The following is a 115,343-nucleotide window of genomic DNA, read 5'->3' as shown; positions in this document are numbered from 1 at the left end:
AACCAACGGACAAGCCAACAAAAACTGTTTTGACTTGTGGAAGGGTGAAAAAATCGATACCCTGCGCCGAAGTTGATCCATCCAGGGTACTTACTTCAGGATCGGGCCCAGAATAGCGTGTCAATGTCCAGAGATTCGTTCCTGAAGCGTACACACGAGCTGAACTTAGCTTGAAACGCTCTATCAATTTTTTAGGGATGGTATACCCAACAGTCACGTTCTTCAACCGCAGGAATGAACCATCTTCCAGGAATCGGCTGCTGTGGTAGTTGTTGTAGGTATTCTGATACACATACCGGGGAACGCTGGTAATGTCGCCTTCTTTCTGCCAGCGCTTCAAGGCCTGTCGAGCCTGATTGTTCTGGATGTCGGTACCGGTGTTGACCAACGTCTCATAGGTCAGGTTCAGAATGCTGTTGCCATACGAGCCCTGCACAAAGGCACTGACTTCAAACCCTTTCCAGGATACTTTATTGGTCAGCCCACCGAATAGTTTAGGCTGTGCATTCCCAATCACCTGACCATCATCGGGAGTGATGCGGCCATCGCCATTTTTATCGTCATAGATGGCATCGCCGGTAGCGGGGTCAACACCCAGGAATTTCAAGCCCCAGAAGGTCCCCAGTGGCTGTCCGGGCAAAATGACGTTGGTAGCCGTCACACCATTGGCCGAATAGCCCCGAAAAACGGGCTGCTCGCTGGCCAGTTCAACGACTTTGTTTTCGTTATGCGACACGTTGAAATCGGTACTCCAGCGAACGGCTTTATTGATATTCACGGTGGAAATGGTCAACTCAATACCCCGGTTCGAAACCTTACCAATATTACCCTGAACGGTGCTGAAACCTGTCGTTTGTGGAATCGGCTGCGCAAACAGGAGCTTGTTGGTCAGGTTATCGTAAGCGTCGATGGTCACGGTAAAACGGCCATTATAGAACGAAGCATCCAGACCAATGTTGGCTTCGCGGGTGCGTTCCCATTGTAAGTTGGCATTCGCCAGCGCAACAGGCCCAACGCCCGTAGCACCACTATAAGTAGTCGACGCCCAGGTACCCAGGAATTGATAATCGCCGATCTGCTCGTTTCCGGTAAAGCCGTAACTCGTACGGAGTTTTAAATCGGTCAGAAATTGAAACTGCTGCATAAACGGTTCGGACGAAAGCCGCCAGGCAAGCGATGCCGACGGGAACAGCCCAAACCGACGATTTTGTCCAAACCGGGATGAACCATCGTAACGGGCCGTAATAGTGGCCAGATACTTCTCATCGTAATCGTAGCGGACTTCCCCAAATGTCGATACCAGCCCACTGCTATTTCGGTACGAACTACCCTGATCGACAATTCCAGCCGAGGTAATGTAGGTAAAATCATCGCTGGGGAACAGGCGGCCCTGCACACTACCGTTACGTACGATCTGTTGGAGCACTTCAAAACCAGCTGTGGCATTAAAATGGTTTTTCTCCGCCAGTTGATAGCTATAATTGAATGTATTGGTACTGATTAGCTTCGAGACCAGAGCACTATTAAAAACCCCGTACCCCTGTCCACCTACACTCGGCAAATACCCTCCAATCGCTGTTGACGAGGGCTCGAACTGATCTTCTGTTATGTTGTTGTAATCAACACTGAGTTTCGACCGAAAACGCAGGCTTTGCAAAATTTCGTAATCGACGTACACGCCCGCCAGCATCTTGACGGTGTAGGTTTCAAAACGAGGCAATAGTGCTTGTCCGACCGGGTTGAAATTGGGGAAGCCTGGATATTCGGGGTTACTTGGCCCATACAGCCTGCCATGTTCGTCATAAGGTGAGTAATAAGGCAGACTCTTGATCGCTCCTGAATACACACCATCCAGGAAGTTATCTCCTTTGACCCGCTTATTTTTTACCCGCGACAGGGTGAGGTTCAGACCAAACGACAGCTTGTCAGTCGCTTTGTGGTCAAATTTAAACTGGCCCGTATAGCGCGTAAACTGACTATTTAGCTGAATACCTTCTTCGTTCCGGTAGCTACCGCTCAGGTAGAACTGAGTTTTGTCATTACCTCCCTGGGTCGATAGCTGGTATTGCTGATAAACCGCTTTCCGCAAAATAGCGCTGATCCAGTCGGTATTTTGCCCGTCTGTTACACCTTTGATCAATCCCAACTGGTCGGGGTTCTGACCGGCGTTGGTGACGGCTTCGCGTTGCAGATCCAGCAATTCAGAAGCATTCAGCAGATCAGGCCGACGAACAATATCGATCATCCCCTGCTGCACATCAGCCGTAAACTTCGTTTTTTGATTCGCCTTACCACGCTTGGTGGTGATCAATACTACTCCGTTAGCGGCCCGCGATCCATAGATAGCCTTGGCCGAAGCATCTTTCAGCACGTCGAGCGATTCAATATCGTTGGGGTTAATTAGCGCCAGTGCATTATCGGATTGTCCACCGAAGTCTCGTCCGGTCAACGCACCATTTTCAACAGGCACGCCATCCACGATAAACAGAGGCCGGTTACTAGCCGAAATCGAGGTATTCCCCCGAATACGAACCATAATCCCCCCGCCCGGCGTACCGGATGATTGCGATACCTGCACACCAGCAGCCTGCCCCTGTAAGGCCTGATCAAAACTAGCCACGGGAATGTCTTTGAATTTATCGGGCGAGACGGATGCGATGGAACTGGAAACGTCCTTGCGCTGGAGGGTATTATAGCCGGTTACAACGACCTGAGTCAACTCATTGATCGACTCCTGCATCTGAATATTTATAACTGTCCGGTTGCCAACCGTGATTTCCTGGGAAACCAGACCAATGGACGACATGAGCAATACGGCTGTACTACCGGGTACGTTTATGCTGTAATTCCCGTTGGCATCGGTACTAACCCCGTTTGTGGTTCCTTTAACCTGAATATTAACACCAGGCAGCGGCTGGCCATCCTGAACGGATATTACTCTCCCTGTTATACGCTGAGCCTGGGCCAGCAGATAGCCCGGCAGCATGATCAGTAAAGCTGACCAGCTAATAACACGATAAAAATTTCTCATGTATAGGTTATACCAAGTAAATGCTTTTTGGGTTTCTACACGCTTAATTAAAAAAACGATCAACAAACGAGCGCTTCAAGCTACAATTTTTTAAACGAAAAAATCATTCGCATCGTATAAATCTACTGTTGGAGTAGCCTACACGCAGTTGACTCATTTTTCAGTCCAGACAAAAGCTATTTTTTCAACGCTCTTGCTTCCTATACGTCAATATACAGCTATCCGATGCAATTTCATACAAGTTTAATCTGAAATATATAAAGCAAAAGAAGGCTCTACGTCAACGACGTAGAGCCTTACAAAGTACAGCAACTTACTTATTTTACTTTTTAGGATTCGATGTAGCCGCGCTCCCCGAAGCTGCCGGGTTGTACTTGAGCTCATTATCAGGCACATCCCAGTAATCCAGAAAATTATAATTGATGGTGGCATTGGTGCTTACCTTCCCAGCTTTGTCCACAACCACGGCTCCTTTTCGACCTCCGCCCTGCGATACATCATCGATAACACCCCACCGACGGGCATCATAGAATGACAGGTTTCGGAAAGCCAGCCCAACACGACGTTCCCGACGAAGCTCTTCTTTCGCCTGATCGAGTGTGAGTCCGGTACCGGCAACAGCCGTTAAACCCGCTCCCTGATATTTCCGAACCGCATCGATTGATTTTAACCCGTCGTCAATTTTGCCGGTATTGATCAGGGCTTCGGCTTTCATCAGTTCGTTTTCTTCGTAGCTACCGGCCAGGTACAATTCCGTAGCGCCCGGAGTTCGATCACTAAGCGTAGCCACACTGGCCATTTTTTTACCACCATCCAGCAGCGCCCAGCGTGTATTGAAGGCATTGCCCCGGCTACTTTCGCCAATCCAGGGTGTTGCGCGTTGGGTAAAGTTGTTCGCCAGTCGCTGGTCGCCCGCTTTGAAATCCTGAATCAGTCGTTCCGAGATCTTGTACGTAGCACCACCCGATGGATCGCCCGTTGCTTTAGCGGCTACAGTACCGACTGTTGGCGACAGGAAATCACCGTTCTGATTTGAGCGTCCCGTAAAGACATTATCCGTAGCGTTGATTCCGTCATTGGCCAGCGTCAGGATTTGTCCCCACTGAGCAGCCGTCATCGCTTTTACGGTTGTATTCGCCAGCAGGTTACGGGCTTTCAGCGTGTTGATATTACGCTTCCACATATCGGGTGTGAGTACGCCCCCCTTACCGACCTGATTGAACGGTGGAATCAACTGCGACATGATGGCTGTATAATCCGTGGAAGCGGCTGGTAACAGCGATGCGGCCTTATCGAGGTTGGCGTTGGCTTCTTCGATAATCTTTTCCTTGGTCACATAGTTGTTATTGGTCCCGGTTGCATCGTTGTTGATGATACCGGCATAGTAGATAGACCCGATGTGCGAATACGCAAAGCCTTTCCACCAGTATGCCCACGCCTGAATGGTCGCTTTTTTGGTTTTGGCATCGCCCGTAAATGATACCTGATCGGCCAATGACAGGACTTTATTCATCTGGCTATTGAGCGAATACATATACCACCACTCATGAAACAGCGGGTTCGATCCCTGGTTGGAATTGACATTGACCTGTCGAATCAGCGCCCACTGGGTATTCGGTGCATTAGGATTGACGACTTTAGTCCCATCATCCAGTATCACATAATCGGGCGCACCGATCTGATTACCGAACTGGTTGGCGGCTTCTTCGCCAATAATATCGCCCATAAGGTCATGGAAACCCATAGCCCCCGACCAGAAATACCCCGGAACCCCGTCGTACAGATCGGTTTTGATTTCCTTGAATCCATTGATGTAGGCAGCCCCCTGTGCGAAGTTGATAATTCCCGACTCGGTATTGGCACTGCTTACGGTTGGCTGGTTCGGGTTTTTCACGTCCAACTGATCTTTACAGGAGGTTGCAAAACTCAGTACCAGCGCGGCCACTAGAATATGTATCTTTTTCATTGATAAGTTCTTGAAAATTGAAATTAGAGTCCGATGTTGAGCGTAGCCTGATACGAGCGCAGGTTTGGCATGGTGTTGTGGTCGGTACCACGGTCCCAGGCCGAACTACCCGTTCCGGAACTGATTTCAGGATCAAAGCCGGTGTACTTGGTGAAGGTCAGCAGATTCCGGCCCGAGAAGACTACCTGAGCCCGACGCAGGACGGGAACATTCACCACTTTGCTCAGATCGAATCCAATCTGTACGTTCCGCAGACGCACGAACGAAGCGTCTTCGTAGAAATAATCTTTCGTGCCATTAGCCTGACGTTGTGCATATACTCCCCGGTAGAAAGCTGTCCAGGCACCCGTATTTCCGTCAATCGTAATGGGGTTCGCATAGTCGCCATGGATACCATCGCGATACATCCACTCTTTCGTTTGGTTGTAGATGTGGCTGCCATTGACCCAGTCGAACTGGAATCCGAACGTCAGGAAGTTTTTGAACGTAAACTCGTTGATGAACGACATGTTGAACTTCGGGTTCGGGTCGCCAAAGCTGTATTTGTTGGCCGAGAAGAAGGGTTGCTTCGTCGCCTTGCTGACCACAATCCCGTTGCTCGCTACGGTGTACTGCGACTGCTGGTCGGCTGGAATGAGTGCGGTACCATCGGGAGCTAGTTGATCCAGAGAGTGAGCCGTGATATAGCCATACAACTGACCGATTTTTTCGCCCGCTTTCAGCACATAGTTTGAGCTACCGGCGCTCGATAGAACCACTACTTCGGCATTGTTCTTAACCGCCGTAATCTGGGAAGTTTGTTTACCAAAGTTCGTCGTCAGGTTCCAGGTAAAATCTTTCGTCCGCACCACGGTCGTATTCAACGAAGCCTGAAAACCGTTTGATCCCAGCGAGAACGCGTTGTCTTTGATGGAGTTGATCCCTGCTGATGGAATACCGCTTACATCGAAAATGGCATTGTCGGTAGAGCGGTTCCAATAGGTAGCCGACAACCGAACACTGCTTAGCCAATTCGAACTTTTTGAGGGCGTCAGAGCCAGATCAGCACCAACTTCAAGTTCCGAGGATACCTCTACATCCAGCGCCGGATTAGGCTGACTGGCTGGTGTATAGAATGAGTTGGAGGAGCCCAGCGTTTGCGTATTCAACACCAGATAGCGGTCGAATGGCTTGGGTTGAATACCCGCCTGACCATAAGCAGCCCGCAGTTTGAATTCGGGGAAGAAGCCTGCCACTGGACTGTTTTCCCAAAATTTCAGAGCCGAAATCCGGAAATAAGCATCTCCACGAGGGAAGGTAAATGGCTTGGAACCGCTACCAAATGCCGAGGAATAATCGGTACGAAAGCCGCCAGAGATACCGGCCAGATCACCGAAGTCGATCCGCTGATTGACCACGTAGCCATAGGTAATAAACGGTTCGCTATAGTCACCGCCAGCAGGCAGACCAGCCCGCCCGGCCGATGGTGCTTTTACACCCGGCACCCGGAACACCGCCGATTGAGCCGCTGTAAATGGATCGTACGTTGGCAAGCCCAGTGTATAGGTATAAAACTGCTTGAAATTCCGGTTCCGATAATCGAACGAAAGTTGGGTAGATGTCCGAATCGGTAACTTCGAACCGAAATCATTTTGGAAATCGGTGTTGATATACGCACTGGCCAGGAAGTTCTGATACGTAGTTGTCAGGCTGTTGTTATCGATTTCGCCCGATGGGTCCGTGCCAAAATAGTTCTGGTAATAGTTGTTGTTCAGCGCGATAACATTCCGGTTTTTCGTCTGGTTAGCGTAGGTAGTCCGAATCTCCTGTTTCGAGTAATTGACGCCGTATTTGGCATCCAGGTCCAGAAACTTATTGACCTTGTAATTGAGGTTAAAGTTCTGGATCACATCGACTTTATTGTCTTTATTGTCGGTATACTTCTGCCAGAAGCTAGGGTTATTGTGGTTCACCCCTACTGCATCGCCATAGTAAATACCCGGATTCCCATCGGGATCGAGCGCCGAAAAATCAGCAAACGGACGGGCATTATTTACTGCATACAGAATCAGACGGTCGTTGGTTTTGATCGTGCTTTTGGTATATACTAACTGCGTAGTCGTACGGAAGGTGAGTCCTTTAGCCAATTGAATGCCGAGATTCGACATCAGATTACTCCGCTGATAATTTCCGTTGTTGATGATGTTGCTTTCCTGCTGATTATTCGATGCCGATATAGCAAAGTCGACTTTATCGGTTCCTCCCGTCAGGGCGATGCTGTTGTTATACGTATTCGATGGGCGGAAGAAATAGTTGTAATGATCGTAGTACTTCAGGTTTGCTGTATACGGCTTATCCGCTTTGTTATTCACATCGAGTGGATTGTACTGCACGTTTTCGCTGTAAACCAGCGTGTTCGGATTCAGCTCAAGCGGTTTACCCGATGTACCAATGACGTTGTTGCTGGCATCGACGATAAATCCGTTATACTGCGCTTTCGCTACACCACCCACATTCAGGTATTCGCTCCGGGTAATGCCCGAACTTACATCGATGTTCAGCTTGCCCGACTTGCCTTTTTTGGTAAATACCTGAATAACGCCGTTGGCACCCTGTGCACCGTAAAGCGTAGCCGCAGCCGCCCCCTGTACCACTTCGACCCGTTCGATGGTATTTGGATCGATACTGCTCAGCAGGGCTGTCGGGTTGTTGTTGATGTTCCCATTCGAATCGTAGTTCGTCGCATCGACCTGTACCCCATCGATGAGCAGAATGGGAGCCGTACCCCGGTTGATGGTGTTGATACCCCGCAGTACAATATTGACCGGAGCGCCGGGTGTACCATTACCACTCGAAATCTGGGCTCCGGCAATCTTCCCTACCAGCGCCTGATCAATCGAAGCCGTTGGCGTTTGCGGCAGATTCTTCGAGGTAATCGACTCAACCGAAATACCCAGCTTACGCTTGTCGGTAGCTACCCCGACCCCTGTGACAACCACTTCCGATAACTGGCGATTATCCGATGCCATCTTAACATCGATAACCGACTCATTACCGACCGCAACTTCCTGCGTAGTGACGCCAACGAAACTAAAAACGAGCGTTGCCGACCTGTTGTTGGGTATGTCGAGACTGTACATCCCGCCCGCGTCGGAGGTGGCGCCCTTCGTTGTACCCTTTAGCACAACGGAAACTCCTGGCAAGGGTAAGCCATCTTCGGCCGATGTGACCTTACCCGTAATACGCCTGTCCTGCGCCCATGCGGTGGACCAGATCGAGCATACCAGAAGGAAACTCAAGGATAGAAATTTACTCATGTACGTTAGATGTTAGGTGAAACCAGTTTTTACTATCAACAAAACTAGTATCAAAAAAGAATAATACAAATTTAAAATTGCAGTTCAGTAAAATTATCTCTAAATGCATCTACACTTATACAGAATATTATTGTGGTAATATGTCAAATATTTACACTTTACTAGAATTAGATAATCATAAATTAATTCTATCCGAAATATTATATCATTACATCAGTTTACTTTTAATATCTATTTATATCTAAAAAATACAATTCAAAGAAGACAAGACTTAAAGACGATCGATTTTGCCTAGATGTTGCATAAGGGATTGTTGTTTTCCATAAACGGTCAAAAACAGGGCTGAACGTCAATCTATTAATTTACATGTAACCAGACAGGTCATTATTTTTTATTCAAAAAATATACTTACACCAAACCGTTTACTGGGTTTCATTTACGAATTCATTTATTAAGTAAATACCCTTAATCGTTGATTCAAAAGCTTATAAACGCAAAAAGCACCGCCCAAGCGGTGCTTTTTGCAGAATAGTCAACTAAATCGGCAATTAGAAGTTCGGGTTTTTGGTAACGACGCTCGATGTCGTTGCGTTTAGCACTGTCTCATCGGCTGGCACATCCCAATAATCCATGAAATTATAGTTGATCGTGACGTTTTTATTGATCGTAGCACCAGCGTTCGAAATGAGGGTATTGCCATAGCTTCCACCGCCTACCGAGATGTCGTACGTCCAGCCCCAGCGTCGGTTGTCATAGAACGCAAGACCACGGCTGAATAATGCAACTCGTCGTTCTTTAGTCAGTTCGGTTAGCGCTTTCGCCAGTGTTAGGCCAGTACCAGCTACAGGTGCTACACCCGCTCCCTGATACGCTCTCACGGCATCGATAAAAGCGAGTCCGGCTTCAATGTTACCCAGGCGAATATTGGCTTCAGCCAGCATCAGTGCATTTTCTTCATAGCTTCCGGCCATAAACACCTCATGCGCTCCTACATCTTTAGAACCATACACGTATACTCCAGCTTGTCCATTCCCATTGGGTACCATGCTATAGCGCGTTGTAAACGTATAGTTGTTCTTATACATCGTCGTCGTATTGAAGTTGTTGGCCACCCGCTTGTCGCCCGCGTTGAACGACTGCATAAATCGCTCACTGATTTTAAAGGTTGAGCTGGTATTCACGTTTGAAGTCAAGGCAGCCACCGTACCTCCTGATGGAGAAAAAGGTGAGTTAGATGATGAACTACGCTCGGTAAACACAGCATCGCCTTTCTTGATCCCATTCGTAGCCAGTGTCAGTACTGAATTCCAGTCGGCCGTGGTCATCGCGGTTGTCGAAGACTTGGTAATCTTTGCATCGGGATTACCATTGACAAACGGAGCCAGTTTATTGACCAGAATATTCCGCGCCAGCATGGTATTGACATTTCGTTTCCACATGTCGATCGTTGGAACTGTACCATTACCTACCTGAAAGAACGACGGAATCAACTGACTCATAACCGCCTGATAGTCGTTAGCGCTCGTTACGGCGCCCAGCGTGGTGGTCGTCAGATTGAAATACTCGTTCGACTTGCTGATGATGGCATCGTGCAATACATAGTTTCCATCCGTTACACCCGACTTATCTTCAATCAACCCGGCATAATACATGGAACCGATGGAGGCATAGGCATACCCTTTCCACCAATAAGCCCATGCCTTAATTGTGTTGGCACGGCTGGTTGCATCGCCCGAAAATTTAATTGTGCCCACCAAATCCAGAATCTGATTGCAGACGTTGTTCAGGGCGTACATATTCAGCCACTGATAATAGATCGCATTGTTTCCGGCCCCTGTAGCCGCCCGGCTGTTGTACGACCGGATAATGCTCACCTGAGGAGCTGGGTTCGTCTGCTTGGAGCCATCATCCAGGATAATATAATCCGGTACGCCAATAGTCGTAATCTGGTTGTTCGAGGCATCGGCTCCCACGTTATCGGCCATCAACTCGCTATAGCCCCAGGGAAGCGAAAAATAACTGTTGCCCAACCAGCCGTCGCCATTCAGGAAGCCGTTGATATACACGCCACCCTGAGCATAGGCGATCAGCCCGGCCTCGTTGTTTACGTTTGCAGTCAGCGTTGGGGCGTTGGGGTTACCAACATCGAGCTGATCCTTACAGGAAACCCCCGTAAGCATAATGGCTGCGAAAAATGCGGTAGTAAAAAATTTATGTTTATTAATGAGTTTCATAGACAATGACAGTTGAAAAATTAGAACCCAATATTCAGACCAACCTGATACGACTTGGTGTTAGGCAGGGTGCTATGGTCCACACCTCTGTCGAACGACGAGTTCGAGGCCCCCGAACTGATCTCAGGGTCATAGCCTGAGTACTTGGTAAACGTCAGCAGGTTGCGGCCCGTCAGAACGATCTGGGCTTTGTTGAGGTAGGGAAGCTTAATAAGTTTAGCCAGATCAAAAGCCAGCGAAATATTCCGTAGCCGAACGAACGAAGCATCCTCTACGTAGAAATCTTTGGTGGCGTTATTTCCAGCACCACGGGTACTACCCCACAGGTTGTAGTAGGCACTAGACCAGTAGGCTGAGTAAGCGCCTGTTTTGCCATCGATAGTAACCGGTTTTTCAAAGTCACCACTGATTCCATCCCGATACAGCCATTCTTTTGTCTGGTTGTAGAGGTGGCTGCCATTGACCCAGTCGAACTGGAAGTTCAGCGTCAGGAAGTTTCTGAAACTTACCCCATTGATGAACGACATATTGAACTTCGGGTTCGGGTTCATCAGCGGGTAGGTCTCATCCGTGAACTGCATCTGGTAGTTGGCTTTATTGACAACTCGCCCATCAACGATGGTATATTGAGATTCGTTACCAGGCTGGATATAACGCGTTTTGCCATCCTGCCGCAAATAATCCAGGCTGGTTAAGGCCTTATAGCCGTATACCTGACCTATTGGCTGACCCGGTGTCAGTACAAGAGCCGTACTACCCGCAGCCGTTGTCAGGATAATATCGGCACCACCCGAAATCGCATCGATTTTCGAAATCTGATGACCAAAGTTTGTGGTGAAATCCCACTTCAGATTTTTGGAATTATAAACAGGCAGACTTAACGTGAACTGAACCCCGTTCGACGACATGTTAATGGCATTGGTCAACTGTCCGGTCGAACCCAGTGAAGGGGGGACGCTAACCGTATAGATGACGTTTTCGCTGGAGCGCTTCCAGTAGGTAAACGACCCATTGATTGCGTTCAGCCAGTTACGGTTCGAATTACCACCAATGGTGAAATCGGTACCAATTTCAAATTCTTTCGAAACCTCAACATTCAGATTAGGATTCTGGGTGGTTGTTGGAATGGTATAGACCAGGCCAGACCCCAGGTTGCGCTGACTCAGGACAGGATACCGATCAAACGCACCAGGCTGAATACCAGCTTCCCCATAAGCAGCTCTCAGTTTGAAATACGTTAGGGTATTGGCAACAGCGCTGTTCTTGAAGAACGATAATGGAGCAATATGTCCATCGAAGTGCGGGAAGGTAAAGGGCGTTGAACCTGCACCGAAAGCCGACGACCAGTCGGTCCGGAAACCGGCTGTAATACCGCCATAATCGCCGAAGTCAATTTTCTGGTTCACCAGATATCCGTAGGTGATGAAGGGTGTTACCTTATCATTGTCTACGGCCTGCGATGACGTTGAATTGACGTTATACGGAGGAGCTAGCCCTAATCCGACACCATATGTGTCATATTGTGTTGTCTTGTTCTTACGATAATCGAACGATACCTGAGTGCTGGTCTGAATCGGCAGGTTTATATGAAAATCGTTTTGGAAATCAGTACGTATATAGGCTGTACCCAGGAAGTTCTGGAAGGTGCTGTTATACTGGAAGTTATCGATTTCCCCCTTTTCATCAGGTGCATAATTGCTTGCCCAGCTCTCGTAATATTCGGTGCTTATGTTCTGCGACTGGTTGTAATAGGTCCACCGGGCCGTTTCGTTCCGGTAGTTGATCCCATATTTGGCATCCAGTTCGAGAAATTTGTTGATTTTGTAGTTCGCATTGAAATTCTGAACGACATCGATCTTGTTGTTGATCGCATCCGTATACTCTGCCTGATAATACGGGTTACCGGCATTGATACTGAGGAAGTCGGCGGTTGGATACACTGGATACGTACCATCGGCCAGCTTACGGGTCAGATCAAAGAACGGCGATGTATTCAGGAAGCCGTACACCGAACCAACGTTGCCACTGCCGTTATTAAAAGGAGAATACATCGCTCCTAACCCCGGCTTCAGCGTATTTTTGGTATAGACCAACTGCGTGATCGAGCGCAACGTAAATCCTTTGAACAACTCCGTCCCCACATTGGCCGATAGGTTACTCCGGTCAATATAGCCATTTTCTTTCGTCAGAATAGGCGATGTAGTATGGTTGTTGGCGGCTGCGATGTTGAAGTCGCTTTTTTCCGAGGCACCCGAGATACTGATGTTGTTATTGGTGGTAGCACCGGTTCCAAATACTTGTTTGAAGTGATCGTAGTATTTCAGATTGGCGCTGTAAGGCGTATTGGCATCATTGCGAATATCCTGGATAGCGTAACGGGTTGCCCCGCCATACTTATATGAAATACCCGTAATGGCACCGTATTGGGTATAATCAAGAATATTGCCTTTGGCATCAACAATGTTATTACTCGCGTCAGTCAGGTATGGGTGTAGCATAGCCTTATGCACATTACCTGTATTGAGAAATTCGTTGGCTGAATAGCTGGTTGAGAAGTTAACGGCAGTACGACCTTTCTTGCCTTTTTTTGTAAAAATCTGAATGACACCGTTGGCACCCTGGGCACCATAAATCGACGCAGATGCTGCGCCCTGCACTACCTCTACGCGGTCGACGTTACTTAGATCAAGCGAGTTAATATCGGTAGAGGCCACCTGTATCCCATCTACCATGATCAGAGGCTTAGTACCACCCTGAACCGAGTTGATCCCTCGCAGCAGAATATTAACGGGGTCACCGGGGTTACCACTAGTCGATGAAATCTGAGCGCCTGGAATTTTACCGATTAAAGCCTGGTCGATGGAAGCGGTTGGTGTTTGCGGAAGATCTTTCGCCGACACACTTTCAACGGCAATACCCAGCTTGGCTTTGCTGGTAGCGACCCCGCTACCCGTTACGACTACTTCGGTAAGCAGTTTCGAATCAGATACCAGACTTATATTGACTTCTGATTCATTGCCCACCGGTACTTCCTGAGTGGTCGTACCTACGAAACTAAAGACCAGAACCGTCCCTTTGGCCGAAGGTATGGTTAAATCATAAATCCCACTGGCGTCGGTGCTGGTCCCTCTGGATGTTCCTTTTAAAACTACCGAAACCCCTGGCAAAGGTGACCCATCTTCGGCCGATGTGACCTTACCAATTATTCTTCGATCCTGTGCCCATGCAGTAGACCCAAGTAAGCATAGTAGAAATATGCTTATTGATAAACGTTTTCCCATTCTATTAATTAGTGTTAAGTTAAGAAATGCACTCTACTTAACAAATCTATAGATTAGAAAAAGGCTTTGCAAATTGCTTATACTATAAAAAATTAACCAACAGTTCTTTTATTAAATCTATTTAATACAGAATAAAATTTTCTACTAACAAAGAAAAGGCTCATATGCACAAATAGAACTTTTTCAATTTCACCTATTTCTCCGAATAATTTATGGACTAAGCATTTTTACTAGGTATTTATTATAGCAAAAAAGTTCTATTTAATGTGGCTTTTATTTATTAACTATCGAATAATATAAACTAAGCAAAGTTAATTTTAATGTCTTTTTAATCCGAAAAGGCATGACAAAACAACCATTAATTGATTTGAATATACTCATCTATAAAAAATATTATTAAAATAATACACAAACGAATGGCTCGCCAGTTCTAAAACTGGATGATGAGGTAGCTGATGAGTAAAACGTTACACGTAGAATGAAGTTTCCATGTCAAACTTCATTCTGTAAGCATGCAATTAGGGGACCTGTTACTTTCGGTTTGTTACGAATACATAGCCCCGATTTTGTTATAGAACCTGCATATGTTTATCCCCCACAGAGGGGCGGCTCCCTGAAGCGACTTATTGAGAATGTAGCTTACTTAAATCGTTCAGCCAGCTTTTTTTCGATCTCGTCCGCCATCGATTTTGTGTATTGATAGCCAATACGGAACAGCTCCCGTGACTTACTAAGATCAGTTGTACTGTATTGAGCTAGTTGGGGAGGTTCAATCAGGATGTTACAACAGGCAAACCGATCTTTCGTTTTACTTTGAACCGCCAGCACCAGGCTCCGTTCAATTACTCCACGCATCGAACGGATGGGTTTTCGTGGCCCTAATATGTTGCAGTGAGAGCCGATCAAAAAATCAACCTTCGATTCGATACATTCGACTGGCAGGTTGTTCAACACTCCTCCATCAACATACTGACGCTTGTTGATCAACATCGGTTCAAAAATGCCGGGCAGACAACAGGAAGCCAGTACCGGCCGAATCAGTTCACCCGTTTCGAACACGACCGGCTCACCTTCGTTGAGGTCAACGGCCAGTACGTGCAGCGGAATTTGCAGCCCCTCAAATGAGTCGTGGGGAATGTACTTGCGGTATAAATCCGCCACGGTGTCGAGCCGAAGCAGGCCCATACGATTCCAGGCAGGCCGTAAGTGCCGGACAAACGACGACGACTCAATAATTTTCAGGCTCTCATCGGGCGAATACCCTTGTGAAAATAAAGCCCCGGTGATGGCACCCGCACTGGTACCGGCGATATGGCTGAAGGATATACCCATCTCACTAAGTGCCTTCAAAACACCCAGATGAGCAATTCCACGCGCTCCTCCACCCGATAGTACTAATCCAATTTTCATCGTTTTCCGGTTATGTAACGCGGACTTCTAGTCCGCATAGTAGTTAACGGCTTATAACTATGCGGACTAGAAGTCCGCGTTACAATAACTCCGATAAGCGGCCTTTGTCCTTAATCCGAACGCCTTTTTCGGTTATTTCAACCGTAGCGGCTTCTGTAACAGGATCATGCTCAAAGACAAGAATCCAACTTTCGGCGGCTGCCTTTTGCAACACCTGCGTTTTTTCTTCCATCGTCAATAACGGTCGAACGTCATAACTCATAACATAAGGCAGGGGAATATGACCCGAAGACGGAATCAGATCGGCCATGTAGGCAACCTTCCGCCCGTTGATCTGGAAAATAGGCAGGGTCATTTTTTCGGTATGTCCATCTACGTACAATAACTGTATATCGGTATACGGAAAGCGTTGCTCCGTCAGAAAAGCCAATTGTCCACTCTCCTGTAGCGGCATGATATTTTCGCGAAGAAACGAGGCTTTTTCGCGTGGATTTGGATGGACAGCCCAGTTCCAGTGCGCCGGATGTACCCAATAGGTTGCATTTCCAAATACGGGACTCAGGCGCTCCTCATCCCGCTTAACGGCACCGCCCACATGATCGAAATGCATATGCGTAAGGAGTACATCGGTGATGTCGGCCGGAGAGTAGCCCGCTTTCGCAATCGAATCGAGTAGGCTGGCGTCACCATGCAGATCGTAATGCCCGAAGAATTTAGCGTCTTGTTTGTTGCCAATGCCTGTATCGACCAGCAGGAGCTGATTGCCCTGTTCGTACAGCAGGCACCGCATAGCCCAGGTGCAGCGATTGAGTTCGTCGGCAGGATTCAGTTTTTGCCACAGAGGCTTGGGCACGACGCCAAACATAGCCCCACCATCCAGTTTAAAAAGGCCAGTATCGAGGGTTTGAAGAGCCATAACAAGTTTTTCGGCAAGTTAAGGCTAATCGTTAAAAATTCACCCGGTAATAGAACACAGGCAGGAAACCAAGCTGGTATTCCTGTTTGATAAATGTACCGTCTGGTTGTGGAGCATAGCTCAGTGTAAGCTGGTTTTTAATGCCCAGTACATTGACCAGATCGACGGCAATGGTATGCGTCAGGCGTTCGCGATTGATCTTATAATCGATTTTCACATCAAACCGACGGTAGGGCGCAAATTGAAGCGTATTGCGTGTGGCATTCGCAAACACGATCTCCTGATTCCGACGGGAAGCCTCTTCATCAACAGGCCCATACCAACGTCCGCCGGTTGCTGTAACTTTCGCACCCAGGCTCAAACTTGATCGCCGAAAAGGTATTTCTTTAGCAAACAGCGCGTTGAACGCATACTTTCCATTGAAATCTGTATTCCGCCATACATCGTCCGAACCTTTGTATTTAGCATCAAACAGGGAAGTCGTTACCAGAAAATAGTAGTTGTCGCTAAAGAACTTTTCGAGGGTAAGCTCAACGCCATAGTTTCGTCCGACGCCCCTATTTACTAAGGGTCCAGGGAAAATCCGCGTGAAAGCAGCCCCGGTGTTCAGCATCGAAAACGACGATCTTACCAGCTCTACCGGCACATTGAACAGGTGTTGATAATAGGTTTCGAGCAACAGCCGCATGGTCCGGCCTAACAGCCGATTGTAACTGGCCACATAATGCCAGCTTTTGGTAAGCCCTACATTCCGATTCTCTTCTACCAACGGAAACGGGTACATCGACGACAGATAATTAGGCGTTTTGTAGAAGTACGTATAGGTGGGCTGCATCTGGCTGTGCAGCCCAACGGCTACACTTAATTTCTGTCGATTTGGCAGATCATAGCTAAGTCCCAACCGGGGTTCTATGGGCGAAATGCTGTTGCTGTTCAACGTCATGATCAACGCATTCAGACCGGCCGTTAGGGTCAGATTCGTAGTCAGTCGGGTTCGATAACTGACATACGGCTGGAGCAGGGCAAACACCTCAGCTGCATCCCAGCGACGTTGCCAGCGGGTAAACTGGATCGACATGGGCGGCTCAAATGTACGGACACTGTCGAAAGCCGTAAAGTGAAAAACGTCAGTATTTACCCCGATTTTCAGCGTACTACGTGGCCCTGTTTTATGATTGACAAAAGTCGAAAGGGTGTAGCGAATTTCCTGAAACCGATAATCCAGAATCGGCCGGAGCGAATCGACAACAAATTTTCCGGCCTGCACCAACGGATTTCCGGCTCCATCTTTTCGCAAAAACAGATAATCGTGGTTGGCATCCTGCACATTGCCTGACACGGCCAATGTCGTTTTCCAGAACGTTTGTTTGCTAACCGGACGCGTATAGGTTAGTCCCGCTACGCCCATACGGGAGGTATAGTACTGATCGCGGTCGTTCTGCCCGAAAATGTTCCGGTCGTCGGCTTTCTGCTGACTGATCAGAATATCAACCGTACTGGTACCTCCCAACGCCCAAAGTGCAATCGAACCACCGTTCTTCATCGGGAAATTCAATCGAAAAAAACCATCCTGATACGACGGAACAGCCTGCGTGCCAATGTCCAGTCCAATCTTGTTGAACAGGCCCAGATTGGCGTACCGATACGACGCCATGTAAGATGCGCCACTTCTGCGTGACAACGGCCCTTCGACCATGGCTTCGGTTCCGAGGAAGCCAAACTGGATGGTCTTTTCGTGTTTTTCGTTGTTTCCGTTTCGGAGTTTCAGATCAAACACACCCGCAACCGTATTGCCAAATTCGGCGGGGAATGCGCCCGTAAAAAAATCAGAATTGGCCAGATAGCGGTTGTTGATAATGCTCACCGGCCCACCCGATGTACCGGCAATAGCGAAGTGATTGGGGTTCGGAATGCTCACTCCTTCCAACCGCCAGAGCACCCCCTGTGGCGAATTGCCCCGGATCACAATATCATTCCTTGAATCGTCGGCTCCCTGTACACCCGCAAAGTTGGATGCCATTCGGGCGGGTTCACCCCGACTTCCGGCATACCGATCGGCCTCATCGACCGAAAACTGCCGGGCCGACACGACAGCCATATCGTTCCGCGCTTCACCGGTCCGTTGTGCCTTTACGGTTACGGTTGCCAGTTGCTGAATGCTTTCCTCCAGTTCAACATCCAGAATAGTTTCGCGCCCGGCATCGACTATAATGTTGTTCAGCAATGCTTCCTTATACCCAACGAGCGTAACCCGAACTGTTCGGCGCCCAATGGGTACAGCCGGAATTCGATAGGCGCCTGTCGTATCGGTTAAACTCCCCAGCGATGCATCAACCACCTGAACTGTAGCGCCAATCAGCGGATATTTTGATTCTTTATCGACGATACGCCCCCGAAGCGTTTGGGTAAGTTGCGCATACATATAACTGGGAATCAGGAAACTAATAATCAACAATGGTGTAATAGAGCGCATTTGATTTTGGTATAGTTTGATCAATAGAATCGCTCACAGGCAACGGATATCCAGGGTCAACTGGTCGGTCGGCTGAATAGAGAAATCGGCTAGCAGCGCATACTGTGTCGTATCAATGGCATACGGTCGTAACCATTTATACAGACCATCTCGGGGATGCGTAACCACCAGCAAGTAATCGATTCCCTGCCGGGCTGTATCAGCCAGCACATCGTTTAAATCGCCCGCGTGCTCCGCCTGAAAACCCATCAACAGCCGCATTGGAAGTGTTTGCCCCTGATTGGGAATACGTGACGCCTGCTGCCCGAATCCACTGGTGAGCGTCTTCAGGATACGCAGCCAACTTGCCAGATGCAGCACACGAAGCTGGTACACTTTATCCAGATGCCATACGCCTAACGAACCTGAATAATAGGTGTAAAAATCCTTCAACTCCTCCCGTCCTGTCAACAGATCCGTAGAAAATAAGGAAGATGTGCGCAATTGCCCCGGTTTCGGAGGTGAAATCTGCTTTTGTGTGGGCAAGGTTAAATACGTGAAGTTGTACAGCGATTTACCGCCTTCTTTTTTCCCAAGCCATAGAGTTTCCAGGTTATTGGCCTTAAACGTCACAATGGATCGATTCAGGTTGTTTGGCTGACTAAAGTCGGTCAATAGCTTCCGGGTCAGCATCCCCTGCAATCCTTTGTTCCGAAAGTCGGGGTGGGTTCGGGCATCGTAATGGAAGCCTATTTTACTCAACTCACCATTGAGGCTTAGCCTCGTTTCTGCACAAGCTGATACACTGACCAGTCGATCGTTGAGCCAATAAGTCAATTGAGCATATCGGTCAAACACGGCCGAACGAGTAATAAACTGAGGCCGGTCCATGACTAACTGAAGAAAAGTGCTTCCCTGCGGACAGGCTTGTTCCAGTGCCAGCAAGTCGGCCTCAAAGGCAGGTTCATACGGTAAAATGCCCTCTCTCATAGCACAAACTGATAGACTTTATACATTCGGGTCCGCTCCTGGTCCGACACATCCTGCAGTTCAACGAACCCATGTAGTCGATGCGCTGGCGAATCCAGCCGAAAATCATGGCGCAAAAAACTCCGAATAACCCCCTGAATGATGGCCTCCTTATTACGAGCTTTTGTTTCGGTCAATACGTTGGTCACCGTGTCGGTAGTCACAAAGCTGAGCAGGTCGGATAAGGACAGAAAAATAGCTTCAGTCGGTAACGGTTCCTGTTGTAAATAGTGGCAGATGTCGTCCGTAACAACGTGAATTGGCAACGTACCCTGACGCAACCGGATCTGAATGCGTTCCAGAACATCGGGTTGTAATGACGGCGGTAAGTGAGTCGGACTCATATCACGTAAATGCCCCTTGAAAATCAGATGAAACATATACGAGCTGGCGCAGGTGCCATGGTCAAGCGTATACTGTAACGCCTTTGCAATGAGCCGATTATTACAATCTGAAGCAGTGAAAGCCAAATCGACATTGCCCGTCAGCGAATACACCCAGGTTTGTGAGAACAGTGCCATCAATCCTCGCCAGCGCCAATGTGGAAATCCCTTAATGGCCGCTACGGGCCTAGTAAAACATTCGTTAAAACGTGAGCCTAACCAAAAAGCAACCAACGGTCGGAGTCGGGCCAGGTAACGTTCGAAATGTCCTGCATTTACAATGCCACGTTCAATGATCGATAGTCGCTGCTCCCAGTACGCCTGCACATCGGGGGCAAGCTGTGGCCAGATTTGCTCTAGCTGCCTTTGTCGCTGATCGGCCAATGCGGGCAAATGCCCGATAAACACCAGATAATCAGAAACTGACAGGATTTTTAGCGTGGCCAGTTTCAGGGCAAACAGATGATGTGCCTCAGGATTGATGTCGACGGCAATTACTTGCTGAAGAGAAGGAGCATCCATCAGGGCCAGCAGTCGCTCACCACTCCCCACAATCCCGACCAGCGTATGGGGTTGTAGCTGCCAGAGGGCGTTCCGTTCGATATAATTATCTTCGTTGACGTGTGAATAAAACAGCATCAGATTTGGTGGATAACAGGTCGGGTAGCCAGTACAAGTTCGAACAGGGCATAAAATACTACGCAACCGATCAGGCTTGCGGGTTGAATAGCGACGATCACCGCCAGATGCCACAGGATAAAGCTCCGAACGGTATTGATAACCGGTACTGCCGAATTCTCTTCTACTTTGCGGGTTGTCAGATGGGCGTATCCCTGTCCCCACAGCGCACACCCGATTCCCGCCAGCCAGAATGCGCCCGCAACAGACAGTGGCTCGCCAATCAGTATCAGGCAAACCGCCCCGCTAATAATGGCTATACCATCGCCAGCCCAAACGGTTGCATTCCAGCCAAATACGACGGGGAAAGTCCGGTAGCCCGTTTGACGATCCGCCGTAATGTCCTTTAAATAGCCAATGAGCACAAAATTGGTATAGGCAAAAAAAGACAAAAGTGCCAGCAGCCATACAGACCCTCGCTGATCGACAGGAAACACAGATTCCTTACTCAGGCAATGAAAGCCCATCAACGGTAGTAGAGCCACAATCCAGGCGTTATAGAATGGCCCTGCGGCCCAATAATGCCGTTTAATAGGTGAATAAGTCGCCAGTCCGGCAATACTCAGCACACACAGCCACACATTAGCCGAATTGGCCAGTATCAGAATTCCGCCATTGACCACTAAGCCAACGATGCTTACCCAGCGAACTACCTTAGCTGAGATTACGCCCTGCGATAAGGGTCGATAAGGGGCCGACAGTTCGTCCGTATCGACCTGGAAAGTATCGGTCAGGGCCTGGCCAAATCCGTAGCTGGTTAGAAACGCAAAAAAGGCAGCCCAGACGAGCGTCGTCTTATAGGTGTAACCATCAGCCATTGCAAAACCCGCCCAACCCGCTACCCCCGACACAAAGAACAGATAGGGCCTCATCTGTATGCCATACGCCCGCCAGAACGACAGTGAAGTGATTGGATAGGTCATGTCAGTACCTGAATAGCGCCGGGAAGTAAGTCAATCGTGCAATGGCGGGTCAGTACCACCTCGCCGTCCATTTCAAACGGCAGAAAATCGTCAGCGTCAACTTGCATAGTTCGGGCAAAGATTGCTACTCGCTTAGGTATACCGGCAAACCGTCCCTGCTGCATATCCATCATTAGCCGCAGGGTTTCTGGCAGGCTCAGCTCATAGCAATAGTTAAGGCCAAATTGCCCATCGTCGGGTCTTATATCCTGCCTGTAATGGAAACTACCCGACACATACGGGATTTTTAACAGATTCAAATTTGTCAGTCTAACAGGCAGCGGAGAAGCATCATCGACCCGCAATGTCAAGGTCCTGGCTCGATACGAAAAAATCGTTTTTAAGGCTGTATACTGAATGGCCAACCCAACCCACCGATTTTTCATTGACTTTATGAACCAGTCACCTTCGTTGAACAAATAATTCGCCTGGGCCGTAATGCCCAAACTGGCATTGATCAGGAAATAACGGGTTTGTGGCTGACCGTCTGGCTGCGTATACCGAACGCGACCCACATCGGCCCAAATAGGTCGGGTGGCATCAAGCCGAATGGGAATGCCACGAATGTGATGACGGACAGGCTTATGAAAGTCGTTACTCGACCCTAACCCAATACTGCCCAAATAAACTGACGTAAGCGAATCGGCTGGCAGGTTCATCAGGGTATTGAGTACATAATGCAGTGTACCATCCCCGCCTGCAGCAATGATGGCCGTCGGTTCTGGTGTCGTTAACGCCGACTGTAACCAGGCTCCCAGATCGAATCCAGGCCGGTAGCGCATAACCGTTGGTTTTGTGGGTAAACGCGCCAGCACTTCCTTTTCAACGGATGCCCATTTGCGGACTGCCGTTCCATTATTAGCCACTTCATTCAGTAGTAAAAGAGTGCGCATAACGAAAAGGATTCTATTCGGTTGCGGCCAGGAAACGGAACGAGCGCTTCTGATACCGTGGAAGTTGGATTTTCTCCCGCATATTCAGGAATGACTGGTACGGGCCAACAGCGGCCGTCGCATTGACTAACCAGGCTGGTAGCGTTCCGCCGGGATCAACCTGAAAGGTATAACTGACATGCATTTTATTATCGGCTAACGCACTGACATGCCAGACGGCCTGCCAAAACGCTACCCGCACTAAGCCTTCTTTCGGCGGAACCATATCCGTCACCGAATTGGTGTTGATCTGTAAAACTCTGGACGTTGGATCATACGCCAATCGAAGGTGAATAACCAGATCCCGATTGGTTGCTGGCCAGGGCATTTCACTCTCCGAATAATAGTAAAATTCCGTTTCGCTCACACGCCGAAGCAACTGGGCTGATTTGTTTTTATACACTACCTGACTGTACTGATCGACATCCGATAAAAAAGCAACCAGTTGAGACAGGGAAGCCTGTATGTCGCAGTCTACCCGAATTTCTTTTAACCGACTCCCATCCAGATGCCGGGAATACACCCGAATCCCATTTTTATCTTTCTCCAGTTTCCACTCATCCCGTCCTTGCCCCAAGGCACTCATGCTCAACAGAAAAGCCCACACACTCCATACGACATGCACTTTAAATTTACTCACAGTACGAATCAGATTCAGAATGATAGTCATTAATTAAGTCGAATGGTTTGTTCGAAAAATAAAGTCCCATAAGGGCGACGAAACCCCAAAATTTACGGTGTCCGTACGATGGTGAACATGATGGTTCACCCAGAGCTGCCGCAGAAAGTTTTTTGGCGGTCGGTAGGCATGAATGACAAAATGCAACGCTAAATATAGGCTATATCCTAGTAAGAAACCGGGTAGGAAGGCCAGCATCCGTACACCAAGTAGTCCGTAAAAAAGGGGGACCAATACGGTAATAATCAGTAAGGCCAGGATAGGCTTCATCATGACCTGAGTTAGTTGGCGCGGATGAGCGTGATGATTTCCGTGAACAGCAAATTGTATTTTTGTTCGAAAGCTGGTGGAAGTTTTTAGGTGAAAAACGTAGCGGTGTAACCCATACTCGATCAGTGTAAAGATCAACAATCCAGTTATAAACCAGCCAGCAACCACCACGGCTGATAACCAACGAAAACCCAGCCAGAGACAAACGACGGCACAGATCCCAAAAAGTACAAGTGATTGATAAAGTGGACGAGCCTTCATGATCCAAATCGATGGCTAAGTGCAACAAGCTTTTGAACATACGCATCAGGTAGCTGCGGCACATTCAGTTGCTGAAGCGCCTGTTGATAATCAAACGGTTGGCCGTTAACCCATAATCCGGGAGTTTCAATAACCTCCCCAAGGCAAACAGCCCCCAGCGGACATTCCTCTTTAGCCGCCGTAAACAGCAATCCGTAATCACCTACCTGCCCCAGTGCAAATACAGCTAGTGGAATACTCATTTCTGTGGCCACCTGCCGAACTATGTCCGAGTAAGGAATGTGCTCCGACTCGATGCGTAAGCCAATAGCTGGATTTAGGGTCAGTAGCAATGCCAGCCCCGACAAAAGCCCATCGCTGGCATCCAGGCAAGCCGATCCTGACCGGGCAACCCACTGCCCCAGTGCCAAAGAAGCCACCGGCCGAAACGATGCCTCTACCGGTTCGGCCAATGAGTGATTGAATCGGTTCAGAAAGGCCATCAGATTCCCTCGTCCCACGTCGGGCGTGACATATACCCGTTCGCCAGCCCGACATCCAACCCGCCGACTAAATCGGCCATCCGATGTGGCTCCGAGGGCGGTGGCCGATACACTGAACAGGTCGGCCTGGTTTGTATCACCCCCTAACACGTAGGTCTCATGCCGTCGGGCGCAGTCTTCCACTCCCTGAATCAGTTGTTCTATGTCTTCGTCCGAAAGCTTTGCGGTGAGCTGATACGTCATGAGCAACCCTATTGGCAACGCGCCTACAGCTGCTAAATCGCTTAGGGTTGCCATCACAGCAAACCAGCCGATGGTGTAAGGTTTCCGAAGTAATCCCAGTTGGATTTCCTCAACTACAGTATCCGTTGTCAACGCCAGCCAGTTATTGACAGAGTCGCCTGATTGGGCGATTGCTCCTGGTAATCGAATCAGTTCAGCGTCGGTTTCATTGACCGCGTTGTACTGATTAGGCGACCGTTGATGCAACCGCTTGTAGAGACTGAGCAATGCTTCTTCACTATACATAACCTACTAGCAATCAGGAGGTTTATAAACCAAGCACATCGACCAGCACATCCGTCAGATGGTTCAGATCACAGACCGTATGCGTGGCCATTACCGAAATGCGTAAGCGTTCCTGATCGCAGGACACAGCCGGGTATTCAATGGAGTTTAAAAATATGCCCTTCTCGTGAATATCTCTGGCCACTTCGCGGGCGCGCCCTCTACCGGGTAGTTGTACAGGAACAATGCCTGACTGACTCGCCACTGAAATACCGTAGCTATTCAGTTGGTTCAACAAATAGCTGACATTCGCATGAAGACGGTGCCGACGCTCGGGCTCGTCCCGGATAACATCCAGCCCGCCGAGAATGGCCGCAATCAAAAAGGGTGGTAGCGATGCCGAAAACATGTATTGCGGACTCATGAATCGCAGGTAATCGATTACGGCTTTCGAGCCACTGATGAATCCCCCGGTTGCTGCCAGACTTTTGCTGAATGTCCCCAAATGCAAAAACACCCCATCGACCCCAAAGTGACTAGCCGTTCCCGACCCATCGGCACCGAGTACACCCGTTCCATGTGCATCATCAACAACCAGACGACAGTTGTAGAGACTAGCTAATTTGGCTAATTCCGGCAAGGGTGCTAAATCGCCGTCCATTGAGTAAACACCCTCAACCATGAGCCAGCCAGCGGTCGTATTACCGCCATAAACAGCCAGTTTACGTTCCAGATCGTCCAGATTGTTATGCCGGAAGGGTATTTTCCGGCATCGAAGCGAATGCAGTCCCTGGTGCAGCGACGCATGATTGTATTCGTCATAGAAAAAGACGTCGTCAGACTGAACCAACGCAGTCAGCCAGCCCATGGTCGCATTGAATCCACACGGAAAAATAAGCGTATCTTCCGTTTTCTTAAGCACCGATAGTCTGCTTTCCAGCTCAGCATGCAAATCCGTATATCCATTCAGCAAGGGCGGTCCACCCAGCCCGGTCCCAAATTGATCCATTGCGGCTGCAACTCGATCGCGAACGTGAGGATGGGTAGCTACTCCCAGATAATTATTCGACCCGAACATGAGCATAGACCGCTTCATTTGGGTAAGCGGGTCGAAAACAACAACCTCCCGATCGGGGGCCGAACAGATCTGACGCCGATAAAGCAAATGTCCCTGGCGGTCCAGATCGCCCAAAAACCCTTGAAAGTTCAGCACCCGCTCGTCCAGTGTAGCTTTCCCTGACGTAGGCAAAAAATCCCGCAGATTCAGATTCTCGGCGTGGGCATTAACAGTAAACCTGTCCATAGTCAGAAAAGCTTTTGGCGTTTAATTGCCCGCATAGATTAGTAAATAAACGAATAGATTTGATTTCATGGCTGATACAGCCGGGCCTGATTGATCTGTTCCACAATCGTATACTTCCGGAAGCGCTCCTTCACCTGATTGGCTATTGGTCCCCGACTTTCTTTTGCCAGTTTCTTACTTACCAATCCGTCTACGACCATTCCCAACAGGGCAGAAGAGAGTGTATACCCTACAGTCTGAGCACAATATACACTGCCTTTGATAGCTAAATCTGCTAAATCATCATAGTGTGGCTTCTTACTCAGACCAATTATTAGCCCTAAGCCTGTTCCGAGTGCCAAGCCAACAACAGGGCTGGCAGCCCGGTGCATGGTTATTCGCTTGATATCAGCATAGCGGTACACCCGCAACGCCAATGCATCGACCAGCGAATCGGTGGGGGGCAAGGTATCATTGGACTGCTCCAGAAATGGTTTTAGCTTTGCTTTTAATCGACTGGCCGTCGCCAACACAACTGTCGAATCAGTCAACTCGAACAAAACCCCTGTTTCGGGCTTATTCGAAGTCATTCCATACACATTGGCAATGTAACGATGAACATTTACCACGGATAACGGAGTCTGACCAAACGTAAGGTGGCCAGCCACTACCAGTACAACGAGGAAACGTAGTTGTTTTTTCATGGTTTTACGTTGGCTACGTGCTAAAGGAAAGGTGTGGATAGAAGTTTGCCCTCACTCGATATTGCTGATGCGTATGTGGTGCGGAAGTGATTCAAAATTGTCGGCAGATTCCACAAAAAACCACTTGCAATTGCGCAACGGGGGAAATGAGTTCAGTAACGGAGGATTTTCCCCGATTATTGGTCATGAAAAAACCCGGTAAAAACCGGGCCTGTCTGTGTAAAAACGGCTATTTCAACGACTAATGCTATTCTTCACCCACTAATCGTTTCATCAATTCAGGTTTTGAGCGTCGGGATACATCAATGGCATGACCATTATCCAGAACGACCTGACCACCTTCGCCACGCAGGTATTTAACCACATGATTCAGGTTTACAATATGCGACTTATGCGTCCGGAAAAATGGTTCTCCTTCTGCACATAAATGCTCAAACTCGGCCAGTCCGCGTGAAGCCAGTACGGTTTTCTGGTTCGACAAATGGATGGTTGTATAACTTCCAGCCGCTTCGAGCCGGGTAATGTCGCTTAGCGGAAACAGCAGCATGCCATCCAGTGTGGGAATCGCTATTTTACGGATTCGGTCGCGGTCTTCTTTCATCAATCGCAACAGACTCCGCATATCGTCGGTCATGGGCTCCTGCCGATGTTCGTCGTCTAGTTTTTCGGCCAGCAGTTCGTTGTTACGTGCCAGCAGTTCTTCATTTTCGCTCGCCCGCTGGAGCGCCAGCTGCTGAGCGGCCTGGTATTCGGCCTGATAGGTTTGTAGCCGATCGGCCAGAGCGAGCGTTAACAAGATAGCTTCGAAAGCTGCTCCGAACTGATAGCCATACACGATCCAAAGATGCGTAAATGAGATAATATCGAGCAGTCCAAGAACACTCGTCATGGTTCCGGCAATGTAAAAACTCCAGGCCAGCAGGTAATAGCGTGCCGGTCGATACCCCTGTCCATAGGTGCGAATGCCTAACACCAGCAGCGATAAAAAACCAAGTAGGGTGAGCCCGTAAAATATCCGTTCCAGCCCCGGCACATCGAGTAGCCGCAGGAGTGTTGTCAGCCCGACCAGACTTAGCAATCCTATAAAATACTGGTAAAATCGGGGCAGAAATTCACGGGTTCGAAGGAAATTCATCGAGAACCAGATGGCGGCCGCAAACGTCATGGCTGAAATGAGCAGGTACAGCCGTCCATTATTTAGCGCCGGAGTTGATCGCCAGAGCAGATCATACAGTAATCCTTCAAACGACATAAAGGTCATGCACGACAGCGTAACATATACAGCGTACAGTAGATATACCCGGTCGCGAACGAGTCCGTAGACGAATAAGTTGATAATCACCATCACCAGCATCAGCCCCATCACAGCCCCATTGAACAGCGACTCTTTTTGCAGATGGCTAACAATAGGCCGGACGGGCGCCAGCAATACCGAAAAATGAAGGATATTATCGTCGCGCAGGGCTAGAAACACCGTTCGTGGGCGCTGCCCAAGAGGTAGTACCACCGTGTTGGCCAAAAAAAATCGGCTTTCGAACGGACGTAATACGCCCGAATGGTGTTCTGTTATCGTTCCGGTTTCGCTAATGACGTACTGATCCACATAGTCAGCGTCCTGGGTCATAAACAGCAGAAACAGCGACTCAGGAAGGGAATTTTCCAGGTGAAATTTGAGCCAGATTCGGGAGTTGGTGTGGCCAAAATTGAGTTTCCGCTGGCGACTAAGCCGAAAAGCCGAGTCGGGCAGGGCCGCCACCTGCGCAAAGGTAAGCTGGAGCGTAGGATCATCCAGAATAGCCGCTTTCGGTCCCAATTCCACCAGATGATCAGGCGATGGCTGGGCCAGGGGCTGGGCTATTGCCATCCCACAACCAATCATAACGAGTAGAAAAGCCCGGATCAGCAGCATAGTTTATGAAATTACTTTAAGGACTCACAAATAGTCTATTTCCAGGCAATTTACCCACTACGAAGTAAGTATTTTTTACAATATGCAAAATAGAAAACTACGCTGATTATCAAAAGGTCACGCTAAAAACTCTGACCCCTAACGAATCCAGCATTTACAGGGAGTAACCAAAACTTTTCAGCGATATTAGCCGTATATTTCACATGTAGCAAGCAGCTTTCATACCACAGAATACGAGAAATCTTGGGTATGAAAACGTACATCCAGGAACGCTACAGGTCTAACCCCATGCACTACCGACGCATTTTATGAAACGAATTGTTCACAAGCACCCACTGGCCATTCGGTGGTTTCACTGGATTAATTTCCCGCTGCTGTTTGTTATGATCTGGAGTGGCCTTCTGATTTACTGGGCATATCATCCCTATAAAATTCAGATTGGCGATTATAACCTGATCACTTTCTTCTCAAACGGTTTCTTCAAATTCCTGGGCGTTTCCCGGCGGCTGGCCGAAGGCATGGCCTGGCACTTTGTGTTCATGTGGCTGTTTATTCTAAATGGCGTTCTGTATGTGGTCTACACGTTTCTTTCGGGCGAATGGCGGCACCTGGTTCCCGACCGGAATTCGTTTCGCGAGGCCATTCAGGTAACCTTATATGATCTTCATCTCCGTAAAACCCAGCCGCCGTTCATCAAGTACAATGGAGCACAGAAAATCGCTTATTTCTCCATCATGCTGATGGGTATTGGCTCAGTCCTGACGGGCTACGCCATTTATAAACCCACGCAGTTTTCATGGTTAACCGCCCTTTTAGGTGGATACAAAGCAGCCCGACTCGAACATTTCATCCTGACATTGGGCTATGTGTTTTTCTTCGTGATTCACATTGTCCAGGTAATCCTGGCGGGCTGGAACAATTTCCAGTCGATGGTGACAGGATTTGAGATTGTAAAACCCAATGCCCCGGACCAGCCCGTTCTGGAAATACCGACCAGTAGTGAACCCGATGCACCAACGGACACTCCATTGGAACCGATTGAGCCAACCCATAAACCTGCCTTATCATGAGTAAAGAACCACAACTGCCTGAAGATACAATTCCCGAGTCAACAGCGCGTCGGCGAATGCTTAAAGCGTTTGGCTGGTTTGCGCTGGCTGCCACTGTGCCCGTTGGTGTCTATGAATGGGTCAAAAATAGTGCCGGTGCCCAGGGGGTGAAACGACCGCTTCGGAACGTTCTCAATGCCAATGAGGAAATTGCCCGAACCTATTTTAGCAATAACCACCTCGTACCGACTTACCCGGTTGCCGAAGCGGCAAAAAAAGCCCGCGTCAATGGCTACGATGGCCTAAAAGCACCCATCCCTGAAGATTGGAAACTGCAAATAGATCGCAATGCTAATCCAGCTACAGAATCCCGAATAGGCGAACCGCTACTGCTTACGATCGACGATGTTAAATCCTTGCCCAAACACGAGATGGTGTATGAGTTTAAATGCGTGGAAGGCTGGAGTCAGGTGCAGCATTGGGGCGGAGCGCGACTATCCGATTTTCTGGAGAAATACAAGCTTGGTACACGCAGCGGCAATGCACCGGACCCGAATAATCCCGACGATCTGTTCAAGCATGTTGGTTTGGAAACACCGGATAAAGGGTATTATGTAGGCATTGACATCGAAAGTGCGATGCATCCGCAGACCTTACTGGCTTACGAACTCAATGGCGAGCCTATTTCGTCGGCCCATGGGGCTCCCCTCCGATTGATTATTCCGGTCAAATACGGTGTTAAAAACCTGAAACGGATTGGCCGGATGTTTTTTTCCGACGAACGTCCCCGCGATTTCTGGGCCGAGCGGGGCTATGATTATTATGTGGGCCTGTAAGATTTGCACTAACCCCTAATCTACGGAATCAAATTAGCTAATCAACTAATGATCAGCACCAAAACTCGTCAATTATGCAGTACACCCTCATCATTCTGACACTGTTGGGAATGGCATCAAGCTTCTCGCTTGATAAACCCACCAAACCAGCTCCACAGCCGGTTGTGGTGCTGGAGTTATTTACGTCGCAGGGCTGTTCCAGTTGCCCACCTGCCGACAAAATCCTACAGGAAATCACCCAACGGGCAACTCAGTCGGGTCAGGCCGTCTACGGCCTTTCGTTTCATGTTGATTATTGGAACCGGCTTGGCTGGACCGACCCATTCAGTACCAAAGTATATACTGATCGCCAACGCCAGTACGACCGACTTCTTAAATCGCAAACCTACACACCACAACTGGTTATTAATGGCCATCAGGAGGTGATTGGCGGACAACGTGGCCGCATTGAGCAGGCTATCCAGAGCATTCAAAAAGAACCGGCCTCCGCGTTCGTGCAAGTAGATGCCAGCCTGAAAAAACAGGCCAATCAGGTAACCGTCAGCTATGAATTATCGACTACAGGACCATACCGAGTCAATATTGCCGTAGTCCAAAAAGAAGTGCAAACCGCCGTAAAAAACGGTGAAAACGGTGGCCGAACGTTAACCAATGCCAACGTGGTTCGACAGTTTAAAACGCTCGACAATCCAGCTAAATCCGGCACAGCAACCTTATCCATTCCCAACGACTTGCCCGTCGATCAAACAGGCGTACTGGTGTATGTCCAGCGAACCGATAACCAGCAGGTTGTTGGCGCTAAAATGCTATAAAACAATCGCTTGCCATCTCGGATTATTTATCCTGAATTATCCGTTTAACGCCCTCGCACATTGATTTAATACGATGGTAAGATGCTTCCGAATTAGCTTCCTTGTCTAATTTTATGCGCAGCTTACCCTCGTATTCTTCCAGTTTAAATTCTGTATTATCATCCAATTTGGTAGAGATATCTATATGGTCGCCTTTAACCGATGTGGCGGGAGCCATCTTGGCATTGATAAAATCCTGAACACGCTGGCTCTTTGCCTTATCGTACTTGGCAAAAAACTCATATTCGTCATAGGAGTCAGTGACTGAAATGGTCAGATCTCCATCTCCAGAGCAGGCAGACAGGATGCCTACCAAAAAGAGTCCATAGACTATTTTGTTCATAGTGATCATTGTTTTACAAGGAACTATGCAATATACAGTAGCGATGTATATCAGTTATAATCAACTACATCAGCGGCAATTTCACGGGATAAGTGATTTAACATGAGTCTACCCCTCTTCGAATCAATACGAAAATGACACGCAGGTAACGGGTTTACCGAAATCGTGTTTATAAGAAAGGCTAATTCTTGAGCAATTTTATTTCATAAAAAGGCTGAAAAACTCCTTTTCGTAGCTGCTGCCAATAGGAATTTCCTCATCCCCAATCAGAATCATTTTGCTGCGAATGGCCTCAATTTTATCCAAGGCAACAATAAACGATCGGTGAACGCGAATAAATTTACTGGCAGGCAACTCTTCCAGTATCGCCTTTAAGGTTAGTCGTAGCACGATGGGATGTCCCTCAACCAAATGGATTTTAAGGTAGTTATCTAATCCCTCGATGAATAGTATATCAGCAATGGTAACCTTCACCAACCCGTAATCGGCCCGGAAGAAAAGATGCGTCCGTTCGGAGCCTCCCCCATTGTCGCCATCAACTTGTTTGAGCGCCCGCCAACGGGTTTGCGCCCGCTGTACAGCTTTGGTAAACCGATCGAAGGTGTAGGGTTTCAGGAGGTAGTCTACAGCCTCTACTTCGTAGCTTTCCAAGGCATATTCACTATAAGCCGTCGTAAAGATGACCAGCGTCTGTTGGGTGATGGATTTAAAGAAGTCCAGTCCCGATTCTTTCGGCATGTTGATATCCAAAAAAATCAGATCAACGGGATTTGCTTCCAGATACAAACGAGCATCACCGGTACGAATGAAGGTTTTGACCAGATCAACCGAGTCGATTCGGCTGCAAAAGGCCTCTATAACATCAAGGGCAGGTCGTTCGTCGTCGAGGGCAATGGCTTTCATGCAGATAACGTAAGGCGTAAATGAACACGGAAATCGGTGGGGCTATTGTCGATCATTAATTGGTGAGCATCGGGGTAAAGAAGCCGTAGCCGTTCGCGGGTATTTTGCAGGCCTATCCCCGTTGAATTTTCGAACTGGCTGACCTGTACCTTTTTATTGGCGACATACAGATGCAGACGATCTTCTTCAATGCGTAAATGGATATCGATCAGTGATTCTTCGTCTGGGCTTACGCCATATTTAAATGCGTTTTCGATAAACGAGAACAATAACAATGGAGCAATTTCCCATTGCTTCTCATCACCCTCCAGTTGGTAATCAATCCGAACGGCATCCCGTAAGCGAGCCTTTTGAAGGTCAATGTAATTGGCAATGTAATTGATCTCTTTAGCCAGAGCCACCTTGTCGCGGTGAGCATCCCGAATAATGTACCGCATAAATTCCGAGAGCTTTACAATCGTATCGGCAGTCTGTTCATCCTTGCGAATAGCCAGCGCATAAATACTATTGAGCGTATTGAACAGGAAATGCGGCTGAATCTGCGCTTTGAGCTGGCGAAGCTCGGCCTGTAGCTGGTCATTCTCAACCTGATGGAGTCGACTAGCGGTCTGTATCGAGATGGAAATGAGGGTACTTACACTGCCCAGTAAGAAAAAGATGGCTAGCTTCACGGGTAGCAGTAGTGTAAAAGGTGGGCCGTGGTGGTCATTAGACTGTTTATCAAATGGATGAGCAGGCGGGCTGCCTGATTGGTTAGGGGTTCGCTCCTGATCAAACGGCTTAAATGGTGGCTCATGCTCATCAGGATGGGATCTGAACGACTGTCCCGATGGGGCATCCAGCATCATTTCTGCCACAAAAATCTGGCGGGCCCAGGCCAGCGGGGTATTTTCCGGAGGAACTTTAAAGAACACCCACTGCTCAATTCGGTACGGCAAATAAACGGCCGCTACTATGCAGCTCACCACCAGAATGATGTATTTCCGGTACTGTTTCGTCAGAAACCAGCGAGGCACAAACAGCGTATGGTTAAAGTAGGAGAACGATACCAGGAAAAGGTAGGCCAGTCCATTCTGAACAAGGTATTCGTGCGGCCTCAATGGGCGAAGACTGAGGCCGTTGTAAGCAAAATAGAACAGTGGTAGAATTGCTAAGGCAGTTCCAATCAATAACTGAGTGCTATGGGCTCGTAACCAGGCGACCATTCATTTCGTACGATAGATCACAAAAGTAAATGAACGGATTGGCGGCAACGAATAATTGTGGCTAATCCGTCAAGAACGGGGGTAAACATCAATCGAGCCAACTGAAACCAGTATCAGGCGGTACGTTCTGACAAAAACGTTAGAATTAACTTTCATTTACCCATCAAAATGCTTTACTCAGCTCCTAAAATCGGTCATTCAAACAGATTTATTTTTCAGTTTCCGGGCAACTTCACATTTTTCTATAACCAAAATAGGGCCGTCAGGCGATTGGTCTGAGTAAGATTAGTACTTATCTGTAGTACTTCAAAACTTACCAGGAGGTTGCCAATACCTTTGTTGAATCCGTAAACAAATTCATTAAACCAATTTTAAACACGCATGTTAAACACATTAGGCGCCAGTGTTGCCCTTACCGCACTGCTCTTTACCAGCCATTTAGGTCCCGGCACAGGTGGCAACGAAGGACAAAAAAATGCTGCCATTCACCATCACTCCGTCAAAGCAACCACTTTTACCGTCGACCCAACTCAAAGTACGATCAGTTGGAACTCAAAAAAAGTAGGTGGTCAGCACAACGGCATCGTAAAAATCGCCAAAGGGCAACTCGGTATGGCTGGCAATAAACTAACCGAAGGTACCTTCGTTGCCGATATGACGACCATGCGGGATGTCGATAAAGGAGAAGCCAATCCGTTCAACGAACGACTGGTCAATCACCTGAAATCGGAAGACTTTTTTGGGGTCGAAAAATACCCGACATCAACGTTTACCATTACCAGCGTAAAACCCATTAGTGGAGCCAAAGCAGGCGAGCCCAATTATACCATCAGTGGTGATCTGACCATTAAAAACACGACCAAACCACAGACGTTTCCGGCTACAGTCAATCTCACCGGAAATATGGTTCAGGCTACGGCTAAGCTTACAGTCAATCGACTGGATTACGATATTAAATACCGGGCTGCCATTATCGGTACAGCGGCTGATAAAATTATTGATGACACCTTTGCACTCGACCTGAAAATAGTGGCGGCCAAAACCAGCATCTAATCGCCCTAAATCCATGTAAGTAGGTCATTGAAAATACATTAGGTTATTTTTTGTCATGCTGACGAAGGAAGCATCTTCGGTAGTCAGATAAAAGGTCATCTCCGGAGATGCTTCCTTCGTCAGCATGACAAAAACACTTTTGTAGCATACTATAAACTATTTATACTTGAGTACTTAAATCCTATGCCGACGAACCAGAACAACATTCAAAAAGAAGACATCAAACAGGAAGTGTTTGACCTGTATGATGACTATGCCCACAACCGGATCGACCGGCGGGATTTTGTACAAAAGCTATCGACCTATGCCGTTGGTGGACTTACGGTTACCTCGTTGATGAGCTTTCTGATGCCCGATTACAAGGGAGCCATTCAGATAAAAGCCGATGACCCCCGCTTGAAATCAGAGACTATTCAGTATCAGTCGCCCAAAGGAGGGGGAACGATCAAAGCGTTATTGTCGATGCCAGCCGATACAAAAAAGAAGCTGGGTGGCATTGTCGTCGTGCATGAAAACCGGGGGCTGAACCCGCATATCGCCGATGTTGCGCGACGGGCGGCACTGGCTGGCTTTGTTTCGATTGCCCCTGATGCGCTCAGTCCGTTGGGCGGCTATCCGGGAAATGACGACGACGGCCGTGCCATGCAAAGCAAACGCGACCGAAATGAAATGCTTGAAGATTTCATCGCGGCCTACGATTATCTGAAAAACGATAAAGACTGCAACGGTAAAATTGGCGTGGTCGGTTTTTGCTTCGGTGGCTGGATTTCGAATATGATGGCCGTCCGTATCCCCGGCTTATCGGCAGCAGTTCCCTTTTATGGCGGGCAGCCACCGGTTGAGGATGTCCCTAAGATTAAAGCGCCTTTGCTCTTACACTATGGCGAGCTGGATAAAGGGGTGAATGCGGGCTGGCCAGCCTATGAAGCGGCCTTAAAGGAGAATAAGAAAGACTACACCGCATACATCTATCCGAATGCTAACCACGGTTTCCATAACGATACCACCCCTCGTTATGATAAAGCCGCTGCCGAACTTGCCTGGAAGCGTACGGTCGACTTCTTTAAGGAGAAATTGACGTAGTCTCTAAGCACTGCTATTTAATCAGGGTGTCCATGTCGATCAATCGATTATGGACACCCTGTTGCTTTCAGTCAGTAATACATACCTGGTCGACCAACTTGTTACCCGACGTTTCACAATAAAAAAACTGCGTCAAATAAGGTATTCAAGGAATCATTTTTGGCCTGGCAACGCTGTGAAGTTAGAAACGACCGTAGTTTTACTTTTTAAAATGCATTGCATCAAGCAATATAAACCTGTGTAAAATGAGGAACCTTATTCCGATGATCGCAGCCGGAACCTTTCTGGCGTTCGCATCCTGTGGTCAGAGTGCATCTGAAAAAACAACGGCTTCTGCCGGAGCGCCCGTAGAAACCAAAGACCCTAATTCGGCCTACAAATCAGCTTTTGCGGGCCAAACCCGAATTGCCGGGGTAAAAACTGCCACCAGCTACGAAGGCAAAGTACTCACGGAAAGTCTGAAAAGCCCCTGGGGTATTACCAGTCTGCCCGATGGGCGTTTACTGATAACGGAAAAAGAAGGTACGATGCGTATCGTGACCTCTGCCGGTAAAGTCAGTGAGCCAATCACCGGCCTTCCAAAGGTAAACCCCTCGGGTCAGGGTGGACTGTTGGGCGTTCGCGTCGATCCCGATTTTGCCAGCAATCGGATGGTGTACTGGGTATTTTCTGATCCACTGCCCGAAGGAAACCTGACGGCCGTTGCCAAAGGAAAACTGTCGGCCGATGAAAAAACGATTGAGAACCCAACTGTCATTTATCGCGCTACACCGGCTTACAAAGGCAATCTACACTATGGCGGTCGGATTCTGATCGACAAAAGTGGCAATCTGATCATCAGCACCGGGGAGCGCTCGGATTTAGTCACTCGCCCTCAGGCTCAGTCGCTAAACTCGGGTCTGGGCAAAGTGATCCGCATCACGAAAGAAGGCAAACCGGCTTCCGGCAATCCATTTGACGGCCAGGCAGGTGCCAGACCCGAGTTGTACTCGTATGGGCACCGGAATGTACAGAGCCTCGCATTTGATCCCGTTACGGGTGACCTATGGGAAGGCGAGTTTGGCCCCAGAGGTGGCGATGAGATCAATCATATCAAACCCGGCAAGAATTACGGCTGGCCAACTATTACTTATGGTATCGAGTACAGTGGGTCAAAAGTAGGCGAAGGCATTCAGCAAAAAGAGGGTCTTGAGCAACCGGTGTATTATTGGGACCCATCGGTATCGCCCAGTGGCATGACCTTTTACAGTGGCGATCTGATTCCCGAATGGAAGAATAACCTGTTTGTGGGTACGCTTAGCGGGATGCACATCGCCCGGCTCGTTATTAAAAACGATAAAGTGGTAGGCGAAGAGCGCTTGCTGGCTAATGAGTACCAGCGTTTCCGGGATATTACCCAGGGCAAAGATGGGGCCTTATATGCCATTACGGATCAGGGCCGACTCTACCGCATTGGTAAAAAATAGCCCTGTGAAACGGCTGCTCAACAGCTAAAAATCACTCAGTAGGCCAGCGTATATCGAGTTGCGATAGACGCTGGCCTTTATCTTCCTCTATAAGCCTGTATAAAACTTTTCAAATCCTTAAAAGTAGTAACTTGCCATAGACTTACAGGCTATAAGTCAGTGCACTCAACGTGTAGGTAGAGCTGTAGTCAAACTCAGTTATGAAAGTCCTTTTGGTTGAAGACGAAGAGCGATTGGCCTCCTTTATCCGCAAAGGTATTTCGGCTGAAGGGTACGAAGTGGATGTGGCGCATGACGGACGTGCGGGGCTGGGGCTGTTTCGCAGTAATGTCTACGATATTATCATTCTGGATGTCAACTTACCGCTGCTGAATGGCTTTGACCTGTGCCAGTTGATCCGTTCCGAAAATGAAGCCATACCGGTTCTGATGCTGACGGCCCTGGATAGCCTATCCGATAAAACGGACGGTTTCAACGCTGGGGCCGACGATTATCTGGCCAAACCATTTGAGTTTCAAGAACTACTCTTACGGCTCCGGGCACTTACGCGCCGGAACGGCCCCAAACAGAAACAACGACTCCAGCTAGCCGATCTGGAGCTGAATCTGGATACTAAAACCGTAAGTCGGGCAGGTAAACGCATTGACCTGACCACCCGCGAATACGCCCTTTTGGAATACCTGATGCTCAACAAAGGCAAGATCATTTCGCGGGTAGACATCAGCGAACGGGTCTGGAGCCTCAACTTTGATACCAACACCAATGTCATCGATGTGTACATCAGTTATCTGCGTAAAAAAATCGACAAAGACTTTTCGCCCAAACTCCTGCACACCATTGTCGGCATGGGGTACGTTCTCCGGGAGGAGTAATTGGGCGAGGAGCAAGGGGCAGGGAGGAAAAAGAGGGGATAAAATATAGGATCTTAAGGTCGACACCCCGCTCCTTGCACCTTGCTCCTCGCTAGATAACGACAAACCCATGCTCATTCGTAATCGTCTGACGATCATTTTTACGCTGCTGGCGATGGCTATCCAGATTACGCTTTCGCTGCTGGTCTGGTATTTCTATTCGCTATATCGACAGGAGGAGTTTTATAGTCGGCTGGAAGGGAAAGCCCGCGTAGCCGGTCGGGTATTGATTTCCCGGCGGCACCTGCATGACGACTTTTTCAAGAACATGGTCCGGACCGATCTGCTCACGATTGTGGAGGAACAGATCAGCATTTTTGACCAGCGACACAATCTGGTTTTTACCAATCGCACCTTAAAAGAGTCTGATTATTATAAAGAAAAAATACCCCTGCTGGCCACCAACTCCCTGTTTGAATTTAAAATCGGCCACCTTGAATCCATCGTAATTCCGTATCAGGATCGGGGACAGACGTTCTATATTTTCGCTTCCGGCTATGACCGTATCGGCTTCGCCAAGCTAGGTACCTTACAGGAAATTCTATTACTGGCCAACCTACTCGGTTTCGCGCTGATCGTGCTGGCGGGGTGGTATTTCTCCGGTAAGGTATTGAAGCCCATTTCGCGGATCGTCGATGAAGTGGAGCAGATCACGGCTACCCATCTGCACAAGCGCGTGAATGAGGGCAATCAACGCGACGAAATTGCACAGCTTGCCATGACGTTCAACCAGATGCTCTTTCGGCTGGAAGATGCGTTTGTTTCTCAGCGTAGTTTCGTTTCCCATGCATCTCACGAACTGCGAACGCCGTTGACCAACACACTGGGCACGCTGGAAACCTCACTACGATACGACCAAAATCCAGCCGATTGGCGGGAAAGTATGGAAGTAGCCGTTGAAGAACTAAAAAAAGTGATCGCCCTAACCAATGGGTTACTTGGTTTGGCCAAAGTGACGGATGGCACCGTAGCCCTTACAACCGTTCAGGTTGACGATTGCCTGCTTACAGCCATTGGGCAGGTACAGGTCAGGTATCCAGGTCGGAAATTGCCACTTCAGTTCAAGACCAATGAAGAAGACGGTGCTTTTACGGTCAGAGGCAACCCTATGTTGCTGACCACTGTTTTTCTGAATGTGCTGGATAATGCCTGCAAATATTCCAGTGAAGCGGTGGCCGTCGACTTACAGTCTCAGGAGGGGCAGATTATAGTAACTGTCACCGACCAGGGACGAGGTATTTCTGAGAGTGACATCACGCACATTTTTGATCCGCTTTACCGGGGTAAAAACGTAGAGGGTGTACCGGGCTACGGTATTGGCCTGGCCGTTACGCAAAAAATTATTGACTTACACCAGGGGCAACTTCAAATTGATTCTGTGATGAATCAGGGCACTTCAGTTATCATTCGGTTGCCGGGTCTGCTTTAATCGTTCCGGTATTTTTAATCCTGAACCTGTTTAAACTTTTATTTGAGAGCGTTTTTTGTCATTCTGACCGGGACGCGTAGTCGAAGGAAGAATCTTAACGTATCCTTACTTTTCAGTCGAGAAACAGTAAGATTCTTCCTTCGTCAGAATGACAAAACATTCATTCGCAACATTTTCCGCAAAAGAAAAAGTTTAAACAGGTTCTTTAGTAAATCGTCAATTTGTTGGTTGTTTTACCCCTAAATCCCCTGAAATTCATTAGACGAATCAAGCACACTCCTTTAATCCTGTTTTAATCTATTTAAAGCCAATCGCTAAACTTTAATCAATAAGTAGGCTCATTAAAATATTAAATATAATTTTTCAAACACATAAGCTTATTTTTATCCAAAAAAAGGGGTTGAGATTATAATCTTTCCAATAGTTTTTAATTTCCCTCTCATACCGTTTTAATGTCCGGGCGCTTCATTTGTGTAGCTCAACGCATAAATAAGCTATGCAACGCCGGTATTTCCCTTCTATTTTGCTGTATGGTCTTGGCCTCGCACTGGCACTTTCGCTGGTGTACAATGGGGTCTTGCTGTATGAGCAAAATCACCTGCGGAATGCCTACGAATACGAATTAGGTAATTCCATTCATCCGCTGGACCGGGTCGACTGGCAACAGCAGTTGTTAGAATGCAAGCGGGCTAACCAACAAAAAGACAGCCTGATCCGGCAACTTGAGCAGGCCCCCAATGCTCCACCCGACAAGGTAGCGGCCTTTCGACACCCTTTAGCCAAATCTAAATAAGGGAGTGTCTTCTCCAGAACCATTCGCCATAGGCTCCCGACCAATACCCACCTTAAAAACTGTCATTTACGTGTAAATAAAGATTATGAAAAATAGAATTTTCGTGCTCACCCTCTTGAGCTTATGTGCACTGCTGGGTAATACAAGCTGTTCACACAAAGAAGAAGAAAAAGAAGAAGAGACTAAGTTCTCAGTCACCAGCCCATTACAACGAGACACCACGATCACCAACCAGTACGTGTGTCAGATTCGATCGATCCAGCACATCGAATTACGGGCGCTGGAAAAAGGCTACCTCCAGAAAATCTTCGTAGACGAAGGGCAATATGTCAAAAAGGGGCAGCTCATGTTCCAGATTCTGCCCATTCAATACCAGGCCGAGCTGCAAAAAGCAGAAGCAGAAGCCAATTTCGTTGGGGTAGAGTTCCGAAACACAAAGGCGCTGGCCGACAGCAATATTGTCTCGAAAAATGAATTAGCACTGGCCAAAGCGAAGCTCGACAAGGCAAACGCGGAAGTGTCGCTGGCCAAAGTACACCTCGGTTTTACGGAAGTACGGGCTCCGTTCGATGGCATCATGGACCACTTCCAGGTACGGTTGGGTAGCCTTGTCGATGAAGGCGACCTGCTGACGACCTTATCCGACAACAGCCAGATGTGGGTGTATTTCAACGTTCCAGAGGCTGAATACCTGAATTATAAGACCCACGCTCAACAGGAGAACCTGAATCATGTGAATCTGCTCATGGCAAACAATCAGGTGTTCAAGCACCCGGGTGTCGTGCAGACCATTGAGGCCGACTTCAACAACGAGACGGGTAATATTGCGTTTCGGGCCACCTTCCCCAATCCCAACAGCCTGTTGCGCCATGGCGAAACCGGTAATATCCTGATGACGTTGCCGCTTCGGAACGCGCTGATCATCCCTCAGAAATCTACCTTCGAAGTTCTGGAAAAGAAGTATGTCTATGTGATCGACAAAGACAACAAGGTTCGATCTAGAGAAATCGAGATAGCTGCCGAACTGCCGCACATCTTCGTGGTTAAATCGGGGCTGAAAAAAGATGATAAGATTCTTCTGGAAGGCTTACGGCAGGTACGGGAAAATCAAAAGATCGCATACAAATTCGTTCAGCCTGAGTCCGTTGTCTCTCATCTGGAATTATATGCCGAATAACCAGCAACACTAAAAACCAGAAGACATGTTTAGTAAATTCATACGCAGGCCTGTATTCGCTATTGTAATATCGGTAATGATAGTCTTCATAGGTGTACTGGCTATCAAGAAGTTACCTATCTCTCAATTCCCGGATATTGCGCCGACCACTGTCAATATATTCATTGCCTATCCTGGCTCTAGTGCCGACGTACTGGTAAAGTCCACGCTGATTACGCTGGAACAGGCCATCAATGGGGTGCAGGACATGCGCTACATTGCCACTGATGCCACCAGTGCCGGTGAAGCTACCCTGCGGATCATTTTTGAACCGGGAACAGACCCCAACGATGCCGTTATCCGGGTAAAAACCAGGGTTGACCAGGTCATGCCGCTGCTGCCCGAACTGGTACAACGGGAAGGGGTTATTATTACGCCGATCCAGCCTAGTATGCTCATGTACGTCAATCTCTATTCCAAGGAAAAGAGTATGGACGAAAAATTCCTGTTCAACTACGCTACGGTGAAGATGATCCCCGAAATTCAGCGGACCCGTGGGGTTGCCCGGGCGCAGATTCTGGGTAGCCGTCGGTATGCGATGCGGGTGTGGCTAAACCCGGAACGTATGCGGGCCTACAATATCTCCGTCGAAGAAGTGATGAAGGCTATTGGCGAGCAAAGTATCATTGGCCGACCAGGCCGGATCGGTCAAAGCTCCGGTATAGCCGCTCAGTCGCTGGAATATGTACTGACTTACAAAGGCCGGTATAACAAGCCGGAAGAGTATGAAGGGATAATTATTCGGGCCAACTCACAGGGTGAAAGCATTCACTTACGGGACATTGCCAAGGTCGAATTGGGTAGTGAATTCTTCGATATCTATTCGAACCTGGATGGCAAGGCCTCAGCCGCTATTGTGTTGCGGCAGAACTATGGTAGTAATGCCAGCGACGTAATTGAAGAGGTTAAAAAGAAACTGGAGGTCATGAAAGAGTCGTTCCCTCCGGGCATGGATTATCAAATTAGCTATGACGTATCGAACTTCCTGGATGCGTCGATCGAACAGGTAATCGATACCCTGCGCGATGCGTTTATCCTGGTGGCGCTGGTCGTGTTCATCTTCCTCGGCGACTGGCGGTCAACGCTGATTCCGATCCTTGCAGTTCCGGTATCGCTGGTGGGGGCTTTCTTTGTGATACAGGCGTTTGGGCTTTCCATCAACCTGATTACGCTCTTCGCGCTGGTACTGGCTATCGGTATTGTGGTCGATGATGCCATTGTGGTGGTGGAAGCGGTGCACGCCAAGATGGAAGAAAAGCCGCACCTATCTCCCTTTGGCGCCGTCAGGCAAGTACTGGGTGAAATCAGTGGTGCTATTATCGCTATTACGCTGGTGATGGTGTCGGTATTCCTGCCGATCTCGTTCATGTCGGGTCCGGTCGGTACGTTCTATCGTCAGTTCTCGATTACGATGGCTAGTTCCATTGTGATTTCAGCCCTGATCGCCCTGACACTGACGCCTGTATTGTGCGCTATGCTGCTGAAAAATCATCACGGCCACGAGAAGAAGAAAAACCTCTTCACCCGGGCGCTCGACAGTTTCAACAATGGGTTTGAACGAATGACCGGTCGCTACGTCGGCTTATTGAAACTGATCGTTAATCGTCGGGTTGTTACGTTTCTGATCTTAGGAGTCTTCTGTTTGGGTATTGCCTACGAGAACCAGATTCTGCCAGCCGGTTTCATCCCGAACGAAGACCAGAGTACGATTTACGGGATCATCCAGACTCCTCCGGGCTCTACCCTGGAAAAAACCAACGAGGTTTCCCGGCGACTTCAGAAAATTTGCGAAGAAGTTCCAGGTATCGAGTCAGTATCGTCACTGGCTGGTTATGAGATCATGACGGAAGGGCGGGGTTCCAATGCCGGTACCTGTCTGATCAACCTGAAACCCTGGGGAGATCGCGATAAGAACGTGAAGGAAATTATGGAAGAACTGGAGGCCAAATCGAAAGGTCTTGGCGCTACGGTCGAGTTCTTCGAACCGCCAGCCATTCCAGGTTTCGGTACGTCGGGCGGTTTCTCGATGCGCTTGCTGGACAAGAACACCGACACGGACTATCACTTGTTCGATAAAATCCAGAAGGAGTTTATGGATAACCTGGCCAAACGGAAAGAGCTGACCGCGCTGTTCTCCTTCTTTGCCGCCAACTATCCACAGTACGAACTGGAAATCGACAACAACCTGGCCATGCAGAAAGGCGTGTCTATCGGAAAAGCGATGGACAACCTGAACATCATGATCGGTAGTACCTACGAACAGGGCTTTATCAAGTTCAACCAGTTCTTCAAAGTATATGTACAGGCCGATCCGAGTTTCCGGCGGTTGCCCTCTGACCTGCTGAAGCTTTTCGTGAAAAACGAAGCGGGCGAAATGGTACCGTACTCGTCATTCATGACCTTGAAAAAGGGACAGGGACCGAACGAGATTACCCGGTTCAACCTGTACAATTCGGCCGCCATTCAGGGACAACCGGCCAAGGGTTATACGACAGCAGAAGCCATCGCAGCTATCCGGGAAGTGGCCGCCAAGAGCTTACCCAAAGGCTATGACATTGCCTTCGAAGGTCTTTCGTACGACGAGTCGATTCGCGGTAACGAAACCTTATATGTGTTCCTGATCGTGGTCGCCTTCGTTTACCTGGTGTTGGCCGCTCAGTACGAAAGCTTTATCATTCCGCTAGCCGTGTTGACCTCGCTGCCAGTTGGGATATTTGGTTCGTTCTTCCTGCTGAAAGCCATGGGGCTGGAAAATAACATCTATGCGCAGATCGGTCTGATCATGCTGGTGGGTCTGTTAGGTAAAAACGCCGTACTGATCGTGGAATTTGCCGTTCAGAAACGCCAGCAGGGCGAAACGATTCTGAACGCAGCCATCGAGGGAGCCCGGGTTCGTTTCCGCCCGATCCTGATGACCTCCTTTGCTTTCGTGGCTGGTCTGATCCCGTTGATTCTTGCCAAGGGAGCAGGCGCTATTGGTAACCGTACAATCGGTGCATCGGCTATGGGTGGCATGGTGTTCGGGACCATTTTCGGGGTCATCATCATCCCCGGTTTATACTACATCTTTGGGAGTCTGGCCGATGGCCGCAAGATGATTAAAGATGAAGAAGACGAGTCGTTAACCGAGAATCTGGTTCATTCCGTAGACCATTTCCCACAACCTGAAGAAAGTGAAGTCAATGACTAATAAGCGAATAGGAAGTTACTTCGGGATTGCACTTTCGATCCTGATTGCTTCGGCCTGTAATGTACCCCGTGCGGTCACAAGAACAGAAAACAAGAACGTTCCTGCGAGCTATAATGGCTCGCAGGACTCTACAAATACGGGAAAGACGCTCTGGCGCGACTACTTTACCGACCCTAATCTGGTCGCTCTGATTGACACCGCTTTGCGCAACAATCAGGAACTGAATATCACCTTACAGGAAATTCAGATAGCCAATAACGAAGTATTAGCCCGAGCCGGGGCCTACCGACCTTTTGTTAGCCTTGGGGGTGGTGCTGGTGTCGACAAAGTGTCCCGCTACACCAGTCAGGGGGCTGCCGATGAGGTGTCGGAAATTAAACCCGGTATACCCACGCCAGCCGTTCTGCCGAACCTGTATTTTGGCGCAACGGCAAGCTGGGAGGTAGATATCTGGCGTAAACTGCGGAATTCTAAAAAAGCCGCTGTTCAACGCTACCTGGGCTCTATTGAAGGAAAAAACTTCCAGGTTACCAATCTGGTTGCCGAAATCGCCAATTCCTATTATGAACTAATGGCGTACGACAACCAGCTCGATATTATTCAGCGAAACCTGGTTATTCTGAACAATGCGTTGTCCATTACGAAGCAGGAGAAGGAAGCAGCCAAGGTAACTGAGCTGGCTGTACGCCGGTTTGAAGCTGAAGTGTATAAAACGCAAAGCCTTCAATACGAAATTCAGCAGAAAATTGTTGAAACGGAGAACCACATCAACTTCCTGATCGGTCACTTCCCGCAGCATATTCAACGGAGTTCTCAGGGGTTCGGTGAGTTGGTACCCTCCAAAGTAAGTGCCGGTATTCCCCCTCAGTTGCTGGAAAATCGACCTGACATCAAACAGGCAGAATGGAATCTGGAGGCTGCCAAACTGGATATACAGGTGGCCAGAGCAAACTTCTATCCGTCCTTAACGCTTCGCGGATTTTTAGGTGTGATGGCCTACAATCCGTTGTACCTGGTGTACACACCCGAATCGTTAGTGGCATCGCTGGTAGGGGATTTAGTCGGGCCAATCATTAATAAAAACGAAATTACGGCTACGTACCGAAGTGCCAGTTCAAAACAGATCCAGGCCGTTTATAACTACGAAAAAACGGTACTGAACGCCTACATCGAGGTAGCTAATCAGCTATCGAACATAAACAACCTGGAGCAAAAATATACCTCGAAAAATAACCAGGTACAGGCGCTGACTCAGTCGACCAATATATCGCTCAAGTTGTTCACCTCGGCCCGGGCCGACTATATGGAAGTTTTGCTAACCCAGCGGGATGTTCTGGAAGCTCGTATGGAGCTGATTGAAACCCGGAAGCAGCAAATGAACGCCCAGATCAATGCCTACCGGGCGCTGGGAGGTGGCTGGCGATAAACCAATCTCTAGAGTTTACAAGAATAAAAAAGCCAGTCGACTGAACATCAACTGGCTTTTTTTATTCTTGAACCTGTTTAAACTTTTCCTTTTACAGAAAAATTAGGTGTGAATTTGAGATTCCGACCGTAGGGAGGAATCTCAAGTTTGCCTTATGGGGATGTTGAGATTCCTCCCTACGGTCGGAATGACAAATTCACACACTTATTGATCCAACAATATAAGTTTAAACAGTCTCCTTGTTAAAATATCACTTCACGATAAATAGCTTCTGGGTAACGATTTTCTCGAATTGAAAACGAAGCAGTTTAGCGCTTTTATCACTATTGTAGATTTGTCCCCCAATTGTCATTTCGACCGTAGAAACCTCAAGGTTGATTAATAGGGCCTTTGAGTTTTCTCCCTACGGTCGAAATGACAATTGGGGGACGAAACTTAAACCAGTTTCTTTCTACTGACTCGTTAGTCTCGTTTTACTCTGCTTTATGGCGGTCAGCAAATCGGTCAGCTCCTTTACTTTTTCCGGATGCTGCCGGTAAAGGTTTGTTGTTTCGAGTTGGTCGTTTGCCAGATTGTACAGTTGGCCGATGGGTTCGCCAGCCTGTGGTTTAAGCTCTTTGGGCTCAGTAAAGCCACCCGAACCAAGTCCTTCGATCAATTTCCAGTCGCCTTTGCGGATGGCATAAAAACCAATGGATGAGCTATGCACCACGCCTGGTTGATTGGGTACTTGTTTTGTTTTTCCCAGCAGCACGGGCAGAATACTATAACTGTCTTCGGGTGCGTTGGTTGCGCCGTTGCTACCCAGAATATCGGTACAGGTTGCCAGTAAATTGGCTAAGGTCGTCGTAGCGGCACTGACACTGCCCGCTTTTACTTTACCCGGCCAGCGAACGATGAGTGGGATGCGATGCCCACCTTCGAACGCGTCACCCTTCATGCCCCGAAACTCCCCAGCCGCTTTGTGATTAAACTGCTTCACGAAGTTTTCGCGCCAGTAAGGTCCATTGTCGCTGGCAAACAGAACGATGGTATTGTCGGCTAGCCCTGTCGCTTCCAGCGTGCGAAGCACCTCTCCTACTGCAGCATCAACCTGTTGCACAAAATCGCCATACTCCCCCGCTTTCGACTTGCCAGTGTATTCTTTTCTGGGCACCCAGGGCGTATGCGGAGCGGCAAATGGCAGGTATAGAAAGAACGGTTTTCGTGCCGTTTGGCGTTTCAGAAAGGCATTGGCTTTTTGAACAAAGGTGGGTAAGACCTCATGAAAATCAAACGAGGGCGACATTTTACCTTCACGCCAGAACGGCCCTGTATAGCCCGATTCCAGCTTATTACCTTTAGTATAGCCAGTCGGTAACTCGGTCGGCTTATGGTTTTCGAGGTAACAGTAGGGCGGCATGTCGAGCGAAGCGGGCAGGATGTACGAATAATCGAAGCCGACGGTATTAGGGCCTTGCGTCGGATTTCTCGTAAAGTCAATTACGGCCGTATCCATCTCGGTTTTGATGCCGTAGTTTTCGGTAGCCAGCAACTGTTCGGCCCCTTTTTTCGGAACCCAATCGAGCCCTAGATGCCACTTGCCAACGACTCCCGTTTGGTAACCATTTTGTTTTAGTAGTGAGGCCACTGTTAGCCGATCCTTTTCGATCAGCGTACGGCTATACCCCCGCAACACACCAACAGGCAGCCGACTACGCCAGGGATAGCGACCAGTAAGCAGCGCATAACGTGTGGGCGTACAAACCGACGAGGGCGAGTGCGCATCGGTGAAGCGCATTCCCTGCGCGGCCAGTTTGTCGATATTGGGCGTCGAAACCTGTCCATTCGGGTTATATGCCGACACATCGCCATAGCCCAAATCATCGGCCAGGATGTAAACGATGTTGGGCCGTTGTGCTTGCTCTGGCCTAGAAATCAGGCCGATACCGACGACCAAGCATCCCGTAACAGTAAAGACAAAACTCAGTCTAGCGAATCTCTTCATTGAATGATGGTTTAAACATAGAGGCACAGAGCACATGGAGATGAAAAGAAAACTCTGTGCTCTCTGTGTCTCTGTGTTTAATCAAAAAATTATATCCGAATACCCCAGTCGTTTTTCATCGGGCGGCCAAGCAGGGCATTGGCTTCGTCATCGTTCTTAAACTGCTCTTTCTTCGGATTCCATTGCAATGCGCGATTCAGTCGATACGCGATGTTACCAATGTTGCAAACCGAAGCCGTGCGGTGACCGATTTCGACATCACAGATCGGTTTGCTACGTTTCCGCATGGCATCCAGAAAGTCTTTGTAGTGGTTTTCACTCTTGTAGACGTGCTTCTCATTTTCGCCAATTACATGCGTGGCCAGTGAAGCGGGTGTTGTTTCCAGTTTCCGACGTTGTACGCGCAATTCCCCTTTAGTACCCGTAAACAGGATAGCATTGCTCCAGTCCCATTTTTCGTGAGTCATTTCAATACCATTTGCATACCGGTAGGTCAGGAACGGGTGATCTTTGCCATCGGGCGCGATCACTTCCACCGGGCCACTATCGTCCATATCCAATGCCCACTGCACAATATCGAACATGTGGGCGCCCCAGTCAGTCACCATACCCCCGCCAAATTCCCGGTAGTTCCGCCAGTTTGGAAATACATCTTTGGAGGTAGGTGGAGCCAGTTCGGAGTTGAACGCTACCGGTTCGTTGGGGCCGAGCCAGGTTGCCCAGTCAAGTCCATCAGGAATCGGTTCGGCAGGCAAGTCATAGGGTTTGGGCGGTGGACCTACGTTCACTTTGATATGCTTAATATCGCCAATGTAGCCATTGCGCACCAGTTCGGCCGTTTGCCGAAATTCCGGCCAGGAACGTTGCATACTACCTGTCTGGAAAACCCGGTTATGCTTTCGAGTCGCATTGACCATAGCCCGACCTTCTTTTACAGTCAACGAAAGTGGTTTTTCGCAGTAAATATCTTTTCCAGCTTCGGCGGCCCGAACGGCCACAGCCGCATGCCAATGGTCGGGAGTGGCAATCACCACGGCATCAATATCTTTCCGACCCAGCAGTTCCCGAAAGTCATTGTACACCGGAATATCGGAATACTTGCCAGACTCTGGATTCTTCTCGTAATGAGCCTTGATGCGGTCGAGGGTCAATTGCGCTTTGGCTTTGTACACCTCACTAATAGCCACAATCCGAGCTTCATTCGTACTCAGGAATGAGCCAGTCAAGCCACGCCCCTGTTTGCCGGTGCCGATAAAACCGAGCGAAATAATATCGCTGGGGGCTAGGTATTTCGAGCCATCGGGGCGTTTACCACCCAGTACAAAGCGGGGAACGATCATGAAACCAGCCGCTGCGGTGGCCGCTTTGCCGATAAATTCCCGACGGTTAAGAGCTTGTTTTTCTTCCATTGACTATGCTGATTAAGAGGTTCGTTTTAGGTTTACTTCAACTCGACCAGGTGTTTGCCAGCCTGTATATCGTTTACTACGAAAAAGCCATTTTGTGCCTCTTTCCTAATGAGTTTGCCGTCTAAATATAAACTCGTTTTTTCCAGCGACTGCGGCATATAAACCGTAGCTTTGCTGCCTCCGGGTACACTTATCGACATGGTTTCGGCTGTAGCTGTCTTCTTCATCGCGACGGTCACGGCTCCTTTTATCGTCGGAATGGTCGCGGTTGCCTGGGTCAGGTGGCCAGGCTGGGGTTTGATCTGAAACGTTTCGAAGCCCGGCGTCAGTGGTTCAACGCCCATTAGTTTCCGGACGATCAGATTGGCCGGAGCCGCTCCCCAGGCATGACTAAGGTCGAGGTTGGGTTTGAAGGCAATGTCCCAAGCTTCCATCGAAATGGTTGAACCGACCCGAATCATATTGTACCAGCTTCGTTGCGTGGTGGCCGTCATGAGGTCGAAGGCATAATCGCCCATACCTGAGTCATAAAGGGCATCCATCAAAAACTGAGAGCCATACACGCTGCAAGCCATCCGCCGACTTTTGATAAACTCCCGAACGGCTTTTACATCCTCGGCTGGAACCAGTCCAAAGGCCAGCGCAAACATGTTGGCATGTAGTGAGGAGTGGGTCGTTTCGTCACCGTCTTTGATCAGGCCCGTTTTTCCATCTCTAAATACGGTTCTGAATGCCGAATAGACCTCCTGCGCTTTGGTTTTATAGAATGCCGCGTCGTTGGGTTTGTGTAAGGCTTCGGCGATCTGCTGCATGAGTACCAGATTTCGGTAATAATAGGCGTTGATAACCGAGTTGTAGGTTGTGAAGACAAAGCCGTCGGTTTCGCCTTTATGCTCTTTTTCGGAGCTGATGTACTCGCCATTCTGGGGCCAGTCGACAATGTCGTGCAGGCCACGCCGACCATCGAAAAGCTTCGTAATGTGAATGGACGTCAGAAAATCGTCGGTTTGCTTGTTGGTTCGGGTGCTGATCAGTCCGTTTGGCCCAGCCAGCGGCATCAGGATTTTTTTCTGAAGTTCGGGGTAATAGGTCTGTAGTAACCGGTCGTCACCCGTATAGAGGTAATCATTCCAGGCAATCAGCACATTTTGCAGGCTCCATTCGGTGGGCCAGGTAGGATGATACAGCAGGTAGGTCATACTCCGGCGAGCCATGCTGTATTCGGCATCAACCGCGTAATGCGAAAGTTGGTTGATCAGTGCGTCGGCTTCGTAGGGAATCCGCTCGCGGTCGCCATCGACATAGTAGCCTGTAAAGCTGGTGGCTTTGATCGAGTATTTGCAGAGGTCCCAAATCTGGTTCAGTACGGTATCGCTGGACGTAAAGCTTGACATGGTTTCATCGAACGGGTAATGCACCATTGTCCGCTCCACCGACGATTGATCGAAGGGGCCTTTTACGTTGGAGACGGTCACGTAACGAAAGGGATATACCTCACCGATGTAGTCGGGCATCAATACTGGGTCGCGGCTGTTACGTTTGGCATCGATTGGCCAGTCAATCTTGTACGTATGACTTCCCTTTTTTACCGCTAACGCCGTTTTCAGGTAGCGAATTCGCTGACCGGCTTTTGTATGAATAGTGTAAGGGGCAGCTATGGCTTCGCCAACTTCAACCCAAACGGTATCGTTGGCGGGGCTATCGAGCCGAAGCGTTAACTGACACAGGGCATCTTTCCCAAAGTCCAGAAAATACGTGCCGGGGCTCGTTTTATGAATCGATTTTGGTTTTTGTGGTTCGGCTACCAGCGGATAATGGGTGAAACGTTCGGCGGGGTCTGGCTCACCATAATAAAACGAAGCGGGTTGGGCGAACGATGTCGTTTGCCCTTTCGCGTACGAAGCCTGAACCGTCCAGTAGTAGACACTGCCTGCCATAAGCGGTTTACCAGCATACGTCGCTCGGGTTTGTCTGGCGGCCTGGCGGTTCGAGTCCCAGTAATCGGCCTTGCCGGGTACTAACAAGGTTGGTGATGAGGCCACCAAAATCCGGTAGGCCGACTGTTGGGGCGCTTGCCTGTCCAACTCCCAGCTAAACGAAGGCTGCTTGCTGGTGATACGGGCAAACTGGTACTTCTCTGGCTGTTTGGCAGCCTCGTTCAAATCAGTCGCTACCGGAACCCCATGCTGGCTAACGGCCTGTGTCTGTAGCAACAGATCACACCGGAGACGCACTGGAGCCGGTAGTGACTGGCTAAAGGCGAAGTTTGCCAGAAGGGAGAGTATAAGTAAAAAAAGAGGTCTTATCATTAAGTATTGATGGACGCCTAGGTTATGAAAAAATTAGGTAAATAAATCGTCGATGGTGATTTCATTTGTGACCACGCTGAGATAATGAGCATTTTTCTTTGCTCCCGCTAACGTTACGAGGGTAATAAAAATGTTTTTTCTGGTTCGGGTACTTTGCTTAAATACGGCTACTTTTTCCTGCAATTGCGCTGCATAAGCCTTTGTCATATCAAACAGGCCTTCGTAAAACTTCAATTCCAACAGGTTGATGCAATTGTCGTCACGATCGATCAGTAAATCAATCTGAACACCCCCATCGCCTTTCAATGTCCACGAATACTCATTAGAAATGATTCCGTTGATGCCCAGGGCCTTTTTGATCTGATACACATGTTTCAACCCCAGGTTTTCAAACGCGTATCCCGACCAGATTTTATAGACTTGCTTATTGGCTACATACTGCCAACTGCTGTTGAGCCTGTTACTGACCAGAAACTTGAAATAAAAAAGGGTATACTCGTCAATCAGTCGATACAAGACGTCCTCTTTCGTTTTTTGTAACGGTTGAATCTGTTTTACGAATCCGCATTGTACCAGTTCTTCGAGTACGGTTGTTAGTCCTCCACCGCTTTTTATGTCGGTTGCCTGAACAATTTCATTGCGAGTTAATCCTTTATTTTTCGTTGACAATGCCCTAACGATAGTCTCATGCCATTGACTATTCTTAAATAGCGATGCGTATAAGTTGGAGAACTCGTCTCTCAGAGGGGCCTGTGGCTTGAAAAACAGGTCATCCAAAATCTGAGGTACGCTTTGTCCGGCTTTTACATCTTTCAGATAGAAAGGAACGCCACCTACACACATATACAACTGCGCAATGTCTTTTTGAGTCAGTTGCACTTTTTGCATTGTTAAAAAAGCCTGTGTTTCAGCTAGTGAAAAGGGCAGGAGTTGAATGCGTTTCGTAATACGATTATGCAAGCCACCTCTATCGTTGATCACCTTATTGATAATCCAGGATGCTGCCGACCCACAAATGACCAGAACAATGTCGTTTCGTTTACTACAGAACTGGTTCCAGAAGTTATCTAAAGCAGCCAGAAAACCGGATCTTGGCGTTTCGAACCATGAGATCTCGTCCAGAAAAACCACTTTTTTCCCACGGCCTAACTCATTTAAGTAAGTTTTCAGCAACACGAAGGCTTGTAGCCAGGTTTTAGGCATTGGCTCTGGCTTTTTCTGCACTTCGGCTAGGGCCAGCCAAAAATTTTCCAATTGCTGTTCCAGACTCTTTTGGTGCAACCCACTACACTCAAAGACAATTTTGCTGGCATAAACCTGACGTATCAAATACGTTTTCCCAATTCGCCTGCGTCCATACACGGCTACAAACTCAGCAGTATCTTTCTGTATGAGCTCCTGCAGTAGATTTATTTCCTGAATCCTTCCGGCTATTTTCATACAAGAGACAATTTATATTTCGCCAAATTATACTGAAATATAGCCCATTTGGCGAATTATAAATCTATACTTCGCCAAACTGGCCATATCTATGCCCTATTTGGCGAAGTATAGATTTTATATCATACTGATATACAGATCACTGCCCCTTAAAAGAACCTTTAGAATTCATTTCGTTGCCGCAGGCGGGATGATTTGTTTCTCCAACTCGTCGATGGTCCAGGCTTCCCGCCCGGAGGCATACGCATCCCTCACTTTTTTGACCTCTTCAGGCTGGATAACTGCCGATTGCCGACCTTTGATACCGCGCAAAGACGTTCCGACAAATTCGTAACGGATATAGCTCAGCACCGAAGCAATCCACTCGTCGGAGTTATCTTTCATCGAGGCCATTTCGCTGGGGAAGGTTTTTCCGTCAATAGGACCTTTCAGACCATGTAGCAAAATACGGATCACAAAATCGCGGTCGTGATTGACGTGTTTGGCTCCTCGCAGGGCTGGTGCCGCATTGGTGGGTAACCCGTTACCATCGCCCCCATGACAGGGTGAACACATGCCTTTATAGATTTCGCTACCAGCTACGATCAGCTTCCGGTCAGGGGCAGAGAAACTGCCCAGTTTCATGCCGTATTTTTTGGCGTCTTCGTTTTTGTCAATACTCAGCTTGACCCGTTTTATCATTTCACTGTCTGAATTCCGGGCCAGAATATCCTGAGCAATCTGTTGGGCCTGTGTGCTTTTGTTAGCCCCTACCGACAGAAGCAGCTGCGTTCGGACATCATAATTTGGGTCGTCTATCAGCTTGCCGACGTGGGCCATCATATCGGTGTCGTTTTGGTTAATATACCGTTCACTGATCCAGATGGCGGCTCGGCGAATCTGGGCGTCTGAATCGCTTAAAGCCGTACTGACGAGGTCTTTGTCAATGGCGTTCATCCCTTCGAGCGTCCATAAGGCATGAAGCCGCCCCAGGGCCGATACACTCTTTTTGCCGGTTGCCATTGCCCGTAGTTCAGGAACGACCGATTTATCGCCAAGCAGAATAATTTGTTTCTGGGCATTATCGCGCCACCAGCCATTCGGATGGTCCAGATACTTGATCAAGCTAGCGGCTGGTACATCGAGCATGTATGGCTTTGGACTAGGCTTAAATCCATCGTGTACTAATCGCCAGATTCGCCCACGCTGGTTGATTTTGGCTAGATTATAGTAGTCGATTTTTCCCCGTAGAAACGTGCCTTTTCGCGTCCAGTTCGACTCCTGAATAATGCCCCGGTTCATGTCGATGATGTAAAGCAGCCCATCAGGCCCAGTATAGGTGTTGACAGGTCGGAAAAAGAAATCGGTGCTGGCGATAAATTCCTTGTGGTTGTAGACGTTTTCGAGATACGTTTTCCCGTTCCGGTTGACCACCTTCGCCCGCCGGATGATGCGCGCTACGGGTTCGTTGATCAAATAATCACCAACCAGATCAGCGGGTAGGTGGTCGCCCCGAAATATCGACTGGCCGTTGCCTGAGGTAAAGTGGTTGAGGGTGCTATCGGGCCGTAAGCGAGGAGGGCCACCCTGCACTTCGGGGTTGGAAATCCGCGACCATACCGGCGCAAAGGTGGCTTCGTCATACGCATCGGCAAATTCCAGCGCGCCGTATTTCGGGTTGATCTGAAAGCCGGAACCCGCATTTTCGCCACCCCCGCGACTGAAAAATAGCCGCCCGTAATTATCGTAGGTTAAACCCCACTGTCCATTTGATCCACTAGGCAGGGAGTCGGGCTTCAGAACGCCATTGACATACCGAAACCGGATTGGATCGACCGTTTGGTAGATGTAGTTGTCGAGGTTCCAGACCAGGCCGCTGCGTTGGTGTTCCAGATTGCCGGGAGCTACTTTGCCCACGACGTAAACAGGCCGTTTCTGGTCAGCCACGCCGTCGCCGTTGGTATCTTTATAGCTGAAAATATCATACGTGTCCGTTTCGTTGACCAGCAATTCGTGATTGACGCACAGGAGCATACGGGGCAGCAGCATGTCCTTGATGAACACCGTGCTTTTATCCATTTTGCCGTCGTTGTTGGTATCTTCCAGCAGCATCACCCGACTCTTTTTGTCCTTCGTACCGGTGCCGTCGGCATCCTGGGTGTAGGTTTCCATCTGAGCCACATACATCCGGGCGTTTCCATCCCAGGCAATGGCCACCGGCTCAGAAATCATCGGCTCGCTAGCCACCAGTTCCATATGATAGCCGGGGGGCAATACAAACGCTTTCTGACTTTGCTCCGGTGTAAGCGGGGCAATCGAAAAAGGGGCGAGTGGTTCGGTAGTATCACTGTCGACTGTTGTCGTAGCGGCCGGGCTAATCAGGGTAGAGGTAGCCGGTGCTTTTGTGTTCATTTGCACCTTACACGCATAGATCAGCGCCGATAAGCCAAGCGTGCTAAGGAGTAATCGATTGAGTTTCATGTCGGGGTATTTGGCGATCAGGGTCTTGTAAAGCGAAAGAACGCATAACTACAAAAGCTACTCAGCCCCGTCAATAAATGCCAGACGGCATGGCCCTGCACGAGCGAATGCGGATTACAGCCAAACTTTTGCACATCCAGTGTGCGTATCTTTATGGCGATGACAATCAGCAAGAAACTCACAATCGGCACCCAGCCAAAGCGCTCTTTTCGGCATTGGAAATAATTAATTCCGGTTAACAGGAGTGAGATTAAAATCAGGGAGGGAAGCAGAATACCGCTGGGAATCAGGAGCGAAAGTTTAAAGAACAGGCCAATAAGCACCACCAAACTAATCACCCAAATACGCCTGGCCGACTCGCTGAAGCGTATCTTGTACAGTACATGGTAGAGCGCAATACCGACCAGCGTCAGGGTAAGGCCATAGGTACCGTTCATGTCGACACGCTGACCAACGTAGGTGAGTGATGCATGAAAAAAAGCACTTCCAAAGCCCAGATAGATGAAACATATACCCAACAGGGCTGACAAAAGTGGAAATGCTTGCATTCGATTTTTGGGCCGCTCTCCCTGTGTTTTATAATCGCTGATAGCGATTTGCAGCACCAATACACCCAGGAAGAAATACGCCAGGTTGGAGTAGGTGTTCATCGGTTGGTGAAAGAACCGGTCCGTGTGGTTGAACTCGCAATACTCAACCGTCAGCGCCGATTTGCTCACCTGCATACCCGCCCAAATAGTGCCCTTTAGCACCATATTTAAGTTAACCCAACACGCCAGCATTCCCAATGTAATGTAGGTAGCGCGTAGAAATATCTGAGATACGGACGGCGAAGAGACCATTTGAACGATTTAGTGATTAGGCGTTATTTCCAGCAAAGGCATTGCCTTGTCCCAGTCTACCGGTATTTCGTACACGACTTTGATGATCGCCGGATACGATTCGGCAATGGCCCATTCCTTGTCCATCTGCTTTGGGTCTACTGCTTCCGTTGTGGTTCGTTTCAACGACGTTTTAATGCCCAGTTTCATAGACGAAAGCGCCCAGGAAGCGTCCGAAAAGGATGTCGTTGTTGCGTTGGGGGCATACACATACAGGTCCAGACTTGTAGCGGTAGGGTCAGCGCGGTACACGCTCAGAGTTGTCTTGCTGACTTTTACATTCGTATTGCCATTTCCTGGAACAAGTAGCCAGCCAATGTCGCCATCGGTAGTTTTCCAATGGATGGTGCCGGTTTTCACCTGGTTCCATACCCGCCGAATGCCCCATACTCCGCCCATCATCCAGTCCCGGTTGATCATGGCCGTTACCTGCTTGAGGCTATCGCCCTTGTAGGTGTTCGGCACAGTTCGACTAATGAACCGAGGTTCAGTAAATCCCTTCAAGGTGGCTAAATCCGCTTTCGGAATCGACAGGCCCAGATTGAAAATTGGCGCGAGGTTGCTCATTTCGCCATATTTGGGCGCTTCGGTAGTCGGGGGAATAGGAGCCTGTTTTTCATTGTCGACCGCAAGAGCAATCCAGATACCCATGATGGACAGGTACTTCCGCATGTCCATGCCGTAGCCGCGAAAGTAAGGTCCCGGCATGTTTTTGAGGTTCGCGTTGTAGAAGGTGGCGGCTTCGTGCCAGAATTCCCGTTCGAGGGTCTGGCCCATCTGCCGCATCTCGGGCGAAAAGGCCAGCTCGCGCCATAGAGCAATGGCGGCCAGCGTAACACCGTAGTAGGTTGGTGAGTTGTATTCGCTGAAGGTGTGGTACCGCTGATACAGATTGAAAATGTCGTGTGCCTTTTTGATGCCTGCCTGCCGCAGTTCGTCTAGCTTGAATTCGGTACCGACGTATTCCATCAGAAACGAGCTCATGATCGAGATGTTGGTATAATCGGCGCCGACGTTGCGTTTCAGAGCACCTTTGGCAGCGTGAATGAGACCCACTTCGATGCCTTTTCGGATGTCGTCGGTCAGTAAATGGCTGTACTTCTTGCGGATGATGATCAGGTCGCAGCCGATAAATTCGCGCCAGTTTTGGTCAAAATTGTCGCCATCGATCGACGTTTTCCAGATACCGTAAATCTTCGTGTTTGGGTCCTGATGCTGATTTTTCAGAATCCAGGTCAGGACCTCAGCGGCTTTTTCCTTATCGCCGGGTTTGTTGCGAAACAAAAGCGCTTCGGCCAGCCGGGTTTTTGTTCGTAGGCTCGTCCGATTAGTCAGCACCTCAACCACGGTTTTGCCCGTCGGGATTTCATCAGCCAGAAAGTCTTCGAACAGCCGTTTCTGATAAGGCGACAAGGTTTCGTAGGTGTATTTTTTGGTGTAGATCGTTTCTGGCTGTTGAGCCAGCAAAAGGCTTGTGCAGATGGTTAGGAGGAGGGTTAAGGCGATGTTTTTCATCGTTTGAATTGGGGTTTATATATTTCCGTGGGCTGTATCTTCACGACCCATTATTAGTATTGGCTGATGCAGGTGTGGTGTGGAGGTGAACTATATTACTGTTGGAAGAAACACCTAAAAGACACTATCTTGGACCAGCAAAAGAGTCGTCTGAAGGCATTCTGGTAAGGAACCTGTTTAAACTTCCTATAATTGAGCACTAATTGGTGTGCTTTGTCATCCCGAGGAACGAGGGATCTTCGGATGAACGATCTGATCCGAAGATCCCTCGTTCCTCGGGATGACAAAAAAGCCATTGAAGTAAACGTTTAAATAGGTTCAAGATGTAGCCTTTAATAACGATGCGCGACTCTTTTCCGATGATTGAGCAATCCACTTAACCTGAACCATGAACGACGAAACGTCCCCATCGCCTTCATCACTTACCCCCGACGAGCAGACAAAACTGCGTGAACTCACTAACCAAAGCTGGAATCTTGAATTAGCCATTTCAGGGGTTGCCATGTTTGCCATAATCCAATGGCCCGATGCGCTCGACTCCACCTTTTCGTACATACAGTACAACTTTCTGAGCGGCAGAGAAGATTTTGTCGGGCGCATACCTGCTATGGCCTACAGCATGTTCAGGGCTGCCACGTATGTACTATTTGCTGCCTTTCTGGCCAACTTCGTCATGCGGGCATTCTGGGTAGGGCTGGTTGGCCTACAAGCCGTGTTTCCGGCCGGTATTCAGTATGACCACCTGCCGATGTCGACAGGCTACACGCAAAAACGCCTGGCCGAAGAACTTGGACCGCTTGACCGGTATATCCTCTGGCTCGACAAGCGGAGCAATGTACTGTTTGCGCTAGCCTTTCAGGTAGCCATCATCATGTTTACGGTGGCAATCATGTACATTCTGGCCCTTGGCGTGTACGTGTTTATCCAGCCAAACGTCCCTGGTCCGGTCTGGTTGGTCCTGAATACCGTCATTAATGTCTTTTTCTTCGGCGGTTCATTATTGATTCCCGTTTTATCCCTCAAACGATTCCGGGACAATCCCAAAGCCAGTCGCCTGCATTACCGGCTTACCAAAATCTTTCAGAACGTGTATATGGGCGTCTATAAGCCGATGTCGTATATCACGAACACATTCCTCAGCAATATTCCCCGGAAGAAGCTGACCCGTACCTACCTGGTTTTTTATGGGTTGTTTATGGTAATATTTATGATTGAGTTTACCCACGATCAATTGCAGAGCGAGAATCGGGCCTCTCTCCTCAACAAACGGCATCTCTTTACTGCCCGTGTGGATAGCCTGTATATCAACCCCGCTAACTACGATAACCAGCGCCCGACCGATAGCTATATCGACGCGGCATCGATTCAGGCCGATATTATTCGGGAGCCCTATCTCAAGCTGTTTATTGCGTATCCGAAAGCGCTCGATACGCTGCTGACAAAGATGGCAAAGGAACCCAAATGGCCAGATTCGCTTAGCAGACCAGCCAGACGGCAACAATATGCCGTCTGGAGCAGTCAGCAGGTCAATAAACTGATGCAGATTGCGGTCAATGATTCGGTGATTACGCAACCGGGACTTTTCTTTACACAGGCTGGGCCGTTTGAGCAGAAGGGCTGGCAAGCGGTGCTGGTGCCGGGCAATCTGCGCATCGGGTATAATCAACTTCGTATCAGTATTAATCGACCAAAGAAGCAGGAGCCGGAAGAGCTGGTCAGTATACCATTCTGGTACGTACCCGAAAAGTTGTCGCAGCCCACAAATGCCCTGGGCCGGGCCGATTCGCCACCGACAGCAACCAACGAAACGAATGCTCAATCCCGAAAATTCCTGCGGAAGGTACTGCATAGCAATGCATCCCGTGGTGGGGGTGGGAATTAACTGCCTGTCACCTTCGCTATCTCCGTGTCGTATTGAGGTTTTCATTTCACGGCTATCATCCGCAGCATCACCACACCATGATGACGAATGTCGGTTTTGAACGAGCCGTCGAACACACCAAGGTCTTTTTGCAGCCAGACGTCGCGAAGTTTGTGCTTGCCTTTCAGTCCGATGCTGGCAAAATCAAAGGTGAACGGTTTGGCTTTTTCGGTACCCCAGTAGAAATAGGATTGAGGAGTTTTGCCATAGTCGGCGGTGTTAAACAGCCCAACGGCAACCGAGCCGTCGGCTAGCGGTTTGGTCCAGATCTGCACACCATTTTCTTCCTTCACGAATCGGGCGGGCTTGCCCAATGGGTCCTGATTAATGTCGATTACCTCATCGTTGGTGAGCAGATTCAGCGTAAAGGCATCCAATTGTTCAATGGGGCAGCCGATGAGCATGGGAGCCGCCAGCAGGCTGAAGATGCTGATATGGCTGTACTGTTCATCGGGCAGTAAACGCGTATCGTGCATCACCGGCCCAATCGATACCTTCCCCACAATCATCATATCGGGATCAGCCCAATGGCCCGGCCCGGTAAAGTCACCCCATTTATCGAGCGAAAACGTCGTCAGGTACAGACTGGTCCAACTGTCTTTGATGTCGGGGCCGGTCCGGTACATATTGGACAGCCGCGCCCAGTCACCCACTTTTTCAAATGGGGCATTGTTCGACAAACTGAAGACAATATCTCGACCCGACTGCTTCAGGGCGGTCGACATCCGCTCCGTTGAGTTCACATCGATCCGCCAGTCGTATTTCAGAAAATCGAAACCCCATTCGGCCATCTGTTTAGCGTCTTCGGTCTCGAACCGGTATTTACCAATGTGATTAAATGCCCGGCGGTTGACCCTGATTGTCTCGTGAGTTTCGCCCCCATGCGCGGAGTCGGACGAAGCGCCTGCATAACCACCATAACTCGAAATGTACGGTGTGGAGTAAAGCCCCACTTTCAGACCTAGCGAGTGTATATAGTCGACCATTTCCTTAAAGCGGGGAAACTTGGCGTTAGGTTGAAGGGCGTTGAGCGGGCCACCTCGTTTACCCTGCCAGGCATCGTCGATGTTGATATAGGTCCAGCCGTGATCACGTAGCCCCATCTTCACCATCGCATCAGCGGAGGCAATGACCTTTTCGCGGTCGATGTGGGCTTCCCAGGAGTTCCAGCCGTTCCAGCCAATGGGCGGAGTGAGCGAGATAGCGTCGCCAATTTTGATCGTTAGGGATTTGGTTGCTTCGCTCAGCGCATTTTTCGCTTTGAGCCTCACTGGATAGTTACCCCGTTCGGCAACACGCCCAGTAATGATGCCCGTATTTTTGTCCAGCACCAGTCCTTTGGGTAGTCCTTCGACCGAAAACGTGATGGGTTTCTGGCCCGTTGCCGCAATGGTGTACAGGAATGGCTTGCCAGGTGTAGCACCAAATACGCCTGCCGAATTGATTTTAGGCGTTTTAGCCGATGGAGGTGTCAGGATATATTTCTCACCTACATACTGAACATGCTCAATCTGGGCATTACCGATCATCTCTACCCGTGCATCGATCCAGTTGCAGTACGTCCGTTTGTTGCCGACGCCCCCAACTTTGTCCGTGACCAGAAGCCCCAATTGGCGAATGCCCGTCAGGTCGACTTCGACGGGAATGGGAGCATCACCGATAGTCATCTCCCGGCTTTCAAAGAGCACTTTACCGTCGCCTACTACATAAAAAGTGAGCGCAATTTCCTTATTGCCGAGGTCATCGGGGCCGACTAATGCTGAAAACCGTTTGGCCTGTCGGTTCAGCGCGAACGCCAGCACACAGGGCGATTGAGCCCCTAACCCCCGCGAATACCGTACCCCTTTCGTCCGCAGAGTGTCGTCCTGGTAATTGTGTTTGGCCTTTACCGGTCGCAACCCTTCCGAAAACGTCTGAATAGGCAGGTCGTCCAGCCAAACGGTGTGGGTTGACTGGGCAAAAGCGCCGATGGATACGAAAAATAGTAGAAGGGTTAAAGGTTTAGGCATTTGGTAAACGTTATCATTTGGTTTTAGGAATCGTCTCGAGCAACCTCACCCCCGGCCCCTCTCCTGGTTTCAGGAGAGGGGCCGGGGGTGAGGTTGTCCACTTACTTATCAAAATCGGTTTCCAGCAGTTGCTTCTCATTGAAAACGCCGGTGCCTTCAGGTTTACGGGCTCTCATATTTTTTACGTCATTGGCCGAAATACCTTTCCCCTGTTTGGCAAAGGCGTTTTGCGTAAATCGGATGATATCGGTAATGTCCTGGTCACTGATATCTTTGTTATTAAGCAGCGCAGGCATTTCATTATTGAGTTGATATAATTTCCCATCGACGTGAATGGGTCCGCTGACACCGTGCAGAATGATAGCCGCCAGCCGTTTCATGGAGCCATCGATGTATTCGGAACCTTTGAGTGGCGGAGCCAAATCCTGAATACCTTTTCCATCGGCTCCGTGGCAGGTTGCGCAAATGCTTCGGAATAGTTTCAACCCTCGGGTTCGGTTATCTACTTCATTCTTTTCGACCACGTAAATGGGATTCATTTCTTTTTTCTGACGCTTACTGATTGTGAGCATCAGGTTATTTTTCAGTAGGTCGGTCGGGTTCATGGACGCCAGATACTGCTCTTCCCTCCCATCGAGTGCGCTGGTAATGCCCTCCTGAACAACGCGTTGCGTCTGGTATTTTTTCTCGATTTGCGATAGAATGGGCATGAATGTAACGTCTGAAAGTTGGAGCCAGCCAGTCAACGAAGCCGCCAGATAAAGGTCGATGGTTTCGTTGTTTTGTGCCATCAGGTTCGTCGAAATCGCCTTCATACTGGCTACTCGTTCTTTGGTGGCAAACCGCTCCAGAAGTCCTACGGCATGGGCAATGGTTTCGGGCTGCTTCGATTCGTTAATGATGCTACTCAACCGCTCAAAGGTCAGGGCATTGAGTCCGTCGAGTACATAAAGCGCATGAACAGCCGTCAGCAACTCATTCTTACCTTTGGCCAGTGCCACCAGTTGGTTGACAACCGTAAGGTCTTTTTTCTGAATCAGCAGTTGCTGCGAACGATCTCGTAACCAGCCATTGGGATGACTGAGATAAGCGATTAACTGGTTGCTGGTTGCCTTCGACAAGTCGGGGACCGGATTGGCCTTTGCCGTGGTACTGGTCACTTTCAGAATGCGCCCGGCATGTTGTAAGGTATCCAGTTTTTTATTCGCCAATTGCTCAGTCAGGTACTGCGAAATGTAGGCCTTGTGCTGAATAATTCCCCGGTGCATATCGACGATATACATGGCTCCATCGGGTCCGGCAAACAGGTTTACCGGCCGGAACCCTTCGTCGGTGGAGGCTATAAATTCTTTCCCATCAACAGCCTGATGACCAGCGGTTTGTAGGCCCTTGAAATCCAGAATGTTTCGTTTGATCAGGTTAGCTTCAGGAACGCAGACAAACGCGTTAAGATTATAGGCTTCGGGGAAAGTGCCACCCCGGTACACCAATGGCCCGCAAGCCGCCGTAACCTCTTTTAAATACCCTTTTTCGTCCAGAACGCCCGGCTGATAGCCCCGATTGACGGATGTTTGATGGATTGGATACACCCGGTTGCTGGCCAGTCGCTGATGCTCAGCCAGCGTTGGTTTAAAATATTTGTTGCGGATTACTTTGTTGGGCAACACATAATCACCCTGTAAGTTGACCGAATTGTTGTTGTAATAGAGCCGCCCAAAATTGTCTTTCGTAATGCCCCATTGCCCCCGATCGGTAGTTGGTTCTTTCAACCATTTGCCGTTTTTGCGCTGATACCGAAAGTTATAATTGGCATTGTAAATCCAGTTGTCGATGTTCATCATCAGGCCGTTGGACGAGTGTTCAACATTTCCACCTTCGGCATAGACTGGGTCGACAAGGGTTTTCTTGCCAGGCTTGTCATTATTGATTTCGACAAACCACAGCTTGGGACCATCCACGTAGAGTAGCCCACCATATACATGCGCCAACCCTCTGGGCAGTACGAGGCCGTCTAAAAAGACTTTGGCGCGGTCGGCCACTCCATCTTTGTTCTGGTCTTCCAGAATGACGATCCGGCCGTTGGGTTCTTCCTCACCGATGCCTTCCAGATTGGGCATGTACCCAACCATTTCAACCACCCACATCCGGCCTTTATTGTCGAAATCCATACTTACGGGTGCGTTCAGCAATGGCTCCGACGCGGCCAGACTTAATTTGAAACCATCTTCCACCTGATAGTCATTGAGCGAAAAGCGAGGTCCATCAAACGTGATAATCCGAAATCCTGCCATAACGGCCGAAAACACTACTAAAGCGGTAATAGCTAATTTAACTGGTCTTTTTTGGGCCATGTTTGTGCTTATTTTATTTTCCCGGTGACATTCGGAACATCACAACACCATGGTGTCGAATATCCGTTTTGAATGTCCCGGTAAAGTTACCAAGGTCTTGCTGTCGCCAAACGTCCCGGAGCTTATAACTTCCTTTAAGACCAATCTTTGTGAAATCAAACGTGAACGATTTTGCGGTTTCGTCGCCCCAGCGGAAATACGATTGGGGTGTTTTACCAAAATCGCCGACGTTGAACAACCCTACTGCATATGACCCATCTTCCAGCGGTTTGGCCCAAACCTGAACGCCGTCGGTTTCCTGTACGAGTCGGGCCGATTTTCCGAGTGGGTCCTGGTCGATGGCAATGACCTCGTCGTTGGTGAGCAGATTCAGGGTAAATGGATCGAGCTGTTCGATAGGGCAACCAATCAGCATAGGAGCGGCCAGCAGACTGAATAAACTCACATGACTATACTGCTCGTCGGGCGTCAGGCGGGTCGGGTGCATCTCGGAGCCGGTCGTTACATTGCCGACGATCATCATATCGGGGTCGTTCCAGTGGCCGGGCCCGCCATAAGGTGCCCATTTGTCGAGCGTAAAGGCCGATACAAACAAACTGTTCCAGCTATCGCGGATGTCGGGGCCGGTGCGGTAGCTGTTGGTGAGCCGAACCCAGTCATTCACGTTGGCGAACGGAGCTGAATTGGAAATGCTATAGTGAATATCGCGCCCCGATTGCTTCAATGCCTCCGACATCCGCTTGGCCGACGAAACGTCGATCCGCCAGTCGTATTTGAGGTAGTCGATGCCCCAGTCGGCAAACTGCCGGGCGTCGGCCTTGTCAAACTGATATTTGCCTACGTACCGGTACGACCGCTTATTGGCGATGATCTCGTCGGTAATGTGGCCATCTTCAAAATCCGACGACCCACCCGTATAACCCGCATAACTGGTAATCATAGGCGTTGAGTAAATACCGATTTTTAGCCCCAGCGAATGAATGTAATCGACCATGTCTTTGAACCTGGGAAACTTCTCATTCGGTTGAATGGCGTTGAGCGGTCCTCCCCGTTTACCCTGCCAGGCATCATCAATGTTGATATAGGTCCAGCCGTGATCACGCAGACCCATTTTCACCATCGCATCGGCGGAGGCCATTACTTTTCCCTGATCGATGTTGCGTGCCCAGGAATTCCAGCCGTTCCAGCCGATGGGCGGGGTCAGCGAAATGGTATCACCTATTTTGATTTTTAGGGTTTTCGTTGCTTCGCCCAGTGCGTTTCTAGCCTGTAACCTCACCGCATAGGTACCTTGCTTAGCTACGTTGCCCGTAATGATGCCTGTTTTCTCGTCCAGCGAAAGGCCCGCTGGCAAACCGTTCGCCGTAAAGGTCATAGGCCGTTCGCCCGAAGCGGCAATGATATACAGAAACGAATTATTCGGGGTTGCGCCGACAACGCTGGGCGAGTTGATACGAGGGGTTTTGGGAGCCGAAGGGGTCAGAATGTACCGCTCGTCATTGTTCGGAATGTTTTTGGGAAGGTGGTCGTCGAGCATCACTAGTTGGGCATTGGCCCAGTTGGAATACACGCGGGTCATGCCCTTATCGGCCACACGCACCAGCAAACCCAGTCGTTTGATACCCGTCAGGTCTACGTTCACCGGTTGAGCGGCATCTCCCCAGCGCATCTCCCGGCTTTCGAACAGGATTTTGCGGTCGCCGATGACGTAGAAGACGTGAGGTAGATTTTTCTGCCCCTTGTCGTCAACGCCAACCTGTGCACTAAAGATTTTAGCATGTCCGTCGAGCAGAAAGGCCAGAATACTCGTTGAGTTGACACCCACACCATGCGTAAAATACTGCCCATGGATGAGCATGGAATCGCCAGCCGCGTTGGCTTTTCCCAACACCGCCGGAATACCCTCCGAAAAGGATTTGATGGCCAGTTCATCGAGCCAGACCGGGCGGGTTTGCTGCGCATGGGCGGTGACCGAAAACGCCAGTAACCACGTAAATAGCACTATGTATTTTGTATTCATTCCGTTCGTTTGAGCTTTTTACTCCCTTGGTCTGTGTCCTCACAGATCACACATTCCATCCGGTTGATAATGGTCTGTGAAGACACAGCCCAAGGGAGTAGCAAAAGTTGTTTCGACCGCTTCAGGCTATTCATGGGCAACACGTTTGGCAATCATTGTCAGTACGGCTTTATCGCTCCATTCCTGTCCATGCCCAGCCATGGCGGTAAACCGGACGGTGGCGTCCGACTTCGGGTTTTCGGTTTTATCGAGGAATTTTTGCAGGAATCGGGTTGCTACGTTGGAATACAGACCATCCATATCGCCCATCCAGATCCAGATTTTGCCCTGAAGCTTCGGGCCGAGGGTAGCCCAATTTTTTTCGAGTACTTTTTTGAGGTCGTATTTTTCCCACTGTCTGGCAATGGCATGGTCAATTTCGCCGGTAACCGGATCGAACATCAGCGAGGGTAAGCCATCCTTCCCTTTTGGTCCGAAAACGGCGTTATAAGCCCCGAACTGCCCGCCCGAAATAAGGTAATTTCCAGTACGGCTGGCTACGTTTTCGCCCGCAATCCAGTCTTTCATCGAGAACGTCGGCTCCCCGTAAACCGTCCGGCGACCGGGTTGTAGATAGCCAAAGCGGTTGTAGAAAATGGTTTTATCTTCGTAAATATTGATGAGACCGTAATGCTCAAAATCGACCGGGTCGGGACTGTAGGACCAAGTGCCATCAAAAAAATCAGGATAAAAGACCTGTAAGCCCAGCGACACCCAGCCGCCGGTCGAATTGCCCGTCAGGAAACGCATTTTTGACGCCGGTTTGTAGCCGACCTGCCGTTCTATTTCAGGAATCAATTCTTCCGTCAAAGCCCGGCCGCAGGGGCCGTTATTTTCTGAATCGATCTGGTAGGTATCGCCATACGGCCCCTGCGAATCCAGAAAAACGTAAATGACCTGCGGGGCCGTTGGCGTAAACCACCAATCGGCAAACTCTTTGTTGCCCAGCACGGTATTCACTGCCGTATAGCGACCGTTCAGACCTGGAATCCGGTAACAGATGGGGTAGGTTTTGCCGGGGTTGTCGAAATAGCCTGAAGGCAGCAGAACGGAAGCTTTCAGGGAACGCGGTCGTCCCCAAAACGCCGACAGAAGCTGGCTTTTCAGTTCAACTGTTTTAACAAATTTGTTGCTGACAATGGTCCAGGGTGGAATCAGGGTATTGAGTGTAAGGCTCAGTCTGGCATTGGTTGAAAACTGGATTGAGTCGATCGTGCTGTAGAGATTACCCGGTACGTTTTCCTGCCCGTCGTCGGGATTCTGTTTGTACACCACCTGAAAATAAAACATCCCCGATGGGTTGTCGCCCAGTTTATCCAGCCCGACCGACAGCGCTTCTTTAGCCTGCGTATCCATCAGAAAGGCGGTTTTACCATCCCAGTTTTGGGGACTGATACCCACCGTAATTTCCGAACGGCTGCGGGGTTCGCGCTCCTTCTGTTTGGTCACGTGCAAGAGCAACCGCCCACCTTTCAGGAACGATTGCCGAAGAGCCGGAGCCACCGAAACGCTGATGTTCCAGGCAACCGGAGTTTGCGCATTTACACCGATGTGAACTAACCAGCCGACCAGCAGCAAAAAGAGTATCTGTTTAGTGTTCATGGCTAAGGTGGGTTAATCGCTTATTCACTCTTTCCGACTGGCCGTTCACGAACACCTACTTTCTGAGCCCAGGCATCGTATTCGGTTCGTAAGTCGGCTACGAGTTGTGGTTTTTGTTGAGCCAGATTAGTCATCTCGCAGGGGTCAGTTTTCAGGTTATAGAGTTCCCAATCGGCATCTTCCGTGTCTTTCTCCAGCTTCCAGTCGGCTTTGCGAATCGCTTTGTTGCCTTCGTGCTCCCAACAGTAGGTACGTGAAATTGCCTTATTTGTACCCCAGAGGTATGTCAAACTTTTGCCGGGCAGGTCGTTGGGAGTCAGACCGGCCAATTCGAGGCTGGTAGGCATCAAATCCATAACATGTCCAATACCCTCGACAAAACCGGTCTGGTGGCGAATGCCGCGTGGCCATTGCAGGATACAGGGCGTAATCATACCACCCTCATGCACGAAGCGCTTGTACTTACGAAATGGCGCGTTGGAAACGTTTGCCCAGGGTGTGTCGTAGGTGACGTACGAACCTTTTTCGCCAATCTTTTTGGTGGGGTCGTTGAGTTTTCGGCCTTCTACATTCTCGTTCGAGCTACCATTGTCCGACATAAATACAATCAGGGTGTTGTCGTACTGCCCATTAGCTTTCAGCGTATTGATAAGTCGGCCAATGTTCTGATCCATCCGGTCGATCATAGCTGCATACACGGCCATTTTACGAACCCACTGAGCTTTGTCAGTTGCCGTATTCCAGTCAGCAATGTCGGCCGAACGTGGGGTCAGCGGGTAACGCTTGTCCGCATAACCCAGCTTTTGCATCCGTTGGTAGCGGTTGGCCCGAATTACATCCCAGCCCTGGGCATACAGCTTTTCATATTTCGCAATGTCAGCCTCATAGGCATGAAGTGGGAAATGCGGAGCCGTATAGGCTGCATACAGAAAAAATGGCTTATCAGGTCGGTTTTGCTTCTGCTCGTTGAGGTATTGTATGGCGTGGTCAGTAAAGGCGTCGGTCATGTAAAAGCCGTCGGTAGGTGGGGTAAACTCCTTATCATCTTCCACGATAAACCGCTTCCCTTTTTCGGCGGGAATGATCTCGTAATAGCTCGACGCCCCGGAAATCAATCCGAAATAGCGGTCGAAGCCGCGTTTTAAAGGCCAATGCTGTCGACGCTCGCCCACATGCCACTTCCCCACCATATAGGTACTATAGCCAGCCGGTTTTAGTCGCTCGGCAATGGTTGGATAATGATCGTCCAGAAAGCCCTGATAACTACCCGGCTGAATCGGAGCGTTGGGCATGGTCACCATTTGCCCCATGCCGGCCGTATGTGGGTATTGGCCTGTCAATAAGGATGCGCGGGTGGGGCAGCAACGGGCATTGTTATAAAAACTACGCAGTTTGATGCCGTTGGCCGCCAGTTGATCGATGTTAGGTGTACTGACCTCTCCGCCATAACAGCTAATATCCGAAAACCCCATATCGTCGGCCAGGATGAATAGGATGTTGGGACGTTGGGGATCAACGTTCGGGGGTTGGAACGATATTAAACCACTAGTTATTTCGCTGATAACTAAAAGCCCAAAGAGCGTGAGTTGGTTCTTAAAAATACGTTTCATGTTTTTGGTGCTTTTACCTCACCCCCAACCCCTCTCCTGATTTCAGGAGAGGGGAGACAAGAATGCCCACTTTGTGTTTGTTGAACAAACTTTTTGTTGGGTATTTTACAGCGTTCTGACAGAGTAACAAAGCGGCCTGGTAAGTACTCCCTCTCCTGAAACCAGGAGAGGGGCTAGGGGTGAGGTGAGGTCAATTCCCCCATGCTTTATTCGGCTGCGGCCCCATCGTTAGTTGCAGTTTCCCACCGTTTACTATCGTTTCGTGCTTGACCCACGGGCTGTTCAGTGGTTTGCCGTTCAATTGAGCCGACTGGATGTACAGGTTTTGGGCCGAGTTGTTAATAGCTTCAATCACAAACTGACCTCCTTTATAGTATTTCGGGTTGAGTTTGAAGGTAATCTTGTTGAAAATTGGACTACTGATTTCATAAAACGGCTCAGGCGAGGTACCGCCGTTGGTTGAGAAAATGCCCGTTTTCAGCAAGACCGCCAGACTGCCCATGAGTCCCTGATCTTCGTCGCCACTGTAGCCTGCGTCGGGCGAGATACCGCTGTACACCTTATCGATGATTTGTCGGGTCCAGTATTGGGTCAGCCAGGGTGAACCGGCGTAGTTAAAGAGGTGCGCCGTTTGAATGCTAGGCTGATTGCCGTAGTTGAGAAATACCCGGCGATACTGTTCCTGGGTTTCTTTATCATGCGATTTTCCCGAGACAAAGTCGTGCTGCTGCGCCTTTTCAAAGGAACTGTTCAGTTTGGCCGTAAAGGCTTCTTTGCCGCCCATTAGCTTAATCAACCCCGGCACATCGTGCGGTACGAACCACGTGTACTGAGCCGCATTGCCTTCTTCCCAGCCATTATCGTAGCGCAGAATATCGACGGGTTCGGCCCATTTGCCATCCAGTGTTCGGTTCCACATCCAGCCGATGTCGGGATTCCAGCTATTTTTGTAGTTCTCCGACCGCTTCATAAACAGGCTGTAGTCATCGGTTTTGCCCAATTTCTGGGCCATCTGTGCCAGCGTATAGTCCTGATAGGCGTATTCTAGCGTTTGCGTGGAACCGTCCTGATGGAAGCCGTAGCGGGTTTGGCTGAGCGGATGCGGTACATAACCGCGCTCCATATAGTATTCGATACCGCCCCCTTTGAACGTGTTGTGCTCATAACCGGCCTTACTCATCATGCCGCCGGGGAAGTGATTCTTACGCAGTCCCTCATAAGCTTTTTCGATGTCGAAGCCTCGAATTCCTTTCAAATAGGCGCTCACAATAAACGGCGTAGTCGAAGCCCCGGTCATCACATAGGTATAATTGCCGCCCGCTGGGCCACGAGGAATAAGCCCGCCATCCTGATACATCATCACCATCGAATTGACAAACGATTCGGTCACCTCCGGGTAAACCAGATGCCAAAGCGTATTGATGGTCCACTGCGCTCCCCAAAACGAGTCGGAGTTATGATGGTTGAATTTAGGCTTGCCATTGGCATCCAGTGGAATCTGGCGAATGCGACGTTCAGGCCCGGTCATATCGGAATATTTGCCATTGACATCCGAGATGATCCGACGGCCTTGCAGGGCATGCCAGAGATCGGTGTAAAAGCGGCTGCGGACGGTGTCGGAACCGCCTTCTACCTCAATACGACTGAGCCAGTTATTCCAGTCGGTACGGCTGTCCTGTACGGTTTTGTCAAAATCCCAGTGGGGTAATTCGGTTTTCAGGTTCAGTCGGGCCTGCTCTTCGCTGACGTACGAAATGGCCACTTTCATCTTCCGCACCTCGCCCACTTTGGTCCTGAAGCTCACATACGCACCGATGCGTTCGCCTTCGATCTGATCATTCACAGGCTCGAGTTTGCCGTTTCGCCAACCCTTGAACGAGTCGAACGGCTTGTCGAAAACGGCCACGAAGTAAACGGGCAGAATTTTCGGCCGACGGACAGTCGGAGCCATAATGGCGTAGCCTTCAATCTCCTGATTGCTTACCTTTTTTACGAAGCCTTTCTGCGTATCGGATGGTCCCAGAAACGTAGCAAAGTCGAACAGGACATGGCTTTGATCGGAGGCCGGAAAGGTATATTTATGAAAACCGACGCGAGTGGTCGACGTCAGTTCAGCGGTGATATTATACGCATCCAGCACCACTTTGTGATAACCCGCTTTGATCACCTCTTTCTGGTGCGAAAATCTAGAACCATATTGTTCTGCTCCTAGATGCCCCTTAAATGGCCCGGTCATGGGTAGTACCGGTACACCCGATAACTGCCAGCCGTGAATGTGACTAAAGCATTTAATGCTGTCGAGGTGATACCTATAGCCTGCACCCCAGTCAGCGTTTACGGCGTTGTCGGGGCTCAGGTTAACCATCCCAAATGGGCGACTGGCCGAATTGAAAAAGAACCAGCGCGAGTTGGCCGCATCGACAATCGGATTCACCAGATCGACGGGCTGTTTCACTAACTTCTGCGCCTTACTGGGTAGGGCAATGCTGCTCAGAAGAAAGAACAGGTACGATAAGGATTTAGGCATAGTCCTCAATGTTTCAACGCAGCGTAAGTCGGTGAGTAAAGGGTGTGTACCCCGTCAGATAAACCGTTGGCGCATCCATAGCGGGTAAGGCGCCCCGCAGTTGAACGCCCTTATGCTCAACTTTGCCTGGGCCAAACTGGATCGTGTCGGTGCCAACGGTATAGGAACCCGAATTGCCTGAAAGCAGGTACGCGTTTTCGCGCTTAGGATACTTGGCTACGCCCGACAGGGTTCCTCCAGGCCGGAAAATCAATTCCAGCGCCACTGGGACACCATCGGTGCCAGTCAAATTAACTTCGATGTCGAGACCATTGGCTACCTCTGTTACTTTCACTACCGTTTCGAGTTTCTGTACTTCGCTTTGCTGCCGACCGGCTCTTGGCATTTTATCCCAATCACCTTCGGGGTCGATCTTATCCGACGTGTGCGGTTGAAAGTACGGGCCATCTAATGTTCGGCGCATAACCCAGCTAGCCCCCTCCTGCTCAATTTTTTCGGTCTGAAACTGCCCTTTCCCGAAGAATGAAGCCGCTACCCGCATACTCTGCAATACCGCAGCGCCTTTATGAAAGGTGAGCCAGGTGGCATTGTTGGAGAGTAGGGTACTATCCCAGTTGCCGCGCCGGATGCGTACTACGCCCGAATACGGAAAGGCTTTGGCGTAGCTGGTTGGCATGGGTTTGCTGGCGGGTAGTTCTTTCCAGAGGGTTGGATCTTCCAGGAAATAATCGAGGTATCCGGCCAGTTGCTCCTTTGGTGTGGTCTGTTCGATGAGTCGGCACATAGCCGCCATTTCGCCGTTGTTGTCATGTAGAGCCATATAACGGTAGCAATAGTAGTACCGCGACATGTTGCCAATAGTGCCTTTGTCCTGCCGATTAGAGGCCTCCGTTACGACTTCGCCATTGGGATGTACGTAGTAGAGCGTCATCATCAGGTTTCGGCGGACGGGCTCAAACAGTTCGGGTTTGTTTAGCCCCCGCGCCATAATAATCAATGACCGGTCGACAATGGGCGAATAGGTATTCGTACTTTTTTCGTTGAACTGACCATCCGAATCGAGATCGATGTGTTCGGCCAGCCACTGATTGATGCGGTTGGTATAGCGCGGATCGGGAAATAACTCGTTCAGTTTGGTCAGGGCTGCCGAAACGACCCAGCGGTGATTGGGTGTGTGAATACCGCCCACACTGAGTGCATTTCCAGCTTTTGTGAGAAATGTTTTAATCGTTTCGGTTGCCTTTTCTGTACCCTTGAAAGGTTTCAGAAACTTATAGGTCGGCACAATATTCTCCAGCACAAAGGCGGTGTCGGGCGTCGAATGAAAATTGGTATCCAGTAAGTCGATGGTGCCGTCGTCATGCTGCATGTTCAATAAGGCTCGGGCTGCGGCTTCGATTTCCTGTAGGATTTCTTTCGATTGATAATGAGCCGATTCAGAGGTCGCAAACAACATGCTGGCCTTCATCAGAAAGCCACTGGTTGTGTGTGGGTTCGGCATTTCGGAATCGTTAATGTACCCACCCACAAACCGATTGGTAGAGTCCGTGACCTTGAGCGGTTTGTAGTTTGCCAGTTGCTGGTCATTGATCCGAATCCAGTCGAGGAGCCAGGCAGGTTTGGCAGGATTTGCCCGAACAAAGCCTTTAAAACCCAGCATGGGAAAGATGGCAAAGGTACTTGCGCCGAGATTTATAAAATGTCTTCGTTTCATGAAACACTGTCTTTTTTCTGTCATCCCGACGAAGGAGGGATCTCAATCATCAATTACCATGAGATCCCTCCTTCGTCGGGATGACAGAAACGTTCATAACTCTCTGATCTTGATACTCCGAAACTGCACCTCATCGCCGTGATCCTGAAATAGAATATGTCCGGCAGGGGCCTGTGCAAAATTCGGATAGGTGTTGTATTTACTTTTGGCAACCAGATTACGAAAGATCTGCGAATGCCGGTCATACTCCACCATTTTGAGGTTATTAAGCCAGTGCTCAACGTGGCCGCCTTTTGCCACAATGCGTAACCTGTTCCATTGGCCGGGTGGTCTCATGCGTTTGTCAGTGCCACCTTCCGAGAGATTTTCAGCGGTTATAAGATCGTAAAGCGATGCGGTTGTGCGGTTGCCATTGACACCTTCTTTGGCATCGGGGTGTACTTTGTCATCCAGAATCTGAAATTCCGGTCCTGCGCCGGTACCGGGCCGTTTTTTTGGATCATCGACCACGAAATATTTCACTCCACTGTTGGCTCCGGTTGTCAGTTTGAAGTCAAGCTCCAGTTCAAAATTGGCGAACTCTCCAACCGTTTCAATGTCGCCACCTTTACGGGCACTGTCTTTCTTCGACCCCAAAACCTTCAGTACGCCATCCTGCATAGCCCAGCCTGCCGTTGGGAACTTATCGGCATTGGCCATCTTCCAGCCGGTCGATGTTTTGCCGTCCCATAGGAGTTTCCAACCAAGCTTTTTTTCGCGTTCCGTCAACTGATTTGGCAGATAACTCACCTCCTGAATGTCATCGTTACCCTTCCAGACAACGCTCGGCAGGTTTTCGGTAGCAATGCGGATGTTACGCCACTGAACCGTCAGGCCGTTTTGGGCTTCCCGCTTGATCTGATGTACCTGAAGGGCAATGAACCCTCGTGCTGTTTGACTGTCCCAGACATCAGCGCAAGGGATGCCGTTGATCCAGGTCTTGAGATGCGGGCCAATGGCTTCGATATGGTATTTGTTCCACTGCCCGTTTTTGAAGGCCGTTTGCCCTTTCGGGTTGATCGATAGCGGATACAGCCAGCCACTACGAGCTTCGTCGTAAACACCACCGCTCCAGGCCCGATTGCCGGGGTCAATTTCGATCTGGTACCCATGAACGCGCCCGTTATTCTTGTTTGGTTCGCTCAGGCTTCGGATCTGAATACCGGAGTTCAAGCCGGGTTCGACTTTTACGTCCATTTCCAGCACAAAATCACCGTAGGTTTCTTCGGTACAGAGGAAGGTATTGGGCGTATTCAGTTGCGAAACACCGACAATAGCCTTATCAACGATCTTGTAGTCGGCATTGCCATTGCGTTTGACCCAGCCTTTCAAATCGGAGCCGTTGAATAAGTCTTTCCATTTAGCCTGACCAATGGCGGGTATGGTAGCCAATAACGATAGGAAGAATAAGAGGAAGGTCTTCTGCATAATCTGCATAAAAGGGAAGCTAACGTTTTTCATTGAGTGAATTAGCGGTTGAGCAGTTCATTGTAAAGTTCGCTCAATCACTAATTCACTCAATTCCTTAATACCCTTCGTTCTGGGTCATTGGTGGGTACGACAAGTCGATTTCGCTCTGTGGAATGGGCCGCAGATAGTGTTTATCGCTAATAGAGGCACTTTTGGCCGCCCAGGGATTGTATTTTTTGACCCGTTCAACCAGTTTGCCCGTGCGTTTCAGGTCGAACCAGCGGTTATACTCGCCCATCAGTTCGCGAGCGCGTTCGTCCAGAATCAGGTCGATACTGATGTTGGCCGGTGTAGCCCGGTACGAGACCGTTTCCAGCGATTTGATGTTTTCCGGAGCTTTCGCACATTGGGGGTCGGTTCCTTTCTTGGTTAGCGCCCGATCCAATACTTTGTTGTAGTACACATCGGCCGTTCCCAGCTTCCCATTTTTAGCGCCTTTCACAATCGCTTCGGCCGCAATCAAATAGGCTTCGGCCGACCGGAAGACGATTTCGTTGAGCGTACCATACGCGTCACCGTACGGAATACCCGGTTGCCAGAATTTCCACATCATCGGATAATCGCCGGGGAAACCGCTCACGTTGACCGCACTGCCATTGATAAAGCCATAGCCACCGCCGTACTCTTCCAGATTGACGACCGAATAGTTCTTTTTACCGCCATAATCGATGCCCCGTTCGGCCAGGGTAAGAGCGGGTTTATTCCAGGGCCGGAAATACACCACCGTATCACCCGCTTTGATGTCGATTTTGAGGTTTGCGTTGGTCGTCGGGAGGGGTTTAAATCCGGCAACAGCCTGTAAAGCATACCCCACTTCGACAAAATTCCAGTCATAGCGCGAGTCGTTATCAGGATCGAACAGTCGGTACGCAGCGGGATTGGTCACGTGGAACGGCTGATGACGGTTGTAATCGGATGTCCGGCCTTTGGTGCCTGGATAGCCTTCACCACTACCACCAAATACAGAGTGGAGGTTACTGCCCCCAGCGGCATCCTGCGTAAAGGAGGGATCGGTTTTGTTGGTCAGAACATCCGTATTGTACTGTACGGCAAAGACGATCTCGGCATTTTTGTCAGTCTGCGCACCCGTATACTGCTTCAGTGGATTTTCGGAATGCGTCGGAAACAACGCGCTATAGGTAGCGGCCAGTGGGTAGGCGTCGATGATTTTGTCGGCATATTGAAGCGCCAGATCAAAATCGGCCGCTGTTCCACCCAGCGCACTTTTGAAGTTCCAGCCACGGGTCAGGTACACACGAGCGAGCAAAAACTGAGCGGCTCCTTTCGTGGCTCGTCCGTAGTTCGATGCAGTTACGGGCAGTTTGGATTCGGCATCGAGCAGATCATCGAGAATCTGTTTGTAGATATCGGCCGGTGCAACCCGTTTGGCCTCTTTACTGGCGCTTGTTTGTTCGGTTAACGGCATCGGTACATCGCCCCATTGCTGAACCAGGTAGAAATAACATAACGCCCGCAGAAACTTAACCTCGCCAATGCGGGCATCTTTGGTTGCCTGCGCCATCGTCGTAATCCCGGCGGCACGGCTCATCACCGTATTGGTCCGGGCGATCTCGGCATAGAGCAATGTCCAGAGGGTTTGTAGATCCGCCAGGCTCGCATTCAGCCGAACATCGTAATGCTCCAATGGGCTGGTCGATAAAGTGGCAAACTTAGGGTCATTGAAGCCCGACTGTGAAAAAATGTCGGTGCCATTCAGGACCAGTGTACGGGCCTGATGGATATTTCGGAGTAAGGGATAGCAAGCCCGGACTAAATCTTCGAAGCCCGCTTCCGTGGCATAATATACGTCGGTGGTTAGGGTGGTTACGGGCTTTTCGTCCAGAAAATCTTCTTTGCAACCTGCCAGAATTGTACACATCAGGGCAAGGGCGAAAGACGTAAACCGTTTATTGATTAATGATTTCATCGCTCTGTTCGGAGATTAGGTACAAGGTTAGAAGCTGAAGTTTACGCCTAGTGTATAGACCGCCGATGGTACATCATCCTGATAGATGGCCGAATTGAATTCGGGGTCAAAACCCGTGAACTTGGTCACGACGATTGGGTTCAGAACCTGCGTATAGATTCGGGCATTGGCAATTTTCCAGCTATCGAGTAAGCTTCTGGGCAGGGTAAAGCCCAGCGTTATATCCGAAATCCGCAAGAAACTGGCATCCTGATAGTTGATGGCACTCCGATACGGATTGGCCGCTACAACGCCGAAATACGTATTCGAGGGATTATCACTACGCCAGTAATCGAGCGATGCCAGTTTATTGTACCGGGTGTTGTTCATTTCGCCGAACGTTCCCGACAACGTACTGTTGTTGTACTGAACCCCGTTTCGATAATACGTGAAGAACGAAAAATCGAAATTTCTGTATTTGAATCGGTTCGTAACGCCCAAAATCCAGTTAGGTAGTTGGGTACCTAGGATAACCCGGTCGTCGATAGCATCGGTCGATGAAATCTGGCCATCGTTGTTTTGATCGACGACCCGCACCGAACCCGGCTCCTGCTTGTATTTCTGAGCCAGATCTTTATCAGCCGTTTGCCAGATCCCCGCAAACTGGTAATCGAAATTGGATTTGATTGGGTAGCCCACGAAGAGTTTATTACCCTTGTCGACCGTTTGTCCTTCGCCATAGAGCGACAGCAATTTATTCCGGTTCAGGGTGAAGGCAAACGTGCTGTTCCAGCTGAAGTTCTGCTTGCTGACGTTTACCGTATTGAGTGTCAGCTCAATGCCTTTATTCTCGATCACCCCTACGTTGGTAACTACCTGATTGAAGCCCGTTACGGTTGGGATTTTCTGGTTCAGAATCAGGTCGACCGTTTTGCGGTGGTACAATTCCAGCGAAGCAGCAATCCGGTTTTTAAAGAAACCAAAGTCGATACCCAGGTTGAATTCTTTACTGCGCTCCCATCTGAGATCTTTATTGGCCAGATTGGCTGGGGCAAAGCCATAAGCCGCCGTGCCATCAAAATCATAACCTGTATTGATCAGACCTGCCTGGGTACTATAAGGAGCCACCGTCGAGTTACCCACCTGTCCATAGCTCACCCGCATTTTCAGGTTCGAGAACACGTTGAGGTTGCTGATAAATGGCTCATCACCCATCCGCCAGGCCAGCGCAACCGATGGAAAAAATGCCCATTTGTTCCCTTCGGCCAGCTGCGAAGCGCCATCCGAACGCCCCGTAACAGTCAACAAATACTTGTCGTTGAAGGTATAGTTGATCCGCCCCATGAACGACAGCAGCGACCGTTCGGTAAGCGAACTGGCATACGACGTAACTGTACCAGTCGATAAAGCGTACCAATCGGATACGTAGGGCAGGTCTTTGGCCGCAATGGTGTAGGTTTCATTACGCTGATAAAATGCACTTTGCAAGCCCGTTACGGTCAGCTTATGCTTGCCCATGTCGAGGTTGTAATTGACAATGTTGTCGAGGGTATAGTTGCCCATGGTGCGATTGTCGTATTGCGCTCTGGGTTTGGTACCGATCTGCGATTTTGACCATTGTCCCCGGAAATCCCCAATTTTGGTAGCACTGTAGGATGCCGACAGCGACGTCCGAAAGGTTAGTCCTTTTACGATAGCCACTTCGGCATAGGCATTGCCCAGGGCATTCATCACTGTCGTTTGCAATTTGGAATTGGCTGGTTCCACATCGACCAGTGGATTAGGCACCTGCTTGTCGTTGATACCCATCCAGTAAGCATACCCGTCGATGTTGAAATCTGAATTTTCGGACGGGTTGGCCAGGTCCGAGAAATAAACGGTTCCGGTCGGACGGGCGCGGTATGCGCCCCGCAACGACTCCTGAGAGCCCACATCCTGATTGCTGTAGGTCAGGTACGAGGTGAAGCCTACCTTAACCCGTTCACCCAGCTTACTATCCAGACCGGCGTTCAGATTATAGCGTTTATACCCCGTGTACAGCACATTGCCGTTTTCGTTCAGATAGCCGCCCGAGAACCGATAGGTTGTTTTTTCATTACCGCCCGATACACTCAGGTTCTGGCTTGTCTGAACAGCCGCGTGTGTAATCAAGTCCACCCAATCGGTCGTTCGTCCGCTTTTGATATTATCCAGTTCGGCAGCGGTAAAGGTTGCCCCCGTTGCTCCTTCCAGCACGCGGTCGGTATAGGTCGCTTTATAAAATTCCTGCGCATTCATTAAGCGAGGGATATGCGCGGGCGTTTTTATGCCAATGTAGCTGTCGTAACTTACCCGCGGCTTACCCGACAAGCCCTTTTTTGTGGTGACAATTACGACTCCATTAGCCCCTCGAGCCCCGTAAATTGCGGTCGATGAGGCATCTTTCAGGACATCCATCGACTGAATGTCGTTTGGATTGAGGTTGTTCAGGTCGCCCCCGATCAGTCCGTCGATGACCACCAATGGCTCGGTTGAGTTGTTGATCGTATTTTCACCCCGAATGGTAATGCTATAGCCAGCTCCCGGCTTATTACTCGACTTGGTTACGGTGGCACCGGCTACCTGCCCCTGAATGGCCCGAGCGGCTACAACCGGGTTGGCCCGAACGATGTCTTTCGATTGAATCGACGCTACGGCGCCCGTTAAATCCGTTTTTTTGATTTCGCCATAACCTACTACCACAATCTCATCGAGTTGTTTTAAATCGGCTTTCAGCACAATATCGAAAAGCGTCCGGTTGCCAACGGGGAGACTTTGCGTTTCATAGCCAATAAAGCTGATGATTAACTCCGCATTTTTATCCGCAACGGAAAGTGAAAATTTTCCGTCGGCATCAGTGGTCGTTCCGCGCGTTAACCCTTTGATGATGACACTGGCCCCGACGATGGGTTCGCCTTTTTCATCCTTAACGCTCCCTTTTACGGGTATTTCGGCCGGACCGGCAATTAATTGCGATGTGGGTTGCGGTTCGATGAATCCGGTTTTGGGTTCGGCCCGATTCAATACGATCTGTTTGCCCAGCACTTTGTAATCCAGTTGAAGGGGCTTTAACACATTTTCTAAAATAACTCCCAGCGTCGTGTTATCCAGACTGAGGGTTATTTTCCGTTCTGACCGAATCAGGCTTGAGCTATAAATAAATCGAATTTCGGCTGATTTTTCGATTTCGCTAAGGACCTTTTTTACAGGTTGATTGGCGACTTTCAGACTTATCCGTTTATTCAACAATTCCTGTCCATAGCCATCATGTGCTACTGACATGCTAAAGAAAACCAACGACAGAAAAAGTTGGGTCAATACGAGCCGAAGCGCTTTAGGAGGCACCCTAAAAATGCGTACATAATTCTTCATAAGTTTGGTATAGGTTTGATTAGGAACAGGGGAATTTCTGACAGAAAAAACTTAGTTTTTTACAAGGTATGTACAGTAGGACGGGCTAAAAAAATAATTGGTTTTTGGGTTTATCAGGGGCATCCTTTGGTGGTAAGGATCAGCTTCGTATCTACCTCTTTATAGGTAGCTTCCAGCGCGATACAAATCAGTTCAAGTTTTTCAAGCAATGGCTCGTCGGACAGATGAGCTGTTAGCTTACAATTGGCGAACTTTTGTCGATCAAAAACAATATCGACGCCGTAAGCTTTTTCCAGTTCAGTAAATACGTCAATGGCAGGTGTATCGTCGAAATTAAACGTAAGCTTTTGAATGGGTAATTTTAGTTGTTGTTGTGTTATGGGCGCAGGGCGATCGATCGTAAAATCAGCGCCATGTACATTTACTTTTTCATTGGCTCTTAGTACTAGCCCGGTTAGGCTACGATTCATTATCTTGTTCGCTTTATCCTGATCGTGTTGTAAAAAAACAGCTACTTTCCCAGTCTTAACAATAACTTCCATATCGGCATTACCCTGCCGACTTTTGACCAGAAAGCTGGTACCTAATACTTTTGTAATCAATTCATTCGCATAGACAAAGAAAGGTTTTTCTGGATTTTTCTGAACTTCAAAAAAAGCTTCTCCGGATAAAATTACTTCCCGCTTTGTTTTATTAAACTGCCTGGGTGAATAACTAATTTTACTGTTAGGCTGTAAAACGACAGAGCTTTTGTCGGGCAAATTGATTAAAATTGGTTTTAAGGTCAGATTTTCTTTTTCATAAATTTCTCCTGTTAATTTTCTGGTATTTTTTACGAGCTTATCATACGTAATAGGCGCGGGTTTTAACAATTGATACCAGGCAATCCAGCCAGCAACTAGAATGAGCATAGCGGCAGCAGCCCATTTCCCAATAAAGAAAAATTTGATTTCTTTAGTAGGCGTATCTGAAAAAGCAATTTCGGATGGTGGATTATTGATGTGCTGATATACTTTTCTGAGTCCAGTTTCAACATCAAAACCATATTGTGGATGCTGCTGCTCCCATTCGTCCAAAAATTGATAATACAGTTCATTATTTTGTGGAATTTCGAGCCATTCTTCGACCATTTTTCGTTGAATGGAAGAGCTTTTTCCGTCAAAATAATCGAACAGTATTTTTTTTGTTAAGGATGAGTTCATTGCTGTTGCTTGCTTAAAATGGCTTTATTACTGATGTACTTAGTATTGAATAAAATACAGTAGAAAAATAGATAGTATATAGTCTGATGTAAGCTCCTCTCTAATTTTGGCCAACGCCCGGCTGATGAGTCGTTCTACAGCGCTCACGGTTAAGCCCATTTCATTGGCAACTTCAGCGTATTTTTTCCCCTCCAGCCGATTCAACTGAAAGGCTTTTTTTGCCTGTTGCGGCAATCGTTGAATGGCCGCATCGAGCTTCTGGCTTAGTTCATGAAACTGGGTGATTTCGTCCGGTCTTAAGACGGTCGTGTTGTTAAAATCCTGAAAATCAATGGGGCTGCTTTCCAGAGCAACATGCCGATTTAGCTCGATTTTCAGGCAATTGTGCGCCCGGTTTCTGACGGCTATGTATAGATAGGCTCGGTAAGATTGCGTTATCTGCTCGTATACTTTATTGTTCCAGAAGTTTGTAAATACCTCAGCTACAATATCTTCGGCTAATTCTTTCGAATAAACGAAGCGGATAGCATGGTTGCAGAGATTGGTATAGTACTTACGAAACAGCAACTCAAAACCTTCTTTGGGCGACTGTTCAAAACAACGCTTTATAAAATACTCATCCGAAACAATCTTCGTCTGCGCTGAATCCGTTGGAGCCTGAAAGAGCTTCTTTTCTGCAGAAAAGTCATCACTTTCGTGTGCAGCCTCTATCATTGGATCTGTGGGTTATGGCTAAGTAGTGAATACGGTTGTTAGTAAGAAGCCCATGTTTATGGGCTGCATACAGGAAGCCTCCATAGACCTCGCCAGGAACCTGAAAGTGATTTTTCAGGTCTGACAATTCAGCGTACGAGATCAGCTACGATGGCGAAAAGCGTGAATACCTCTAAAGAAATATTCTAATTCTAAGACAAAGTTTTATTATTTTACCCCACACTCGCAGAAATAATATTTTTCAGAAGTCCTTCAGTGCCCAGTTCAGGGCGCTTTTTTGTGTAAAGAAGCGTGTAAACTAATCAGATGGCTCCTTGTGAAGGTAAGGAGAAGAGAACTCGTCTGCTAATATAGACTAGTTAGTTCGGCTTTGTGCCAGACGAAGAATGGGCAGGATGAGTTAGGAAGGTAATGCATTCGTTTCGTACCAATACGACTTTAAGGTGTCAATGTAGGCTTTCCAGCCCTCTAAACTAGTCGGTTTGGTTGTATAGGCAGTCGCGCCCATCGTATATGACTGCCGGACATGTTCCTGCCTTTCTGATACAGTCAGCATGATGATGGGGACCTGGCCTTTAAAACGTGTACGCAGTTCCGGCAACATGGTTAATCCATCGGCCGTCGAATGCAGGTCGATGTCTAACAGAATAAGTCTTGGACGTTTACCGGGATTGGTATTCAAATAATCGATGGTTCCGCTGAGCGATGGCGAACAGACAAAGGTGGCCTCTGGAAATAGCCGCTCAGCAAGCCGCTGTAACAGGTCAAACGTTGGTCGGTCATCTTCCACAACTAACACCTCGAATGATGGATGAGTAAGCATGACTACGATTTTGTTTAATGAATGGCGAAAATGTAATAAACAAAAGTAAAAAAAATATTAGATTCCTTGCCAGATTAAGCTTGTTATGTACGATGTCTTTTATTTTTCGTAACAACTTCTTAGAGGTGAAGCTATCCCTTCAACTCTTCTCTAGCGGGTGTTCTTCACCTTATACCGACTGTTTACTGGTTTATATTTTGTAATTGACATTGGGTAAATGCACCGTTTCCCACCAATATTGACGCAAATGGGCAAAAACCGTCAACCAACTTTCGCTATGTAAAGGTTTGATCATGTAGGCAGCCGCGCCTGCCTGATAGGAAGCCTGGATGTCGATGCGAGCGCCTGAAAAGCTGAACATAACCACAGGAATAGAGCTAATGGCGGGCTCCATTGCTTTAATCTGTTGAAGCAGACCTAGCCCATCCTCGCGAGTAGGCAAGTATAGATCCAGGATGATCAATTTAGGTAACTCCCATTCCTGAGTGCTCCATTGAGTAATCTGGATCAGTGTATCCTCTGCGCTGCCTATATGCTGCGATGTCACTTCACTCAGAGAGTATTTAAGGGCTTGCTGGATCAGCCCCCAATGTTCGTCATTGTCTTCAATCACTAATATTTTAGCATTATTAAAATTGGTAGTGAGGTGAAGTTGGCCCTGGTTAAGATTCATAGGTAGTCTAACATGGTGATAACAAGGTAACTGCAGGAGCAATAAATTGGTTATCATTTTTTGTCACCATGTTAGGGCTTGAGCTTTTGAACCTTACGAGCGATTGGGCCAGTGATACCTGATCGATCAGTGAGTGTTGGGCTCTACAATAGCTAAGCCTCAGAACCATAAAGTAGACCGGAAGTTACCCTATAGCCCTGAGGCTGAATACGAAATCGGCATGGGTCCAACGTTACGGCTGTTCTGGCTGGCCTATCGATAGCATTTGACCATGAATCGTTGAAACGAGTAGGGTTTAATTAAACAGTTGAACGGTAACGGGAACAAACAGGGGCAGTTTTCCCGCTTTTTCATTCTTGAAAACGAAGTACAAATCGTGCATACCGCTCACGGGCGAAATCGTCGCTTTGACCATACTGGGTTTGAAGGCATCTGCCACGCTCTTGGCTTCTGTTGTTGATGGCAGTACGTCTTCCGTTTGCCCGAGCAGTTGCCCCGTTGGCGAATCCATACGCACCTCAATTCGTCCACCCACTGCATTCAATCCCTGCTTGGGAGCGGCCACCGAAAATTCCATAGCCTTTATACCCGTCAGGTCGAGCTGCTTAAACTGCACGTATGTATCCGACGCCAGAACGATAACCAGCGGCATCTGCCCCATTTTGTAGATCATCGTCCCTTTCGACTGACTGTCGCTAACGCCCATTGCCAACAGCGGATTGCGTAGCAGCACTATTTGCTCTGCCGATTGAGCGGGCAGTCCGTTAGCGCCTTTGTCTTTGTAAGATGCCTGCAGCACCAGATTGCCTTTCTGGTCTTTGTTGGGGGTAACGGTGCCTTTGGTTGGCAGCAGAGGCACAGCCGTCGGTTTATCGGATAAGGTCAGAATGTACTTGACAATCTCGCTCGCATCCGGCGTACTGAGTTGCGGGTGGGCGGTCATGATGGCATCCCCCCAAACACCACCACCGCCTTTGATGATCTTGTTCGACAGGCTGGCCACTGCGTTGGCATCGCCTTTGTACCGCCTGGCCACGTCGACAAAGGCTGGACCAACGGATTTTTTATCGACAAAATGGCAGGACTTGCAATCACTTTTGTCCATCAGCGTTTTGCCAGCACCCAAGTACGTCGCTTCCGAGAACTTGTGCCCGGCGGCTTCATTCGCAGAAGGCGCTCCTTCGTCCTGATAAGTAGCCCGAACCATGACCTGTTTGGGCTGAATTTTACCCGCCGACAGGCTCCCATCCTCTTTATCGCTGACGGCTACCTGATAGGCAATCGGTTCACCGGGAAAATAAAAGCTTTTGTTGCCTCGAACCAGATCGAGCGTAACGACCGGCGGCTGGTTACCCGCCACAAGGGCCACCTCCCGCGAATCGGCCAGGCCTTTGTCGTCCTTAACGGTCAGTATGGCTTTGTACTGGCCCGGTTTCTGAAACGTGAACGAAGGATTAGGTCCATCCAGCACGGTCGGTTGACCACCCGCTTTTGAATAAATTTTCCACTGATACGTCAGCGCATCGTTATCATAATCTTTCGTGCTCTCCGAAGAGAAAGCGACTTTCATTGGTACGGCTCCGGCTGTCTGACTGGCTTTCGCCTGAACCATTGGTTTTCGGTTTCCTGCGTTGTACTCAATCCGTACCAGCCGCGAATCGTCGTTCTGAACAAACCATCCCGTTCCGTATTCCAACACATATAAATCGCCATTCGGACCAAAGGCCATATCGATGGGGTGGCTAAACGCCATGTTGGGCAAAAACCGTTCGACATTGGTCATGTCGCCTTTGTCGTTGAAACTGACGGATAGGATCATATCGCGCATCCACTCGAAAAGGAATACCTTACCGTTGTAATAGTCGGGAAAGGGGCGCTTAGCGTTTTTGAAATCTTCTTTGTAGTAGGTTGGTCCAGCCATCGCACTGCGCCCCCCCGTGCCCATTACCGGGAACTTCTTGGTTTCAGCAGCCGGGTAAAAAATCATGGCCGGTTGGGCCGGTGGCAGATCGTTCAACCCTGTATTGTTAGGGGAGTTGTTTATGGGGTGGGCCGGATTGAATTTCTCGCCTTTTTTACCCGTGGCAAAATCGACATCATTATACGCCTTGTTGTCGCCAACGAAATAAGGCCAGCCAAAATTTCCGGGCTTACGCGCCTGGTTGTATTCATCTTCAGCCGTTGGACCAACCCCTGCGGAATCTGCTCCGGCATCCGGGCCAACATCGCCCCAATACAGGTAGCCAGTGTGTTTATCCACCGAAATCCGGTAGGGGTTGCGGTGGCCCATCGTATAGATTTCAGGGCGGGTTTTGGGCGTGCCTTTCGGGAACAGGTTTCCGTCGGGAATGGTGTAGGAACCGTCGGCTTCCGGGTGAATCCGTAAGATTTTGCCACGCAGATCATTCGTGTTGCCCGACGATTTCTGAGCATCCCAAGGTCCGCGACCTTCGCGCTCATCGATGGGGGCATACAGCGTAGCGCGGGGGCTGGTGTTATCGCCGGTAGATAGGTAAAGATTTCCCGCCCGGTCCCAGTCGATGGAGCCGCCCGTATGGCAGCATTGTTCACGCTGAACCGGTACTTCGAGCATTACTTTTTTCGAGGAGGAAACCAGTTCGTCGCCCCTCAGCTCGTAGCGTGTCAGTATGTTTCGCGATGCGCCCGGATCAGAATAATACAGATAAACCCAGTGGTTTTGGGCAAAGTTGGGGTCGATGTTGACGCCCAGCAGTCCATCCTCAGCTTCCGTCTCAGCCCCTTCCTTGTCTTTGTATTTGGTACTGACCGGAATAGTCGTAATCGTTTTGAGCTGCCTGGTGGTTGGCGAGTAAATCCGCACAGCACCATGCCGTTCGACGAGCAATACCCGCTCATCGGGCAGGATCGTCATTTCGAGGGGTTCGTTGAGCTTTTCGGCCAGCACAACTTTCGTGAAGCGATTTTCTTCCGGTCTATCACCGGAATCCAGAACAGGTCTGGCCGAGTAAGACCAAAGGCCCATAGCCAGCCCGGAGAGCAGCAAAGCGGGTCGGTACGACTGACGAGGTAAACGAAATGAGTTCATCCGTATAAAATTTCTGCGTTCTATCGATACAATACTACTAGTTTTTATGTGTATTATTTACACAATGAATCACTTTTTTTATGGATTTTCTTAAACTATTACAAAATTGATTTTAGAGACAAGCTCCTTGCTTATTCGTTCTGCGGGAGATAGGTGATTTGCGGTTGTATGAACAATGGCTTTACCTTCCTATAAATGGTATATGTACTACTTTTCATGCGGTCATTCATGGCATTAATACCAGAATGATCATTTTTTTAGTAACTTAGAATTAACAATTTACACAACCGTACTTTTCTTATCCGTGAACTGGTGGATTATCTTCCAAATCGGTCTAAGCGTTGCCCGATTCAATAGCCCTCCTGAAGGCTACCTTCTGAGTGATGAAGCGTTTTTTGCGCAACCGCTTTCCAAAAAAATAATGAATTTAGACCATCCAGACACATTGTTACTGGATCTAACCCTGTTTCAGGCAACCAACGAAGCCCGGCGACTGGCAGGTTTACCGGCGGTTCGATATGATCGGTCTCTATACCACGCTGCCCGCAGCCATGCGGAATCCATGATGCGAAATGACTACACGAGTCACGAAGATCTCTTTAATTTAGAGACCACTACCCTGCTCAAACGTATTCAAAAACAAACGAATCGATTCGGCTGGATGGCTGAGAACATTGGCCTATATCAGTCAATTGATACGCCCGACTGGTTTGGCGTGCGTTTTAATAAACAAGCACAGCGATACGAATATTTAGCGAATGACACAAAAAAGGCATATCAGCCTTACACCTACGCCAGTTATGCACGCTATGCCGTACAGCAGTGGCTGGATTCTCCCCATCACCGGGTTAATCTGCTCAATCCATCATTTACACATGTTGGCTGTGCAGCATTATTGTCAGAGCGCCCTTATCAACAGCGACGGGCTCCTTTTGGCCGATTGGTACAGAATTTCGGCGCAGAACGGAGTCATATTCAGGCAAGTCGATAAAGCGGTAGATGCCTAAGAGTTGGTAGTTCCAGTAAATGAAATATCCCCTATAACGTTTTAATATGTTGTAGGGGATATTTCATTTACTGGAACTACCAGCTGTTAAGTACACCGTAATTTAAGCTTCTGTCATTCCGACCGGGACGCGTAGTCGAAGGAGGAATCTTCGGATGAGTATAGTTTTTCTCCCTTACCCGAAGATTTCTCCTTCGACTACGCGTCCCGGTCGGAATGACAGAAGCTTAAATTACGGTGTATTAAGGCGACTTATAAGGTCCTTCGCCAGACTGGCGCCGACTAATGATTAACCCTGAACCCGACGCGATAGTATGGTATGTGATTGCACGTCATTAGCTGGCTGTTTCGAAAACGAACTTGGTGCATCTAAATGAGCGCCATCATCTATACCTACGCCAAGCCGATCGACCAGTTCGCCACCTAGCCAACCAGTTACCCCAGCCAGGCTAAAGCCCATAAATGATGCAACCAAAGCTCCTCTAGGAGGTAGATTACTGATCTCATCCTGCCTTAAAAACCAGCTAAGGGCAAACAGCAATAAAACAACCACATTGCCTAACCCATGAATGGCTCCAATTCGTTTTGCTCTCGTGCCAGAGGGTATGGCCATCCAGTCGATGAATCCCGGAACAGCTGCTAAAACTCCACCGATGATTCCCGAAACAATCATCCAGTACGATACCGTTGCCATCGTTGGCCGACCTGTTAGCAAAAAGACCAGATCGAAAATGGCCGACGTTGCCAATAGGCCAAACGGAAACACAATTAGTATCTGATGTGCTGGGTGATGAGCTAATTTTATCCTACTTTCCATCAGTTTACTACGTTAAAATGACTTGATGCATGGCCTTCAGGAGGCATATGCTTTGGGTACTTAACCAGACACCGGACGAATCAAGCCAGACCAGCCAGAAATCAGGTCGAAAAGTAAGGATTTGGTCCAGTTGGTTTTCAATACCTTACCATTAACTGCGTAAGTGGGATAAGCCTGGATTATTAGTAAACCAGCCTGGTTTCAGCCTTAATTTAAGACTAACGAATAACGCTCGACCTGGCTCGTATGTGTATGTATTAATGGAACGAGTTCGCGCCAAAAGTCGCATAAAAACCAGTGAAGGTAAAGGACAGACTCATCCAATTCGTTAAACTCAGTAATGAGCAGTTTATTAGTTTTAGGATGCGCCTGTTTAATAATAAAGGATAAAGAGAAATATATAGCCTGAAGTTCAGATCGACTAAACTCATCGCCAAAATGACGAGGCAGTACATCGGGAAAGTCGAGTTCGGCGGCTACCAACGTCTTGATGTACTGCTTCAGCAGATACAAATTGGTGCAGGAAAACATAGATATAGCTAGTTACGGTATAAATCTTCAAAAAATTACCCAAGTATTTATAACTAGCAAAATCAATGAATAAATATTTATATATTATTATGTAAACGGTACTTTTTATGACTAAAATCAAAAACAAGTAACTTCAAAAACCACTATTGAACGATTAAAAGACATAGCTAGAAAACCACTTAGCTATATACCCATTGAATCTTACGGTAGCGCGCGATGGTATGTTTTAATACTTTTAATTTGCTTATAGATAAAGCGAGCCCTGTTCACCTGCAGTAGGTGAATCGATAATTGGCAATCGCCCAAACCATCGAACGTTCACGTCCTCAACAATCCCTCATCTTCAAGGATTGGAAGAAATACAGCCCGTTGCTCTTTATTTAGTGGGGCCCAATGCAAGTTATCAGGTAACCATTGCTGAGAAACGATTTCCCAGCCTCGCCCATCGCTGCGGTGATAATAGGTTCCTTTGATACGAAGAAAAAGGTGTGTTTCTGTGCGGCAGAACAGATCTTGAGTACTATCCATTACAAATAAATTATGGGTTAGATAAAGCGTACCCTAATCGTTGCCCAATGGTAAGAACGCAGTTATACAACCGGCTCTACCAATGCGACATACCTTAGAGACACATCCTTACTAAACCTCATAATCAATCAGTTATACCCAATATCTGATTAAATGGCCTTCCAAAGATATCAATTATGCATAACCTGTTATTTATTCTGGCTATAACATGCTCAAGAAAATAATGGGTGTGGCCGATCTACACGTATTCGTTTTTAATCCTTCGAATCTTCTCGTTTATCTATCGCGGTCGCTCAATGATTTTTGATACTTGTCCAGCTCCTGATGAAGCAACTGAAACCAGACGGTATAATTAAACGGCTGCTGAGCCAACTCGCTAGCTACGGCTTCCGCACTCAGCCACCGAACGGCTGATACTTCCTGCGGATTAAACGGTATAGGCCCTTCGTATTGCCCTACGAAAACATGATCGATTTCATTCTCTATCAATCCACCTCCCACATCTGCCCGATAATGAAAGCTGAATAAAGGATGTAACTCCGTCCGGAAACCTAACTCTTCCTCCAGTCGACGTGTAGCCTGGCCAATTGTATCGGCTGGATCTATAGGATGACCACAGCAACTGTTAGACCAAAGCCCCCCCGAGTGGTATTTGTCAATCGCACGCTGTTGCAAGAGAAAATCCCCCTGTTTATTAAAAATTAGTACCGAGAAGGCCCGGTGAAGAAGGCCATCCGCATGAGCCTGCCATTTTTCGGCGGTATCCAGCACTTGATCGTTCTGGTCAATTACTAAAACCATATTTGTTTGAGTCAATTCAGGTAAGTAGTCCATTTGTTAATGTATAATGTTTTTACTTTTCTATGAAATATACGGGCGCACCCAAAATTGAGAGAAAGAGTAAAAGAACTAACTATCAGGTTAACACAATCTGAGTTTGGCAAACCTCCGACGGCATGATTGTTGCCTAAGTGCATGAAGTCGTTCATACTCAATCGTGGCTTATAGGCAGTTTCCCGGCTCGGTTGTGTATCTATTACGACTACCATCATCCAACTATTCTTAAAACGTTATGACTCACCAAGTTTACAAGCGCCTGCTGGAGGAGCTTCCTATACCCGGATGCTCTTATTTTTCACCGAATGGTCACCCAAAAAAATTAGGCTTATCGGGTGATCACAAATTACTCGGAATTCAACAGCTCAGAGATTTTTTGCGAAAATTAGGCGTCTGTGACGCCGATGTTGAGATAGTTTATGGCGTACGCCCCAAAAATGCACCAGCCAATCGCTACGTGGTTCTGATTGCCAAACCTACCGATTAACTGAATCGGTGTATAGTTAATGCAACGAATATAATCTGACCTACGTATAGTCCATAGGTATAGTTTTGAGGCAAACCAACCTATGAGAATAAGCCCCATCCGTTTCAGGGTGGGGCTTTCTCATGAAATAGCCCTGTTTCAATGAATCGCTACCCACCTCAACGGTAATTAGATGACTTCGAATAAACGATCGAAAAGCCGGTCGGCCAGTTAACCCCAGAAAGCGCCTTATTCACCACAAAGTCGGCGTGATTGCCCCCGAACCCATAGGGTTGACCACTCTTTTTCTCTTCACCTCTTCTCACAGGCGAACTTTGTTCTGTAAAGCTTTCGGACTGGTAGATGAATGAGTCGCCAAACAACCCATTCGCCACAACTTTCCGGCTCTTTACCCCAATACGCTATCGGTTGTGCAACGGCCACCTATGGTTTTAAGTACTCATTAGTAGACAATTAAATGCTGAGTAGAAGCACTTAGCTTACAGTATGAAACGCAAACACTTATCGATTCTCCTACTCTTATTACTAGGGTCCAGCAACGTTTTTGAAGCCTGCAAATCGACGGATGTTGATGCCACCAGTACAACAGGTTCGACAACGGGCACGACCACTGGCTCAACAACGAGCAATTCCAGCTCGATCACAACCGCGCTCTCGGCCACGGCTACTACGACGACCTGTGGGTCAACCGGTGTGGCTCAGATTGTCTGTCTGGCCGAAGCCTTTAAGGCTACCCTGAGCAGTACTCAACTGGCAGCTACGCAACTTACCTACTCCAAAACCAACGCACAGAAATGGTCTAACCTACCCGCTGGTATGTCTGCACGAATAGGCATTAATCTGGGCGCGCTTAGCGATACCCAACTGGCTGCCTTCCGCAATCTGATGGTCGGTGTGCTGGCCTTAAATGCAACCGACGAAGGATATGATGAAATGGTGGGCAATCTGGTGGCCGACGATTACCTCAATTCCATTGGTGGCGGTTCTACGTATGGCGCCGGTAATTACTACATTTCCTTCCTGGGTACGCCCAGCACCAGCAGTCTGTGGGCTATTTTGTTCACAGGTCACCACTATACCCAGCCCATTACCTTCAATGCGGGTGCAGTCACCGGCGTTACCCCTGCTTTCCGGGGTACAGAGCCTCAGGCGGCTGTCACGGCGGCTAACCGAACCTATCAGGCTTTTGAACAGGAACGGGTTGCTTTTGCGGCCATGCTCACTGGACTGAGTTCTGCGGAACAGACAACAGCCAAGCTATCGGGCACATACAACGATCTGGTACTTGGCCCCGGACAGGATGGTAAATTCCCGGCCACCAAATCGGGCTTGCAGGTGGGCACCCTGAGCAGCGACAAACAAGCACTGGTGTTGGCGGCTATTAAGCTATATGTCAATGACCTGAGCGCATCAACATCGGCTGCCGTTCTGACCAAATATACCTCAGAGCTGGCCAATACGTATATTTCATATTCGGGAACAACGGCTATGAGTTCGCAGGGCGATTATGTTCGTATTGATGGGCCAAGTGTCTGGATCGAGTTTTCGTATCAGGGAGGAGTAATCATCAAAAATACACCTCACTCGCACTCAGTATGGCGCGATCATTCGGGTGATTACGGCGGCAACTAAACCTTTGGCAGAAACGACAAAATAAAGGCTGTCTACGACCGCAATACAATGATTATAAAGCTTTTTTCAGTAAACCAACCTGCAATCATCAACAGCCATTTATCCAGATGGCTGTTGATGATTGTCCTACTGGCACTGGGCGTAAGCCGACCCAAATTGGCGAAGGCTCACCCGATGCCAAACTCGGTGGTACTGCTCAATGTCCACGCCAATCGCATTGATGCCGAGTTGCAGATTCCCCTCGTTGAGCTTCAGTCTGCCTGGGGTCACGCTGTCAACGATTCGTCGGCGGGGCTGGTAGAACGGCTGGGGCCTCAACTTCGGGAATACCTCAAAGCACACATCCGTCCGCAAAGCCCCGACGGGCGATTCTGGACGGTGTCTGTCGGCGAGTTGGTTGTTCATGAAAGCCAGAATCCCATTAATGGCGTATACCGCGAACTGACAGCGCAGGTCCAGATGACTCCCCCGGTCGGAGCAGACGTCCGACAATTTACCTTTTATTACGATGTAGTACTGCATCAGGTGATGACGCATAAAATTCTGGTATCGGTACGTCAGGACTGGGAGCGTGGTCAACTGGCCGAGGCTGAACCCGTGCAGGTAGGCGAAATCAGCCTGGACATTGTGAATAACCGCATCCTGCCTTTACCGGTCAATATGGCATCGGGTAGCACCTGGACCGGCTTTATGGCCATGATCAAACTAGGTGCGCAGCACATTGCAGAAGGAACCGATCATTTGTTGTTTCTACTGGTGCTACTGTTGCCTGCCCCGCTACTGGTGACCGGCAATCCGGGCCGACGATTCGGCTGGGGAAAGTTTGGCGGAATTCGCTACAGCCTGAAGCGGTTATTGCTGATCGTAACGGCCTTTACCGTAGGCCATTCCATTACACTGTTGCTCGGCTCACTAGGCTGGGTTCGGTTGCCATCGCAACCCGTCGAAATTCTGATTGCTGTATCCATTCTGGTATCGGCCATCCATGCCTTTCGGCCCGTTTTCCCCGGTCGCGAAGCCTGGGTAGCGGCAGGATTCGGGCTCATTCACGGACTAGCCTTTGCCAGTACGCTGGCCAATCTGCAACTCGATTCGGGACCAATGGCGCTGAGTATTTTTGGCTTTAACCTGGGTATTGAACTGATGCAGTTAGCTATCATTTTGCTGGTAATCCCCTGGCTGATGCTCCTGAGTCGCACACCCGCGTACACGACTGTTCGGTTATTGGGCGCGTTGCTGGCCAGTATTGCGGCTCTCGCCTGGATTGTCGAACGTGTATCCGGCCAAAGCAACTGGCTGACCAAAGGCATTGAAGCCGTCGTTGGTTACGCACCTTACGGACTTATCGTATTAGCTTTGCTGTCCCTTTACCTGACCTGGCGGACGAAACAAACAAAGCAATGGCCCGTTGCGTAACAGGACATTTGACAATGCAGCTAAGAAAAATACTGTCGACACTTGTGGTTGGTTTGCTGACGTTACAGGTTGCTTATGCACACCTGGGTACGCTCACCGGCCTTGTGTTCGATGGAAGTACGCATCTCCCGTTGCAGGGTGTAACCGTGCAAGTAGTCGGTTTGGGCAAAGCAACATTGACCGATGAGCTGGGTCGTTACCGCTTCGATGGCCTCATAGCTTCGGCTTATAAGGTCGAATTTTCCCATATTGGCTACGCCCCTACTGTACAGGAGATTACTATTATCGACGATCAAACCACCCATGTTCAGACTAGCCTGGCCGTAGCGCCGGTCAACCTGAGTTCGGTGACGGTATCGGCTTTGAAAACCAATACCCAACAGCTCATCAGCAACCTTGACATTCGCCTTCGGCCTATTACCAACTCGCAGGAAATTTTGCGGCTGGTACCGGGTTTGTTTATCGGACAACATGCGGGCGGTGGCAAAGCCGAGCAGATTTTTCTTCGCGGTTTTGATCTTGATCACGGTACCGACATTCGCCTGACCGTGGATGGGATGCCCGTCAATATGGTGTCGCATGCCCACGGACAAGGCTACGCCGATCTGCACTTTGTAATTCCTGAACTGGTGGAAGGGGTTGATTTCAAAAAAGGGCCTTATACTACCGACAAAGGGAATCTGGCTACGGCGGGCTGGGCGGATTTTCGTACGCGTACCACACTGGATCGCTCATTCGCCAAGCTGGAAGCGGGGCAGTTCGATACCTATCGGGCGGTTGCCGGAATTGATCTACTGGGTCATCGGGATGATGCGGCAGAGCAACGAGTGAACCATCAGTCGGCCTATCTGGCTTCGGAATACTCGTATTCCAATTCGTACTTCGATAATCCACAGCATTTTAAGCGCGTGAATGTGCTGGGCAAATACCACAGCCATATCGCGCCCAACACCAACCTGACCCTGACGGCTTCTACCTTCTGGAGCAAATGGAATCACTCGGGCCAGATTCCTGATCGGGCTGTCGAATCGGGCTTGGTTGACTGGTTTGGGTCTATCGATCCGACTGAAGGTGGCGAAACCAGCCGCACCAATCTAAATGCCCAACTGGTGACGGTGACACCCAAAAATCATACGATCAAAAACCAGTTTTTCTACAGCAATTACAACTTCGAGCTGTATTCCAACTTCACCTTTTTCCTCAACGATAGCCTGAACGGCGATCAGATCCGCCAGAAAGAGCACCGTAATCTGTTCGGTTACAATGGCAGTTATTCGACTCAGGCGACCCTCGGTAAAACCAGTTGGACCACGACGCTGGGCGCGCAGTATCGGCAGGACATGACCCACGGCCGTGGCGACGGAGCGACAGAGTTGTCGCATACCAAAAATCGGGTCGAAACGCTGAATCAAATTCAGTATGGTAATGTGAACGAAATCAATGCCGCGCTGTATGCCGACGAAGTTGTTCACCTGACAAGTCGATTGACAATCAACGCTGGCCTTCGGGTCGATTATTTTCGTTCTCAATACGAAAACTTACTAGCCACGTCGGGTTTAGGTAAGAAGCGTGCAACGCAGGCCATTGTATTGCCCAAACTGAATTTCTATTATACCGTTAACCCTCACGTCCAGCTTTACCTAAACACAGGCAAGGGGTTTCATTCTAACGATGCCCGCGTAGTGACGGCGCAGAACGGGCGTGAAATTTTACCCGGTGCTTACGGCTCCGATTTGGGCGTCATTATCAAGCCGTTTCCCCAATTGATCGTCAACGCAGCGGCCTGGTATTTGGCCATGAAACAGGAGTTTGTGTACGTGGGTGATGAGGGCGTGGTCGAACCCAGCGGTCGTTCGCGTCGTCAGGGAGTGGATCTATCGGTACGGTATCAGCTTGCCAAACGTTTGTTTGCCGATGTCGATCTGAATACAGCTACCCCTCGTTCACTCGATGCCGAACCGGGGCAAAACTATTTACCACTGGCTCCGGTATTTACCTCAACGGGCGGTTTATCCCTGCAAACGACCCATGGACTAAGTGGTTCATTGAGGTATCGATACATGGCCGATCGACCAGCCAACGAAGACAACTCAATTATAGCCAGGGGCTATTTTGTGACCGACTTGCAGGTAAACTATGCCTGGTCTGGAGTTGCCCGGCGAAACTATACACTGGGGCTGTCGGTGCAAAATCTGTTCAACACCCGGTGGAAAGAAACGCAGTTTGCTACCGAGAGTCGGTTAAAGGGCGAAGCGGCTCCGGTCGATGAAATACACTTTACGCCAGGTACCCCTTTCTTTGCCCGACTGAGCCTGACCTATTTTTGGTAAACAGCCGCTTTTCACGGGTTAGCCAGACATTGGTGCGCGTATTGAGTTACAAAAAACGCTGGCGCCAACGGTACCAGCGTTTTAAACCTAACCCATAAGAGCTTGCAGATAGCTTTCGCTGACCTGCAATCGTGGGAGATCAAACAACAACCGGGCCATAACTGACGAAAAACGTAGTCAGGCTCATACTAGCTTAGCATACGGTCTCAAAAAAACACCTTTTCTGAGCCGAACCTTCCATAGCTTCTGTTCTGAGCGCCAGATAAATATGAAAAATTTTTCATATTTATCTGGCGCTCGAAAACGGATCATTATTTTACAAATCTTATTTTCTGCTGGCGGACTGTTGAGCCATAATGACATATTGTGAGGTCTCATCACTGACAGGTAGCCTATTCAGCATCGTCGATATGGCTCTTACAACAACGCTTGATGACAGCTCCATCATCAATTATAGTGTAATGGGAAACAAAGCAATCTCGATTCATCCTGATGATCGATCAGGTCCATCAGAAAAATCAGGTCATCGAATGTGCTGACGGGCAGGCTAAAGCCCTGAAAATGAAAGCAACCCGTCTTAGGCTGTAAGTGTCCCCGGATTTGTCTATACACAAAGTGATAAGGCTGATCGGCCAATTCAGTAAAACCAAGCGAAAGCAGAACGTAACGGTTTATTTCCATGGATAATTTAACATCAACGTACGAAACGATCACCAACAATTGCCGGAATTCAGTTATCAGTCTGCCAGCACAAGTTGTTCGTAATCCCTATACTCAACCATCTCGGGTGAACGAGGATGTTCAGACTGAGCCCCCGTTAACTGCTGCATAATTTCTGGAATCCGTCTGCGCCCCACCGACAGCGAAGCGCCATTACGCATAATGATAAAGGCAATTATAGACGACGCCAAAACGCAGCGATGTACATGCGCTGGGTTGACAAGATGACCTTTATGAATACGGATAAAATGGGGCCACCGTGTGTGGTACCATTTCAGCGTTCGGCTCGATAAAATCTGTTCCCCGTTATGTAAATGAACAAAGCAGTAATTCACATCGCCAGTTAAATAAAGGACTTGGCTGGAGTCAAAGTTATGTTGAAGTTGAGCAGCAAATAATCGTTTCATGAGCAGGTTGAGCTGGTGTGAATAGTCAAAAATATAGTGTGCGTACTTTCGGTAGGGGGAGGCAGATACAGGCCCGTTGGCTTGTTCGGGCGAGGGCGTTTACGGCCGCCGGAGAAGGGCCTGGATTGGTAAATGTTGACGCGCGAAAACGCGATCAGACATTGAATGGTCGTCATAGGAAAAGTAAACCAGAGGTTGAGAAAAGAGGAATAACTGAGTAAGAGATAGACGATCACAGGGTCAGCTATTCCTTACCAGCTTGTAGATGTAAAATTCGATGTGCCTTTTTCAACCGACTCTACCAAATCGGACAAAAACTCTACCCAAATGACCAATTACCAATTCTTTAACAAGAAAATTGCCCACACAGACACATTAACGAAACTGTAAAATAGATTTGACTAACAAACGAATACTGTTTTTGAAGTATTCTCGAAGCATGTTTCTAGGCGTTGCTTTTACGGGCTGATGGCGCATATCCATATTGATCTTTATAGGCCCTGCCAAACGATGACAGACTACCAAAGCCAACAGCATAGGCTACCTGCGTCGGTTGAATGCCCTGATCCAGCATCTCATTCCCCCGCCGGAGACGATAGCTGCGGATGATCTCCCGGGTGTTGAGTCCCAGCAAAACCTTGAGTTTGCGGTTCAGGCTTCGGCCGCTCATGGCCAATGCATCGGCCAACTGCTCTACCTCAAAATCAGGCTGGTCAAGGTGATGTTCCAGAACAGCATACAATTGCTTAAGAAAGGGCGGTGTCTCTGGGTGCGGCTGGGGCGATGTCGTTGAAACGCTCAGGTCAACAAGGTTACCTTCGACCACAGAACCGGCAAGTGTTCGCTGCCAATATAGCTGTTGAGCCAGTTGTCTACGACGAAGGTTAGCCAGCCGCACTAGCAACTCAGCCGGTAAAAAAGGTTTGGTCAGGTAATCGTCAGCGCCGGTTTCGAGCCCGATGAGCCGATTCTCGATACTTGCTTTGGCCGTAAGCATCACTAGTGGAATGTGGTCGGTGCGAGGATCGGCACGAAGGGAGCGGCACAATTCCAGCCCATCCAGTCGGGGCATCATCAGATCGGTCAGAATCAGGTCGGGGAGCGTCTGTCTGGCCATATCCAGCCCATGCTGGCCATCGCTGGCTTCGAGCAACGTAAACTGAGAAGCCAGAATCATCCGTATATACGCACGCAGGTCGTCGCTATCGTCAACGAGCAATAGCACCGGCTTTTCCGATTCTGCATCCAGTACATCAATGCTCAGTACTTCATCCACGGCAAGTTTTTCGCCTTCGGCCATCATGTCCACAACCTGTTGAGACCCTTCCGCTGAATCATGGTCATTTCTTCCGGGCAGTACCCGTTCATCCCTCGCCTGAATTGGAAGCCATACACGAAATACAGACCCCTCGCCAGGCTGGCTCTGCACCGTAATGGACCCTTCGAGGAGTTGAACAAGCTCATTGGTCAGGGCCAGGCCAACGCCAGTACCGACCTCTGTCTGATTGGTAGCAGGTCCCTGATAAAAGCGATCGAATACATGCGACAGCACCTCTGGAGTCATGCCCGAACCCGTATCACTCACTTCAATGGTCACTCCTGTCGGTACGTATTGTCCCTCAACCCGAACGGTTCCTCCAGCCGGTGTATATTTCAGGGCATTACTCAGCAGATTAGCCAGAATTTTCTCAACCTTATCGGCATCGTACAAAGCGGGCCAATCCGACTGATTTTGGTGTACTGTCAGGGTAATCGACCGACTTTGCGCCAGCGAAACGAACATAGATACCCATGAAGCAACATCAACGGCCAGATTACCCACGGCGGGTAAATTTTTCATCTGTCGGGCATCCAGTTTAGCCAGATCGAGCAATTGGCTGATCAGCATCTGAAGTCGGCTGGCATTTCGATACATCAGCGCATACAGCTCATTGTCGGGATAGCGGTTACGCAGGGTTTGCAGGGGGCCAACCAGCAGTGTGAGTGGGGTACGAAGCTCATGGGAAACATTGGTAAAAAAGTCCGTTTTGAGCTGATCCAACGCCTGTATGCTTTCACGTTTAGCCTGTTCACTGGTCAGCGTCTGGGCCGTCTGGATTCGCTCTCGGGTAGCCTGCCAGAGCATGAGCACCACAAAAAACGGTTCACTGGCAAAACAGAGAAGCATCAGAAACTTGAGCGTCTCTTCGCTCATGGATCCGGTAAAGAATCCCGCGTTTCGTCCATAAAAATAAGTATATACGGGCAGGGTCACTACCAGGGCTAGCACGTTCCAGATAGCCGGACGAACGCCACGCCAATACAACACCAGCAATAACGCCAGCGTGAAGCCCGTCATAACAGCCAGCGTAGCAATCAGTGCCCAGGTGATATAGGGGTGACGTATAAAAAAACTGAGACCGGCATACATCACTCCTACCGCCCCAAATCCAGTGTATAACCCGATCAGGCGTGGCCAATATTGCTTTAGCTGATACGATTGTACTACGTAATAGGCCAGCGTGGGCAGTAATAGTCCAACCGTAGCATAATGGCTGGTATGCACCCAATAGGGCGACTGTGGAAAAAAGATACCCGAAAAACCCGACGCAAACAGCACACTCAGACAAACCGCCAATGCAAACAGTGCATAGGAACGCAGTACTACATACTGATACATAAACAGCAGCAGCGCAATCTGAAAAAGCGCCAGTAAAATGGCCAGGGTAAAAATAATGTATCGGTCAACGTCTGGCAGACGATACGTGTCAAAAGCCGCCCGATTCCATGCCCGCCATTGATAACTGTGGTGCTGCGACGATTGAATACGGGCATAAACCAGTTGCGGAGTGGTCCCTGAAACGCTTATGTAAACAGCAGGATAGCGTGTTTGAGGGGTCCGCTGGGCAAACGGAATCAGGTCACCCGACTGCATCGTCCGCCAACCCGTTAGCGAATCGGGCTGATAAAGCGTAAGTCTATCTACATAAAAGTTTGTCAGTTCCAGGGCATACGATTGGGAGACATTCACCGATGGCTGAAGCACAAAACGGCACCAGACTGGATGCGTGGTAAAGCCCAGAATCAGGGTTGGATCAGAGGCTGTTTTCCAGCGAACTCCTGACCCTTCCATTTGACTGATAGTCAGCCGATTGGTTGTATCGACAACGTATTGAACGTGCAGATCAACCGGCTTTGCAGATTGAGGTATAGGTAACTGATTCCGGGGTATTTGTGCTTCGGCGTTGAGAAAAAACAGAAAACTGACCAGGCAACATGAGATGGATAGGTGAGTTGTCCTGATGCCTAAATGTTTGACCAATACGTAGCCGATCAGTCGGATGTACAACGTACCAGACAGGAACTTAACCAGGAAATAATCGATCCGATTGCCATTTAGCGGATGCCTGCCCAGCAGCGCATGACCATTCATGTACTAAAAAGAGACTTTACTATACAGTTGAGTTCGCTATTTCGTATTGGCGACTAAGTTAATAAGATCCCTATTTATATCCACATTTAATAAATAATCCCTTTATAAGGCAAAACTCATATATATCGTGTTACTTATTTTCTGTCAGAGATCCTGTACCGAAAGATTGTAACGCAGCCGGCGTTTTACTGACGAATCAATCGATTCAGCGAATCGTTAATATGTTTGAGGATTTGCTGGTAATGATTGAGTAACTGGTCTTTTTGCGGGCCTTCCCTCATCCGCTTCTGAGCTCGATCCATCAACCGTAGCATTCGCCTATGGCACGAGCGTAAATGGCTGATCTGGTCTAGTTTACGTTTAAGTAGCTTCTCCTCAGGCTGTGCCTGTTCAGCTACATCGGCACTACCGAAAGGCAATGTTTCCGGTGTAGAAACCAGAAGCTGTTGCCATTCCTGTTCCAGCGCTTTAAAAGAATCAGCGAATGAGGTGCCATCAAAAACAACTGCGGGCAATTCGATAACGCCATCCTCATCCATGTAGCGGACATTAACTAACTGGTCGCCCCTACTGACCAGCCTATTGATAACATCCAACCCCGATTCGAATGAAATCCCTTGCATCGAAAAAGTTCGATAGGCATTTTCACAAGTACAGAAAGTTAATACGAACGTCATAACTTCTCCAGCCTATCATAATCAGATATAACAAGTCGCTGAAACCACTACTCGGCAGTTATCTCTGGAATCACGTCCTCCGTAGCCCTTCATATAAAGAACCCGTGGTCGTTCTGATCTTCACTAACCATCCGTAGGCATTTTTAAGCTTTGCCTGAGTATTGAGTAGTTGCAAGCCTGATTTCATAGGACAAATCCTTCATTTACCTTTTAACTCAATTGAACCAGTTTGGTTAATTGTTGAAGCAGATTGTTCGAAAAAATTAGGGATTGGTCATAAACCCAAAGAATCCTTTTGGGAGCGTTTCGTCAAGAGAAGTGCTCTTTTTGCAGCAGAAGAATTGATATTGGTAGCGAAACGGCTTATATATTTCTTTGTAAACGCAGATGGCTAGTTTTTTTTCCGGCCCAAATCCTCACTAATTTTTTCCTGCTGCATGGCAAACTCCCGCGTCTTCCGGGCTTTCTCCCGCATTTCATAAGCCTTATCCCAAAATTGGTCGGCAGCCTCCTGATTACCGCCCGAAGCAAACTGTTTTGCTGATTGTTCCAGCAAAACCACTGTCTCTTCCAGACTGCGTACGGCTTTCCAGAATGACTCTTCTACCACTTTGGTGGTTTCGGAAAGCAGCGAACTGGCCGTGAAGGCATGGCCAGTATGACAACGGTATCGAACCAGCTTCCCTTCTTTAATACTGATCAAGGTTCCGTTACACTCCGGGCAGGTCAGGGGGGTTAATTCGCCCAAGTCCAGGACCCCCAGATCGAAAGCACTATCCTGAGCGGCAATGTTCACTTCTGTTTCCATTCGGGTTTCTTCCTCGGGCAGTAATTCGGGTTTATCGGCCACTGATTCAGTGACTAACCGGCTCAGCAGCGGGGCCATCTCCGATACGGGCAGACAGTAATCAACGTCTACGAAGTTTAGTACATTTTCGGGCATACTCGAATACATAGCTTCTGCTGGCTCCTGAATGATACAGGTTCCGCCCAGTCGTTTGATCGACCACATACCAGACGTACCGTCGTCGAGCATACCCGTCAGAATGATGCCAATTACACGAGGGCCATAGGTATAAGCTGCTGAACGAAACAATGCATCGATCGATGGACGAAACCGATTTTCCTTGGGTCCTTTTTTGACCATCACCTGGTTATATTCTACCAGCAAATGGTGATCGGGCGGGGCCACATAAATATGACCGGGCTGTATCACCTCCCCATCTATTGGATGGATAGCTGGTAAAAGTCCAGCCATAGTAAGGATATCGGGCAGGTGACTTGGTGAGTGTGGCGATACATGCAGTACAACAAATAGGGCTCCCTGAAAGTCAGACGGCAACGCCGATACCAGTTCTCGTAGTGCATATACGCCACCAGCTGATGCGCCAACAACAATAATATCGCGCTTTGCCATACGGGTGGAAAAATCTACCTTTATACTGGGTTATTCAACTTATCTGTTCAGATAACTGCTCTTCTGTGACTTAGTTTAGCAGTGCTCCACATTATGGCAAAAAAGAAATCTATTCCCAACCCCATACCGTCTAATTCGTTGCGAATGTCCCGATTGTTGCCATTGGGGCTTCAGCCGGGGGTTTGGAAGCGATGATCGAATTGCTGGAAAACTATCGCCCACCACCGGCCTTGCCTACGTTTACATTCAGCATCTCAATCCTGAAGCAAAAAGCCATCTCGTCAGTATCTCCTGGACTTGCTCACGATGCGGCCAAAATTACCTGGTTTCGTTAGCTGATCAGCTTGCCTTCTTTCTGAAATTCTAAACGGATCGCGTCGACCAGTGTGGTTACATCAATAGCGGCCTGGCTACGGGCGAGGGTTCTGAGGACACTTAATTGAATGACATTCACAATGCCCGCTCCTGTTAATTCATATCGATCGGCTAGCTCTTTTAGGGAGACATTGTCGGCAGCCGCCAGCGCAGCGGGCCAATATTTCTCCCACAGCAATAGCCGCTCCTGCATATTGGGAACCGGAAAATGAGCGATTGTCTGAAAGCGCCGGGCAAATGCCGGATCAATATTACTTTTAAGATTCGACGCCAGAATGACCAGGCCATCGAACTCTTCGATTTTCTGGAGTAAATAGGCCACTTCCTGATTAGCGTAGCGATCGTGGGCGTCGCGGGTTTCGGTGCGTTTGCCAAACAGTGCATCGGCTTCATCAAAAAAAAGTATCCAGTTTTTCGATTGGGCTTTATCGAATAGCTGGCCGAGGTTCTTTTCGGTTTCGCCAATGTATTTCGACACGACTAACGATAAATCGACCCGATAAACGGCGCGACCAGTAAATTTCCCTAATAGGCTTGCAGTCAGTATTTTACCAGTATCGGACGAACCTTAGAACAAAGCCCGATAGCCGGGTTTTATGTACCGCTTCATGGTATCGTCCTGTTGCAATACGGGGTAGTGCTGAATCCAGTTCTTAATATCCTGAATATGGCGACGGGTTTCGGACGGCAGAATGACATCTTCCCAGTTCAGAGCGGTCTCCAGACGTTGTGCAGGAAACTGGCGGCTGTAATGCGTGGGTAGTCTTCGTAACTTGATCTAGTAAAGGTGAAACAAATTTACGCCATTTGTCAGATTAAGTCTTGACTAATACAGCGCATCCTTTATTTAACTGTATCCGACTAGCGCATACATTATCTAATGGCATAGTATTGACTTTCAACGAATATTTTTGCTAAAACGTTGGCAGTCTGCCCAGTTCAAAAGGGGGATTAACCCATAGAACAAAAAATAAGGATACGAGCCCTCGGTTGGGGCCGCACCCATTTCCTCACTAATCGATCTGATTTGAGGAATAGCTATTCAAAAGCGAGTTTCTCACCTAGCCAGTAAGCTATCATCCAGGCAATTCATTTCTGAGCGCCGTACCGGAATAGGCTATTCTAGGCCACTTGCTGGAATAAGTTTCTATGTGCCAAAGAGTAGGATTGGGGCGTCTTGTGTAGGATGGCAAGGAGTCGAACCAACAAATCTACCTGAACAAAAACTAGTTTAAACCCAATTGTATGTTAGCGATGAATTACCGGGGCCCCCGGCGGGTCCGCATCGATCAGAAACCGTATCCCGAAATAAAGCATCCTGAGGATGCCATAGTGCGGGTAACCCGCTCGTGCATTTGCGGGTCTGACCTGCATTTGTACAATGGCAACGTACCAGACACGCGGGTTGGCATGACGTTCGGTCATGAATTCGTGGGTGTAGTGGAACAGATCGGGCCAGAAGTGGAAAAACTGAAAGTAGGCGATAACGTACTGGTACCCTTCAACATCGCCTGCGGTAAATGCTCATTTTGCCAGCAGGGCTTGTATGGAAATTGCCACGAATCGAACACACAGGCTACGGCGGTGGGTGGTATTTTTGGCTATTCGCATACGGCGGGTGGTTACGATGGTGGTCAGGCTGAATATGTTCGGGTTCCTTACGCCAACTTTGGACCGACAGTTATTCCACCCGGCATGGACCCCGACGATGCCGTTTTGTTGACCGATGTAGTGCCTACGGGCTACCAGGCTGCCGAAATGGGCGGTATTCAGCCGGGCGATACAGTGGTTGTATTTGGCGCTGGGCCGGTCGGCATTATGGCCGCCCGCTGTTCGTGGCTATTCGGAGCCGGACGCGTCATTGTGATCGACCAACTTGATTACCGACTGGAGTTTGTCCGAAATTATGCACCCTGCGAAGCCTATAATTTTAAAGAAATGGACGATCCGGTAGTGTTCGTCAAAAAAATCACCGACTGGCTGGGAGCCGATGTCTGCATCGATGCGGTAGGTGCCGAAGCGGCAGGGAGCCCTTTGCAGACCATTACCGGCCGCAAACTCCTGATTCAGGCGGGTTCAGCTACAGCCGTACACTGGGCCATCAATTCCGTAAAAAAAGGCGGTATTGTGTCAATTGTCGGTGTTTATGGACCCACCGATAATCTGGTACCCATTGGCAATGTCGTCAATAAAGGGATTACCATTCGGGCCAATCAGGCTTCCGTCAAAAAACACCTCCCCCGTCTGATCGAGCATGTGCAGAATGGGATTTTGAACCCTAAGGCTTTGATCACCCATCGAGTGCCGCTGGAGGAAGTTGCCGACGCGTACCGAATGTTTTCCGAAAAACTGGACAACTGCATTAAACCGGTTCTGATTCCGCCTTCGGCCAGAGCCTAATCATTCGTATGGAAACAATAGACTATTCGCAAATTCCAGGCTGGGGTGTCGATATCGATCCCAAAAATGACCCAACCTATCCCATCAAAAACCGAACCGATGTGGAGCAACAAGGCTATACATGGGATCGCCCCCCTCTACAGCCCGTTGATATGGAAGTACTTCGATCCATTGAGCGCCCCAATGTGAGTGCTGTATTCGGAACCTCTACTCCCCCGTCGGGCTTGAGCGGAGCCATCCGTCGGTTTGCCTTTCGATTTAGTGAGTCGGAATACGGGCATTGGTTGCCGTTGTTGCTGGCCGATAGGGTCAATATGGTGGAAGGCCTGGTCGACGATCTAAAGCAGGGTAGAATTCCGAATCTGTTCGCCGAAAAAGGCTTAAAAGCCGACTGGAAGTACAATCGGAACGGATTGATACAACGTGTGGCTATCGGGGCCGTTCTGACAGTACTTGTCTTTAAGCTCTCCAACCGTCGTAAACGTAGTTGACCAACCGCTTCGTCAGCGACACCTTCGATAACTACTTCGAATAAACCGGCTCCCGCAGAGCCCAACGCCAACCCTCTGAACAGATTCCCACTCGGGAGTCTATTCAGAGGGTTTCTTTGTAATCAACTAGTCCTGATGCGCGTAGACTGGTAAGTCGTTGACCAGACGAACGATAGACCGCCAGTAACTACACAGAAATCCGTGCAGATAACTTTTGTCGTTCACCTGCGCAAATTCCTCAATCAGACCAGCGTACGTAATCGGATCGGCCATTTGAATAATGGTATTCAGACAGAGGTAGATAGCCTCCAGTTCGTCTGACGAAAATGTTGTTCCCCATTTGCGGGGTAAAACCCCCGGAAAAACAATTTCCGTAGCAATTAGCGTTTTGATGTATTCTTTCAGTAAATCAACGTTGGTAGTAACGGTCATGGTGGTACGGTTTAGCCAATCCCTTAGTAGCCAACATTCTTGCCAATATGCCTTATTGTACTCCAAACAATTGTAAATACTGTATAAACGGTTAACAAGTAACCGAAAATAATATTTTAAAAAATACAATTTAACGCTACCTCCTCAAAAGTATTTATGCCAAATTGATCAAATCGAGTCTGGCCTGGTCACGATCTGCTTGAATAGCCTATCCGAAATCCCGTTGGCCCGTCGTGTTTTGGCAATCAGGAACGGACTAAAACAAATCAGGCCATACCTAAAGGGTACGGCCTGATTAACTCCCACCATTCACTAAATGAATTCATAACAAAAATAACATATGAGTGAAATTATACTAATAATAATTACGCATATCCTATAGAATAGCTGGTAAATAATTCAAAAAACTATTTAAACTTCTGGTAATAAGCTTGAAATGAGCATTTTTATTATCCCGACAAAGCACATCCATTATAAGCAATCACGCATCACCAAACTTAATTCTGCATGATTGCTTAAATCGATTAGGGAAATTAAAACAGCTTTCAGATTAGTCCAGTTTCCAAACTATTGAAATGGCTTTCCAACAGTTGACCTTATAGAAAGGTACGTAAGCCAACCGGCAGATGCTGGCTAAAAAAAGTAGGTTCAACGGGGAATACTTACACACGCCCCAGCAGGTGGACGGGTGTGGGGTCGGTTGGTGGGAGCAGATTAATTTCGTACCAGTAGTTTTTTAAGATCGCCAGGTACTCCTTCCATCCCATCAGATCCGTTGGTTTTTTTGTGTAGGCAACGGCGCCCGTGCTGTAGGCCTGACGGACTTCTTTGGGTGAATCTGAAATGGTTAACATGACGATTGGCACCTGCCCCTTAAAATGATTGGCTAACTTTGGTAACATATCCAGGCCATTCTGTTCCTGGTGTAGATCAATGTCTAATAAGACCAGTTGTGGAGAAGGGCCGGGTATTTTATCCAGATAATCAAAAGTGGCCTGAACCGAAGAAGTACTAACAAACCTGGCCTCCGGAAATAGTTCTCTTCCTAGTCGCTCTACCAGTTCAAAAATAGGCTGGTCGTCGTCCACCATTAAAATCTCAAATCCTGGATGTGTTTCCATTAATCACTAACCCGGCTTGTTCGCCATCCGAATCCCCTTAAAAACGGAATCCAGGCTGTTATGTTTTAGATTCGTCCGGATCATGACCGGTACGGAGCCAGTCCAGAGCGGCCTCCAAGTCAGAGGTCTCAAGTAGTTGCCGCAGTGGCGCAGGGCCTTCCTTATCAGCAAGCAGGCTAAAGGCCCCGCGGAAGCGGTTGTTTTCCAGCGAAACGGATACCTGGGCTATTGGCTCTTTTTGATGGTATTCAGCCAGAATCAGGTTCATCCGATCGGGCTCCACCTGGTGAACTTCTTTCAATATATAGCCTGTCATCACATAGTGATCTATCTGGCTATTCGCCCAGTCGATCAGTCGCCCAAATGCATCTTCTTTCATGTCCGTACAAACAACACAACTAAGGATTTTTTGTGGAACGTCTTTCTCTTCGGGAAACTCATACACTTGCATTCATTCCCTTTAGATGCGTACCTGAGCCTTACTGTCCAGGCACAATAGGCTCCCGGCTCTTCAACCAGTTTCCTGGGCCGGGTGTTTGCCGAAGGCCGAATTGTTAGCATGTGGAGTCGATAAGACCGACCGGGCCACCAAAAATCAGGATTGAGGTAACAAATTGTGAACGTTATAGTTTACCCTACTCAAAAACCAAGTCACTCAACGAAAATGAAGCGATTCTTGCACGAAAACGGGCTTTCTCTGGTACTGGTCATCATTACACTACTAACCTTGGTTGGCCAAACGGTAGTCGGCTGGTCAGTCTACAATGATGAACTACAGGAGTACGGCCGGGCTCCCTTACCCTTAGCCAACTATCTGACCAGTGGTCACTATGTCGAAGCGGTCTTTGAAAACTGGGAAAGTGAGTTTTTACAAATGGGTCTCTATGTGATCTTAACCGTATCACTTTTCCAGAAAGGTTCTTCCGAATCCAAAAGCCTGTCTGAATCGGAAGAAGTAGACCGAACGCCTTCTCCCAGGCGAAAAGGGGCTCCCTGGCCCGTCAAACGGGGTGGGTTGGCTCTTAAAATTTACCAGAATTCGCTTAGCCTGGCTTATTTCCTGCTCTTCCTACTGTCGTTCTGGTTCCACGCACTGGGTGGCCTCAACGAGTATAATACTGAACAACTGCTGAAGGGCAAACAGGACGTATTAACACTAGGTCAATTTCTGGGTACCAGCGAGTTCTGGTTTCAGTCGCTGCAAAACTGGCAAAGTGAATTTCTGTCTGTTTTGTCGATTGTGGTTCTGTCCATTTTCCTGCGCCAGAAAGGTTCGCCCGAATCCAAACCCGTCGATGCCCCCAATTTCGAAACAGGTGAGTAACTCCTCTATAAATTATGATATGCATACCATTCAAGACATCGTGGACCCTTCTTGTGGCTCTACTCGGTATAAGCCTGAAGAGCATGGCTCAGCAAACCATCTTTAATGTGCCATCTTCCGATATTACACCCAAACATAAGATACTAGCTCAGCAGCAGGCCGACTTAAGTCACGAGGAGCTCCGTTTGACCACGACAGTCGATTACGGCCTGGGACGCAATTGGGAGGTGGGAATGAATGTATACAATATCGATTATCTACCCGAACAGCACACCTGGCAACGTAATGATACAACTACCCAGATGCCCTACGCGCCCCTCTTGCTGATCAACGCCCAGAAAACGATGGAATTAACCGAACACCTGCATCTGGGAGTTGGCGCACAAACAGGCGTAAATCTGTACCCAACCAGCCGAAGTTCGTGGGTAGGTTGGGGCTATCTCAATCTGGGGGGCAGCTTTGCCGATGATCATTACAAAACGGCAGTTGGCACCTACCTGGGCAATCGACCTTATCTGGGCGATGGCGCTGTGGCAGGGGTACACCTGGGCATTGATGCGGGCGTCTGGTACGAGAAAGTACACCTGCTCGGTGATTGGGCATCTGGCAGCCACGAATATGGTCAACTGATACTGGGAGCTGAAGTCTACCTCATGAAGCACCTGCCGATGGCTCTTGGCTGGCGACGGTCGAATCAGGACGGACGACAGGGAATCGTGGTACAGCTTACCTATACCCCCGATTAATTTCCGGTTGCTTTTAGCTGATCTGGTCTCATTCGTGAGCGCCAGTCGATGCTGAACGGCCCGTCAGGAGACTGAAAAATCTGAGAATCAGCGCCTACACCGCATTGTATTCTACACATACATATACCAGCAGTGCAACGACCAGGCCAACGGCTAGCCAAATGGTGCGGGTTACTGACGACCGAGTTGGTTTCATACCGATATAGTTTTCCAGCAATTCCAGTCCTGTTGAATAGTCTGGCACCTTAAACTCTATAAGTCATAAAATGAACAATACGTTGGCCGGAATTAGGCTGTGGGCCCGAGGTCGAACCGAGTAGACCATTATCTTATTTTTTTGACCGCTGCCCACCGATTCTCGTTACGTTTTTAAACCATTCAAACCTATTGACACTGGAAAAAATGGCGACAACAGATGAGTTTATTTATTGGCAACCGTTTACCAAAGTAGACCAACCCTCCCAGTGGGTAAGTGGCCTTGAGGACCATTTGCGCCAGGCTACTCACCTACGTGACATCCCCTGGCAGTTTGGCCGTGGAAAGTTAGAATCCTGCCTTACACCCAACTCCTTCTGGGTCACGTACACCTTTGCAGGAGGAGGAAAACTGGCCCTCCGAACCTGTTTCGACCCGCAAACGATTCATTCGGTAAAGCTCCAGAAACATTCCAACAAGAAAGCCGAATACCACATCGACGGATCGCTGGGGCTGTTTCGGGTTACTGTCGAATGTTGTAGCGACGATCCGATGGTGGTTCGCTATTCCACCTCCCTGAAACCGCATCAGGATTTTACAGTGCAGGCTTTTCCGAGGGATGTGTACATACTGGATGAATCAGGAGATCCAACTACGACCGAGGGAATGGTCTACGTGACCCAGGGTGGTCCAACAGCCGGGCTGGCCTATTTGTCGGTTACCAAACCCGTGGCAGGCACCCTCTTTTATTTTCAGAATCTGACCGCGCTGAACGACTACTGCCAGACGACCCATACCGAGCCGTCGGATACCGTACAGGCACAATGGCCGGAGATCGGGTTTACACTTCCAGTGGGTGAGCAGGCATTAAAAGCCGGTAAAGAAGTGGTGCTGTCGGATGCATTTCTATACCTCAACGAAACCATTCCCGACGATGAGTTCGAAGCTGCTGACCTGTTTCTGGAAGCGCAGGCCTTGATCTACCAACGATTGCCCAAACCCGAAACGGTATATTTCGACTGGCCCAAAATGGCTGAACAGACCATTAAGGCCCTAACGAAGTCGCCCGATTGCGGCCGTCGAATCAAAAACCAGTTTTACCTCAACGCCTACGTCAGCGCCACTCAAAAACCGCCTGAAAGTATGGTGCAACTGGCCATTCTTGTGCCCTTGTGGGAATACCAGGAATGGCTGGGCAAGCCCGTTCCGCTGGTCGAGATGTTGCAAAAGGCTATTCATAGCTTTTTCGATGAAAAGAAAGCAACGCTCGTGCGATGGTTACCCGGCGAAACATTCAAGAAAGAAGAGACCAGTGAAGAAGAAGATCCGAATAAGATTGACTCCTGGTATTTGCTACACATCCTGATGAACCTGGGCCGGTTAGCCGAAAAAGGGAATATCGAAGCCAAAGATCTGCTGTTTCGTTCGCTGGAATTTGTGATTCGGGCAGCTCATCATTTTGGCTATAACTGGCCGGTTTTTTACGACAGCCGGACCCTGGCCGTCATTAAAGCCGAAACCAGTGAAGGCAGAGGGGGTGAACTGGATGCCCCTGGCCTGTTTACGCATGTTATGCTACAGGCTTATGAGCTAACCAAAGAACCACGCTATCTGGAAGAAGCGGAACACTCCGCACAACGATTGCGGGGTAAAGGGTTTGAGTTGCTATACCAGTCCAACATCACGATCATGAGTGCGCTTACGCTGGCCAAGCTCTGGAAAATAACCGGCAAACGCCTGTATTTCGATCTGAGCCGTCTCAGTATCGCCAATGTGATCGCTCACCTGTGGACCTGGGATTGCAATTTCGGCTTTGGAGAGCAACGCAGTACATTTTTGGGTGCAGCCCCGTTGAGAGATGCCGACTACCTGGCCGCTTATGAAGAGGGTGAGATTATGGCTACCATGCTGAGCTACCTCAAAGAAGTAGGGCCCGATGTACCTCCGCCAATCCGGCTCCTGTTTGCCGAGTATTTCAAGTACCTGCTCCACCGGGGCCGGTATTATTTTCCATCCGAATTACCAGCAGATATGCTGTGCCTGGAGCCACGCGAGGGCCGCATCCTTCCTGATTTGCCCATTCCGCTCGAAGACATATCTACAGGCTGGAAGCAGGCAGGTGCCGTTGGGCAGGAGGTTTATGGCGGGGCTCTGGCATACATCCTGACGACCTACACGTACAAGCGATTCGAAGGGGTACCCGTCATTGTTTACAGTAATTACCCAATCTATCAGGCCGAATATAAGCTCACCGACAAGGATAGTGGCTTCGCTATTTTCCGGCTCAGCGGAACCGCCGACTATACGTGTCAGGTGCGGTTGTTGGCGACAGGTCGTCGCTTCCCCACTATCCGGCTTCTGGATGAAGACGGTAGCAGTGAGGAACCCGTTAAGCCGGTGGACCAGAGCGATCAGTACCAGGAATATACCCTACCTGGCAACCTGCGCTTCCGGCTGGAATGGGTTAAGACGTAAAGCATTTGTACGACACATCGGCAAGCGAAGGAAACCTTAATTCAACTCATAATCAGGACATGGAGCAACCAGACATCCACACAGCGGTCGAATCGCTGGTTGGCAAGCGAATTTTGATCACCGGCGGTACCACTGGTATTGGCCGGGCCATTGCCCGTTTACTCAGTTCCTATGGGGCCAGCATTTTCACCTTTGGACGAGAGGAAGGGCCGTTAACTGAAGTCATCAACGAAATTCGGCACGCAGGCGGTCAAGCCCAGGGTATGGTAGCTGATAGCGCTAGTGCCGACGATATACAGCGGGTCTTTCAGGAGGTTGACAACAGTTTAGGAGGACTCGATGTGCTGATCAATTGCGCAGCCCTGGCCGCTGGGTCAATCGACGAAATGGATGATCGGGACTGGCGCTATGTGGTCGAAACGAACCTGGTCGGCTATCTGGCAACGACCAAAGAAGCCCTGAACCGAATGAAACCCCAGCAGCAGGGGCATATCGTCCTGGTGGGTTCTATGAGTGCCGATGTTCGGGAAGAGGGCAGTTCGGTCTACGTAGCCACCAAGTCGGCGATTCAGGGGTTTGCCGAAAGCCTGCGTAAAGAAATCAATAAAGAAGGCATCAAGATTAGCCTGGTCGAACCGGGAGCTGTTGGGTCGGATATGCAGCCGACAACACCCGATGAAGAGCGTGAACGTCAGCAAAATGGCGATATGCTTCGAGCCGAAGACATCGCCGTCTGCGTACATTATATCCTGACCCAACCTAAACGCTGCGACGTGGTTTCGGTACAGATACGACCTCATCTACAACTTATCTAATCATGTTAGTATGGCTTTTTCGGTTGATCAGCTCGTTTTAACCCCGAATGATATAGACCTGACGTACTCACCTCTCCGGGAAACGATCCGGGAAAAAACCTACGTGCTGGGCGCGTTTAACCCCGGTCTGGCCCGCCTGCCCAATGGAAACTTACTCATTATGGTTCGGGTTGCCGAAGCACTCAACCAACCGATCATTGGCGAACTGATTCACGCCATCCGCTGGGATGAGCAGGCGGGTTACCAGCTGGATGCCTACCCGCTCCACAGCGTCAATGCGGCCGATCCCCGGAAGTTTCAGTTGCTGGGCTACCCCTACAAAGTGATGGCGCTCACCTCACTGTCGTGGCTATTACCCGTTGAACTGACAGCCGATGGCACCCGGATCGTGCAGATTCATTACGACAAAATCATCGCCCCGCAACGCGCCTACCAGGAATACGGGGTAGAAGACGCCCGCATTACCCAGATTGACGGAACCTATTACATGACCACCTGCTCAGTCAGTTCGGAGCGGCACTCAACTACGCTCTATACATCCAGCGACGGACTCAACTACAGGCTGGAAGGCATCATACTCGATCATCAAAACAAAGATATGGTCCTTTTCGAAGGTAAAATCGACGGACTGTTTCATGCGCTGACCCGGCCACTAGGCGACTTGTATTTTGCCACCCAACCAGCCAGTCTCTATTACCCCGGCCCCACGATCAACCTTGCCCAGTCGCCGGATAGCCTGCACTGGAAACCCGTCGATGCGCCGTTGATCCGCGCTCGCAAAGGGTCGGCTTCAACGATGAAACTTGGTGGTGGGACTCAACCCATTCTCACCGATCAGGGATGGCTATTGCTATACCACGGGGTTCAGTTACAGGGGGTGGTTGGTATATATCGTACCTTCTGGGCGTTGCTGGATACTCAAAACCCCAGCCATATCCTTCATCTGGACGATAGCCAGCCGGTACTTGAAGCCAACCCAGCCCTGACGGAGCCAATCCGGGATCAGATGTATTTGTCGGATGTGGTATTCACTACCGGCATCGTCGATGCGGGCGATGCGTATATTGTTGCTTCGGGCGAATGCGATCTGGCCTGTCGCATCACTCACCTCCCCAAAAGCCTATTTACGATAGAAGCCTAAGCGCCAATGCAGATGAGGTGTAGAGAGTCAATGAACAAAAATGAAACTACTTTCTGCACATCCGCTTTGTCGATTGGGTTGAGCTGGCAGATACCCACCCGAGCAGTTAATGCAA

The 115,343-nt window shown here is 48.9% G+C and carries 82 protein-coding genes (1 of these 82 only partly in view); 26 read left to right on the top strand and 56 right to left on the bottom strand.

The window, feature by feature from the left end:
* The 18 genes from ACYVFD_RS30150 to ACYVFD_RS30065 form a co-directional block, all read right to left on the bottom strand.
* Nucleotides 1–3,031 carry the 5' portion of a SusC/RagA family TonB-linked outer membrane protein gene (locus tag ACYVFD_RS30150; protein ID WP_461094330.1) on the bottom strand. It extends 5 nt beyond the left edge of the window, so only the first 3,031 of its 3,036 coding nucleotides appear in the window; the start codon lies at nucleotides 3,029–3,031; its stop codon lies off the left edge, out of view.
* A gap of 322 nt (nucleotides 3,032–3,353) precedes the next feature.
* Nucleotides 3,354–4,997: a RagB/SusD family nutrient uptake outer membrane protein gene (locus tag ACYVFD_RS30145; RefSeq protein ID WP_461094329.1), complete on the bottom strand. Its 1,644-nt coding sequence runs from the start codon at nucleotides 4,995–4,997 to the stop codon at nucleotides 3,354–3,356.
* 23 nt (nucleotides 4,998–5,020) lie between these two features.
* A complete protein-coding gene (locus tag ACYVFD_RS30140) occupies nucleotides 5,021–8,293 on the bottom strand; it encodes a SusC/RagA family TonB-linked outer membrane protein (RefSeq protein WP_461094328.1) in 3,273 nt (1,090 codons plus the stop codon).
* 548 nt (nucleotides 8,294–8,841) lie between these two features.
* Entirely contained in the window at nucleotides 8,842–10,527 is a 1,686-nt protein-coding gene (locus ACYVFD_RS30135) for a RagB/SusD family nutrient uptake outer membrane protein (RefSeq protein WP_461094327.1), read from the bottom strand.
* A 20-nt stretch (nucleotides 10,528–10,547) separates the two neighbouring features.
* The gene (locus ACYVFD_RS30130; protein ID WP_461094326.1) at nucleotides 10,548–13,808 is read right to left on the bottom strand and encodes a SusC/RagA family TonB-linked outer membrane protein; all 3,261 of its coding nucleotides are present in this window, start codon (nucleotides 13,806–13,808) and stop codon (nucleotides 10,548–10,550) included.
* A 639-nt stretch (nucleotides 13,809–14,447) separates the two neighbouring features.
* Nucleotides 14,448–15,218 carry a patatin-like phospholipase family protein gene (locus ACYVFD_RS30125; protein WP_461094325.1) on the bottom strand — a complete coding sequence of 257 codons (771 nt, stop codon included), beginning with the start codon at nucleotides 15,216–15,218 and terminating at the stop codon, nucleotides 14,448–14,450.
* Between the two features lie 79 nt (nucleotides 15,219–15,297).
* Nucleotides 15,298–16,134, bottom strand: coding sequence for an MBL fold metallo-hydrolase (locus tag ACYVFD_RS30120; RefSeq protein WP_461094324.1), 837 nt, complete (start codon nucleotides 16,132–16,134; stop codon nucleotides 15,298–15,300).
* A 31-nt stretch (nucleotides 16,135–16,165) separates the two neighbouring features.
* Nucleotides 16,166–18,607: a carboxypeptidase-like regulatory domain-containing protein gene (locus ACYVFD_RS30115; RefSeq protein WP_461094323.1), complete on the bottom strand. Its 2,442-nt coding sequence runs from the start codon at nucleotides 18,605–18,607 to the stop codon at nucleotides 16,166–16,168.
* 33 nt (nucleotides 18,608–18,640) lie between these two features.
* Nucleotides 18,641–19,576 carry a hypothetical protein gene (locus ACYVFD_RS30110; protein ID WP_461094322.1) on the bottom strand — a complete coding sequence of 312 codons (936 nt, stop codon included), beginning with the start codon at nucleotides 19,574–19,576 and terminating at the stop codon, nucleotides 18,641–18,643.
* Nucleotides 19,573–20,637 carry a DUF3419 family protein gene (locus ACYVFD_RS30105; RefSeq protein ID WP_461094321.1) on the bottom strand — a complete coding sequence of 355 codons (1,065 nt, stop codon included), beginning with the start codon at nucleotides 20,635–20,637 and terminating at the stop codon, nucleotides 19,573–19,575. The genes ACYVFD_RS30110 and ACYVFD_RS30105 overlap by 4 nt, the downstream gene beginning before the upstream one ends.
* A complete protein-coding gene (locus ACYVFD_RS30100; protein WP_461094320.1) occupies nucleotides 20,637–21,599 on the bottom strand; it encodes a UbiA family prenyltransferase in 963 nt (320 codons plus the stop codon). The genes ACYVFD_RS30105 and ACYVFD_RS30100 overlap by 1 nt, the downstream gene beginning before the upstream one ends.
* Nucleotides 21,596–22,531, bottom strand: coding sequence for a diacylglycerol/lipid kinase family protein (locus tag ACYVFD_RS30095; protein WP_461094319.1), 936 nt, complete (start codon nucleotides 22,529–22,531; stop codon nucleotides 21,596–21,598). Before ACYVFD_RS30095 ends, ACYVFD_RS30100 begins: the two co-directional genes overlap by 4 nt.
* Before the next feature lie 13 nt (nucleotides 22,532–22,544).
* Complete coding sequence (locus tag ACYVFD_RS30090) at nucleotides 22,545–23,240, bottom strand: START domain-containing protein (protein WP_461094318.1); 696 nt, start codon at nucleotides 23,238–23,240, stop codon at nucleotides 22,545–22,547.
* A gap of 3 nt (nucleotides 23,241–23,243) precedes the next feature.
* On the bottom strand, nucleotides 23,244–23,780 hold the full coding sequence (locus tag ACYVFD_RS30085; RefSeq protein ID WP_461094317.1) for a sterol desaturase family protein: 537 nt from the start codon (nucleotides 23,778–23,780) through the stop codon (nucleotides 23,244–23,246).
* Complete coding sequence (locus tag ACYVFD_RS30080; RefSeq protein ID WP_461094316.1) at nucleotides 23,777–24,790, bottom strand: thiamine-phosphate kinase; 1,014 nt, start codon at nucleotides 24,788–24,790, stop codon at nucleotides 23,777–23,779. The genes ACYVFD_RS30085 and ACYVFD_RS30080 overlap by 4 nt, the downstream gene beginning before the upstream one ends.
* Nucleotides 24,791–24,812: 22 nt before the next feature.
* Nucleotides 24,813–26,072 carry an aminotransferase class I/II-fold pyridoxal phosphate-dependent enzyme gene (locus ACYVFD_RS30075; protein WP_461094315.1) on the bottom strand — a complete coding sequence of 420 codons (1,260 nt, stop codon included), beginning with the start codon at nucleotides 26,070–26,072 and terminating at the stop codon, nucleotides 24,813–24,815.
* Nucleotides 26,073–26,137: 65 nt separating this feature from the next.
* Nucleotides 26,138–26,755 carry a hypothetical protein gene (locus tag ACYVFD_RS30070; RefSeq protein ID WP_461094314.1) on the bottom strand — a complete coding sequence of 206 codons (618 nt, stop codon included), beginning with the start codon at nucleotides 26,753–26,755 and terminating at the stop codon, nucleotides 26,138–26,140.
* Nucleotides 26,756–27,002: 247 nt separating this feature from the next.
* Nucleotides 27,003–28,664, bottom strand: coding sequence for a 7TM diverse intracellular signaling domain-containing protein (locus ACYVFD_RS30065; RefSeq protein ID WP_461094313.1), 1,662 nt, complete (start codon nucleotides 28,662–28,664; stop codon nucleotides 27,003–27,005).
* A gap of 308 nt (nucleotides 28,665–28,972) precedes the next feature.
* Here ACYVFD_RS30065 and ACYVFD_RS30060 point away from each other — a divergent pair, with 308 nt between their 5' ends.
* The 3 genes from ACYVFD_RS30060 (at nucleotide 28,973) to ACYVFD_RS30050 (ending at nucleotide 31,361) form a co-directional block, all read left to right on the top strand.
* Nucleotides 28,973–29,734 carry a cytochrome b/b6 domain-containing protein gene (locus tag ACYVFD_RS30060; protein ID WP_461094312.1) on the top strand — a complete coding sequence of 254 codons (762 nt, stop codon included), beginning with the start codon at nucleotides 28,973–28,975 and terminating at the stop codon, nucleotides 29,732–29,734.
* Nucleotides 29,731–30,549, top strand: coding sequence for a molybdopterin-dependent oxidoreductase (locus tag ACYVFD_RS30055; RefSeq protein WP_461094311.1), 819 nt, complete (start codon nucleotides 29,731–29,733; stop codon nucleotides 30,547–30,549). Before ACYVFD_RS30060 ends, ACYVFD_RS30055 begins: the two co-directional genes overlap by 4 nt.
* Before the next feature lie 74 nt (nucleotides 30,550–30,623).
* On the top strand, nucleotides 30,624–31,361 hold the full coding sequence (locus tag ACYVFD_RS30050) for a DUF1223 domain-containing protein (protein WP_461094309.1): 738 nt from the start codon (nucleotides 30,624–30,626) through the stop codon (nucleotides 31,359–31,361).
* Nucleotides 31,362–31,383: 22 nt separating this feature from the next.
* Here ACYVFD_RS30050 and ACYVFD_RS30045 read toward each other — a convergent pair whose 3' ends face one another.
* From ACYVFD_RS30045 to ACYVFD_RS30035, 3 genes are all read right to left on the bottom strand, one after another.
* Nucleotides 31,384–31,743 carry a hypothetical protein gene (locus ACYVFD_RS30045; protein ID WP_461094307.1) on the bottom strand — a complete coding sequence of 120 codons (360 nt, stop codon included), beginning with the start codon at nucleotides 31,741–31,743 and terminating at the stop codon, nucleotides 31,384–31,386.
* A 198-nt stretch (nucleotides 31,744–31,941) separates the two neighbouring features.
* Nucleotides 31,942–32,646 (bottom strand): LytR/AlgR family response regulator transcription factor, encoded by a 705-nt coding sequence (locus ACYVFD_RS30040; RefSeq protein ID WP_461094305.1) that lies wholly within the window; start codon nucleotides 32,644–32,646, stop codon nucleotides 31,942–31,944.
* On the bottom strand, nucleotides 32,643–33,851 hold the full coding sequence (locus ACYVFD_RS30035; protein WP_461094303.1) for a sensor histidine kinase: 1,209 nt from the start codon (nucleotides 33,849–33,851) through the stop codon (nucleotides 32,643–32,645). The genes ACYVFD_RS30040 and ACYVFD_RS30035 overlap by 4 nt, the downstream gene beginning before the upstream one ends.
* Before the next feature lie 381 nt (nucleotides 33,852–34,232).
* Between ACYVFD_RS30035 and ACYVFD_RS30030 the strand changes: the two genes are divergently transcribed.
* The 9 genes from ACYVFD_RS30030 (at nucleotide 34,233) to ACYVFD_RS29990 (ending at nucleotide 46,418) form a co-directional block, all read left to right on the top strand.
* Complete coding sequence (locus ACYVFD_RS30030) at nucleotides 34,233–34,904, top strand: YceI family protein (RefSeq protein WP_461094301.1); 672 nt, start codon at nucleotides 34,233–34,235, stop codon at nucleotides 34,902–34,904.
* Between the two features lie 183 nt (nucleotides 34,905–35,087).
* Nucleotides 35,088–35,987, top strand: coding sequence for a dienelactone hydrolase family protein (locus ACYVFD_RS30025; protein WP_461094299.1), 900 nt, complete (start codon nucleotides 35,088–35,090; stop codon nucleotides 35,985–35,987).
* Nucleotides 35,988–36,232: 245 nt separating this feature from the next.
* Nucleotides 36,233–37,453: a PQQ-dependent sugar dehydrogenase gene (locus tag ACYVFD_RS30020; protein ID WP_461094297.1), complete on the top strand. Its 1,221-nt coding sequence runs from the start codon at nucleotides 36,233–36,235 to the stop codon at nucleotides 37,451–37,453.
* Nucleotides 37,454–37,653: 200 nt separating this feature from the next.
* Nucleotides 37,654–38,325 (top strand): response regulator, encoded by a 672-nt coding sequence (locus tag ACYVFD_RS30015; RefSeq protein ID WP_461094295.1) that lies wholly within the window; start codon nucleotides 37,654–37,656, stop codon nucleotides 38,323–38,325.
* 109 nt (nucleotides 38,326–38,434) lie between these two features.
* Nucleotides 38,435–39,793, top strand: coding sequence for a HAMP domain-containing sensor histidine kinase (locus ACYVFD_RS30010; RefSeq protein ID WP_461094293.1), 1,359 nt, complete (start codon nucleotides 38,435–38,437; stop codon nucleotides 39,791–39,793).
* Nucleotides 39,794–40,289: 496 nt separating this feature from the next.
* Nucleotides 40,290–40,586: a hypothetical protein gene (locus ACYVFD_RS30005; protein WP_461094291.1), complete on the top strand. Its 297-nt coding sequence runs from the start codon at nucleotides 40,290–40,292 to the stop codon at nucleotides 40,584–40,586.
* Nucleotides 40,587–40,671: 85 nt separating this feature from the next.
* Nucleotides 40,672–41,763, top strand: a complete 1,092-nt coding sequence (locus tag ACYVFD_RS30000) for an efflux RND transporter periplasmic adaptor subunit (protein ID WP_461094289.1) — start codon at nucleotides 40,672–40,674, stop codon at nucleotides 41,761–41,763.
* A gap of 25 nt (nucleotides 41,764–41,788) precedes the next feature.
* Nucleotides 41,789–44,992, top strand: coding sequence for an efflux RND transporter permease subunit (locus ACYVFD_RS29995; RefSeq protein WP_461094287.1), 3,204 nt, complete (start codon nucleotides 41,789–41,791; stop codon nucleotides 44,990–44,992).
* Nucleotides 44,985–46,418 (top strand): TolC family protein, encoded by a 1,434-nt coding sequence (locus ACYVFD_RS29990; RefSeq protein ID WP_461094285.1) that lies wholly within the window; start codon nucleotides 44,985–44,987, stop codon nucleotides 46,416–46,418. Before ACYVFD_RS29995 ends, ACYVFD_RS29990 begins: the two co-directional genes overlap by 8 nt.
* A gap of 451 nt (nucleotides 46,419–46,869) precedes the next feature.
* Here the strand turns inward: ACYVFD_RS29990 and ACYVFD_RS29985 are convergent, their stop codons facing one another.
* The 7 genes from ACYVFD_RS29985 to ACYVFD_RS29955 all read right to left on the bottom strand — a co-directional run bounded on the left by ACYVFD_RS29985 (nucleotide 46,870) and on the right by ACYVFD_RS29955 (nucleotide 58,419).
* The gene (locus tag ACYVFD_RS29985; RefSeq protein ID WP_461094283.1) at nucleotides 46,870–48,405 is read right to left on the bottom strand and encodes a sulfatase family protein; all 1,536 of its coding nucleotides are present in this window, start codon (nucleotides 48,403–48,405) and stop codon (nucleotides 46,870–46,872) included.
* A gap of 89 nt (nucleotides 48,406–48,494) precedes the next feature.
* Entirely contained in the window at nucleotides 48,495–49,814 is a 1,320-nt protein-coding gene (locus tag ACYVFD_RS29980) for a Gfo/Idh/MocA family protein (protein ID WP_461094281.1), read from the bottom strand.
* Nucleotides 49,815–49,846: 32 nt separating this feature from the next.
* Nucleotides 49,847–52,123 (bottom strand): alpha-L-rhamnosidase-related protein, encoded by a 2,277-nt coding sequence (locus tag ACYVFD_RS29975; protein ID WP_461094279.1) that lies wholly within the window; start codon nucleotides 52,121–52,123, stop codon nucleotides 49,847–49,849.
* 33 nt (nucleotides 52,124–52,156) lie between these two features.
* Nucleotides 52,157–53,563, bottom strand: coding sequence for an AAA family ATPase (locus tag ACYVFD_RS29970; RefSeq protein WP_461094277.1), 1,407 nt, complete (start codon nucleotides 53,561–53,563; stop codon nucleotides 52,157–52,159).
* Nucleotides 53,564–53,731: 168 nt separating this feature from the next.
* A complete protein-coding gene (locus tag ACYVFD_RS29965) occupies nucleotides 53,732–56,023 on the bottom strand; it encodes a DUF7133 domain-containing protein (protein WP_461094275.1) in 2,292 nt (763 codons plus the stop codon).
* Between the two features lie 17 nt (nucleotides 56,024–56,040).
* Nucleotides 56,041–56,865, bottom strand: coding sequence for a ceramidase domain-containing protein (locus ACYVFD_RS29960; protein ID WP_461094273.1), 825 nt, complete (start codon nucleotides 56,863–56,865; stop codon nucleotides 56,041–56,043).
* Between the two features lie 9 nt (nucleotides 56,866–56,874).
* Nucleotides 56,875–58,419: a hypothetical protein gene (locus tag ACYVFD_RS29955; RefSeq protein ID WP_461094272.1), complete on the bottom strand. Its 1,545-nt coding sequence runs from the start codon at nucleotides 58,417–58,419 to the stop codon at nucleotides 56,875–56,877.
* A gap of 388 nt (nucleotides 58,420–58,807) precedes the next feature.
* Between ACYVFD_RS29955 and ACYVFD_RS29950 the strand changes: the two genes are divergently transcribed.
* The gene (locus ACYVFD_RS29950; RefSeq protein WP_461094270.1) at nucleotides 58,808–60,301 is read left to right on the top strand and encodes a hypothetical protein; all 1,494 of its coding nucleotides are present in this window, start codon (nucleotides 58,808–58,810) and stop codon (nucleotides 60,299–60,301) included.
* 41 nt (nucleotides 60,302–60,342) lie between these two features.
* Here the strand turns inward: ACYVFD_RS29950 and ACYVFD_RS29945 are convergent, their stop codons facing one another.
* From ACYVFD_RS29945 to ACYVFD_RS29875, 15 genes are all read right to left on the bottom strand, one after another.
* Nucleotides 60,343–62,349, bottom strand: a complete 2,007-nt coding sequence (locus ACYVFD_RS29945; RefSeq protein WP_461094268.1) for an NPCBM/NEW2 domain-containing protein — start codon at nucleotides 62,347–62,349, stop codon at nucleotides 60,343–60,345.
* Between the two features lie 101 nt (nucleotides 62,350–62,450).
* Entirely contained in the window at nucleotides 62,451–64,700 is a 2,250-nt protein-coding gene (locus tag ACYVFD_RS29940; protein WP_461094266.1) for a DUF7133 domain-containing protein, read from the bottom strand.
* Between the two features lie 13 nt (nucleotides 64,701–64,713).
* On the bottom strand, nucleotides 64,714–66,720 hold the full coding sequence (locus ACYVFD_RS29935) for an NPCBM/NEW2 domain-containing protein (protein WP_461094264.1): 2,007 nt from the start codon (nucleotides 66,718–66,720) through the stop codon (nucleotides 64,714–64,716).
* A gap of 126 nt (nucleotides 66,721–66,846) precedes the next feature.
* On the bottom strand, nucleotides 66,847–68,361 hold the full coding sequence (locus ACYVFD_RS29930; protein ID WP_461094262.1) for an alpha/beta hydrolase-fold protein: 1,515 nt from the start codon (nucleotides 68,359–68,361) through the stop codon (nucleotides 66,847–66,849).
* Between the two features lie 20 nt (nucleotides 68,362–68,381).
* Nucleotides 68,382–69,971: an arylsulfatase gene (locus tag ACYVFD_RS29925; RefSeq protein ID WP_461094260.1), complete on the bottom strand. Its 1,590-nt coding sequence runs from the start codon at nucleotides 69,969–69,971 to the stop codon at nucleotides 68,382–68,384.
* A gap of 190 nt (nucleotides 69,972–70,161) precedes the next feature.
* Nucleotides 70,162–72,498, bottom strand: coding sequence for a GH92 family glycosyl hydrolase (locus tag ACYVFD_RS29920; protein ID WP_461094258.1), 2,337 nt, complete (start codon nucleotides 72,496–72,498; stop codon nucleotides 70,162–70,164).
* Nucleotides 72,499–72,511: 13 nt separating this feature from the next.
* Nucleotides 72,512–74,212, bottom strand: coding sequence for a hypothetical protein (locus tag ACYVFD_RS29915; RefSeq protein WP_461094256.1), 1,701 nt, complete (start codon nucleotides 74,210–74,212; stop codon nucleotides 72,512–72,514).
* A 93-nt stretch (nucleotides 74,213–74,305) separates the two neighbouring features.
* The gene (locus tag ACYVFD_RS29910; protein WP_461094254.1) at nucleotides 74,306–75,712 is read right to left on the bottom strand and encodes a 3-keto-disaccharide hydrolase; all 1,407 of its coding nucleotides are present in this window, start codon (nucleotides 75,710–75,712) and stop codon (nucleotides 74,306–74,308) included.
* Between the two features lie 64 nt (nucleotides 75,713–75,776).
* Nucleotides 75,777–77,648, bottom strand: a complete 1,872-nt coding sequence (locus ACYVFD_RS29905; RefSeq protein WP_461094252.1) for a RagB/SusD family nutrient uptake outer membrane protein — start codon at nucleotides 77,646–77,648, stop codon at nucleotides 75,777–75,779.
* Nucleotides 77,649–77,675: 27 nt separating this feature from the next.
* Nucleotides 77,676–81,017: a TonB-dependent receptor gene (locus tag ACYVFD_RS29900; protein ID WP_461094250.1), complete on the bottom strand. Its 3,342-nt coding sequence runs from the start codon at nucleotides 81,015–81,017 to the stop codon at nucleotides 77,676–77,678.
* 113 nt (nucleotides 81,018–81,130) lie between these two features.
* Nucleotides 81,131–82,219 carry a FecR family protein gene (locus ACYVFD_RS29895; protein WP_461094248.1) on the bottom strand — a complete coding sequence of 363 codons (1,089 nt, stop codon included), beginning with the start codon at nucleotides 82,217–82,219 and terminating at the stop codon, nucleotides 81,131–81,133.
* A gap of 39 nt (nucleotides 82,220–82,258) precedes the next feature.
* Nucleotides 82,259–82,933, bottom strand: a complete 675-nt coding sequence (locus tag ACYVFD_RS29890; protein ID WP_461094246.1) for an RNA polymerase sigma-70 factor — start codon at nucleotides 82,931–82,933, stop codon at nucleotides 82,259–82,261.
* 400 nt (nucleotides 82,934–83,333) lie between these two features.
* Nucleotides 83,334–83,756, bottom strand: coding sequence for a response regulator (locus ACYVFD_RS29885; RefSeq protein WP_461094245.1), 423 nt, complete (start codon nucleotides 83,754–83,756; stop codon nucleotides 83,334–83,336).
* 190 nt (nucleotides 83,757–83,946) lie between these two features.
* Nucleotides 83,947–84,429, bottom strand: coding sequence for a response regulator (locus ACYVFD_RS29880; RefSeq protein ID WP_461094243.1), 483 nt, complete (start codon nucleotides 84,427–84,429; stop codon nucleotides 83,947–83,949).
* Nucleotides 84,430–84,724: 295 nt separating this feature from the next.
* Nucleotides 84,725–87,496, bottom strand: coding sequence for a PQQ-dependent sugar dehydrogenase (locus tag ACYVFD_RS29875; RefSeq protein ID WP_461094241.1), 2,772 nt, complete (start codon nucleotides 87,494–87,496; stop codon nucleotides 84,725–84,727).
* A 304-nt stretch (nucleotides 87,497–87,800) separates the two neighbouring features.
* On the opposite strand from ACYVFD_RS29875, the gene ACYVFD_RS29870 reads away from it, so the two are divergent.
* Nucleotides 87,801–88,487 carry a CAP domain-containing protein gene (locus tag ACYVFD_RS29870; protein ID WP_461094239.1) on the top strand — a complete coding sequence of 229 codons (687 nt, stop codon included), beginning with the start codon at nucleotides 87,801–87,803 and terminating at the stop codon, nucleotides 88,485–88,487.
* Nucleotides 88,488–88,791: 304 nt separating this feature from the next.
* On the opposite strand, the gene ACYVFD_RS29865 is transcribed toward ACYVFD_RS29870, so the two are convergent.
* From ACYVFD_RS29865 to idi, 3 genes are all read right to left on the bottom strand, one after another.
* On the bottom strand, nucleotides 88,792–89,319 hold the full coding sequence (locus ACYVFD_RS29865) for a DUF2231 domain-containing protein (RefSeq protein ID WP_461094237.1): 528 nt from the start codon (nucleotides 89,317–89,319) through the stop codon (nucleotides 88,792–88,794).
* A gap of 207 nt (nucleotides 89,320–89,526) precedes the next feature.
* A complete protein-coding gene (locus tag ACYVFD_RS29860) occupies nucleotides 89,527–89,850 on the bottom strand; it encodes a hypothetical protein (protein WP_461094235.1) in 324 nt (107 codons plus the stop codon).
* 804 nt (nucleotides 89,851–90,654) lie between these two features.
* Nucleotides 90,655–91,179 (bottom strand): isopentenyl-diphosphate Delta-isomerase, encoded by a 525-nt coding sequence (idi, locus tag ACYVFD_RS29855; RefSeq protein WP_461094233.1) that lies wholly within the window; start codon nucleotides 91,177–91,179, stop codon nucleotides 90,655–90,657.
* Nucleotides 91,180–91,450: 271 nt separating this feature from the next.
* On the opposite strand from idi, the gene ACYVFD_RS29850 reads away from it, so the two are divergent.
* The 4 genes from ACYVFD_RS29850 (at nucleotide 91,451) to ACYVFD_RS29835 (ending at nucleotide 97,080) form a co-directional block, all read left to right on the top strand.
* Nucleotides 91,451–91,702 (top strand): hypothetical protein, encoded by a 252-nt coding sequence (locus ACYVFD_RS29850; RefSeq protein WP_461094232.1) that lies wholly within the window; start codon nucleotides 91,451–91,453, stop codon nucleotides 91,700–91,702.
* A 486-nt stretch (nucleotides 91,703–92,188) separates the two neighbouring features.
* A complete protein-coding gene (locus tag ACYVFD_RS29845) occupies nucleotides 92,189–93,334 on the top strand; it encodes a DUF3500 domain-containing protein (protein WP_461094230.1) in 1,146 nt (381 codons plus the stop codon).
* Nucleotides 93,335–93,382: 48 nt separating this feature from the next.
* Nucleotides 93,383–94,750, top strand: a complete 1,368-nt coding sequence (locus ACYVFD_RS29840; protein ID WP_461094228.1) for a HupE/UreJ family protein — start codon at nucleotides 93,383–93,385, stop codon at nucleotides 94,748–94,750.
* Nucleotides 94,751–94,764: 14 nt separating this feature from the next.
* The gene (locus tag ACYVFD_RS29835; protein ID WP_461094226.1) at nucleotides 94,765–97,080 is read left to right on the top strand and encodes a TonB-dependent receptor; all 2,316 of its coding nucleotides are present in this window, start codon (nucleotides 94,765–94,767) and stop codon (nucleotides 97,078–97,080) included.
* 447 nt (nucleotides 97,081–97,527) lie between these two features.
* On the opposite strand, the gene ACYVFD_RS29830 is transcribed toward ACYVFD_RS29835, so the two are convergent.
* From ACYVFD_RS29830 to ACYVFD_RS29805, 6 genes are all read right to left on the bottom strand, one after another.
* A complete protein-coding gene (locus ACYVFD_RS29830) occupies nucleotides 97,528–97,761 on the bottom strand; it encodes a hypothetical protein (protein ID WP_461094224.1) in 234 nt (77 codons plus the stop codon).
* A 56-nt stretch (nucleotides 97,762–97,817) separates the two neighbouring features.
* The gene (locus ACYVFD_RS29825) at nucleotides 97,818–98,207 is read right to left on the bottom strand and encodes a LytR/AlgR family response regulator transcription factor (protein ID WP_461094222.1); all 390 of its coding nucleotides are present in this window, start codon (nucleotides 98,205–98,207) and stop codon (nucleotides 97,818–97,820) included.
* Nucleotides 98,204–98,383: a hypothetical protein gene (locus tag ACYVFD_RS29820; RefSeq protein ID WP_461094220.1), complete on the bottom strand. Its 180-nt coding sequence runs from the start codon at nucleotides 98,381–98,383 to the stop codon at nucleotides 98,204–98,206. Before ACYVFD_RS29820 ends, ACYVFD_RS29825 begins: the two co-directional genes overlap by 4 nt.
* A gap of 269 nt (nucleotides 98,384–98,652) precedes the next feature.
* The gene (locus ACYVFD_RS29815) at nucleotides 98,653–101,619 is read right to left on the bottom strand and encodes an ATP-binding protein (RefSeq protein ID WP_461094218.1); all 2,967 of its coding nucleotides are present in this window, start codon (nucleotides 101,617–101,619) and stop codon (nucleotides 98,653–98,655) included.
* Between the two features lie 185 nt (nucleotides 101,620–101,804).
* Nucleotides 101,805–102,242 (bottom strand): hypothetical protein, encoded by a 438-nt coding sequence (locus tag ACYVFD_RS29810; RefSeq protein WP_461094216.1) that lies wholly within the window; start codon nucleotides 102,240–102,242, stop codon nucleotides 101,805–101,807.
* A 445-nt stretch (nucleotides 102,243–102,687) separates the two neighbouring features.
* Nucleotides 102,688–103,713, bottom strand: a complete 1,026-nt coding sequence (locus ACYVFD_RS29805; protein WP_461094214.1) for a chemotaxis protein CheB — start codon at nucleotides 103,711–103,713, stop codon at nucleotides 102,688–102,690.
* 191 nt (nucleotides 103,714–103,904) lie between these two features.
* Here ACYVFD_RS29805 and ACYVFD_RS29800 point away from each other — a divergent pair, with 191 nt between their 5' ends.
* Nucleotides 103,905–104,048 carry a hypothetical protein gene (locus tag ACYVFD_RS29800; protein ID WP_461094212.1) on the top strand — a complete coding sequence of 48 codons (144 nt, stop codon included), beginning with the start codon at nucleotides 103,905–103,907 and terminating at the stop codon, nucleotides 104,046–104,048.
* Here the strand turns inward: ACYVFD_RS29800 and ACYVFD_RS29795 are convergent.
* Nucleotides 104,045–104,632: an ATP-binding protein gene (locus tag ACYVFD_RS29795; protein ID WP_461094373.1), complete on the bottom strand. Its 588-nt coding sequence runs from the start codon at nucleotides 104,630–104,632 to the stop codon at nucleotides 104,045–104,047. The two genes, ACYVFD_RS29800 and ACYVFD_RS29795, sit on opposite strands and share 4 nt — an antisense overlap.
* A gap of 701 nt (nucleotides 104,633–105,333) precedes the next feature.
* Here ACYVFD_RS29795 and ACYVFD_RS29790 point away from each other — a divergent pair.
* Entirely contained in the window at nucleotides 105,334–106,488 is a 1,155-nt protein-coding gene (locus ACYVFD_RS29790; RefSeq protein WP_461094210.1) for a zinc-dependent alcohol dehydrogenase, read from the top strand.
* 8 nt (nucleotides 106,489–106,496) lie between these two features.
* Entirely contained in the window at nucleotides 106,497–106,979 is a 483-nt protein-coding gene (locus tag ACYVFD_RS29785) for a hypothetical protein (protein ID WP_461094208.1), read from the top strand.
* A 126-nt stretch (nucleotides 106,980–107,105) separates the two neighbouring features.
* On the opposite strand, the gene ACYVFD_RS29780 is transcribed toward ACYVFD_RS29785, so the two are convergent.
* The 3 genes from ACYVFD_RS29780 to ACYVFD_RS29770 all read right to left on the bottom strand — a co-directional run bounded on the left by ACYVFD_RS29780 (nucleotide 107,106) and on the right by ACYVFD_RS29770 (nucleotide 108,911).
* Nucleotides 107,106–107,411, bottom strand: a complete 306-nt coding sequence (locus tag ACYVFD_RS29780; protein WP_461094207.1) for a hypothetical protein — start codon at nucleotides 107,409–107,411, stop codon at nucleotides 107,106–107,108.
* Nucleotides 107,412–108,073: 662 nt separating this feature from the next.
* Nucleotides 108,074–108,532, bottom strand: coding sequence for a response regulator (locus ACYVFD_RS29775; protein ID WP_461094205.1), 459 nt, complete (start codon nucleotides 108,530–108,532; stop codon nucleotides 108,074–108,076).
* 58 nt (nucleotides 108,533–108,590) lie between these two features.
* Nucleotides 108,591–108,911 carry a hypothetical protein gene (locus tag ACYVFD_RS29770; protein WP_461094203.1) on the bottom strand — a complete coding sequence of 107 codons (321 nt, stop codon included), beginning with the start codon at nucleotides 108,909–108,911 and terminating at the stop codon, nucleotides 108,591–108,593.
* 285 nt (nucleotides 108,912–109,196) lie between these two features.
* On the opposite strand from ACYVFD_RS29770, the gene ACYVFD_RS29765 reads away from it, so the two are divergent.
* The 5 genes from ACYVFD_RS29765 (at nucleotide 109,197) to ACYVFD_RS29745 (ending at nucleotide 115,228) form a co-directional block, all read left to right on the top strand.
* Nucleotides 109,197–109,856: a DUF6766 family protein gene (locus ACYVFD_RS29765; protein ID WP_461094201.1), complete on the top strand. Its 660-nt coding sequence runs from the start codon at nucleotides 109,197–109,199 to the stop codon at nucleotides 109,854–109,856.
* 14 nt (nucleotides 109,857–109,870) lie between these two features.
* Nucleotides 109,871–110,602 (top strand): hypothetical protein, encoded by a 732-nt coding sequence (locus ACYVFD_RS29760; protein ID WP_461094199.1) that lies wholly within the window; start codon nucleotides 109,871–109,873, stop codon nucleotides 110,600–110,602.
* 402 nt (nucleotides 110,603–111,004) lie between these two features.
* Complete coding sequence (locus tag ACYVFD_RS29755) at nucleotides 111,005–113,272, top strand: hypothetical protein (RefSeq protein WP_461094197.1); 2,268 nt, start codon at nucleotides 111,005–111,007, stop codon at nucleotides 113,270–113,272.
* Nucleotides 113,273–113,331: 59 nt separating this feature from the next.
* Nucleotides 113,332–114,087, top strand: coding sequence for an SDR family oxidoreductase (locus tag ACYVFD_RS29750; RefSeq protein WP_461094195.1), 756 nt, complete (start codon nucleotides 113,332–113,334; stop codon nucleotides 114,085–114,087).
* Nucleotides 114,088–114,097: 10 nt separating this feature from the next.
* Complete coding sequence (locus ACYVFD_RS29745; RefSeq protein WP_461094193.1) at nucleotides 114,098–115,228, top strand: glycoside hydrolase family 130 protein; 1,131 nt, start codon at nucleotides 114,098–114,100, stop codon at nucleotides 115,226–115,228.
* Nucleotides 115,229–115,343: the final 115 nt, after the last annotated feature.

Source organism: Spirosoma gilvum, from assembly GCF_054776815.1.
This window is presented reverse-complemented; position numbering and strand designations above follow the sequence as displayed.

What these genes read in the sequence shown, in the direction of transcription:
- ACYVFD_RS30095 (WP_461094319.1), bottom strand. Translation starts at nt 22,531, where the DNA reads ATGCGCACTCTTTTACTACTGAATGAAGTGGCTAATAATGGAACGGCA.
- ACYVFD_RS29970 (WP_461094277.1), bottom strand. Translation starts at nt 53,563, where the DNA reads ATGAAAATAGCCGGAAGGATTCAGGAAATAAATCTACTGCAGGAGCTC.
- ACYVFD_RS29800 (WP_461094212.1), top strand. Translation starts at nt 103,905, where the DNA reads ATGATCGAATTGCTGGAAAACTATCGCCCACCACCGGCCTTGCCTACG.
- ACYVFD_RS29835 (WP_461094226.1), top strand. Translation starts at nt 94,765, where the DNA reads ATGCAGCTAAGAAAAATACTGTCGACACTTGTGGTTGGTTTGCTGACG.
- ACYVFD_RS30050 (WP_461094309.1), top strand. Translation starts at nt 30,624, where the DNA reads ATGCAGTACACCCTCATCATTCTGACACTGTTGGGAATGGCATCAAGC.
- ACYVFD_RS29790 (WP_461094210.1), top strand. Translation starts at nt 105,334, where the DNA reads ATGTTAGCGATGAATTACCGGGGCCCCCGGCGGGTCCGCATCGATCAG.
- ACYVFD_RS29825 (WP_461094222.1), bottom strand. Translation starts at nt 98,207, where the DNA reads ATGAAACGATTATTTGCTGCTCAACTTCAACATAACTTTGACTCCAGC.
- ACYVFD_RS29780 (WP_461094207.1), bottom strand. Translation starts at nt 107,411, where the DNA reads ATGACCGTTACTACCAACGTTGATTTACTGAAAGAATACATCAAAACG.
- ACYVFD_RS29750 (WP_461094195.1), top strand. Translation starts at nt 113,332, where the DNA reads ATGGAGCAACCAGACATCCACACAGCGGTCGAATCGCTGGTTGGCAAG.
- ACYVFD_RS30090 (WP_461094318.1), bottom strand. Translation starts at nt 23,240, where the DNA reads ATGACTATCATTCTGAATCTGATTCGTACTGTGAGTAAATTTAAAGTG.
- ACYVFD_RS30015 (WP_461094295.1), top strand. Translation starts at nt 37,654, where the DNA reads ATGAAAGTCCTTTTGGTTGAAGACGAAGAGCGATTGGCCTCCTTTATC.
- ACYVFD_RS30065 (WP_461094313.1), bottom strand. Translation starts at nt 28,664, where the DNA reads ATGCTGCTGATCCGGGCTTTTCTACTCGTTATGATTGGTTGTGGGATG.
- ACYVFD_RS29805 (WP_461094214.1), bottom strand. Translation starts at nt 103,713, where the DNA reads ATGGCAAAGCGCGATATTATTGTTGTTGGCGCATCAGCTGGTGGCGTA.
- ACYVFD_RS30030 (WP_461094301.1), top strand. Translation starts at nt 34,233, where the DNA reads ATGTTAAACACATTAGGCGCCAGTGTTGCCCTTACCGCACTGCTCTTT.
- ACYVFD_RS29920 (WP_461094258.1), bottom strand. Translation starts at nt 72,498, where the DNA reads ATGCCTAAATCCTTATCGTACCTGTTCTTTCTTCTGAGCAGCATTGCC.
- ACYVFD_RS29890 (WP_461094246.1), bottom strand. Translation starts at nt 82,933, where the DNA reads ATGATAGAGGCTGCACACGAAAGTGATGACTTTTCTGCAGAAAAGAAG.
- ACYVFD_RS29865 (WP_461094237.1), bottom strand. Translation starts at nt 89,319, where the DNA reads ATGGAAAGTAGGATAAAATTAGCTCATCACCCAGCACATCAGATACTA.
- ACYVFD_RS30055 (WP_461094311.1), top strand. Translation starts at nt 29,731, where the DNA reads ATGAGTAAAGAACCACAACTGCCTGAAGATACAATTCCCGAGTCAACA.
- ACYVFD_RS29990 (WP_461094285.1), top strand. Translation starts at nt 44,985, where the DNA reads ATGACTAATAAGCGAATAGGAAGTTACTTCGGGATTGCACTTTCGATC.
- ACYVFD_RS29840 (WP_461094228.1), top strand. Translation starts at nt 93,383, where the DNA reads ATGATTATAAAGCTTTTTTCAGTAAACCAACCTGCAATCATCAACAGC.
- ACYVFD_RS30135 (WP_461094327.1), bottom strand. Translation starts at nt 10,527, where the DNA reads ATGAAACTCATTAATAAACATAAATTTTTTACTACCGCATTTTTCGCA.
- ACYVFD_RS29875 (WP_461094241.1), bottom strand. Translation starts at nt 87,496, where the DNA reads ATGAACTCATTTCGTTTACCTCGTCAGTCGTACCGACCCGCTTTGCTG.
- ACYVFD_RS29820 (WP_461094220.1), bottom strand. Translation starts at nt 98,383, where the DNA reads ATGACGACCATTCAATGTCTGATCGCGTTTTCGCGCGTCAACATTTAC.
- ACYVFD_RS29815 (WP_461094218.1), bottom strand. Translation starts at nt 101,619, where the DNA reads ATGAATGGTCATGCGCTGCTGGGCAGGCATCCGCTAAATGGCAATCGG.
- ACYVFD_RS29915 (WP_461094256.1), bottom strand. Translation starts at nt 74,212, where the DNA reads ATGAAACGAAGACATTTTATAAATCTCGGCGCAAGTACCTTTGCCATC.
- ACYVFD_RS29925 (WP_461094260.1), bottom strand. Translation starts at nt 69,971, where the DNA reads ATGAAACGTATTTTTAAGAACCAACTCACGCTCTTTGGGCTTTTAGTT.
- ACYVFD_RS30010 (WP_461094293.1), top strand. Translation starts at nt 38,435, where the DNA reads ATGCTCATTCGTAATCGTCTGACGATCATTTTTACGCTGCTGGCGATG.
- ACYVFD_RS30040 (WP_461094305.1), bottom strand. Translation starts at nt 32,646, where the DNA reads ATGAAAGCCATTGCCCTCGACGACGAACGACCTGCCCTTGATGTTATA.
- ACYVFD_RS29745 (WP_461094193.1), top strand. Translation starts at nt 114,098, where the DNA reads ATGGCTTTTTCGGTTGATCAGCTCGTTTTAACCCCGAATGATATAGAC.
- ACYVFD_RS30045 (WP_461094307.1), bottom strand. Translation starts at nt 31,743, where the DNA reads ATGAACAAAATAGTCTATGGACTCTTTTTGGTAGGCATCCTGTCTGCC.
- ACYVFD_RS30000 (WP_461094289.1), top strand. Translation starts at nt 40,672, where the DNA reads ATGAAAAATAGAATTTTCGTGCTCACCCTCTTGAGCTTATGTGCACTG.
- ACYVFD_RS30075 (WP_461094315.1), bottom strand. Translation starts at nt 26,072, where the DNA reads ATGGACAGGTTTACTGTTAATGCCCACGCCGAGAATCTGAATCTGCGG.
- ACYVFD_RS30020 (WP_461094297.1), top strand. Translation starts at nt 36,233, where the DNA reads ATGAGGAACCTTATTCCGATGATCGCAGCCGGAACCTTTCTGGCGTTC.
- ACYVFD_RS30145 (WP_461094329.1), bottom strand. Translation starts at nt 4,997, where the DNA reads ATGAAAAAGATACATATTCTAGTGGCCGCGCTGGTACTGAGTTTTGCA.
- ACYVFD_RS29765 (WP_461094201.1), top strand. Translation starts at nt 109,197, where the DNA reads ATGAAGCGATTCTTGCACGAAAACGGGCTTTCTCTGGTACTGGTCATC.
- ACYVFD_RS30085 (WP_461094317.1), bottom strand. Translation starts at nt 23,780, where the DNA reads ATGAAGGCTCGTCCACTTTATCAATCACTTGTACTTTTTGGGATCTGT.
- ACYVFD_RS29770 (WP_461094203.1), bottom strand. Translation starts at nt 108,911, where the DNA reads ATGAAAGAAGATGCATTTGGGCGACTGATCGACTGGGCGAATAGCCAG.
- ACYVFD_RS29850 (WP_461094232.1), top strand. Translation starts at nt 91,451, where the DNA reads ATGACTCACCAAGTTTACAAGCGCCTGCTGGAGGAGCTTCCTATACCC.
- ACYVFD_RS30035 (WP_461094303.1), bottom strand. Translation starts at nt 33,851, where the DNA reads ATGGTCGCCTGGTTACGAGCCCATAGCACTCAGTTATTGATTGGAACT.
- ACYVFD_RS30115 (WP_461094323.1), bottom strand. Translation starts at nt 18,607, where the DNA reads ATGCGCTCTATTACACCATTGTTGATTATTAGTTTCCTGATTCCCAGT.
- ACYVFD_RS29905 (WP_461094252.1), bottom strand. Translation starts at nt 77,648, where the DNA reads ATGAAATCATTAATCAATAAACGGTTTACGTCTTTCGCCCTTGCCCTG.
- ACYVFD_RS29980 (WP_461094281.1), bottom strand. Translation starts at nt 49,814, where the DNA reads ATGGAAGAAAAACAAGCTCTTAACCGTCGGGAATTTATCGGCAAAGCG.
- ACYVFD_RS29930 (WP_461094262.1), bottom strand. Translation starts at nt 68,361, where the DNA reads ATGAACACTAAACAGATACTCTTTTTGCTGCTGGTCGGCTGGTTAGTT.
- ACYVFD_RS29885 (WP_461094245.1), bottom strand. Translation starts at nt 83,756, where the DNA reads ATGCTTACTCATCCATCATTCGAGGTGTTAGTTGTGGAAGATGACCGA.
- ACYVFD_RS30105 (WP_461094321.1), bottom strand. Translation starts at nt 20,637, where the DNA reads ATGCTGTTTTATTCACACGTCAACGAAGATAATTATATCGAACGGAAC.
- ACYVFD_RS29975 (WP_461094279.1), bottom strand. Translation starts at nt 52,123, where the DNA reads ATGATAAGACCTCTTTTTTTACTTATACTCTCCCTTCTGGCAAACTTC.
- ACYVFD_RS30005 (WP_461094291.1), top strand. Translation starts at nt 40,290, where the DNA reads ATGCAACGCCGGTATTTCCCTTCTATTTTGCTGTATGGTCTTGGCCTC.
- ACYVFD_RS29845 (WP_461094230.1), top strand. Translation starts at nt 92,189, where the DNA reads ATGAAACGCAAACACTTATCGATTCTCCTACTCTTATTACTAGGGTCC.
- ACYVFD_RS30140 (WP_461094328.1), bottom strand. Translation starts at nt 8,293, where the DNA reads ATGAGTAAATTTCTATCCTTGAGTTTCCTTCTGGTATGCTCGATCTGG.
- ACYVFD_RS30130 (WP_461094326.1), bottom strand. Translation starts at nt 13,808, where the DNA reads ATGGGAAAACGTTTATCAATAAGCATATTTCTACTATGCTTACTTGGG.
- ACYVFD_RS29895 (WP_461094248.1), bottom strand. Translation starts at nt 82,219, where the DNA reads ATGAACTCATCCTTAACAAAAAAAATACTGTTCGATTATTTTGACGGA.
- ACYVFD_RS30120 (WP_461094324.1), bottom strand. Translation starts at nt 16,134, where the DNA reads ATGGCTCTTCAAACCCTCGATACTGGCCTTTTTAAACTGGATGGTGGG.
- ACYVFD_RS29995 (WP_461094287.1), top strand. Translation starts at nt 41,789, where the DNA reads ATGTTTAGTAAATTCATACGCAGGCCTGTATTCGCTATTGTAATATCG.
- ACYVFD_RS30060 (WP_461094312.1), top strand. Translation starts at nt 28,973, where the DNA reads ATGAAACGAATTGTTCACAAGCACCCACTGGCCATTCGGTGGTTTCAC.
- ACYVFD_RS30110 (WP_461094322.1), bottom strand. Translation starts at nt 19,576, where the DNA reads ATGAGAGAGGGCATTTTACCGTATGAACCTGCCTTTGAGGCCGACTTG.
- ACYVFD_RS29785 (WP_461094208.1), top strand. Translation starts at nt 106,497, where the DNA reads ATGGAAACAATAGACTATTCGCAAATTCCAGGCTGGGGTGTCGATATC.
- ACYVFD_RS29860 (WP_461094235.1), bottom strand. Translation starts at nt 89,850, where the DNA reads ATGTTTTCCTGCACCAATTTGTATCTGCTGAAGCAGTACATCAAGACG.
- ACYVFD_RS29880 (WP_461094243.1), bottom strand. Translation starts at nt 84,429, where the DNA reads ATGAATCTTAACCAGGGCCAACTTCACCTCACTACCAATTTTAATAAT.
- ACYVFD_RS30125 (WP_461094325.1), bottom strand. Translation starts at nt 15,218, where the DNA reads ATGAAAATTGGATTAGTACTATCGGGTGGAGGAGCGCGTGGAATTGCT.
- ACYVFD_RS30080 (WP_461094316.1), bottom strand. Translation starts at nt 24,790, where the DNA reads ATGTATAGTGAAGAAGCATTGCTCAGTCTCTACAAGCGGTTGCATCAA.
- ACYVFD_RS29760 (WP_461094199.1), top strand. Translation starts at nt 109,871, where the DNA reads ATGATATGCATACCATTCAAGACATCGTGGACCCTTCTTGTGGCTCTA.
- ACYVFD_RS29940 (WP_461094266.1), bottom strand. Translation starts at nt 64,700, where the DNA reads ATGGCCCAAAAAAGACCAGTTAAATTAGCTATTACCGCTTTAGTAGTG.
- ACYVFD_RS30100 (WP_461094320.1), bottom strand. Translation starts at nt 21,599, where the DNA reads ATGACCTATCCAATCACTTCACTGTCGTTCTGGCGGGCGTATGGCATA.
- ACYVFD_RS29900 (WP_461094250.1), bottom strand. Translation starts at nt 81,017, where the DNA reads ATGAAGAATTATGTACGCATTTTTAGGGTGCCTCCTAAAGCGCTTCGG.
- ACYVFD_RS30070 (WP_461094314.1), bottom strand. Translation starts at nt 26,755, where the DNA reads ATGAAAAAACAACTACGTTTCCTCGTTGTACTGGTAGTGGCTGGCCAC.
- ACYVFD_RS29935 (WP_461094264.1), bottom strand. Translation starts at nt 66,720, where the DNA reads ATGAATACAAAATACATAGTGCTATTTACGTGGTTACTGGCGTTTTCG.
- ACYVFD_RS29965 (WP_461094275.1), bottom strand. Translation starts at nt 56,023, where the DNA reads ATGAAACTCAATCGATTACTCCTTAGCACGCTTGGCTTATCGGCGCTG.
- ACYVFD_RS29810 (WP_461094216.1), bottom strand. Translation starts at nt 102,242, where the DNA reads ATGCAAGGGATTTCATTCGAATCGGGGTTGGATGTTATCAATAGGCTG.
- ACYVFD_RS29960 (WP_461094273.1), bottom strand. Translation starts at nt 56,865, where the DNA reads ATGGTCTCTTCGCCGTCCGTATCTCAGATATTTCTACGCGCTACCTAC.
- ACYVFD_RS29945 (WP_461094268.1), bottom strand. Translation starts at nt 62,349, where the DNA reads ATGCCTAAACCTTTAACCCTTCTACTATTTTTCGTATCCATCGGCGCT.
- ACYVFD_RS29985 (WP_461094283.1), bottom strand. Translation starts at nt 48,405, where the DNA reads ATGAAGAGATTCGCTAGACTGAGTTTTGTCTTTACTGTTACGGGATGC.
- ACYVFD_RS29910 (WP_461094254.1), bottom strand. Translation starts at nt 75,712, where the DNA reads ATGAAAAACGTTAGCTTCCCTTTTATGCAGATTATGCAGAAGACCTTC.
- ACYVFD_RS29950 (WP_461094270.1), top strand. Translation starts at nt 58,808, where the DNA reads ATGAACGACGAAACGTCCCCATCGCCTTCATCACTTACCCCCGACGAG.
- ACYVFD_RS29830 (WP_461094224.1), bottom strand. Translation starts at nt 97,761, where the DNA reads ATGGAAATAAACCGTTACGTTCTGCTTTCGCTTGGTTTTACTGAATTG.
- ACYVFD_RS29755 (WP_461094197.1), top strand. Translation starts at nt 111,005, where the DNA reads ATGGCGACAACAGATGAGTTTATTTATTGGCAACCGTTTACCAAAGTA.
- ACYVFD_RS30025 (WP_461094299.1), top strand. Translation starts at nt 35,088, where the DNA reads ATGCCGACGAACCAGAACAACATTCAAAAAGAAGACATCAAACAGGAA.
- ACYVFD_RS29775 (WP_461094205.1), bottom strand. Translation starts at nt 108,532, where the DNA reads ATGGAAACACATCCAGGATTTGAGATTTTAATGGTGGACGACGACCAG.
- ACYVFD_RS29955 (WP_461094272.1), bottom strand. Translation starts at nt 58,419, where the DNA reads ATGAAAAACATCGCCTTAACCCTCCTCCTAACCATCTGCACAAGCCTT.
- idi (WP_461094233.1), bottom strand. Translation starts at nt 91,179, where the DNA reads ATGGTTTTAGTAATTGACCAGAACGATCAAGTGCTGGATACCGCCGAA.